Source organism: Peribacillus sp. FSL M8-0224 (assembly GCF_038003055.1).
Classification (GTDB): Bacteria; Bacillota; Bacilli; order Bacillales; family DSM-1321; genus Peribacillus; species Peribacillus frigoritolerans.
This window is the reverse complement of record NZ_JBBOOJ010000001.1, coordinates 5332501-5447843: the sequence shown is the minus strand read 5'-3', so window position 1 is coordinate 5447843 and position 115343 is coordinate 5332501. Positions and strand designations below refer to the sequence as shown.

114 protein-coding genes, 11 tRNA genes, 8 rRNA genes, 1 pseudogene and 2 other annotated features (2 of these 136 only partly in view) are annotated in these 115343 nt (G+C 42.6%); of the genes and pseudogenes, 3 read left to right on the top strand and 131 right to left on the bottom strand.

Features of this window, described 5'->3' with window-relative positions:
• The 88 genes and pseudogenes from rpmJ to spoIIE form a co-directional block, all read right to left on the bottom strand.
• A protein-coding gene (rpmJ, locus tag MKX49_RS26605; RefSeq protein ID WP_003156543.1) for a 50S ribosomal protein L36 crosses the window boundary here: on the bottom strand, nt 1-21 show its 5' end (the start). The gene continues 93 nt to the left of window position 1, outside the view; only the first 21 of its 114 coding nucleotides appear in the window; it begins with the start codon at nt 19-21; its stop codon lies beyond the left edge, outside the window.
• A 40-nt stretch (nt 22-61) separates the two neighbouring features.
• Nucleotides 62-280, bottom strand: coding sequence for a translation initiation factor IF-1 (infA, locus tag MKX49_RS26600; protein ID WP_028390440.1), 219 nt, complete (start codon nt 278-280; stop codon nt 62-64).
• 42 nt (nt 281-322) lie between these two features.
• A pseudogene (locus MKX49_RS26595) lies at nt 323-774 on the bottom strand (M24 family metallopeptidase); the annotation flags it as partial.
• Nucleotides 775-845: 71 nt separating this feature from the next.
• On the bottom strand, nt 846-1499 hold the full coding sequence (locus MKX49_RS26590) for an adenylate kinase (RefSeq protein WP_048677894.1): 654 nt from the start codon (nt 1497-1499) through the stop codon (nt 846-848).
• A 58-nt stretch (nt 1500-1557) separates the two neighbouring features.
• Nucleotides 1558-2853: a preprotein translocase subunit SecY gene (gene secY, locus MKX49_RS26585; RefSeq protein ID WP_034304981.1), complete on the bottom strand. Its 1296-nt coding sequence runs from the start codon at nt 2851-2853 to the stop codon at nt 1558-1560.
• Nucleotides 2853-3293: a 50S ribosomal protein L15 gene (gene rplO, locus MKX49_RS26580; protein WP_034304982.1), complete on the bottom strand. Its 441-nt coding sequence runs from the start codon at nt 3291-3293 to the stop codon at nt 2853-2855. Before rplO ends, secY begins: the two co-directional genes overlap by 1 nt.
• A gap of 32 nt (nt 3294-3325) precedes the next feature.
• Nucleotides 3326-3508, bottom strand: coding sequence for a 50S ribosomal protein L30 (rpmD, locus tag MKX49_RS26575; protein WP_034304984.1), 183 nt, complete (start codon nt 3506-3508; stop codon nt 3326-3328).
• Nucleotides 3509-3524: 16 nt separating this feature from the next.
• Nucleotides 3525-4025, bottom strand: coding sequence for a 30S ribosomal protein S5 (rpsE, locus tag MKX49_RS26570; RefSeq protein WP_034304987.1), 501 nt, complete (start codon nt 4023-4025; stop codon nt 3525-3527).
• Nucleotides 4026-4047: 22 nt separating this feature from the next.
• A complete protein-coding gene (rplR, locus tag MKX49_RS26565; protein ID WP_034304989.1) occupies nt 4048-4410 on the bottom strand; it encodes a 50S ribosomal protein L18 in 363 nt (120 codons plus the stop codon).
• A gap of 32 nt (nt 4411-4442) precedes the next feature.
• Nucleotides 4443-4979 (bottom strand): 50S ribosomal protein L6, encoded by a 537-nt coding sequence (gene rplF, locus MKX49_RS26560; protein ID WP_048677892.1) that lies wholly within the window; start codon nt 4977-4979, stop codon nt 4443-4445.
• Between the two features lie 30 nt (nt 4980-5009).
• On the bottom strand, nt 5010-5408 hold the full coding sequence (rpsH, locus tag MKX49_RS26555) for a 30S ribosomal protein S8 (protein ID WP_034304995.1): 399 nt from the start codon (nt 5406-5408) through the stop codon (nt 5010-5012).
• Between the two features lie 30 nt (nt 5409-5438).
• Nucleotides 5439-5624, bottom strand: coding sequence for a type Z 30S ribosomal protein S14 (locus MKX49_RS26550; RefSeq protein WP_034304998.1), 186 nt, complete (start codon nt 5622-5624; stop codon nt 5439-5441).
• A gap of 25 nt (nt 5625-5649) precedes the next feature.
• Nucleotides 5650-6189 (bottom strand): 50S ribosomal protein L5, encoded by a 540-nt coding sequence (rplE, locus tag MKX49_RS26545; protein ID WP_063235797.1) that lies wholly within the window; start codon nt 6187-6189, stop codon nt 5650-5652.
• Between the two features lie 29 nt (nt 6190-6218).
• Nucleotides 6219-6530, bottom strand: coding sequence for a 50S ribosomal protein L24 (gene rplX, locus MKX49_RS26540; protein ID WP_063235796.1), 312 nt, complete (start codon nt 6528-6530; stop codon nt 6219-6221).
• A gap of 43 nt (nt 6531-6573) precedes the next feature.
• A complete protein-coding gene (gene rplN, locus MKX49_RS26535) occupies nt 6574-6942 on the bottom strand; it encodes a 50S ribosomal protein L14 (protein WP_034305005.1) in 369 nt (122 codons plus the stop codon).
• A gap of 41 nt (nt 6943-6983) precedes the next feature.
• Nucleotides 6984-7247 (bottom strand): 30S ribosomal protein S17, encoded by a 264-nt coding sequence (gene rpsQ / locus MKX49_RS26530; RefSeq protein ID WP_034305007.1) that lies wholly within the window; start codon nt 7245-7247, stop codon nt 6984-6986.
• Nucleotides 7248-7265: 18 nt separating this feature from the next.
• Nucleotides 7266-7469, bottom strand: a complete 204-nt coding sequence (gene rpmC / locus MKX49_RS26525) for a 50S ribosomal protein L29 (RefSeq protein WP_034305010.1) — start codon at nt 7467-7469, stop codon at nt 7266-7268.
• Nucleotides 7459-7893 carry a 50S ribosomal protein L16 gene (rplP, locus tag MKX49_RS26520; protein ID WP_034305012.1) on the bottom strand — a complete coding sequence of 145 codons (435 nt, stop codon included), beginning with the start codon at nt 7891-7893 and terminating at the stop codon, nt 7459-7461. Before rplP ends, rpmC begins: the two co-directional genes overlap by 11 nt.
• A 1-nt stretch (nt 7894) precedes the next feature.
• Complete coding sequence (rpsC, locus tag MKX49_RS26515) at nt 7895-8551, bottom strand: 30S ribosomal protein S3 (RefSeq protein WP_034305014.1); 657 nt, start codon at nt 8549-8551, stop codon at nt 7895-7897.
• Nucleotides 8552-8554: 3 nt separating this feature from the next.
• Nucleotides 8555-8896: a 50S ribosomal protein L22 gene (gene rplV, locus MKX49_RS26510; RefSeq protein WP_034305017.1), complete on the bottom strand. Its 342-nt coding sequence runs from the start codon at nt 8894-8896 to the stop codon at nt 8555-8557.
• Between the two features lie 17 nt (nt 8897-8913).
• Nucleotides 8914-9192, bottom strand: coding sequence for a 30S ribosomal protein S19 (gene rpsS, locus MKX49_RS26505; RefSeq protein WP_034305018.1), 279 nt, complete (start codon nt 9190-9192; stop codon nt 8914-8916).
• A 60-nt stretch (nt 9193-9252) separates the two neighbouring features.
• On the bottom strand, nt 9253-10083 hold the full coding sequence (gene rplB / locus MKX49_RS26500) for a 50S ribosomal protein L2 (protein ID WP_063595511.1): 831 nt from the start codon (nt 10081-10083) through the stop codon (nt 9253-9255).
• 26 nt (nt 10084-10109) lie between these two features.
• Entirely contained in the window at nt 10110-10394 is a 285-nt protein-coding gene (gene rplW / locus MKX49_RS26495) for a 50S ribosomal protein L23 (protein WP_063595512.1), read from the bottom strand.
• A complete protein-coding gene (gene rplD, locus MKX49_RS26490; protein ID WP_053349064.1) occupies nt 10394-11017 on the bottom strand; it encodes a 50S ribosomal protein L4 in 624 nt (207 codons plus the stop codon). Before rplD ends, rplW begins: the two co-directional genes overlap by 1 nt.
• Nucleotides 11018-11042: 25 nt before the next feature.
• Nucleotides 11043-11672, bottom strand: a complete 630-nt coding sequence (rplC, locus tag MKX49_RS26485; protein ID WP_034305028.1) for a 50S ribosomal protein L3 — start codon at nt 11670-11672, stop codon at nt 11043-11045.
• A 40-nt stretch (nt 11673-11712) separates the two neighbouring features.
• A complete protein-coding gene (rpsJ, locus tag MKX49_RS26480; RefSeq protein WP_019244375.1) occupies nt 11713-12021 on the bottom strand; it encodes a 30S ribosomal protein S10 in 309 nt (102 codons plus the stop codon).
• Nucleotides 12022-12430: 409 nt separating this feature from the next.
• Entirely contained in the window at nt 12431-13618 is a 1188-nt protein-coding gene (gene tuf, locus MKX49_RS26475; protein WP_063595513.1) for an elongation factor Tu, read from the bottom strand.
• 120 nt (nt 13619-13738) lie between these two features.
• Nucleotides 13739-15817 carry an elongation factor G gene (gene fusA, locus MKX49_RS26470; protein ID WP_063595514.1) on the bottom strand — a complete coding sequence of 693 codons (2079 nt, stop codon included), beginning with the start codon at nt 15815-15817 and terminating at the stop codon, nt 13739-13741.
• Between the two features lie 44 nt (nt 15818-15861).
• Nucleotides 15862-16332 (bottom strand): 30S ribosomal protein S7, encoded by a 471-nt coding sequence (rpsG, locus tag MKX49_RS26465; RefSeq protein ID WP_048677878.1) that lies wholly within the window; start codon nt 16330-16332, stop codon nt 15862-15864.
• A 41-nt stretch (nt 16333-16373) separates the two neighbouring features.
• Nucleotides 16374-16796 carry a 30S ribosomal protein S12 gene (rpsL, locus tag MKX49_RS26460; RefSeq protein ID WP_034305038.1) on the bottom strand — a complete coding sequence of 141 codons (423 nt, stop codon included), beginning with the start codon at nt 16794-16796 and terminating at the stop codon, nt 16374-16376.
• Between the two features lie 104 nt (nt 16797-16900).
• Nucleotides 16901-17149 carry a 50S ribosomal protein L7ae-like protein gene (locus MKX49_RS26455; protein ID WP_034305040.1) on the bottom strand — a complete coding sequence of 83 codons (249 nt, stop codon included), beginning with the start codon at nt 17147-17149 and terminating at the stop codon, nt 16901-16903.
• 295 nt (nt 17150-17444) lie between these two features.
• Nucleotides 17445-21041, bottom strand: a complete 3597-nt coding sequence (rpoC, locus tag MKX49_RS26450) for a DNA-directed RNA polymerase subunit beta' (protein WP_053537043.1) — start codon at nt 21039-21041, stop codon at nt 17445-17447.
• Nucleotides 21042-21226: 185 nt separating this feature from the next.
• Nucleotides 21227-24796 (bottom strand): DNA-directed RNA polymerase subunit beta, encoded by a 3570-nt coding sequence (gene rpoB, locus MKX49_RS26445; RefSeq protein ID WP_048677874.1) that lies wholly within the window; start codon nt 24794-24796, stop codon nt 21227-21229.
• Nucleotides 24797-25034: 238 nt separating this feature from the next.
• The gene (locus MKX49_RS26440) at nt 25035-25640 is read right to left on the bottom strand and encodes a class I SAM-dependent methyltransferase (protein ID WP_048677932.1); all 606 of its coding nucleotides are present in this window, start codon (nt 25638-25640) and stop codon (nt 25035-25037) included.
• Between the two features lie 195 nt (nt 25641-25835).
• Nucleotides 25836-26195: a 50S ribosomal protein L7/L12 gene (gene rplL / locus MKX49_RS26435; protein ID WP_289348369.1), complete on the bottom strand. Its 360-nt coding sequence runs from the start codon at nt 26193-26195 to the stop codon at nt 25836-25838.
• A 63-nt stretch (nt 26196-26258) separates the two neighbouring features.
• Entirely contained in the window at nt 26259-26759 is a 501-nt protein-coding gene (gene rplJ, locus MKX49_RS26430; protein WP_034305052.1) for a 50S ribosomal protein L10, read from the bottom strand.
• 39 nt (nt 26760-26798) lie between these two features.
• Nucleotides 26799-26949: a sequence feature (ribosomal protein L10 leader region), on the bottom strand.
• A 46-nt stretch (nt 26950-26995) separates the two neighbouring features.
• Complete coding sequence (gene rplA, locus MKX49_RS26425; protein WP_057276474.1) at nt 26996-27691, bottom strand: 50S ribosomal protein L1; 696 nt, start codon at nt 27689-27691, stop codon at nt 26996-26998.
• A 104-nt stretch (nt 27692-27795) separates the two neighbouring features.
• Entirely contained in the window at nt 27796-28221 is a 426-nt protein-coding gene (rplK, locus tag MKX49_RS26420; protein WP_034305057.1) for a 50S ribosomal protein L11, read from the bottom strand.
• Between the two features lie 174 nt (nt 28222-28395).
• Complete coding sequence (nusG, locus tag MKX49_RS26415; protein ID WP_048677866.1) at nt 28396-28929, bottom strand: transcription termination/antitermination protein NusG; 534 nt, start codon at nt 28927-28929, stop codon at nt 28396-28398.
• 258 nt (nt 28930-29187) lie between these two features.
• Nucleotides 29188-29370: a preprotein translocase subunit SecE gene (secE, locus tag MKX49_RS26410; RefSeq protein WP_034305062.1), complete on the bottom strand. Its 183-nt coding sequence runs from the start codon at nt 29368-29370 to the stop codon at nt 29188-29190.
• Nucleotides 29371-29420: 50 nt separating this feature from the next.
• The gene (gene rpmG, locus MKX49_RS26405) at nt 29421-29570 is read right to left on the bottom strand and encodes a 50S ribosomal protein L33 (RefSeq protein WP_072273931.1); all 150 of its coding nucleotides are present in this window, start codon (nt 29568-29570) and stop codon (nt 29421-29423) included.
• Between the two features lie 194 nt (nt 29571-29764).
• Nucleotides 29765-30397, bottom strand: coding sequence for an RNA polymerase sporulation sigma factor SigH (sigH, locus tag MKX49_RS26400; RefSeq protein WP_094246690.1), 633 nt, complete (start codon nt 30395-30397; stop codon nt 29765-29767).
• Nucleotides 30398-30482: 85 nt separating this feature from the next.
• The gene (locus tag MKX49_RS26395) at nt 30483-30992 is read right to left on the bottom strand and encodes an NYN domain-containing protein (protein ID WP_289348366.1); all 510 of its coding nucleotides are present in this window, start codon (nt 30990-30992) and stop codon (nt 30483-30485) included.
• Nucleotides 30993-30996: 4 nt separating this feature from the next.
• Nucleotides 30997-31740, bottom strand: coding sequence for a 23S rRNA (guanosine(2251)-2'-O)-methyltransferase RlmB (rlmB, locus tag MKX49_RS26390; RefSeq protein ID WP_034305069.1), 744 nt, complete (start codon nt 31738-31740; stop codon nt 30997-30999).
• Entirely contained in the window at nt 31737-32159 is a 423-nt protein-coding gene (locus MKX49_RS26385; RefSeq protein WP_034305071.1) for a Mini-ribonuclease 3, read from the bottom strand. Before MKX49_RS26385 ends, rlmB begins: the two co-directional genes overlap by 4 nt.
• A 3-nt stretch (nt 32160-32162) precedes the next feature.
• On the bottom strand, nt 32163-33560 hold the full coding sequence (gene cysS / locus MKX49_RS26380; RefSeq protein WP_048677861.1) for a cysteine--tRNA ligase: 1398 nt from the start codon (nt 33558-33560) through the stop codon (nt 32163-32165).
• Nucleotide 33561: 1 nt separating this feature from the next.
• Nucleotides 33562-34212 carry a serine O-acetyltransferase gene (gene cysE / locus MKX49_RS26375; protein ID WP_034305073.1) on the bottom strand — a complete coding sequence of 217 codons (651 nt, stop codon included), beginning with the start codon at nt 34210-34212 and terminating at the stop codon, nt 33562-33564.
• 85 nt (nt 34213-34297) lie between these two features.
• Nucleotides 34298-34546, bottom strand: a binding site (T-box leader).
• Between the two features lie 42 nt (nt 34547-34588).
• On the bottom strand, nt 34589-36046 hold the full coding sequence (gene gltX, locus MKX49_RS26370) for a glutamate--tRNA ligase (RefSeq protein ID WP_340878279.1): 1458 nt from the start codon (nt 36044-36046) through the stop codon (nt 34589-34591).
• Nucleotides 36047-36135: 89 nt separating this feature from the next.
• Nucleotides 36136-36615: a 2-C-methyl-D-erythritol 2,4-cyclodiphosphate synthase gene (gene ispF, locus MKX49_RS26365; RefSeq protein ID WP_034305078.1), complete on the bottom strand. Its 480-nt coding sequence runs from the start codon at nt 36613-36615 to the stop codon at nt 36136-36138.
• 14 nt (nt 36616-36629) lie between these two features.
• Entirely contained in the window at nt 36630-37319 is a 690-nt protein-coding gene (gene ispD, locus MKX49_RS26360) for a 2-C-methyl-D-erythritol 4-phosphate cytidylyltransferase (protein WP_063595515.1), read from the bottom strand.
• Nucleotides 37320-37340: 21 nt separating this feature from the next.
• Entirely contained in the window at nt 37341-38438 is a 1098-nt protein-coding gene (locus MKX49_RS26355; RefSeq protein ID WP_063595516.1) for a PIN/TRAM domain-containing protein, read from the bottom strand.
• Between the two features lie 226 nt (nt 38439-38664).
• A complete protein-coding gene (disA, locus tag MKX49_RS26350) occupies nt 38665-39738 on the bottom strand; it encodes a DNA integrity scanning diadenylate cyclase DisA (RefSeq protein WP_063595517.1) in 1074 nt (357 codons plus the stop codon).
• Nucleotides 39739-39740: 2 nt separating this feature from the next.
• Nucleotides 39741-41129 carry a DNA repair protein RadA gene (radA, locus tag MKX49_RS26345; protein ID WP_048677848.1) on the bottom strand — a complete coding sequence of 463 codons (1389 nt, stop codon included), beginning with the start codon at nt 41127-41129 and terminating at the stop codon, nt 39741-39743.
• Nucleotides 41130-41327: 198 nt separating this feature from the next.
• Entirely contained in the window at nt 41328-43769 is a 2442-nt protein-coding gene (clpC, locus tag MKX49_RS26340; RefSeq protein WP_034305090.1) for an ATP-dependent protease ATP-binding subunit ClpC, read from the bottom strand.
• A 129-nt stretch (nt 43770-43898) separates the two neighbouring features.
• Nucleotides 43899-44975 (bottom strand): protein arginine kinase, encoded by a 1077-nt coding sequence (locus MKX49_RS26335; protein WP_053537034.1) that lies wholly within the window; start codon nt 44973-44975, stop codon nt 43899-43901.
• Nucleotides 44972-45523, bottom strand: a complete 552-nt coding sequence (locus MKX49_RS26330; protein ID WP_063595519.1) for a UvrB/UvrC motif-containing protein — start codon at nt 45521-45523, stop codon at nt 44972-44974. The genes MKX49_RS26335 and MKX49_RS26330 overlap by 4 nt, the downstream gene beginning before the upstream one ends.
• Nucleotides 45524-45544: 21 nt before the next feature.
• Nucleotides 45545-46006, bottom strand: coding sequence for a CtsR family transcriptional regulator (locus tag MKX49_RS26325; protein WP_048677843.1), 462 nt, complete (start codon nt 46004-46006; stop codon nt 45545-45547).
• Nucleotides 46007-46380: 374 nt separating this feature from the next.
• A 5S ribosomal RNA gene (gene rrf, locus MKX49_RS26320) occupies nt 46381-46496 on the bottom strand.
• A 64-nt stretch (nt 46497-46560) separates the two neighbouring features.
• A 23S ribosomal RNA gene (locus MKX49_RS26315) occupies nt 46561-49493 on the bottom strand.
• 176 nt (nt 49494-49669) lie between these two features.
• Nucleotides 49670-51220: ribosomal RNA gene (locus MKX49_RS26310) — 16S ribosomal RNA — on the bottom strand.
• 159 nt (nt 51221-51379) lie between these two features.
• Nucleotides 51380-51455, bottom strand: a tRNA-Ala gene (locus MKX49_RS26305).
• Between the two features lie 9 nt (nt 51456-51464).
• A tRNA-Pro gene (locus MKX49_RS26300) sits at nt 51465-51541 on the bottom strand.
• 9 nt (nt 51542-51550) lie between these two features.
• Nucleotides 51551-51627 (bottom strand) — tRNA-Arg (locus MKX49_RS26295).
• 9 nt (nt 51628-51636) lie between these two features.
• Nucleotides 51637-51725, bottom strand: a tRNA-Leu gene (locus MKX49_RS26290).
• Between the two features lie 12 nt (nt 51726-51737).
• Nucleotides 51738-51812, bottom strand: a tRNA-Gly gene (locus tag MKX49_RS26285).
• A 5-nt stretch (nt 51813-51817) separates the two neighbouring features.
• Nucleotides 51818-51899, bottom strand: a tRNA-Leu gene (locus MKX49_RS26280).
• 9 nt (nt 51900-51908) lie between these two features.
• Nucleotides 51909-51984, bottom strand: a tRNA-Lys gene (locus MKX49_RS26275).
• A 42-nt stretch (nt 51985-52026) separates the two neighbouring features.
• A tRNA-Thr gene (locus tag MKX49_RS26270) sits at nt 52027-52102 on the bottom strand.
• An 11-nt stretch (nt 52103-52113) separates the two neighbouring features.
• Nucleotides 52114-52189 (bottom strand) — tRNA-Val (locus MKX49_RS26265).
• A 10-nt stretch (nt 52190-52199) separates the two neighbouring features.
• Nucleotides 52200-52315: ribosomal RNA gene (gene rrf / locus MKX49_RS26260) — 5S ribosomal RNA — on the bottom strand.
• A gap of 64 nt (nt 52316-52379) precedes the next feature.
• Nucleotides 52380-55312: ribosomal RNA gene (locus tag MKX49_RS26255) — 23S ribosomal RNA — on the bottom strand.
• 176 nt (nt 55313-55488) lie between these two features.
• Nucleotides 55489-57039 (bottom strand): 16S ribosomal RNA (locus MKX49_RS26250).
• The 16S, 23S and 5S rRNA genes sit together here with 9 tRNA genes alongside, the layout of an rRNA operon.
• Nucleotides 57040-57464: 425 nt before the next feature.
• On the bottom strand, nt 57465-58958 hold the full coding sequence (gene lysS / locus MKX49_RS26245) for a lysine--tRNA ligase (RefSeq protein WP_340878621.1): 1494 nt from the start codon (nt 58956-58958) through the stop codon (nt 57465-57467).
• Nucleotides 58959-59150: 192 nt separating this feature from the next.
• A complete protein-coding gene (gene dusB, locus MKX49_RS26240; RefSeq protein ID WP_048690049.1) occupies nt 59151-60149 on the bottom strand; it encodes a tRNA dihydrouridine synthase DusB in 999 nt (332 codons plus the stop codon).
• Nucleotides 60150-60173: 24 nt separating this feature from the next.
• On the bottom strand, nt 60174-60386 hold the full coding sequence (locus tag MKX49_RS26235; RefSeq protein WP_034316283.1) for a helix-turn-helix domain-containing protein: 213 nt from the start codon (nt 60384-60386) through the stop codon (nt 60174-60176).
• Nucleotides 60338-60865, bottom strand: a complete 528-nt coding sequence (gene folK, locus MKX49_RS26230; RefSeq protein WP_251543752.1) for a 2-amino-4-hydroxy-6-hydroxymethyldihydropteridine diphosphokinase — start codon at nt 60863-60865, stop codon at nt 60338-60340. Before folK ends, MKX49_RS26235 begins: the two co-directional genes overlap by 49 nt.
• Nucleotides 60866-60867: 2 nt before the next feature.
• The gene (gene folB / locus MKX49_RS26225; protein ID WP_340878276.1) at nt 60868-61227 is read right to left on the bottom strand and encodes a dihydroneopterin aldolase; all 360 of its coding nucleotides are present in this window, start codon (nt 61225-61227) and stop codon (nt 60868-60870) included.
• Nucleotide 61228: 1 nt separating this feature from the next.
• Nucleotides 61229-62065, bottom strand: a complete 837-nt coding sequence (gene folP, locus MKX49_RS26220; RefSeq protein ID WP_034316288.1) for a dihydropteroate synthase — start codon at nt 62063-62065, stop codon at nt 61229-61231.
• Nucleotides 62066-62228: 163 nt separating this feature from the next.
• The gene (gene cysK / locus MKX49_RS26215; RefSeq protein WP_340878274.1) at nt 62229-63155 is read right to left on the bottom strand and encodes a cysteine synthase A; all 927 of its coding nucleotides are present in this window, start codon (nt 63153-63155) and stop codon (nt 62229-62231) included.
• 130 nt (nt 63156-63285) lie between these two features.
• Nucleotides 63286-64182 carry a peptidyl-prolyl cis-trans isomerase gene (locus MKX49_RS26210; RefSeq protein ID WP_048690035.1) on the bottom strand — a complete coding sequence of 299 codons (897 nt, stop codon included), beginning with the start codon at nt 64180-64182 and terminating at the stop codon, nt 63286-63288.
• Between the two features lie 18 nt (nt 64183-64200).
• On the bottom strand, nt 64201-65082 hold the full coding sequence (hslO, locus tag MKX49_RS26205; RefSeq protein ID WP_034316295.1) for an Hsp33 family molecular chaperone HslO: 882 nt from the start codon (nt 65080-65082) through the stop codon (nt 64201-64203).
• A 26-nt stretch (nt 65083-65108) separates the two neighbouring features.
• Nucleotides 65109-65888 carry a type III pantothenate kinase gene (locus MKX49_RS26200; protein WP_048690032.1) on the bottom strand — a complete coding sequence of 260 codons (780 nt, stop codon included), beginning with the start codon at nt 65886-65888 and terminating at the stop codon, nt 65109-65111.
• A 167-nt stretch (nt 65889-66055) separates the two neighbouring features.
• Complete coding sequence (gene ftsH, locus MKX49_RS26195) at nt 66056-68116, bottom strand: ATP-dependent zinc metalloprotease FtsH (RefSeq protein WP_081088801.1); 2061 nt, start codon at nt 68114-68116, stop codon at nt 66056-66058.
• A gap of 117 nt (nt 68117-68233) precedes the next feature.
• On the bottom strand, nt 68234-68773 hold the full coding sequence (hpt, locus tag MKX49_RS26190) for a hypoxanthine phosphoribosyltransferase (protein WP_048690059.1): 540 nt from the start codon (nt 68771-68773) through the stop codon (nt 68234-68236).
• Between the two features lie 31 nt (nt 68774-68804).
• Entirely contained in the window at nt 68805-70199 is a 1395-nt protein-coding gene (gene tilS / locus MKX49_RS26185; protein ID WP_340878272.1) for a tRNA lysidine(34) synthetase TilS, read from the bottom strand.
• Nucleotides 70200-70292: 93 nt separating this feature from the next.
• Nucleotides 70293-71291, bottom strand: a complete 999-nt coding sequence (locus MKX49_RS26180; protein WP_340878270.1) for a protein kinase domain-containing protein — start codon at nt 71289-71291, stop codon at nt 70293-70295.
• Nucleotides 71257-71994 carry a VWA domain-containing protein gene (locus MKX49_RS26175; RefSeq protein WP_034316300.1) on the bottom strand — a complete coding sequence of 246 codons (738 nt, stop codon included), beginning with the start codon at nt 71992-71994 and terminating at the stop codon, nt 71257-71259. Before MKX49_RS26175 ends, MKX49_RS26180 begins: the two co-directional genes overlap by 35 nt.
• Before the next feature lie 191 nt (nt 71995-72185).
• Nucleotides 72186-74660 (bottom strand): stage II sporulation protein E, encoded by a 2475-nt coding sequence (spoIIE, locus tag MKX49_RS26170; RefSeq protein WP_340878269.1) that lies wholly within the window; start codon nt 74658-74660, stop codon nt 72186-72188.
• 327 nt (nt 74661-74987) lie between these two features.
• On the opposite strand from spoIIE, the gene MKX49_RS26165 reads away from it, so the two are divergent.
• A tRNA-Met gene (locus MKX49_RS26165) sits at nt 74988-75061 on the top strand.
• A gap of 20 nt (nt 75062-75081) precedes the next feature.
• Nucleotides 75082-75153 (top strand) — tRNA-Glu (locus tag MKX49_RS26160).
• A 165-nt stretch (nt 75154-75318) separates the two neighbouring features.
• On the opposite strand, the gene MKX49_RS26155 is transcribed toward MKX49_RS26160, so the two are convergent.
• From MKX49_RS26155 to metG, 30 genes are all read right to left on the bottom strand, one after another.
• The gene (locus MKX49_RS26155; protein WP_034316303.1) at nt 75319-75774 is read right to left on the bottom strand and encodes a S1 domain-containing RNA-binding protein; all 456 of its coding nucleotides are present in this window, start codon (nt 75772-75774) and stop codon (nt 75319-75321) included.
• Between the two features lie 81 nt (nt 75775-75855).
• Nucleotides 75856-76242, bottom strand: a complete 387-nt coding sequence (locus tag MKX49_RS26150) for an FtsB family cell division protein (RefSeq protein WP_340878268.1) — start codon at nt 76240-76242, stop codon at nt 75856-75858.
• Nucleotides 76243-76255: 13 nt separating this feature from the next.
• Entirely contained in the window at nt 76256-76888 is a 633-nt protein-coding gene (gene yabQ, locus MKX49_RS26145) for a spore cortex biosynthesis protein YabQ (protein ID WP_323599552.1), read from the bottom strand.
• Nucleotides 76885-77193, bottom strand: a complete 309-nt coding sequence (gene yabP / locus MKX49_RS26140; protein ID WP_034316308.1) for a sporulation protein YabP — start codon at nt 77191-77193, stop codon at nt 76885-76887. Before yabP ends, yabQ begins: the two co-directional genes overlap by 4 nt.
• Before the next feature lie 76 nt (nt 77194-77269).
• Complete coding sequence (locus tag MKX49_RS26135; protein ID WP_034316386.1) at nt 77270-77533, bottom strand: RNA-binding S4 domain-containing protein; 264 nt, start codon at nt 77531-77533, stop codon at nt 77270-77272.
• A 23-nt stretch (nt 77534-77556) separates the two neighbouring features.
• A complete protein-coding gene (gene mazG / locus MKX49_RS26130) occupies nt 77557-79029 on the bottom strand; it encodes a nucleoside triphosphate pyrophosphohydrolase (RefSeq protein ID WP_340878266.1) in 1473 nt (490 codons plus the stop codon).
• Complete coding sequence (locus MKX49_RS26125) at nt 79022-80644, bottom strand: putative polysaccharide biosynthesis protein (protein ID WP_340878265.1); 1623 nt, start codon at nt 80642-80644, stop codon at nt 79022-79024. Before MKX49_RS26125 ends, mazG begins: the two co-directional genes overlap by 8 nt.
• A 222-nt stretch (nt 80645-80866) precedes the next feature.
• The gene (gene spoVT, locus MKX49_RS26120; protein ID WP_034316314.1) at nt 80867-81403 is read right to left on the bottom strand and encodes a stage V sporulation protein T; all 537 of its coding nucleotides are present in this window, start codon (nt 81401-81403) and stop codon (nt 80867-80869) included.
• 187 nt (nt 81404-81590) lie between these two features.
• On the bottom strand, nt 81591-85127 hold the full coding sequence (gene mfd, locus MKX49_RS26115; protein ID WP_340878264.1) for a transcription-repair coupling factor: 3537 nt from the start codon (nt 85125-85127) through the stop codon (nt 81591-81593).
• A gap of 155 nt (nt 85128-85282) precedes the next feature.
• Complete coding sequence (locus tag MKX49_RS26110) at nt 85283-85513, bottom strand: anti-sigma-F factor Fin family protein (protein ID WP_034316319.1); 231 nt, start codon at nt 85511-85513, stop codon at nt 85283-85285.
• Nucleotides 85514-85618: 105 nt separating this feature from the next.
• A complete protein-coding gene (gene pth, locus MKX49_RS26105; RefSeq protein WP_048690016.1) occupies nt 85619-86179 on the bottom strand; it encodes an aminoacyl-tRNA hydrolase in 561 nt (186 codons plus the stop codon).
• Between the two features lie 264 nt (nt 86180-86443).
• Nucleotides 86444-87082 carry a 50S ribosomal protein L25/general stress protein Ctc gene (locus tag MKX49_RS26100; RefSeq protein WP_034316323.1) on the bottom strand — a complete coding sequence of 213 codons (639 nt, stop codon included), beginning with the start codon at nt 87080-87082 and terminating at the stop codon, nt 86444-86446.
• Nucleotides 87083-87254: 172 nt separating this feature from the next.
• Nucleotides 87255-88007, bottom strand: coding sequence for an ATP-binding cassette domain-containing protein (locus tag MKX49_RS26095; RefSeq protein WP_340878262.1), 753 nt, complete (start codon nt 88005-88007; stop codon nt 87255-87257).
• Nucleotides 88008-88020: 13 nt separating this feature from the next.
• Nucleotides 88021-88794, bottom strand: coding sequence for an aliphatic sulfonate ABC transporter permease SsuC (ssuC, locus tag MKX49_RS26090; protein ID WP_202808332.1), 774 nt, complete (start codon nt 88792-88794; stop codon nt 88021-88023).
• Nucleotides 88769-89935 (bottom strand): FMNH2-dependent alkanesulfonate monooxygenase, encoded by a 1167-nt coding sequence (gene ssuD / locus MKX49_RS26085; RefSeq protein WP_323599548.1) that lies wholly within the window; start codon nt 89933-89935, stop codon nt 88769-88771. The genes ssuC and ssuD overlap by 26 nt, the downstream gene beginning before the upstream one ends.
• 13 nt (nt 89936-89948) lie before the next feature.
• Nucleotides 89949-90929 (bottom strand): sulfonate ABC transporter substrate-binding protein, encoded by a 981-nt coding sequence (locus MKX49_RS26080; RefSeq protein WP_340878261.1) that lies wholly within the window; start codon nt 90927-90929, stop codon nt 89949-89951.
• Between the two features lie 313 nt (nt 90930-91242).
• Nucleotides 91243-92196: a ribose-phosphate diphosphokinase gene (locus MKX49_RS26075; protein WP_034316329.1), complete on the bottom strand. Its 954-nt coding sequence runs from the start codon at nt 92194-92196 to the stop codon at nt 91243-91245.
• A 15-nt stretch (nt 92197-92211) separates the two neighbouring features.
• On the bottom strand, nt 92212-93585 hold the full coding sequence (gene glmU, locus MKX49_RS26070; protein WP_034316331.1) for a bifunctional UDP-N-acetylglucosamine diphosphorylase/glucosamine-1-phosphate N-acetyltransferase GlmU: 1374 nt from the start codon (nt 93583-93585) through the stop codon (nt 92212-92214).
• A gap of 579 nt (nt 93586-94164) precedes the next feature.
• Nucleotides 94165-94461: a septation regulator SpoVG gene (gene spoVG, locus MKX49_RS26065; protein ID WP_034316332.1), complete on the bottom strand. Its 297-nt coding sequence runs from the start codon at nt 94459-94461 to the stop codon at nt 94165-94167.
• Nucleotides 94462-94651: 190 nt separating this feature from the next.
• A complete protein-coding gene (locus tag MKX49_RS26060; protein ID WP_252279409.1) occupies nt 94652-95026 on the bottom strand; it encodes a RidA family protein in 375 nt (124 codons plus the stop codon).
• A gap of 13 nt (nt 95027-95039) precedes the next feature.
• Nucleotides 95040-95864, bottom strand: coding sequence for a pur operon repressor (purR, locus tag MKX49_RS26055; RefSeq protein WP_048690004.1), 825 nt, complete (start codon nt 95862-95864; stop codon nt 95040-95042).
• Between the two features lie 61 nt (nt 95865-95925).
• Nucleotides 95926-96795: a 4-(cytidine 5'-diphospho)-2-C-methyl-D-erythritol kinase gene (gene ispE, locus MKX49_RS26050; protein WP_048690002.1), complete on the bottom strand. Its 870-nt coding sequence runs from the start codon at nt 96793-96795 to the stop codon at nt 95926-95928.
• Between the two features lie 323 nt (nt 96796-97118).
• Nucleotides 97119-97295: a small, acid-soluble spore protein, alpha/beta type gene (locus MKX49_RS26045; RefSeq protein ID WP_340878260.1), complete on the bottom strand. Its 177-nt coding sequence runs from the start codon at nt 97293-97295 to the stop codon at nt 97119-97121.
• 151 nt (nt 97296-97446) lie between these two features.
• Nucleotides 97447-97698 carry a biofilm formation stimulator Veg gene (gene veg, locus MKX49_RS26040; protein WP_034316343.1) on the bottom strand — a complete coding sequence of 84 codons (252 nt, stop codon included), beginning with the start codon at nt 97696-97698 and terminating at the stop codon, nt 97447-97449.
• Nucleotides 97699-98012: 314 nt separating this feature from the next.
• Entirely contained in the window at nt 98013-98891 is an 879-nt protein-coding gene (gene yabG, locus MKX49_RS26035; protein ID WP_048689999.1) for a sporulation peptidase YabG, read from the bottom strand.
• Nucleotides 98892-99092: 201 nt separating this feature from the next.
• The gene (gene rsmA, locus MKX49_RS26030; RefSeq protein WP_340878259.1) at nt 99093-99971 is read right to left on the bottom strand and encodes a 16S rRNA (adenine(1518)-N(6)/adenine(1519)-N(6))-dimethyltransferase RsmA; all 879 of its coding nucleotides are present in this window, start codon (nt 99969-99971) and stop codon (nt 99093-99095) included.
• Entirely contained in the window at nt 99964-100527 is a 564-nt protein-coding gene (rnmV, locus tag MKX49_RS26025; protein ID WP_340878258.1) for a ribonuclease M5, read from the bottom strand. Before rnmV ends, rsmA begins: the two co-directional genes overlap by 8 nt.
• Nucleotides 100528-100781: 254 nt before the next feature.
• The gene (locus MKX49_RS26020; protein WP_340878257.1) at nt 100782-101936 is read right to left on the bottom strand and encodes a ubiquitin-like domain-containing protein; all 1155 of its coding nucleotides are present in this window, start codon (nt 101934-101936) and stop codon (nt 100782-100784) included.
• 279 nt (nt 101937-102215) lie between these two features.
• Nucleotides 102216-102983 (bottom strand): TatD family hydrolase, encoded by a 768-nt coding sequence (locus tag MKX49_RS26015; protein ID WP_034316352.1) that lies wholly within the window; start codon nt 102981-102983, stop codon nt 102216-102218.
• 209 nt (nt 102984-103192) lie between these two features.
• Entirely contained in the window at nt 103193-105154 is a 1962-nt protein-coding gene (gene metG, locus MKX49_RS26010; protein ID WP_034316354.1) for a methionine--tRNA ligase, read from the bottom strand.
• 623 nt (nt 105155-105777) lie between these two features.
• Here metG and MKX49_RS26005 point away from each other — a divergent pair.
• Nucleotides 105778-106062, top strand: a complete 285-nt coding sequence (locus tag MKX49_RS26005) for an AbrB/MazE/SpoVT family DNA-binding domain-containing protein (RefSeq protein ID WP_048689982.1) — start codon at nt 105778-105780, stop codon at nt 106060-106062.
• A gap of 43 nt (nt 106063-106105) precedes the next feature.
• Here the strand turns inward: MKX49_RS26005 and rsmI are convergent, their stop codons facing one another.
• The 13 genes from rsmI to MKX49_RS25940 all read right to left on the bottom strand — a co-directional run.
• Entirely contained in the window at nt 106106-106990 is an 885-nt protein-coding gene (gene rsmI / locus MKX49_RS26000; protein WP_048689979.1) for a 16S rRNA (cytidine(1402)-2'-O)-methyltransferase, read from the bottom strand.
• 1 nt (nt 106991) lies between these two features.
• Entirely contained in the window at nt 106992-107252 is a 261-nt protein-coding gene (locus MKX49_RS25995) for a GIY-YIG nuclease family protein (protein ID WP_034316360.1), read from the bottom strand.
• Nucleotides 107239-107982 (bottom strand): tRNA1(Val) (adenine(37)-N6)-methyltransferase, encoded by a 744-nt coding sequence (locus MKX49_RS25990; RefSeq protein WP_048689974.1) that lies wholly within the window; start codon nt 107980-107982, stop codon nt 107239-107241. The genes MKX49_RS25995 and MKX49_RS25990 overlap by 14 nt, the downstream gene beginning before the upstream one ends.
• Before the next feature lie 177 nt (nt 107983-108159).
• Nucleotides 108160-108498 (bottom strand): DNA replication initiation control protein YabA, encoded by a 339-nt coding sequence (gene yabA / locus MKX49_RS25985; RefSeq protein WP_207117975.1) that lies wholly within the window; start codon nt 108496-108498, stop codon nt 108160-108162.
• A 50-nt stretch (nt 108499-108548) separates the two neighbouring features.
• Nucleotides 108549-109379 (bottom strand): PSP1 domain-containing protein, encoded by an 831-nt coding sequence (locus tag MKX49_RS25980; protein ID WP_340878256.1) that lies wholly within the window; start codon nt 109377-109379, stop codon nt 108549-108551.
• A 1-nt stretch (nt 109380) separates the two neighbouring features.
• Nucleotides 109381-110385, bottom strand: a complete 1005-nt coding sequence (holB, locus tag MKX49_RS25975; protein WP_141236117.1) for a DNA polymerase III subunit delta' — start codon at nt 110383-110385, stop codon at nt 109381-109383.
• Between the two features lie 8 nt (nt 110386-110393).
• Nucleotides 110394-110834, bottom strand: a complete 441-nt coding sequence (locus MKX49_RS25970; RefSeq protein WP_048689968.1) for a YaaR family protein — start codon at nt 110832-110834, stop codon at nt 110394-110396.
• A gap of 24 nt (nt 110835-110858) precedes the next feature.
• Entirely contained in the window at nt 110859-111188 is a 330-nt protein-coding gene (locus tag MKX49_RS25965) for a cyclic-di-AMP receptor (protein WP_034316369.1), read from the bottom strand.
• An 85-nt stretch (nt 111189-111273) separates the two neighbouring features.
• Nucleotides 111274-111915: a dTMP kinase gene (gene tmk, locus MKX49_RS25960; RefSeq protein WP_340878255.1), complete on the bottom strand. Its 642-nt coding sequence runs from the start codon at nt 111913-111915 to the stop codon at nt 111274-111276.
• A 39-nt stretch (nt 111916-111954) separates the two neighbouring features.
• A complete protein-coding gene (locus MKX49_RS25955) occupies nt 111955-113409 on the bottom strand; it encodes an aminotransferase class I/II-fold pyridoxal phosphate-dependent enzyme (RefSeq protein ID WP_340878253.1) in 1455 nt (484 codons plus the stop codon).
• 239 nt (nt 113410-113648) lie between these two features.
• Entirely contained in the window at nt 113649-113867 is a 219-nt protein-coding gene (locus MKX49_RS25950; protein WP_340878251.1) for a sigma factor G inhibitor Gin, read from the bottom strand.
• 210 nt (nt 113868-114077) lie between these two features.
• Nucleotides 114078-114193, bottom strand: a 5S ribosomal RNA gene (gene rrf, locus MKX49_RS25945).
• Nucleotides 114194-114257: 64 nt separating this feature from the next.
• Nucleotides 114258-115343, bottom strand: a 23S ribosomal RNA gene (locus tag MKX49_RS25940) (it continues 1847 nt past the right edge of the window).

Sequence of the window (115343 nt, the reverse complement as noted above, 5' to 3'; positions counted from 1 at the left end):
GACTGATGGTCTGACTTTCATTGCTATCTAACCTCCTTATACAGATCGGAGCGTAACCGGATTATTTGAACCGGTATGTGATTCTGCCGCGAGTTAGATCATACGGGGAAAGCTCAACCGTAACTTTATCTCCAGGCAAAATGCGAATAAAGTGCATACGAATTTTACCGGATACATGAGCTAAAACAGTATGACCATTTTCTAATTCTACCTTAAACATTGCATTTGGCAAAGTCTCTTGTACTGTGCCTTCTACTTCAATTACATCATCTTTCGCCATTAAAGTGATTCTCCCTTCTCTATGCGTGAACCTATTAAAGGTGCACATCTTTCCGTCAACATTACTACAGTCCAATTATCCTCATAAGTCTTACAATTCTGCATCAAGTATTCACCATTTTGTAGAACCAGGCTTTAACTGAGGACCTTTATCAGTTGGACCGAAATGAGGATTTTATGGGTCCTCATGTAAGTCTTGACCGATTCCGTGACCGACATACTCTCGAAATAGAGAAGCAATTAGTCTCGACATAGGTTTGAATAGCATGGGAGATGTTTGAAAGGCGCACGCCTGACATAGCTTCTTTCAACCCTCTATATCACGACTCTTTAGGAATCCCAATAGAGTCACTGCATTTCTTCATCAATTTTGCCGACCGGATATGTCCATGAAGATCACTTAAAAAGTAATCGCCCAATTCAGGGAATACCAAGTACAAGAACCTGATTAATAAATGTGCGAATGCTCTCGCGAAATCCATTATACCCTTTGTATTATAGGAATGCACCAAGTTTAACTAGTAAGTTATAAAAATGGTATGAATTTCATAAATCAATACATATGATTAATTTTGTAAAGCACCAAGCAACACATCGATATCTTCAAATACCTTATTAATATCTTGCTGTCCGTTAATGTTGACCAAGTAACCTTTGTCTCCGTAGAAATCAAGAAGTGGCTTTGTTTGTTTCAAATTCACATCTAAGCGATTTTGAACCGTTTCAGCATTATCGTCGGCACGTTGATATAATTCTCCGCCGCAGCGGTCGCATACATCATCTTTAGCAGGAGGATTGAATACAAGATGGTATGTCGCACCACATGATTTGCAAATACGACGCCCTGTCAATCTTTCCATTAAGATGCTTTTATCAACATCGATATTAATGACAAAATTCATATTGCGATCTAAATCAGTTAGAATGCTTTCAAGTGCCTCTGCCTGTGCCACAGTACGTGGAAATCCATCAAGCAAAAATCCTCTTAGGCAGTCTTCCTTGCTTAAACGCTCACGTACGATGCCAATGGTAACTTCATCAGGTACCAATTCGCCTTTGTCCATGAATGATTTCGCCTTTAGACCTAAGTCTGTTCCATCTTTGATAGCTGTTCGGAACATATCTCCAGTAGAGATATGAGGGATATTATATTTTTCTACGATTTGTTCAGCTTGAGTGCCTTTACCAGCACCCGGCAGACCCATTAACACTAGATTCAATTTTCTTCCCCCTCAAACTCTATAATGGGTAAAGGGAACAAGCCGTTCCCAAAACTCATTACTTTATAAAGCCTTTATAGTGTCTCTTCACAAGTTGTGATTCCAGCTGCTTCATCGTATCAAGGGCAACCCCGACTACGATCAGCAAACTGGTACCACCAATCTGTGCAGATTGAGGTAGATCAGCAAGCTTAATGAAAAATACCGGTAAAACGGCAATGATGGCCAAGAATATCGAGCCTACAAACGTCAAACGGTATAAAACACGTGTTAAATATTCTTGTGTACTCTTACCTGGACGAATCCCCGGCACATAGCCACCTTGCTTTTTCAAATTCTCAGCCATTTGTTCAGGATTAACCTGAATGAAAGCATAAAAATACGCAAAAGCAATGATAAGAGCAACATATATGATCATACCAATTGGTTTGGTGTAATCAAGATTTGTTGATATCCAGCTAGTCACGCTGTTCTTTCCAAAGAAAGAAGCGATTGTAGTGGGAGTAATAATAAATGCCATTGCAAAGATTACCGGAATAACCCCCGCAGCATTTACTTTCAATGGTAAATGAGTAGACTGGCCACCCATTTGCGTACGACCTACCGCAGCACGTTTCGCATACTGAATAGGAATTTTACGTAATGCCTGCTGAATGAAGATAACAGCAACCACGATTGCTAATACTGCTAAAACTATGAGGATAATCGTTATGATTCGTAAGAATAATTGATCACCGGCATTCTCAAATTGCTGTGCGTAAATCTGATTTGCCGTAGTAGGCAAACTAGCTACGATACCAGCAAAGATAATGATGGAAATCCCATTACCCACACCCTTAGCAGTGATCAGCTCCCCTAACCACAAAAGAAAAGCTGTTCCTGCCGTTAAGACAGTCGCAATAAGCAAGTATGTTGCAATTCCAGGATTTTCAATCAACTGTCCACCTGACATATTATTGAACCCATAGGACATTCCAACTGCTTGGATAAACCCTAGGATAATAGTGAAGTAACGAGTGAATTGCGCTAATTTACGGCGCCCTGCTTCCCCTTGTTTAGACCATTCAGTGAACTTAGGAACAACATCCATCTGTAGCAGCTGAACGATGATGGATGCCGTGATGTACGGCATGATACCCATCGCTAAAATGGAAAAGTTTTGCAGTGCCCCGCCGCCAAAGGTATTTAAAAGCCCGATGACGCTCAGCTGGTCCTGTTCAGCGAGAAAATCGGCATTCACATGCGGTACAGGTATAAATGTACCGATGCGATAGACGATTAACATTAGAAGGGTAAAAATAATCTTATTCCTTATTTCACCCACGCGCATAAAATTGGAGATCGTGCGAAACATTAGATCACCTCTGTATTACCGCCAGCAGCTTCGATAGCTTCTTTAGCAGTAGACGAGAATTTGTGAGCTTTAACAGTAAGCTTTTTCTCAATGCTTCCTTTGGCAAGAATCTTGATTCCTGCTTTTTCTTTACTTACAACGCCAGTCTCAAGTAGAAGAGCTGGTGTTACTTCAGTACCGTCTTCGAAAAGATTTAACGTATCAAGGTTCACGATAGCATAGTCTTTACGGTTGATGTTGGTAAATCCACGTTTAGGTAAACGTCTGAATAGAGGAGTTTGACCCCCTTCAAATCCAAGACGCACACCGCCGCCGGAGCGAGCGTTTTGTCCTTTGTGTCCTTTACCTGCTGTTTTACCGTTACCAGATCCAATACCGCGACCTTTACGTTTACGTTCTTTACGAGAACCTTCTGCAGCTTTTAACTCATGAAGTTTCATGTTGGCACCTCCTTGTTAAGTTAAAAATTATTTTATTGTTCTTTTACAGTAACAAGATGAGCAACTTTGGTAATCATACCGCGAATCGCAGGGTTATCTTCTTGAACAACCGTTTGATGCATTTTGCGTAAACCCAAAGTGTTAACTGTAACACGTTGATCTTCAGGACGACCAATCAAGCTGCGAGTGAGGGTGATTTCTAATTTATTAGCCATAATTCGATTTCCCTCCTTATCCTAACAGTTCTTGTACTGATTTTCCACGTAACTTAGCTACGTCTTCAGCACGTTTCAATTGCTTCAATCCTTCAATTGTTGCGCGAACCATATTAATAGGTGTATTAGTACCTAGTGATTTAGACAAGATATCGCTAACTCCGCCTAATTCAAGTACCGCACGAACAGGACCACCAGCAATTACTCCTGTACCTTCAGAAGCTGGTTTCAATAGAATGTGACCTGCGCCATAGCGACCGTTCACAAGGTGAGGAATAGTAGTACCAACCATCGGTACAGTAATTAGATTTTTCTTAGCATCCTCAATAGCTTTACGGATAGCATCCGGAACTTCTTGAGCTTTACCAGTACCAAATCCAACATGACCATTTTTATCACCAACAACAACTAGTGCAGTGAAACGGAAACGACGTCCGCCTTTAACAACTTTAGCTACACGATTTACTGTAACTACGCGTTCTTCAAGTTCTAATTTATTAGGATCAATGCTACGCATCTGTTATGTCCCTCCTTATCCATTAAAATTCTAAGCCGTTTTCACGAGCAGCGTCAGCCAATGCTTTAACACGACCATGGAAGAGGTAACCACCGCGGTCAAAAACCACAGCTTTGAAACCTTTTTCAACAGCACGTTTCGCAATAAGTTCGCCAACTTTTTGAGCTGCTTCAGCATTGCTACCTGCTTCGATACCGATCTCTTTATCAAGAGTTGAAGCACTTGCCAATGTTACGCCTTTTGCATCGTCAATTAATTGTGCGTAAATGTGTTTGTTTGAACGAAACACATTTAAACGAGGACGAGCTTCTGTTCCAGAAAGCTTAGCACGTACACGCGCATGTCTTTTCTGACGAGTAGCATTTTTATCAAGCTTCGTAATCATTTACGTCACTCCTTTCGTTTACTTATGCGGCATTACTTACCTGTTTTACCTTCTTTACGACGAACGAATTCGCCTTCGTAACGGATACCTTTACCTTTATACGGTTCAGGCGGGCGAACATCACGGATATTAGCTGCTAGAGCTCCTACACGTTCTTTGCTTGCACCTTTTACGATTACTTTTGTATTAGAAGGAACTTCGACTTCAACGCCAGCTTCTGGCTCTATTTCTACAGGGTGGGAATATCCTACGTTAAGGATAAGCTTGTTACCTTGCTTTTGTGCACGGTACCCAACCCCAATAAGTTCAAGTGATTTTACGAAACCTGTTGATACACCTTCAATCATGTTAGAGATAAGCGCGCGAGTAGTACCGTGTAAAGAACGGTGAGTCTTCTCGTCAGACGGGCGTGTTACAGTTAACACGTTCTCTTCAACAACGATTGAAAGGTCAGGACTGAATGATCTAGATAATTCACCTTTAGGTCCTTTAACAGTTACTTCACTTCCAGTAACAGTAACTGTAACGCCTGCAGGGATTTCAATAGGTTTTTTACCTATACGAGACATAATGTGCACCTCCATTCTTGTGAAAATGTATTACCAAACGTATGCTAAAACTTCTCCGCCAACTTGTTTAGAGCGAGCTTCTTTGTCTGTTAAAACTCCGTGAGAAGTAGAAACAATTGCGATACCTAAACCGTTAAGAACGCGTGGTACCTCTCCAGTTTTTGCATATACACGCAAACCAGGTTTGCTGATACGTTTTAGACCAGTGATAACACGTTCGTTGTTTGCACCGTATTTTAAGAAGATACGGATGATACCTTGTTTGTTGTCTTCGATTAATTCAAAGTCACGTACGAAGCCTTCACTTTTTAAGATCTCAGCAATTTCCTTTTTGATCTTTGAAGCAGGAACTTCCAGTTTTTCGTGACGAACCATATTCGCATTACGGATGCGAGTAAGCATATCTGCAATAGGATCTGTCATGACCATTATATTTTACCTCCTTCCCAAACTCGGGTTTTACCAGCTAGCTTTTTTAACGCCAGGAATTTGTCCTTTATATGCAAGTTCGCGGAAACAAATACGACAAAGTTTAAATTTACGTAATACAGAATGTGGACGTCCGCAACGTTCGCAACGTGTATATTCTTGTACTTTAAACTTTTGTTCGCGTTTTTGCTTTACGATCATAGACTTTTTAGCCACGATTTCGCCTCCCTTTATTTAGAGATTACTTTTGGAACGGCATTCCAACTTGAGTAAGTAGTTCACGAGCTTCTTCGTCAGTGTTGGCAGTCGTTACGATAACGATGTCCATACCACGAACTTTGCTCACTTTATCGTAATCAATCTCAGGGAAGATAAGTTGTTCTTTAACGCCTAATGTATAGTTTCCACGTCCGTCAAAAGATTTCTTTGAAACGCCACGGAAATCACGTACACGCGGTAAAGATACAGATACTAGCTTATCAAGGAATTGATACATACGTTCTCCACGTAATGTAACTTTCGCTCCAATAGGCATACCTTCACGCAAACGGAAGCCTGCGATTGATTTTTTTGCTTTTGTTATAACAGGTTTTTGACCAGTGATCAATGTAAGTTCTTCAACAGCTGTATCTAAAGCTTTCGAGTTAGATACTGCGTCACCCACACCCATGTTAATAACGATTTTCTCAATGTTTGGTACTTGCATTACTGATTGATAGTTGAATTTGCCCATCAATGATGGTGTAATTTCACTTTTTAATTTTTCTTTAAGGCGGCTCATTGCTTAGTGTACCTCCCTTCATTTATGACTTATTTATCTAAAGTTTCACCTGATATTTTAGCTACGCGTACTTTTTTACCATTTTCAATCTTATATCCAACACGAGTCGGTTTACCTGATTTAGGATCAAGTGGCATTACATTGGATACGTGAATAGCAGCTTCTCTGCTGATAATTCCACCTTGTGGATTAAGTTGAGATGGCTTGGAATGCTTTTTCACGATGTTAATTCCTTCAACAAGCACACGATTTTGTTTCGGATATGCAGAAAGAATTGTTCCTTGTTTGCCTTTGTCCTTACCAGAGATGACTACGACTTTGTCACCTTTTTTAACATGCATTAGCTTGGCACCTCCTTGAAAGGCTTTATACAAATTTTACATATTATAGAACTTCTGGAGCAAGAGAAACGATCTTCATGAAACTATTGTCACGTAATTCACGAGCAACAGGTCCAAAGATACGTGTTCCACGTGGGCTCTTATCGTCACGGATAATTACACATGCGTTTTCATCAAAACGAATGTAAGAACCGTCAGGACGACGCATACCACGTTTTGTACGGACAACAACAGCCTTAACGACTTCACCTTTTTTAACAACGCCTCCTGGTGTTGCCTGTTTAACTGTACAAACGATGATATCACCGATGTTTGCAGTTTTACGGCCAGAACCACCTAGGACTTTAATTGTTAGCACTTCACGAGCACCTGAATTGTCAGCGACTTTTAAACGAGATTCTTGTTGAATCATGTACGGTACCTCCCTTCGGAATTAGCTTAATCCGAACTATATTAAATGATTACTGCTTTTTCTACTACTTCTACAAGACGGAAGCGTTTTGTAGCTGAAAGTGGACGAGTTTCCATGATACGTACTACGTCGCCTGCTTTAGCTTCGTTTAGCTCGTCATGAGCTTTTAACTTTTTAGAGTATTTCACGCGTTTACCGTATAAAGAATGCTTTTTATAGGTTTCTACAACTACTGTAACTGTTTTATCCATTTTGTCGGATACTACGCGTCCAGTGTAGATTTTGCGTTGGTTGCGTTCGCTCATTCTGCAAACCTCCATTCATTATCGATTAGTGACACCGATCTCTCTTTGACGAACAACTGTTTTCATACGAGCAATCGATTTGCGAACTTCACGGATGCGAGCTGTATTTTCAAGTTGTCCAGTAGCTAACTGGAAACGAAGATTAAATAGTTCTTCTTTAAGAGATTTTAGTTTTTGTTCAATTTCAGCAGTGGTTAGATCTTTGATTTCATTAGCTTTCATTTGTTTCACCACCAATTTCCTCTCTTTTTACAAACTTGCATTTGATTGGAAGTTTGTGTGCTGCAAGGCGCAATGCTTCTCTTGCCACCTCTTCAGATACACCAGAGATTTCAAACATAACTTTGCCCGGTTTAACTACTGCTACCCAACCTTCAGGAGCACCTTTACCGGAACCCATCCGTACTTCAAGCGGCTTAGCTGTGTAAGGTTTGCTTGGGAAGATTTTGATCCAAACTTTCCCTCCACGTTTCATATAACGAGTCATCGCAATACGAGCTGCTTCGATTTGACGGTTCGTGATCCAGGAAGCTTCTTGAGCTTGAAGTCCAAATTCTCCGAAATGAACTTCAGTGCCGCCTTTAGCCATCCCTCTCATCTTACCGCGGTGTTCACGACGGTATTTTACGCGTTTTGGCAATAACATATTATTTTCCTCCTTCCTCAGATTTCTTCTTAGTAGGAAGAACTTCTCCACGGTAGATCCAAACTTTCACGCCTAGCTTACCGTAAGTAGTATCTGCTTCAGCATGAGCATAATCTATGTCTGCACGAAGTGTGTGAAGTGGAACTGTTCCTTCGCTGTAATGTTCAGCACGAGCAATATCAGCACCGCCAAGACGACCAGAAACTTGAGTTTTGATTCCTTTTGCTCCAGAACGCATAGTACGTTGGATAGCTTGCTTTTGAGCGCGACGGAATGAAACACGGTTTTCTAGCTGACGAGCGATGTTTTCAGCAACCAATTTTGCGTCAAGATCTGCTCTTTTAATTTCGATGATATTGATATGAACTCTTTTGCCAGTCAGCTGGTTCAAAGCTTTACGAAGTGCTTCGACTTCAGTACCGCCTTTACCGATAACCATTCCTGGTTTAGCAGTGTGGACAGATACATTGATACGGTTAGCTGCACGTTCGATTTCAACCTTTGAAACTGAAGCATCATTTAGACGTTTCGCGATATATTCACGAACTTTGATGTCTTCATGCAAAAGAACTGCGTAGTCTTTATCAGCGTACCATTTGGATTCCCAGTCACGGATTATCCCGATACGCATACCGATTGGATTTACCTTTTGACCCACAGATTACCCCTCCTTCTTTTCTGATACAACGATTGTAATATGACTAGTACGTTTGTTTATAGCACTCGCACGACCTTGAGCGCGAGGACGGAAACGTTTTAATGTTGGTCCTTCGTTAACGTATGCCTCTGAAACGACTAGGTTATTAATATCCATTTCGTAGTTGTGTTCTGCATTTGCGATAGCAGATTTCAGAATTTTTTCTACGACTGGAGAAGCAGATTTTGGTGTTAAGCGAAGAATCGCTACTGCTTCACCTACTTGTTTTCCTCGAATTAAATCTGCGACTAAACGCACTTTACGAGGAGCAATACGAACTGTTTTAGCGACAGCTTTAGCTTGCATGAGATGCCCTCCTCTCATTAACGTCTTGTTTTCTTGTCATCACTTGCGTGACCTTTATAAGTGCGTGTAGGCGCGAATTCGCCTAGTTTGTGACCTACCATATCTTCTGTTACATAAACCGGCACGTGCTTACGACCGTCATAAACGGCGATTGTGTGTCCGATGAATTGCGGGAAGATTGTTGAGCGACGAGACCAAGTTTTTACTACCTGTTTCTTGTCAGCTTCATTTAATTTTTCAACTTTTACCAATAAATGATCATCAACAAAAGGCCCTTTTTTTAAGCTACGACCCATGCGAGTACCTCCCTTCGTGACTGTTCTACGGTTCTATATATGAACCGTAGCTCAATCCCGTTATTTTTTACGACGACGTACGATAAATTTATCGGATTTATTTTTCTTCTTACGAGTTTTGAATCCAAGAGTAGGTTTACCCCATGGAGACATTGGTGATTTACGTCCGATTGGAGATTTACCTTCACCACCACCGTGTGGGTGATCATTCGGGTTCATTACAGATCCACGAACTGTTGGGCGTTTACCTAACCAACGGTTACGGCCAGCTTTACCAATGTTGATAAGTTCATGTTGTTCATTACCAACTTGACCGATTGAAGCACGGCAAGTAGCAAGAATCATACGAACCTCACCTGAGTTTAAACGTACAAGTACATAACGACCTTCTTTACCAAGTACTTGAGCAGATGTTCCTGCTGAACGGACTAATTGTCCACCTTTTCCTGGTTTAAGTTCGATGTTATGAATTACTGTACCAACTGGGATGTTAATAAGAGGTAGAGCGTTACCCACTTTAATGTCAGCTTCTGGACCTGACATAACTTCCAAACCTACTTCTAGGTTTTTCGGAGCTAGGATATAACGTTTTTCTCCATCAACGTAATTAATTAATGCAATGTTTGCAGAACGATTTGGATCGTACTCAATAGTAGCAACGCGTCCAGGTATACCATCTTTATTCCGTTTGAAATCGATGATACGGTATTGACGCTTGTGGCCGCCACCTTGATGACGAACTGTTAACTTACCTTGGTTATTACGGCCGCCTTTGCTGTGTAAAGGAGCAAGTAATGATTTTTCCGGTTTGTCTGTAGTGATCTCAGCAAAATCCGAAGTTGTCATATTACGTCGACCGTTAGAGGTAGGTTTATACTTCTTAATCGCCATTTGTATTTCCCTCCTTCTCTAATGAATTAAGCTTCGAATAGCTCGATTTCTTTGCTGTCAGCAGTTAATTTAACAATAGCTTTACGGCGCTTGTTAGTATAGCCTGCATGTTTGCCCATGCGTTTGAATTTACCTTTGTAGTTCATGATGTTTACTTTCTCAACTTTAACGCCGAAAATTTCTTGAACAGCATCTTTAACTTGAGTTTTATTAGCTTTAACATCAACTTCAAAAGTATATTTCTTTTCAGCCATTACGTCTGAAGAGCGTTCAGTGATTACGGGGCGCTTAATGATATCGCGTGCATCCATTATGCAAGCACCTCCTCTACTTTTTCGACAGCTGATTTAGTCAAGATCAATTTGTTGTGTGAAACAACATCAAGAACGTTAAGACCAACAGCTTCAACTACAGTAACACCAGGGATGTTACGTGCAGAAAGAGCAACTTTCTCATCTAAACCGTCAGTAACGACTAACGTTTTAGTATCAACAGAAAGATTTTTAAGTACTGCTACAAATTCTTTTGTTTTTGGAGCTTCGAAAGACAAGCTTTCAAGTACCAAAATGTTCTCTTCCAATGCCTTTGCAGACAATGCAGATTTAATAGCTAAACGACGCACCTTTTTAGGTAGCTTGTAAGCGTAAGATCTTGGAGTAGGTCCAAAAACAACGCCACCGCCACGCCATTGTGGAGAACGGATAGAACCTTGACGCGCACGTCCAGTTCCTTTTTGTTTCCAAGGTTTACGTCCACCGCCTGCAACTTCAGAACGGTTTTTAACTTTATGAGTTCCTTGACGTAAGGAAGCTCGTTGCATGATGATTGCTTCAAATAATACATGATTATTAGGTTCGATACCAAAGATGGATTCATTTAGTTCGATGTCGCCAACTTGTGAACCTGTTTGGTTGAACAATGTAACTTTTGGCATTCTATTGCTCCTCCTTTCTCAGAAATTACTTTGCTTTAACAGCAGTTTTAACTTTGATCAATGCTTTTCTAGCACCAGGTACATTACCTTTGATCAATAGTAGGTTGCGTTCAACATCAACTTTAACGATAGCTAAGTTTTGAACAGTAATTTGTTCTCCACCCATACGTCCTGGTAATAGTTTACCTTTGAATACGCGGTTTGGAGCTACAGGACCCATTGAACCTGGGCGACGGTGGTAACGAGAACCATGAGACATAGGTCCGCGAGATTGTCCATGACGCTTGATAGAGCCTTGGAAACCTTTACCTTTTGAAATTCCTGATACATCTACTAAATCGCCTTCAGCGAAAATACTAACATTGACTTCTTGACCGATCTCATATTCAGTAAGATCCGTTCCGCGGAATTCGCGAATGAAGCGCTTAGGAGTAGTATTTGCTTTTTCAACATGGCCCTTTTCAGGTTTGTTAGAAAGCTTTTCGCGTTTGTTTTCAAAACCAACTTGAACTGCTTCATAGCCATCAGTTTCAACAGTTTTCTTTTGAAGAACCACGTTATTAGCAGCTTCGATAACTGTTACCGGAATAAGTTCACCGTTTTCAGCAAAAACTTGAGTCATACCGATTTTTCTTCCTAAGATTCCTTTGGTCATAAGTCACACCTCCTAGAGTAATTGTTCATATTTATATGAATTATAATTTGATTTCAATGTCAACGCCTGATGGTAAATCTAAACGCATCAATGAATCAACTGTTTGTGGAGTTGGATTAACGATGTCGATTAGACGTTTATGCGTACGCATTTCGAATTGTTCACGAGAATCTTTGTATTTATGAACCGCACGTAGGATCGTATATACCGATCTTTCCGTAGGTAATGGAATTGGACCAGATACAGCCGCACCAGAACGTTTTGCAGTTTCAACAATTTTCTCAGCAGATTGATCAAGGATTCTGTGATCATATGCTTTTAAACGGATACGAATTTTTTGTTTTGCCATAATTTTCCCTCCTTTTCGCCTATTTTAAAATAGACCTTCTCAATGGAAATTTCCCACACACTCGCCATGGCAAAGCGGCCGGGTGTGTCAGCAACCTTCCATATCATCGCAGTCAAAGACCAACATTGTCTATTATACATATAACACAAGTGAAATGCAAGTCAAACTTAGATTTTTCTTGTGCAACACACTTTTATTATTATACATACTATCACAAGTATTTACAAGTACATTCTACGTGGTCTTTCATATCCATTTTCTTCATTTGAAATTATCAAGAAACCCATTAAATAAACTCCAGTTATTATAGAAGAAAGAATGAATATTCTTTACAAATAGAAAAGAAGCAGATGGCGTCCCATCTGCTTCTCCCGGAAGGCGTCCCTTCCAATATTGTTTTATGAATCAATTACTCTGTGATTGTAGCAACTACGCCAGCGCCTACAGTACGTCCACCCTCACGGATAGAGAATTTAGTACCTTCTTCGATAGCGATTGGAGCGATAAGTTCTACAGTCATTTCGATGTTGTCTCCAGGCATAACCATTTCTACGCCTTCAGGAAGGTTACAAATACCAGTTACGTCAGTTGTACGGAAGTAGAACTGAGGACGGTAGTTTGTAAAGAATGGAGTGTGACGTCCACCTTCTTCTTTAGAAAGAACATAAACTTCAGCTTTGAACTTTGTGTGTGGAGTGATTGTACCTGGTTTAGCAAGTACTTGTCCACGTTGGATATCTTCACGGGATACACCACGAAGTAGTGCACCGATGTTGTCACCAGCTTCAGCATAGTCAAGAAGTTTACGGAACATTTCAACACCAGTTACTGTTGTTGGTTTAGACTCTTCGTTGAAACCGATGATGTCAACAACGTCACCGACTTTAACTTGTCCACGCTCAACACGGCCAGTTGCAACTGTTCCACGACCAGTGATTGAGAATACATCCTCAACTGGCATCATGAATGGTTTGTCAGTGTCACGAGTTGGTTCTGGGATATACTCGTCAACAGCTGCCATTAATTCATGAATTTTTTCTTCCCAAGCTTCGTCTCCTTGAAGAGCTTTTAGTGCAGATCCTTTGATAACTGGAATGTCATCGCCAGGGAATTCGTATTCAGATAGAAGATCACGGATTTCCATTTCTACTAATTCAAGAAGTTCTTCGTCATCAACCATGTCGCATTTGTTCATGAATACTACAAGGAATGGTACACCTACTTGACGAGAAAGAAGGATGTGCTCACGAGTTTGTGGCATTGGGCCATCAGCAGCAGATACTACTAGGATACCGCCGTCCATTTGTGCAGCACCTGTGATCATGTTTTTAACATAGTCAGCATGTCCTGGGCAGTCAACGTGTGCATAGTGACGAGTAGCTGTTTCATACTCAACGTGTGCAGTAGAGATTGTGATACCACGTTCTCTTTCTTCTGGTGCACCATCGATTTGGTCATAAGCGCGAGCTTCTGCGCCACCAGATTTAGCAAGTACAGTTGTGATTGCAGCTGTTAGAGTTGTTTTACCATGGTCAACGTGACCAATTGTTCCAACGTTAACGTGCGGTTTTGAACGATCAAATTTAGCTTTTCCCATTAGGAATTCCTCCTTAAAATTATAAATAAAAGATTAAGTATATAGGGCTGTGAAAGAAGACTAATTCTTCCATCACAGCTTACATAAGATAGTTATACTTTAATAAGAGATGAAAATCAATTATTCACCTTTATTTTTTTTGATGATTTCTTCAGAAATGCTCTTAGGTACTTCTTCATAATGATCGAAGTGCATAGAGAATGTTCCGCGTCCTTGAGTGTTAGAACGTAAAGATGTAGCATATCCGAACATTTCAGATAGTGGAACCATCGCTTTAACCATTTGCGTGTTACCGCGAGCTTCCATACCTTCTACGCGACCACGACGAGATGTGATATCTCCCATGATGTCGCCTAGGTAATCTTCTGGAATAACTACTTCCACTTTCATGATTGGTTCAAGGATTACAGGCTTACATTTTGATGCTGCATTTTTAAGTGCCATCGATGCAGCAATTTTAAATGCCATTTCGTTAGAGTCAACGTCATGGTAAGATCCGTCAAATAATTTTGCTTTGATGTCGACTAGCGGGTAACCAGCAAGTACACCACGGTCAAGTGAATCAACTAATCCAGCTTGTACAGCAGGGATATATTCGCGTGGTACTACACCACCGACGATAGCATTTTCAAATTCGAATCCTTTACCTTCTTCGTTTGGACCAAATTCGATCCATACGTGTCCGAATTGTCCACGACCACCTGATTGGCGAACGAATTTACCTTCAACTTTAGCTGAACCACGGAAAGTTTCACGGTATGCTACTTGAGGAGCACCAACGTTAGCTTCCACTTTAAATTCGCGACGCATACGGTCAACAAGGATGTCCAAGTGAAGTTCACCCATACCAGCGATAATCGTTTGACCAGTTTCTTGGTCAGTATGCGCACGGAATGTTGGATCTTCATCTTGTAGCTTTTGTAAAGCTTGACCCATTTTGTCTTGGTCTGCTTTGGATTTCGGTTCAACTGACAGTGAGATAACTGGTTCTGGGAATACCATGGATTCAAGAATTACTTGGTTCTTGTCGTCACATAGAGTATCACCAGTTGTAGTATCTTTCAAACCAACAGCAGCAGCGATATCCCCTGCATATACAGTTGAGATTTCTTCACGGCTGTTTGCATGCATTTGAAGGATACGTCCAATACGTTCACGCTTACCTTTTGTTGAGTTGATTACATAAGATCCTGATTCTAATGTACCTGAGTACACGCGGAAGAATGTAAGTTTACCAACGTAAGGGTCAGTCATAACTTTAAACGCTAAAGCGGAGAACGGTTCAGAATCATCTGAATGACGTTCAACTTCATCTTCTGAATCCGGTAATGTACCTTTGATAGCTGGTACATCCAATGGAGATGGAAGGAAGTCGATAACGTTATCAAGCATTAATTGAACACCTTTGTTTTTGAAAGCCGATCCGCAGATAACAGGGAAGAATTCAACATTAACGGTTGCTGTACGGATGGCTGCTTTCAATTCAGCAATGCTGATTTCTTCGCCTCCAAGGTATTTTTCCATTAAGTCTTCATTAACTTCTGCTACTGCTTCAATTAACTTTTCACGGTATTCTTCAGCTAATTCCCGGTGTTCTTCAGGAATTTCACCAACAGTGATATCAGTACCTAGGTCATTACCGTAGAAATGAGTTTTCATTTCAATAAGGTCAATGATTGCAGAGAATTGATCCTCTGCTCCGATTGGTAACTGAACTGGGTGAGCGTTAGCTTGTAAACGATCGTGGATTGTTCCAACTGAATACAAGAAGTCTGCACCGATTTTGTCCATTTTATTTACGAATACGACACGTGGTACACCGTAAGTTGTAGCTTGGCGCCAAACCGTTTCAGTTTGAGGCTCAACACCTGATTGGGCATCAAGTACAGCTACAGCTCCATCAAGTACGCGCAAAGAACGTTCAACTTCAACTGTGAAGTCTACGTGTCCCGGTGTATCGATGATGTTTACACGGTGACCTTTCCACTGCGCAGTTGTTGCAGCGGAAGTGATCGTGATTCCGCGTTCTTGTTCCTGTTCCATCCAGTCCATTTGTGAAGCACCTTCGTGCGTTTCACCGATTTTGTGGATTTTACCAGTATAATATAGAACACGTTCTGTTGTTGTCGTTTTACCAGCATCGATGTGAGCCATGATACCGATATTACGAGTGTTTGCTAAGGAGAACTCTCTTGCCATTTGTCTTTCTCCTTCCTTTTATAAGGATTTTATAGTGATTAATCTTACCAGCGATAATGTGCGAAAGCTTTGTTGGCTTCAGCCATTTTGTGTGTATCTTCACGTTTCTTAACTGCTGCTCCAGTATTGTTGGCAGCATCCATGATTTCATAAGCTAAACGCTCTTCCATCGTTTTTTCTCCACGAAGGCGAGAGTAGTTTACTAACCAACGAAGTCCTAGAGTCGATTTACGGTCTGGACGCACCTCAACTGGTACTTGGTAGTTAGCTCCACCCACACGGCGTGCTTTTACTTCTAGTACAGGCATGATGTTTTTAAGTGCTTGATCGAAAACTTCGATCGGCTCATTGCCAGTACGTTCTTTGATTAAATCAAATGCAGAGTAAAGAATTTTTTGTGATTTACCTCTTTGTCCATCAACCATTAATTTGTTGATTAAGCGAGTCACAAGTTTTGAATTATATATTGGATCTGGTAATACGTCTCTTTTCGTTACAGGTCCTTTACGAGGCATTATATTTCCTCCTTTCAAGAAAGTTCAATTTTGGTTTAAGTTTATTTTTTTGCTGCTTTCGGACGCTTAGTACCGTATTTAGAACGGCCTTGCATACGATTGTTAACTCCAGCTGTATCAAGAGCACCACGTACGATATGGTAACGTACCCCTGGTAAATCTTTTACACGTCCGCCACGGATAAGAACCACGCTGTGTTCTTGTAGGTTGTGACCGATACCTGGGATATAAGCTGTTACCTCGATACCGTTTGTTAGACGTACACGCGCATATTTACGTAACGCGGAGTTTGGTTTTTTCGGTGTCATAGTACCCACACGAGTGCAAACACCACGTTTTTGCGGAGATGATACGTTAGTTTGTGCTTTTTTAAAGCTGTTGTAGCCTTTGTTAAGTGCTGGAGATTTTGAATTAACCTCTTTAGACTCGCGTCCTTTACGCACTAATTGATTAATAGTAGGCATTACATTTTTCCTCCCTTCACGTTTTCATTTCTAGTACCACACATCCAGGTGGTTCATAAATGGGTAAAAACAAAGTCTTTGCAAATATTATTGCAAAAACATTTTTACTTTTTAATGGCAACAGTTGCTGCTCCGACATCAATACCACATGCTTTGCCAAGCATTCTCATCGAATCAACATATGTGATAGGAACATCCAATTCTTTGGCGGTCTCAACGACACGCCCAGTCAAGTATATATCTGCATCATCAGCGATGATAACTTCTTGAATTAAATTGTTTTTAAGAGCTCTAACTGCTTGCTTCGTCCCTATAATCACTGACTTTGCCTGTATTACTTTTTCATAAGACATGGTCCATATCCTCCAAAGTTACAGGGTAACATAGGAGCACCTTTGCTATAGTATCATTATAAGTCGGATACTGTCAACTTCTTTCAAAAAAATAATTCAAGCAAAAGGTTTTCCTTACATAATTCTATTAAGATTTTCAATTTGCCCAAACGGAAATTATCAAATTCTCATAGGCTTTTCAGCCGGCCATGAGTAATAAGAGAGACCAGCTCAATAAATTCTGATCCTTCATCTCCTCCAATAGGAAACGGGAGTGTGGTTTTCAGTTTAAATTATTGAGCTGGTCCTTTTTCCATTAATCCACTGTTACTGTATCGGCACTTTCGTCAACAACGACAGGGTTTGCTTTTCTGTATCTAAGCATTCCTGTTCCTGCAGGGACAAGTTTACCGATGATGACATTTTCTTTAAGCCCAAGCAATTCATCACGTTTTCCTTTTATTGCTGCATCAGTCAAGACTCTAGTTGTTTCTTGGAATGACGCGGCGGACAAGAAGGAATCCGTTTCAAGAGATGCTTTTGTGATACCTAGCAATACAGGACGGCCTGTAGCCGGTAATTTGTTGGTCAGCAATGCATCAGTGTTTGCAGTAGTGAACTGGTTGACATCCAATAATGTTCCTGGAAGCACTTCAGTTTCGCCTGCATCAAGCACACGGACTTTACGCATCATTTGTCTAACCATTACCTCGATGTGCTTATCACCGATTTCAACACCTTGCATCCGGTATACTTTTTGAACTTCATGAAGCAGGTATTCCTGAACAGTAAGCACGTCTGTAACCTTCAGCAATTCTTTCGGATCGATGGAACCCTCTGTCAACTCTTCACCACGACGGACAGGTGTATCAACAGTTACTCTTAAACGTGCTGTGTACGGCGCAGTATATGTGCGTGATTCAACAGCACCTTGAACAACGATTTCCTGTTGTTTATCCCTAATTTCATTGATGGAAACAATCGTTCCTTCAATTTCGGAAATGACAGCTTGACCTTTAGGGTTTCTTGCTTCAAATATTTCTTGGATACGAGGAAGACCTTGAGTGATATCGTCCCCAGCAACCCCACCTGTATGGAATGTACGCATCGTCAACTGTGTACCAGGTTCTCCGATTGATTGAGCGGCAATGATACCGACTGCTTCGCCCACTTCAACTTCTTGACCGGTAGCCAAGTTGCGTCCATAACATTTTTTACATACACCATGGCTGGTGTTACATGTAAAGGCAGAACGGATCCATGCTGTTTCGATTCCAAGTGATTCAATATAGTTAGCAAGATCTTCAGTAATAAGATCATTTTCAGCCACGATTACTTCATTTGTTTCTGGATGTCTGATCGCTTTTCTTGCATAACGGCCAACTAGGCGCTCTTCAAGATGCTCAATTATTTCAGTACCCTCTCTCAAGGCTGAAATTTTCAAGCCGCGGTCCGTTCCACAATCGTCATCACGGATGATGACATCTTGGGCAACGTCAACAAGTCGACGGGTAAGGTAACCGGAATCGGCCGTTTTAAGCGCTGTATCGGCAAGACCTTTACGCGCACCATGTGTAGAGATGAAGTACTCCAACACGGTTAAACCTTCACGGAAACTTGATTTGATCGGTAATTCAATGATACGTCCAGCCGGGTTGGCCATCAAACCACGCATACCAGCAAGCTGCGTAAAGTTGGAAGCATTACCACGGGCACCGGAATCACTCATCATGAAGATCGGGTTGCGTCGGTCCAGGGAGTCCATAAGTTTGGACTGAATGGTATCCTTGGCAGCACTCCAAATCGAAATGACGCGATCATAACGCTCATCCTCAGTAATAAGACCGCGTCTGAATTGTTTCAAGACGTTATCCACTTTGGTTTGAGCCTCAGTAATGATTTCTTGTTTTTCTTTTAAAACGACAATATCAGCCACACCAACGGTAATACCAGCTTTTGTCGAATATTTAAATCCAAGATCTTTCATCCGGTCAAGCATTTTGGATGTTTCGGTAATTTTAAAGCGTTTAAAGACTTCCGCGATGATATTTCCAAGAATTTTTTTCTTGAAAGGATCGATAGCAGGTTGGGACTTAATCAATTCAGGGATATTAGCGCCCTTTTCCACAAAATATTTCTCTGGAGTTTTGGTTTCCAGATTATAACGTGTCGGTTCGTTAATATACGGGAATGATTTAGGTAAAATTTCATTGAAGATCAATTTTCCAACAGTCGTAATCAGAAGTTGGCCGTTTTGTTCTTCAGTGAATGTTTCATTATTTAGTGACGATGCATGTACGGCACAACGGGAATGTAAGTGTACATATCCGTTTTGGTATGCAAGTAATGCTTCACTTGTATCTTTAAAGATCATACCCTCACCGATAGCGCCTTCTCTTTCCAATGTTAAGTAATAGTTACCTAATACCATATCTTGAGAAGGTGTAACGACAGGTTTACCATCTTTAGGGTTCAAAATGTTCTGTGCTGCAAGCATAAGCATGCGTGCTTCGGCTTGTGCTTCAGAAGATAGAGGAACGTGGACCGCCATTTGGTCACCGTCAAAGTCAGCGTTGTAAGCTGTACATACGAGCGGATGCAAACGAATTGCGCGACCTTCAACCAACGTTGGTTCAAATGCTTGGATCCCAAGTCTATGAAGAGTCGGTGCACGGTTCAATAGTACTGGGTGTTCTCTAATAACTTCTTCTAGGACATCCCATATTTCAGGAGATAAACGTTCAATTTTGCGCTTAGCGGATTTGATGTTATGCGCTAGACCTCTTTGAACAAGCTCCTTCATTACGAATGGTTTGAATAATTCAATCGCCATTTCTTTCGGAAGACCACATTGGTACATCTTTAAGTTTGGTCCGACTACGATAACGGAACGGCCAGAGTAATCAACACGTTTACCAAGAAGGTTTTGACGGAAACGGCCTTGTTTACCTTTTAACATGTGAGATAAAGATTTTAACGGACGGTTACCTGGTCCAGTTACCGGACGGCCACGACGGCCATTATCGATAAGAGCATCGACAGCTTCTTGCAGCATACGCTTCTCATTTTGAACGATAATGCTTGGTGCTCCAAGGTCCAGTAATCTTTTCAACCGATTATTACGGTTGATAACACGGCGATATAAATCATTTAAATCAGATGTGGCAAAACGTCCTCCATCAAGTTGAACCATAGGACGAAGCTCCGGTGGAATGACCGGAAGCACGTCAAGGATCATCCATGAAGGCTCATTTCCGGAGTTACGGAATGCTTCAAGCACTTCCAAGCGTTTGATTGCACGGGTTCTGCGTTGTCCTTGAGCTGTTTTAAGCTCCTCTTTCAACGACTCTACTTCCTTTTCCGTATCAATATCTTGTAAAAGTTTTTTAATAGCTTCCGCACCCATGGCAGCTTGGAATTTCTTACCGTATTTTTCACGGTATGTACGATATTCCTTTTCAGAAAGAAGCTGTTTCTTTTCTAAAGTTGTATCGCCCGTTTCAGTTACTACGTAAGATGCAAAGTAAATAACTTCTTCCAAAGCCCGTGGAGACATATCAAGAACAAGTCCCATACGGCTAGGAATTCCTTTAAAATACCATATGTGTGAAACTGGTGCTGCCAGCTCAATATGACCCATACGCTCACGACGCACCTTAGCACGGGTGACTTCAACGCCACAACGGTCACAGACTACGCCTTTATAACGAACACGTTTATATTTTCCGCAATGACATTCCCAGTCCTTTTGAGGTCCAAAAATTCTCTCACAGAATAAACCGTCTTTTTCTGGCTTTAACGTACGATAGTTGATTGTTTCTGGTTTTTTAACTTCTCCATGGGACCAAGAACGAATCTTGTCTGGTGAAGCAAGACCAATTTTCATATACTCAAAATTATTAACGTCTAACAAGGGGCCTACCTCCCTTTTAATCTCCAGGTTTAACCCTTGATTGCCGTCACGTTATGAGGCAATCTTACACCGGATGATGGTTGATTGAATCAATAAGGCTCTAACAAGGCAGCATGATTTTCTAATGAACATCTTGCTGCCAGTCAGAGCAGGTAATATATTACTGGATATGTTTATATTTAATTTTATTCTTTGACAGGTGCCCCTACTTCGGAAGCAACCATATCTTTGGTTTCTGAATCAAGGCTTAATTTGTCTGCTTGGTTGGCTTCATCTTCATCTTCCAAATCACGCATTTCGATTTCACGATCTTCGGCATTGAGGATTTTAACATCCAATCCTAAACTTTGAAGCTCCTTAATCAATACTTTGAATGACTCAGGAACACCTGGTTCAGGGACATTTTCACCTTTGACAATCGCTTCGTACGTTTTAACACGACCCACGACATCATCTGATTTAACGGTTAGGATTTCTTGTAATGTATAAGCGGCACCATAAGCTTCAAGTGCCCATACTTCCATCTCACCGAAACGCTGTCCACCAAATTGCGCTTTACCACCAAGTGGCTGCTGCGTAACAAGGGAGTAAGGTCCAGTTGAACGTGCATGAAGTTTATCATCGACCATATGCGCCAGTTTGATCATGTACATGACACCAACTGATACACGGTTATCGAATGCTTCACCTGAACGGCCATCATAAAGGACAGTTTTTGCATCACGGGACATCCCGGCTTCTTCAATTGTACCCCAAACGTCTTCCTCAGTGGCACCATCGAATACAGGAGAGGCTACATGAATGCCAAGTGCGCGTGCAGCCATACCTAAGTGTAGCTCCAACACCTGACCGATGTTCATACGTGAAGGTACACCCAATGGGTTTAACATGATGTCGACTGGAGTGCCGTCCGGTAAATAAGGCATATCTTCTTCAGGAAGAATCCTGGAGATTACCCCTTTGTTACCATGTCGTCCGGCCATTTTATCGCCTTCATGGATTTTACGTTTTTGAACGATATATACACGTGCGAGTTGGTTTACACCAGGAGGCAGTTCATCGCCGTCTTCTCTGTTAAATACTTTAACATCAAGAACGATTCCTCCGCCGCCGTGAGGTACACGAAGTGATGTATCCCTTACTTCACGTGCTTTTTCACCGAAGATTGCATGTAATAGACGTTCCTCAGCAGTCAGTTCCGTTACACCTTTAGGCGTGACTTTACCAACGAGAAGGTCTCCGTCTTTCACTTCAGCACCCACACGGATAATTCCGCGCTCATCAAGATTACGAAGCGCATCTTCCCCTACGTTAGGGATATCACGGGTGATTTCTTCAGGCCCTAATTTTGTATCGCGTGATTCAGATTCATATTCTTCAATATGAATGGAAGTGTACACATCATCTTTAACCAATCGTTCACTCATGATGATGGCATCTTCATAGTTATATCCATCCCATGTCATGAAGGCTACCAATACGTTACGTCCAAGTGCCAACTCACCTTTTTCCATTGAAGGACCATCAGCAAGAATTTCACCTTTTACGACGTTGTCGCCAACACTTACGATAGGGCGTTGATTATAGCACGTTCCTTGGTTGGAACGAATGAATTTTAATAGACGATATTTATCAAGATTTCCTTTTACTTGCTGCCCGTCTACTTCACTTACCCTACGTACCCATACTTCACGTGATTCAACGTGCTCTACGATACCTGGGTGTTTACAGATTACGGCAGCACCGGAGTCCTTCGCTGAAACATACTCCATACCCGTTCCTACCCGAGGGGCTTCCGGTTGAAGCAAAGGAACTGCTTGACGTTGCATGTTCGCTCCCATAAGGGCACGGTTGGAGTCATCGTTTTCCAAGAAAGGAATACATGCAGTCGCGGCAGATACAACTTGTTTAGGAGATACATCCATGTAATCTACGCGGTCACGCGGAACAACGGTATTTTCACCGCGGAAACGTGCAACAACATCGTTATCAAGGAATGAGCCGTCATCCGACAGTCGTACATTCGCTTGGGCAACTACATAGTTATCTTCCTCATCAGCTGTTAAGTAATCGATTTGGCTTGTAATTTTACCTGTTTCAGGGTCCACACGGCGGTATGGTGTTTCAATGAAGCCATATGGGTTAACCTTTGCAAAACTGGATAACGAGTTAATCAAACCAATATTCGGTCCCTCAGGCGTTTCAATCGGACACATGCGGCCATAGTGGGAATAATGAACGTCACGTACTTCAAAGCCAGCACGCTCACGTGTCAGACCACCAGGTCCCAATGCAGATAGACGACGTTTATGCGTCAACTCAGCCAACGGGTTCGTTTGATCCATGAACTGGGAAAGCTGTGAACTTCCAAAGAACTCTTTAATGGATGCAATGACCGGGCGAATGTTGATTAGTTGCTGTGGAGTGATTGTGTTCGTATCCTGAATGGACATTCTTTCACGGACAACACGCTCCATACGGGATAAGCCAATTCTGAATTGGTTTTGCAGCAATTCACCAACGGAACGCAAACGACGGTTACCTAAATGGTCAATGTCATCCGTGATTCCCACACCATGCAATAAATTAAAGAAATAACTGATGGAAGAAATGATATCAGCCGGTGTAATGTTTTTGACCTGGTCGGTCACATAAGCATTACCGATGATATTGATCACTTTTTCGCCTTCAGCATCGTTTGGTGCAAACACTTTAATAGGTTGAAGAAGAGTTTCTTCCTCTACTACACCACCTGATGGATGGAATGTTTTGAATCCTATTCCACCTTCGATATGAGGCAGAATCCTATCAAGAGTCCGACGATCAAGCATTGTACCTTTTTCAACAATGATTTCTCCCGTTTCAGGATCAATCAAAGTCTCTGCAATACGTTGTCCGAATAAACGGTTCTTAATATGCAGTTTTTTGTTTATTTTATAACGGCCTACATTAGCTAAATCATAACGTTTCGGATCAAAAAAGCGTGATACTAAAAGACTTTTCGCGTTTTCGACAGTAGGCGGTTCACCTGGGCGTAGACGCTCATAGATTTCTAGTAATGCTTTTTCCACACTCTCGGTGTTATCCTTTTCAAGAGTGTTGCGAAGGTATTCGTTGTCACCGATCAAATCGATGATTTCTTGATCTGTTCCAAATCCAAGGGCACGCATCAATACCGTGATCGGTAATTTCCTGGTGCGGTCGATTCGAACATACACAACATCCTTGGCGTCTGTTTCGTATTCGAGCCATGCGCCACGGTTAGGAATAACGGTCGCAGAGAACCCAAGCTTACCGTTTTTATCCATTTTCCCATTGTAGTAAACACTCGGTGAGCGCACTAATTGGGATACAATTACCCGTTCAGCACCATTGATGACAAATGTACCTGTTTCAGTCATCAGCGGGAAGTCGCCCATAAATACATCCTGGTCTTTTACTTCCCCTGTTTCTTTGTTAACAAGGCGCACTTTCACACGAAGTGGTGCAGAATACGTAACATCGCGTTCTTTTGTTTCTTCCACAGAATACTTCGGCTCAGCTAAGCTGTAATCGATGAATTCTAACGATAAATTACCTGTAAAATCCTCAATAGGAGAAATGTCCTGGAACATTTCCTTTAAACCTACATCTAGAAACCATTGATAAGAAGCTGTTTGAATTTCAATCAGATTCGGAAGGTCCAAAACCTCACTGATTCTTGCATAACTTCTACGTTGGCGGTGTCGTCCATACTGAACAAGTTGACCTGTCAACTGATTCACCCCTTAAATCAAGCGTTATAAGGATCCATTTGCCTCGGAAAAGGAATCATTTCCATAGACAAAAAGAAAATGGTTTTTATTTTAAAAACCACTATTTCTCATAAAACGAACTATTATTTATATATTTTTCCCATATTATCCATTGATTATACACCAATGGTATAAAAATTGCATAGTTACGGAATTATATATATGCATTTTATAATACTAACATAGCGAAAATTTAGAGTCAAACCTTTTTGGATAATAGTATATAGTAACCTTTTTTCTTAACGGGCACTTCAATATTTCCAAATAATTGCTCCATTTTATCCATTGCGGATGGAGCCCCTTGTTTTTTTTGAATGACAACCCATAATTCTCCACCAGCTACCAAACTGCGATAGCTTTCTTCTAAAATTTCGTGGACTACACTTTTACCTGCGCGAATGGGAGGGTTCGTAAGAATCGCTGCGAATTGATTGGAGGCAACTTTGTCAAAACGATCGCTTTCGTAAATATTCACATTTGCGATCCCATTAGAAGCAGCATTCTCTTTTGACAATTCAACTGCCCGGCTATTTATATCAATCATTTCTATCGTTCTATCGGGATAAGCTGCCGCAATCGATATTCCGATCGGTCCATACCCGCAACCAACATCGAGAATATTTCCTTCCACAGCTTCATTAAGGTTAAAACTCTCAACCAAAAGACGCGATCCGAAATCAACTTCCTTTTTCGAAAAAACACCATTATCACTTTTGAAGCGAAATGTACGTCCCTTTAATGTGAAATCCCAAAATTTCGGATTGCTTACGACATCCGGTTTATGTGAGTAGTAATGCTCTGTCAGAGTCATCTCCCCCTATCAGAAAGGAATATTGAAGATTTAATGAGAGAAGAGAATTGAAGAATGGATGCTTGCACGCCGGAATGTTCCAGTAACGATTTCCTCGTTACCAAACCATTAACGGCCAGTTCCCGTCATTTCTTTAAAAATGAAGAAAAAAAGCCCGCCAATGATAGCGAGCTTTTTGTTTATGCAAGATTACTTAACTTCAACGCCAGCTCCAACTTCTTCAAGTTTAGCTTTGATTTCTTCAGCTTCTTCTTTAGAAGCAGCTTCTTTAACTGCTTTTGGAGTGTTGTCAACAAGTTCTTTCGCTTCTTTAAGTCCAAGACCTGTAACTTCACGTACAGCTTTGATAACTTTGATTTTTTGATCTCCAGCAGATGTAAGGATTACATCAAACTCAGTTTTTTCTTCAGCAGCAGCGCCACCAGCAGCAGCTACAGCTACAGGTGCAGCAGCAGTTACGCCAAATTCTTCTTCGATTGCTTTTACAAGGTCGTTTAATTCTAAAACAGTCATATTTTTAACTGCTTCAATGATTTGATCTTTAGTCATTTTTATTTCCTCCTCGAAATGGTTGGTTTTTTTTTGAATCAGTAGGCTATATAAGCGGTTAGCTTACGCGCCTTGTTCCTCTTTTTGCTCTGCAACAGCTTTTGTAGCAAGAGCAAGTCCGCGCATAGGTGCTTGAAGCACGCTGAGTAGCATTGAAAGTAGGCCTTCGCGTGAAGGTAGTTCTGCAAGAGCTTTAATTTCTTCAGCAGTTGCAACATTTCCTTCGATAACTCCAGCTTTGATTTCTAACGCTTCATGTTTTTTCGCAAAATCGTTAAGGATTTTTGCTGGCGCAATAACATCTTCAGTTGAGAATGCAATTGCGTTTGGTCCTGTTAATGATTCGTTCAAAGCGCTAAGTTCAGCACTTTCCGCAGCACGGCGAGTCATAGAGTTTTTGTAAACTTTAAACTCAACGCCAGCTTCACGAAGTTGCTTACGAAGTTCTGTTAATTCAGCAACAGTCAATCCACGGTAGTCAACAACTACTGTTGATTGGCTTGCAGTTAATTTATCAGTAATCTCAGCAACGATTTTTTGCTTTTGTTCAATAATTGCGTTCATCCTTACACCTCCTGTAGATTTGCTTGAAAACATTTATACCGTTTCAAAGAAAAAGCCTTCATCTCTATTGCAGACATGAAGGCAGTAATTTCAAAAGTCATAGTCAAGGACTATTATTATCGAATTACCTCGGCAGGGAATTAAGCTCGTAACGAGCACCTACTGTCTACGGTACAAATGATATTCATTTATTCACAACAAATCTTATTATAACAATAATAGTTTTGGAATGTCAATTATTTATTGAAAGTAGAAGGATCAACTTTCACGCCAGGGCCCATTGTAGTTGTTACAGAAACGTTTTTCATGTAAGTTCCTTTAGCAGCCGCAGGTTTAACTTTCATTAATGTATCATAGATAGTCGTGAAGTTTTCCACTAGTTTAGCATCCTCGAAAGATACTTTACCGATTGGAGCATGGATGTTTCCAGCTTTATCTACGCGGTATTCAACTTTACCAGCTTTGATTTCATTAACAGCTTTTGTTACGTCGAATGTTACTGTACCAGTTTTAGGGTTAGGCATTAATCCTTTAGGTCCTAATACACGGCCAAGTTTACCAACTTCACCCATCATGTCTGGAGTCGCAACGATTACATCGAATTCGAACCATCCTTGTTGGATTTTGTTGATGTAGTCAGATTCGCCAACGTAGTCAGCACCAGCAGCTTCCGCTTCTTTTGCTTTTTCGCCTTTTGCGAATACTAATACGCGTTGAGTTTTACCAGTACCATTCGGAAGAACAACAGCTCCACGAATTTGTTGGTCAGCTTTCTTAGGGTCTACGCCTAAACGGAAAGCAACTTCAACAGTCGCATCGAATTTTGCGAAGTTTGCTTTTTTAGCAACTTCGATTGCTTCAGTTACAGCATAAGCCTTAGAAACTTCTACAAGCTTAGCTGCTTCAAGATACTTTTTACCTTTTTTCGCCATGATATAAATCCTCCTAAATTGTGGTTTTAACGGAATGACCTCCCACGAATAAAGGTTGCGAGTATCAATCGCAACCCCGTAGAAACAAATAGCAATTACATGGATTAGTCTTCGATGACAATACCCATGCTGCGAGCAGTACCTTCAACCATACGCATTGCAGCTTCAACGCTTGCAGCGTTTAGGTCAGGCATTTTAGTTTCAGCAATCTCGCGCACTTGATCACGCTTGACTGTAGCAACTTTATTACGGTTAGGTTCACCAGAACCAGACTCGATACCAGCTACTTTCTTAAGCAATACTGCAGCCGGTGGAGTTTTTGTAATGAATGTAAATGAACGGTCTTCAAATACCGTGATTTCAACAGGAATAATTAGACCAGCTTGATCTGCTGTACGAGCGTTGAACTCCTTACAGAATCCCATGATGTTTACACCAGCTTGACCTAATGCAGGACCGACTGGCGGTGCCGGATTCGCTTTACCAGCAGGAATTTGCAATTTAACCATTTTAATTACTTTTTTAGCCACGAGACACACCTCCTTATAAGTCCGTGATGTGGTAATAGGGTAATACCCTCCCACTCATCTTGAATTCTTTATATATTAATAAAGAATGCTTGTATCGTTGAGGCCTAAAAATTGAAACATACTGACCTTTGAAATTTTACCACTTTCAAAAGGCAATTTCAAGTTTTTTTCCGTTTATAATTTTTCCACTTGATTAAAATCAAGTTCTACCGGTGTATCACGGCCGAACATATTGACTAGGACCCTTACTTTCCCTTTGTCTTTATCAAGTTCTTCAATCGGTCCTGCAAAAGTTGCAAATGGGCCTTCTTTAACTTGAACCGTATCACCGATTTCAAAATCAACTTCGATTTTGCTTTCATCTACGCCCATTCGTTTAAGAACGACTTCAATTTCTTCCGGAAGCAATGCAGTCGGTTTTGACCCAGCTCCAGACGAACCCACGAAACCTGTTACCCCAGGCGTATTCCGGACAACATACCATGAATCATCCGTCATGATGATCTCAACCAACACATAACCTGGAAACACTTTCTTTTTGGTCACTTTCTTTTTGCCATCTTTCACTTCTGTTTCTTCTTCTTCTGGAACTACAACGCGAAAGATCTTGTCTTCCATCCCCATAGTTTCAACACGTTTTTCCAAGTTAGCTTTAACCTTGTTCTCATAACCTGAATAGGTGTGAACTACATACCAATTCTTTTCCATGTGTTAGGACTTTAACGTCCTTCCCTCCCTGCAATCGATCATTTTCTTTATTAATCTTTATCTTTGAACGTTTTAGCCAAAAAACCATACAGGCGTCATCCCGAACTTAACTAGAATATATTGTGATGATTCATATTACAGCAGCACTCGTTTTTGAACTTCTTCACTTATTAAAAAAGACAAATTAAAAAACCCGTTTCCGGGCTTTTCTGCTGACACATATTATTCTATCACTATTATACCTTATTTTCGAATCTCTTATTCAATAACTAAGCGAATTAATTCGGAAATACCCAAATCGACCACTGTAAAGAATAAAGCCATAAATACTACAGTCGTTACCACCACGATTGTATATTTGGTAAGCTCCTTGCGTTTCGGCCAGCTTACTTTTTGCATTTCGCGAGCGACTCCGCTGAAAAATTCGGTAAAACGTTTCATGAATGTACCTCCAAGCATTAGAAGCTTCTGTCAATCTATTTATAAAACGGTTATTTCGTTTCTTTATGAATCGAGTGTGAGTTGCAAGTACTGCAAAATTTCTTGATTTCCAGCCGTTCGCCGCTTGTCGATTGTTTGCTCTCATAACTATAATTTCTTGAACCGCAATCGTTGCAGGCAAGAACTATTTTTTTTCGCATTAGATACACCTATCCTATCTACTATATCCATAAAACCTTATCACGACTGTTTTTTATTGTCAATATCAAAGCGGGTTTCACCCATTATGGACAACGTAAATCAAAACATCGGCTTGCATCTAAAAATCTTAGTGAATAAAAAAACTTCCATGTGGAGAAGGGACAGATGAAATTAAGCGGAAAAAGCGGAGGGATTATAAACTGATTTCCCTTACTTCCAGATAGCGCTCGAGCTTTCTTTTCACCCGCTGAAGGGCGTTGTCGATTGACTTAACATGCCGGTTCAACTCTTCCGAAATTTCTTGGTAGGTTTGTCCATCCAGGTAAAGAGCTAACACTTTTCTCTCAAGATCACTCAGGAGCTCGGCCATCTTTAATTCGATATCGTCAAACTCTTCTTGGTTGATGATCAGTTCTTCCGGGTCCAAAACCTTCGTACCCGATATGATATCCATTAGAGTTCGGTCCGATTCCTCATCATAAATTGGCTTGTCCAGGGAAACATAGGAATTGAGCGGAATATGTTTTTGACGTGTTGCTGTTTTGATAGCTGTAATGATCTGCCTCGTAATGCATAGTTCTGCAAATGCTTTAAAAGAAGATAACTTATCCCCTTTAAAATCACGGACGGCTTTATATAAACCAATCATACCTTCTTGCACGATGTCTTCCTTATCGGCACCAATCAAGAAATAAGTCCTTGCCTTCGCTCTTACAAAATTACGATACTTTTGGATCAAATAATCAAGCGCTTCACTGTCTCCAGTGTGCACCAACCCTATCAATTCATCATCCTCAAACTGAAGATACTTTTCGTTCAGCTTCATTCCGAATTTGAGACCCACATTATATCCCCCTGACCTGACTCAGATAGAAATATTATACAGCAGGTAAATTTTACCCGTCAATGGTTCAAATTTTACCCCGGCGCCATTTTTCGAAAATTTCTGCCACTTCTTCACTTAAAGGAATTTTAGCAACAGGTCTTATCGTTGTTGTTTTTCTTACATCTTTCTTGATTTCGCCTTGAATTTCTTCCATTTCAATTAGCAGTTCACGAGCGGATTTCCTTAGGGCCCCTTGGCCAAAGATCACCCACTGTTCCGTGAAGTCAGAGGTTGCCACTTGAATTTGCGTTTTGACATTATTCAGTTCGATGGCCATCTTTTCTATTCTTTCATCCGCAGTTTCATTTTCTTTTGTAAAAATTACGTCAACTTTGTGATTTTTGAATTTGCGGGCAATTCCCTGAACATATTGAGCATCAAATACGACAATTACACGGTATCCGGTAAATGCTTGATATTCCGCCATCATTTCTATCAATCGATCCCTTGCAGCAGCAAGATCCCGTTCTTTTAATTCTCTCAGTTCCGGCCAAGCTCCAATAATGTTATAACCGTCCACCAACAGAATATTCATTTCGTCATTGCCCTAGGGGATTTCTTTTTCTATAAACCTCATACATCAATAAACCGGCTGCTACCGATGCATTTAACGAAGTTACTTTTCCTGCCATTGGAAGACGGATGAGAAAATCACATTTCTCCTTCATTAACCGGGCCATGCCTTTTCCTTCGCTGCCAATAACAAGTCCGATAGGCATCTTTCCGTCCATGTTACGGTAATCATCGCTGCCTTTCGCATCGGTACCGACTATCCATACCCCTCGCTCTTTCAATTCTTCCACAGCTCTTGCCAAATTTGTAACGCGAGCTACAGGAATATATTCGATTGCACCAGTCGAAGCTTTAGCCACTGTTGCCGTCAAGCCCACTGCTCTTCTTTTCGGAATGATGATTCCATGGGCCCCGACTGCATCGGCCGTCCTCATGATCGAACCTAAATTATGCGGATCTTCAACCTCATCAAGAATCATGAAAAAAGGTGCTTCGTCCCGTTCAGCCGCTTTTGCGAATAAGTCATCCAGCTCCACATATTCATATGCAGCCACTTGTGCGATAACGCCTTGATGGATGCCTTCTACCATTTGGTCAATTTTTTTCTTCGGTACGATTTGCACGAGCACCTTCTTTTCCTTCGCGAGACCGATAAGTGGTTGCATCGAGCCTTTTTGCGAGCCCTCGGCTATCCAAATTTTATTAACTTCCCGTTCGGAGCGAAGTGCTTCCAATACGGGGTTTCTGCCAATGATATATTCTTCGCTCATGGGTTACTCCCCTTTTCTTCTTCAATGTATTCAATGGATTTTTTGATGAGTTCTTCCATTCTTTCTATTCGACCGGATAAATACAAAAATCCCATAAGAGCCTCGAAGGCTGTACTGTAGCGATACGTTTGCACATCTGTATTCTTCGGTACCGTACCGGATTTCGCATTTCGGCCGCGCCGAACGACAGCGGATTCCTCTTCCGATAGCCAATCTGACTCCAGAAAGAAGTGGATGATTTTATTTTGCGCTTTAGCAGCTACAAAAGATGTAGCTTTTTTGTGAAGTAGATTGGGCTTGACCGCCCCTTTTTGAATGAGGTGATGCCGTATATACGTTTCGTATACAGCATCACCTATATATGCTAAAGCAAGACTGTTCAGCATTTTTGCATCTACCTTACTATCGTAATGAAGCATTAATTACCCTCTTTTCCATCTTGTACCTTGAGGGGTATCCTCTAATATGATATTCATGTTTTTCAAGCGATCGCGAATTTCATCAGATAATCCAAAATTGCGGTCTTTCCGCGCTTGAATCCTTTGCTGTATCAACCCTTCAATTTCTTCATCCAGAAGCCCCTCTTCTTCAAGGGACAAACCGAGGACAGAAAATAAGGTGTTGAATTTATCAAGGAAAGCATTAATCACTTCCGTGTCTGTGTTTTTCTCCATCAAGTAATAATTTGCCTGTTTGGAAAGTTCAAAAAGCATGGATATTGCATTAGCTGTGTTGAAATCATCGTCCATTTCCTTAATGAATTGTTCATGTAAATCATTCAGCTTCTCCAACCAAACATCATTATTCTCAGTCAATCCGTCACTTACTTGAAGGCGATGCTTTAAATTTTGATATGATGTCCTTAAGCGTTCAAGGGACGCCTTTACATTTTCAAGCACTTCTTCACTATAATTGATCGGATGACGGTAATGTACTGATAACATAAAGAAGCGTAACACTTGTGGATCATGCTTCTGAATGATGTCATGCACAAGGACGAAATTACCTAAGGACTTAGACATTTTTTCATTCTCAATATTTATATACCCATTATGCATCCAATAATTCGCAAAGGTCTTACCCGTCAATGCTTCGGATTGTGCAATTTCATTTTCATGATGCGGGAATGCCAGATCTTGACCTCCTGCATGAATATCGATGGTATCCCCCAAATACTTTTTGACCATTGCGGAGCATTCGATATGCCAGCCAGGACGCCCCTTACCCCATGGGCTCTCCCATGATATTTCATCATCCTTGGCCGCTTTCCAAAGGGCAAAATCAAGGGCATCTTGTTTTTTCTCCCCTATTTCAATACGTGCCCCCACTCGAAGCTCATCGATGGACTGATGTGAAAGCTTGCCATATCCCTCAAACTTACGAGTGCGGTAATACACATCCCCTTCCGATTCATAAGCGAATCCTTTCTCGATTAACGCCGAGATGAATTCAATGATTGCATCCATGTTCTCCATTACGGTCGGGTGAGCATCCGCTTTTTTGCAGCCCAATGCCGACACGTCTTCAAAATACGCCTTGATGAAACGCTCCGATATGGTCGGGACATCTTCCCCCAATTCTTTTGCCGCACGAATCAGCTTATCATCCACATCCGTGAAGTTCGAAACGAATTGCACATCATATCCACGGTAATCCAAATACCTACGAACGGTATCGAATACGATTGCCGGTCTGGCATTGCCAATATGAATGTAATTATAGACAGTGGGTCCGCATACATACATCTTCACCTTTCCCTCTTCAATCGGGACGAAGGTTTCCTTTTTTCTTGTTGCTGTGTTATATATTTTAATCGCCATATTATAGACTCCTTTCTTCCTGCTTCTGTTCGGCCAACCTCGCCCTTAAGGCCCTGATTTCACTATCCAATTCCTTAAAGCGATCAGCGATTGGATCAGGAAGATCACAATGATTTAGGTCTTTATTGATTTTGATGCCATCTTGAATGACCACTTTACCTGGAATGCCCACCACTGTAGAATTAGGTGGCACTTCCTTTAAAACGACCGATCCCGCACCGATTTTCGAGTTTTCCCCAACAGTGATGGAACCCAGCACTTTTGCTCCTGTAGCTATCAAAACATTATCCTTTATCGTAGGATGACGTTTTCCCTTTTCCTTTCCAGTCCCCCCAAGGGTTACACCTTGAAAGACGGATACATTGTCGCCAATTTCACAAGTTTCGCCAATGACGATCCCCATTCCATGGTCAATGAAGAAACGACGGCCAATCGTAGCCCCTGGATGAATTTCGATTCCGGTAAAAAACCGGCTGATTTGAGATATGCTTCTCGCCAGGAAAAAGAATTTCCTCTTAAATAGTGCGTGAGCCATCCTATGACTCCAAATCGCATGTAAACCCGCGTACGTCAATATGACTTCCAAATAGCTGCGCGCAGCAGGATCTTGATCAAAAACCACTTCGATATCTTCTTTAAACATCTTTAACAAAATGATTCCCCCCTATGTTCCGTCCTTTTCCAACATCCCCTTTTGAAGCTTTTAAAGCATATAAAAAAGCGTCTCTGTCCAAATAGACAGAGACGCTTGAAGCGCGGTTCCACTCTGTTTGGAATGTACGAACCAGGTAAAGCTTTTTCCTGTTTTTTCATCCCCAACTTTAATCCCTGTAACGGAGGACATTCCGCCTGTGCCTACTATAGGTTAGTTCAGCAAAGGACTCAAGGGTGCATTTCAGAAAACGAGAGGCCTGAACCACTTTCAGCAGGTTATGGTTCTCTCTAAAAAGCTTCGTTTACTTACTTCTCCCCATCTACGCGTTCTTTTGTAAGATTATTAAATACTATATTACATTTTCGACAAATTGTTAATATAAAATACTCTGAATACGCTGTTTAATTTTTTCTTTGCCCAGTAATGAAATTGCCTTAGGCAAGTCAGGACCATGTGTTTGACCCGTGACGGCAGCCCTTATCGGCATGAATAATTTTTTCCCTTTATGCCCTGTGCTTTTTTGTACGGCTTTAATCGACTTCTTGATTTCATCCGCATTAAATTCTTCAAGCCCTTCGATCTCCTGAAGGAAAGCTTTCATGACTTCCGGTACCTGTTCTTCAGCCAGCACTTCCTTAGCTTCTTGCTCGAACTCGACCTCATCCTTGAAAAACAGTTCAGAAAGCTCGACTATTTCCGCTCCATAGCTCATCTGCTCTTGAAAAAGTGAAACAAGCCCATGTACCCACTCTTCTTCTTCGGCGGTCAGTGTCTCTGAAACCTTCCCGGCTTTAATTAAGTGAGGCAATGACAATTCCACTGCACGATTGACGTCCAATTGCTTCACATATTGATTATTCATCCATGTAAGCTTTTGCTTATCGAAAAGTGCAGGTGATTTAGACAGACGGTCAGCATCGAAAAGATTAATGAATTCTTCTTTTGTGAAAATCTCTTCCTCCCCGACCGGAGACCATCCTAGTAATGTAATGAAATTGAATAATGCTTCAGGTACATAGCCAAGCTCTTCATATTGCTCAATGAATTGAATGATCGACTCATCACGTTTACTCAGTTTCTTCCTGCTTTCGTTTACAATCAGCGTCATATGTCCGAATACCGGCGGTTCCCAGCCGAAAGCTTCATAAATCATCAATTGTTTTGGAGTATTGGAGATATGATCATCACCGCGAAGGACATGGGAAATCTTCATCAAGTGATCATCGACGGCCACTGCAAAGTTATAAGTTGGAATGCCATCTTTTTTAACGATAACAAAATCACCAAAGCCATCCGTTTCAAATGAAACCTCATCCTTGACCATATCTTTGAAAGTAAGGACCTTCCCAGCTGGAACGGCAAAGCGAATGCTCGGTTTTCTTCCTTGTGCCACTAGTTCCGCTTGCTCTTCCTCAGTTAAATGCTTGCACTTCCCGGAATATTTTGGCGTTTCATTGCGTTCGACCTGCCCTTCACGCTCTGCTTCCAGCTCTTCTTCCGTACAATAGCATTTATATGCTAACCCCTTATCCAAAATATCTTGATACAATTCCTGATAAAGGTCGTTCCTTTCGGATTGACGATATGGACCGTATTCACCGCCTACATCAACACCTTCATCCCAATCCATGCCAAGCCATTTCAAATATTTAAGCTGACTTTCCTCTCCGCCTTCAATATTTCTCTTTTGGTCGGTATCTTCAATACGGATGATGAATTTCCCGCCTTTATTTCGTGCGTATAAATAATTAAATAAAGCAGTCCGTGCATTACCAATATGTAAATGTCCAGTCGGACTCGGTGCATAGCGAACTCGAATATCGCTGCTCATGATATATATAGACCTCCCAGTCGTTCTATTCTATTGTTTATATTATCATTTAAATACATTGGGATAAAGGCATCCACTCTAAAAACGATTTAGTTTGATTTGACCAATAAGACAACAGCCTGTGCCGCGATTCCTTCGCCCCTGCCTGTAAATCCAAGTTTCTCCGTAGTGGTCGCCTTTACATTAATCCTGTCTATCGAGGCATCTAAAAGTTCTGCAATCCTGCCTCGCATTTCCTCGATATACGGTGCCATTTTCGGGCTTTGTGCAATGATTGTACAATCCGCATTGCCTAGGGAATATCCTTCTTTTTTTACGATCGCCCAAATATACTGCAGCAGTTTTGCAGAATCGGCATCTTTAAATTCAGGGTCGGTATCCGGAAAATGCTTACCGATATCCCCTGCACCAATTGCCCCCAAGCAGGCATCGGCAACAGTATGCAGAAGGACATCCGCATCCGAATGACCCAGCAGTCCTTTCTCATACGGAATCGTAATCCCGCCAATTATCAAAGGCCTGCCTTCCACAAGCTGATGAACGTCATATCCTTGTCCTATTCTAAACATATCATTCTCCCCAATCATCGTTTTCCATGTTGTTGTTTATGTAAAATCGCTTCTGCAAAATAAAGGTCTTCCTGAGTCGTAATCTTAATATTATCATAATTGCCCTCAATAATAACTACCTGTTCATTGATCCGCTCTAGTAAACTTGCATCGTCCGTCCCTAAAAATTCTTCAGCTTCTGCCTGTTCATACGCACTTTTTAATATGGATACACGAAAAGCTTGTGGAGTTTGCACCGCCCACAAGCTTGATCGTTCCACTGTTTCCAATACCTTTTTGTTTGCCGCTTTTTTAATCGTATCCTTAACGGGCACTGCAATTACGGCACCTCCATTAAGGGAGGCGGCAGTAGTCAATTCACTGATTTGCCCTAGGGTAATAAAAGGGCGGGCACCGTCATGGACCAGGACGATGTCTTCTTCTGCATGTTGCAGTCCATTATAAACGCTTTGTTGGCGCTCCTTGCCACCCATGACCAGTTTCTTGACCTTTTTAAGCCCATTCGCTGCTATCAATTGATTGAAATAATCCTTTTCTGCCGGGTTTATCGAAAGGATAATCCCCCGACAGTCAGGATCTTCTTCGAAGACACGCAGTGTATAAACAATGATCGGGACACCCGATAGTTCAATAAAAAGTTTATTCTTGCCCGCTTTCATTCTTTTGCCTTGTCCAGCTGCAGGTATCACTACTTCATAAAACATAACGGTTTCTCCTACTCTTCTTTATAATGCTTTTTCTAATAGTTTCGGTTTAGCGAATATCATCCGGCCTGCAGAGGTTTGCAATACACTTGTGACAAGTACATCGATCCGTTTCCCGATATGGTCACGGCCACCCTCGACAACGATCATGGTGCCATCGTCCAAATAAGCGATGCCCTGGTTCTGCTCTTTCCCGTCCTTTATGACCTGAACATTCATCTCTTCCCCAGGAAGTACAACAGGTTTTACGGCATTGGCCAGGTCATTGATATTAAGTACCGCCACATTTTGAAACTCGCATACTTTGTTTAAATTGAAATCATTGGTAACGACCATTCCGCCCGATATTTTGGCAAGCTTCACCAGTTTACTGTCGACTTCCTGAATGTCTTCAAAATCCCCCTCGTACATCTCCACTTTAATCGGCAGGTCTTTTTGAATCCGATTCAAGATATCCAAACCGCGCCTTCCACGATTCCTTTTCAATGCATCAGATGAATCCGCAATGTGCTGCAATTCGTTTAATACGAATTGAGGAATGACTATGGTACCTTCCAGAAAGCCTGTCTGACAAATATCCGCAATTCTGCCATCAATGATGACGCTTGTATCAAGAATCTTCAGGCGCTTGCTATACCCCTCTTCATCCTCTTCGCTTGCTTCACCATCCGTGTTCTTTTTCTTATTGCTTTTCGTGAATAAACTCAATAGCTCATCACGTTTTTTAAAGCCCACCTGAAAACCAAGATATCCAAATAAAAGCGTAAGGATGATAGGAACCACTGTATTCAAAATGGGAACCTTGATGGCACTGAATGCGGATCCAACCAAGAACGCTGCAAGCAGTCCAACTAAAAGACCTACGCTGCCAAAGATTATATCCGTAATCGGTATCTTTACAAGCTGTTCCTCCAGCCATTTCATAAAGTAGATCACATGATCTACTGCCCAAAAAGTTATAAGATAAAAGATAATGGCACCCAACAGTACACTTACATAAGGATTGTTTAATAAAGCAATATCGTCTGCATGTAAAACAATTAATAATTCCGGAATAAGCAACATACCAAGTGTTCCGCCGACTATTAAGAAGCATGCTTGTATAATGCGTTTTAACATCCCTTTCACCTCCTTCTACTCATTATTGACCAATAAAATAAAATGAAACCTTCGAAAATTCGTTTTCACTATATACGTTAAATTCACTTAAGGAATTAGTGGATTTACAAATATGAATTCTTCTCTTTTTCGTAATATTAGCCTAGCACCCTGAGTTTTGAGTGTCAAAAATAAACACCAATCAATTTCAAGCCCGTTCAGGAGTTTTTTTAAAGCCGGCTGCACCTTACATCCTTCTATTTGTGACCAGCTGATTTTTCAAAATTCGGAGTCCTTCTTTAATTTTATTGGCCCGGACTTCACCTATACCCTCCACATCGTCAAGGTTTTCAACCGTAGCTTTATTGACTTCACTAAAGCTTCCGAACTGTTTCACTAAATTTTCGATGATTAAACCCGGCAAGCGTGGGATTTTATGAAGAATACGGTAACCACGGGGATGTACTGACTCATCAAGATGTATATATCCATGATAGCCCAGCACCTTAAGAAGAATGCTTTCATCCAGTTTTTCCTGCATGGCCAACTCTTGAAGCCTAAAAATGATTTCCTCGGGATTTTCATCATTACTGGAGGTATAATCCTTGATAAGCCATTTCCCTTCCGTTTCAATATCTGCCAGGATTTCATTCATTTGCAAACGGATCAGCCTTCCTTCCGTACCAAGTTCATTAAGGTACGTTAGCAGCTCCGCCTTGATCCTGAGCACCATCACATAACGGTGAAATACCTGCAAAAGATCGGCATAGGTCACGATTTCCTCAAACTCGAGCGCTCCTAAAACCGATATGCTCTGCTGCAGGACCACCTTGTATTTTTCCAAGGTCTGGATGGCTAAATTAGCCTTGGCAAGAATGACTCCTATATCTTTAAGGGCATACCGGAAATTGCCCTGATATAAAGTGATGACATTCCGGCGTTGTGAGATTGCGATGACCAACGACTTGGTCTCCCTTGCCACCCGTTCCGCTGTTCTATGCCTCATTCCCGTTTCAGTGGAAGGTGTACTGTTATCAGGCACTAATTGGGCATTTGCGAAAATGATCTTATCGGCGGTTTCATTTAAAATGATGGCCCCGTCCATCTTCGCCAACTCATATAATGTGCTGGGGGTACAGCTGCAGTTGATTTCGAAGCCGCCATCCACGATCGTTCGCACCTTTTCGTTATATCCGACCACTATCAAACCGCCCGTGTTCGCCCTCAGGACATTTTCTATACCCTCCCGAAGCGGGGTACCCGGTGCTACGATTTGCAGAATTTCCAATTTTGTTTTCTCATACCCTTTTTTATCTGTCATGCTTAACCCCCTAACGATTGTTTAAGAGCCTCCGAAACCGATGAAACACCAATGATCTTAATACCTTTCGGCGCGGTCCACCCTCCTATATTATTAGCCGGTATGATAACCCGCTCAAACCCTAATTTCGCTGCTTCCTGCACCCTTTGTTCAATTCGTGACACCCTTCTCACTTCCCCAGTCAGCCCCACTTCACCAATGATGCAATCGGCAGGGTTTGTTGGTTTATCACGGAAGCTTGATGCAATGCTTATTGCAACAGCGAGGTCAATTGCCGGTTCATCCAGCTTGACACCGCCAGCAACCTTTAAATACGCATCTTGGTTTTGGAGCAGCAAGCCCACTCTCTTTTCCAGGACAGCCATTAAAAGCGAAACTCGATTGTGGTCAATTCCCGTGGCCATCCGCCTAGGATTCCCAAAACTCGTAGGAGAAATCAATGCTTGAATTTCAACAAGCACCGGCCTTGTGCCCTCCATGGATGCGACGACTGTGGACCCCGAAGCTCCTTGCGACCGTTCTTCAAGGAAAATTTCCGATGGATTCGCCACCTCTTCCAATCCATGTTCTTTCATTTCAAAAATACCCATCTCATTCGTCGAACCAAAGCGATTTTTAACCGCACGTATAATTCGATATGTATGGTGTCTTTCCCCTTCAAAATATAATACGGTGTCAACCATGTGCTCAAGCAGCCGTGGTCCCGCAATGGCCCCTTCTTTTGTAACGTGACCGACGATAAAAATCGCGATTCCGTTCGTTTTAGCAATGCGCATGAGTGAGGCTGTGCATTCCCTCACTTGTGAAACGCTTCCCGGGGCAGATGTAACCTCCGAATGGTAAACCGTTTGAATCGAGTCAATAATGACCAAATCCGGTTTAACATCTGTAATTGCCTGTTGGATATAGTCCATATCGGTCTCAGAATAAACGAATAGATTTTCCGACATGGTCCCAAGCCGGTCCGCTCTCAATTTGGTCTGCTTGACTGATTCTTCACCTGATATATAAAGCACTTTTTTCTGTTTATGCGCCAATTGGGATGATACCTGTAAAAGCAGGGTGGACTTACCGATACCCGGGTCCCCTCCGATCAATACAAGTGATCCCTGTACAATCCCGCCCCCAAGAGCACGATTCAATTCCATTAAATCCGTCTTAATGCGTGGTTCTTTTTCTGATTGAATGGTCGTTATGGGTGCTGCCTTCTCCCGTTCCCCGGAACCTCTCACCTCTGAATGGGTAAAAGCGCCCTTTCTAGCAGGTTTAACGATTTCGGTTTCCTCGACCATTTTATTCCATTCACCGCAGCCTGGGCATTTCCCCATCCATTTCGCGGACTCATACCCACAAGACTGACAGATAAATTTAGTTTTCTTTTTTACAGCCATAAATTACTCCTCTTCCTTTGGAAAAAATATCTATATTAAGGATATTATATCTCTGTTTTATTTAAACCTTCTTAAGGCTAAGTTTTTTTAAAAAAATATTCACTTTGCTTGTCCCGTTTATACTCACATCTACCTATAGATAAAAAACAGAGGTACACTGCAAAAGAATCTGCGTGTACCTCGAAGTTTAGGATCAGGTTATTCACTTACATTAACAGGCTCGCCTTGTCGGATTGCAAACTCATTATTCACGACATCCATTACGACCGTTTGCCCTTTTTTCACGTTGCCTTTAAGCAACTCTTCGGATAGATAATCCTCTACATGCTTCTGAAGCGCCCTGCGGATTGGCCTTGCCCCATATTCCGGATCAAAACCTTCCGTGGCAATTTTTTCTCTAGCCGCATCTGTCAGCTCCAAGTATATCTCCTGTTCTTTCAAACGGGTAGTAAGCTGATTTGACATTAATGTAACGATTTGTTTCAAATGATCCTTCTCTAATGAGTGGAACACGATAGTTTCATCAATACGATTCAGGAATTCCGGACGGAATGCACGTTTGAGTTCTTCCATCACTTTCCCTTTCATATTTTTATAGTCCTGACCAGTATCCTGGATGTTAAAGCCGACATACTTATCAGTTTTCAAGGCAGACGCCCCTACATTCGATGTCATGATCAAAATGGTATTCCTGAAATCGACAGTACGCCCCTTTGAATCTGTCAGTCTTCCGTCTTCCAAAACTTGAAGAAGAATATTGAAGACATCCGGATGCGCCTTTTCTATTTCATCAAGCAGAACGACGGAGTATGGTTTCCTCCGCACTTTTTCCGTTAACTGACCGCCTTCTTCGTACCCAACATATCCTGGAGGCGATCCTACAAGACGTGAAGTCGAATGTTTCTCCATATATTCGGACATATCGATGCGGATCATGGCATCTTCATCACCAAAAATGGATTCAGCCAAAGCTCGGGCTAGCTCGGTTTTACCGACCCCTGTAGGCCCCAAGAAGATGAATGAACCAATTGGACGCTTAGGATCTTTCAAACCTGCCCTTGCACGTCGTACTGCTTTAGAAACCGCAATGACGGCCTCTTCCTGCCCAATTACACGATCATGGAGGATTGACTCCATATTAAGCAGTTTGTCTGACTCCGTTTGCGCCAATTTAGTGACCGGCACTCCCGTCCAGCTGGATACGACGTGTGCAATGTCATCCACAGTCACTTCACTGTTTTCCTGCCCTTGTTTTTCTTTCCAAGTTTTTTTCGTTTCTTCCAATTGTTCTCTTAAGCGTTGTTCTGTATCGCGAAGCGAAGCAGCTTTTTCAAATTCCTGACTCTGAACGGAAGCATCCTTTTCCTTGCGAACATCATCTAGTTTCACTTCAAGTTCCTTTAGGTTGGGTGGCGTTGTGTACGAGCGCAGCCTAACTTTGGAACCAGCTTCATCAATCAAGTCAATCGCTTTATCAGGTAAAAAGCGATCGGAAATATAACGGTCTGATAATTTGACTGCAGCATCAATCGCTTCGTCAGTGATCGATACGCGGTGATGTGCCTCATAACGGTCACGAAGACCTTTGAGAATTTGGATGGATTCCTCAATTGTCGGCTCATCGACTTGGATTGGCTGGAAGCGACGTTCAAGGGCAGCATCCTTTTCAATATACTTGCGGTACTCATCCAAAGTTGTAGCACCGATACATTGTAATTCACCACGAGCCAATGATGGTTTAAGGATATTGGAGGCATCGATGGCACCTTCTGCACCACCTGCACCAATCAATGTATGCAATTCATCGATGAATAGGATGATATTACCCGCCTGGCGTATTTCATCCATGACTTTCTTCAACCGGTCCTCAAATTCACCCCGGTATTTAGTGCCAGCCACAACAGTACCCATATCAAGTGTCATGACGCGTTTATCACGTAAAATCTCAGGTACCTCATTATTGATAATCTGTTGGGCAAGCCCTTCAGCAATGGCTGTTTTACCAACGCCAGGTTCACCGATCAATACTGGGTTATTTTTTGTACGACGGCTTAATACCTCAATGACACGCTGTATTTCCTTACTTCTTCCGATAACCGGATCCAAGCTTCCTTCCCTGGCAATCGCCGTTAAATCACGGGCAAGGCCATCCAGTGTCGGCGTGCTTGCATTTGCAGCGGCTGAACCTTGATGACCACCTGATTCATTGCTGCCCAAAAGTTGTAATACTTGTTGTCGAGCTTTATTTAAACTTACTCCCAGATTATTCAATACGCGGGCAGCGACACCTTCCCCTTCTCGTATAAGACCTAGAAGGACATGCTCTGTCCCAACATATGAGTGACCTAATTTTCTTGCTTCATCCATGGAAAGCTCAATGACCTTCTTGGCTCTTGGGGTATAATGTATCGTTTGAGCCGTATCCTGTCCACGGCCAATTAAATTTTCAACTTCTTTCTGAATCTTCTCCGGACCCAATCCAAGAGCATATAACGCTTTGGCTGCAATACCATCACCCTCTCGGACCAGGCCCAGTAAAATATGTTCCGTGCCAATATTATTATGACCTAAACGGATTGCCTCTTCTTGGGCTAATGCTAATACTTTCTGGGCTCTTTCAGTAAAACGACCAAACATCATAGGGAATTCCTCCTTAAGAATTTTCGTTTTGAATAAAATTGCTGGCAATTCTCTAAGTAATGGCAGAAGCTTATTCTTGCTCCATATCTATTAATGAAATTTAATTCTCCCTAAAGAGGTCAATAACCTCTATGAGGAGGAAGATTCCGTGAAATTCAAGCGTTCCCGGATGAGTGCTGCTCTACGGATATCCCTTTCATGGGGTCTTAAAGGGCCGCCTGCGTACTTTTGTAAAAATCCCGACTGCGTCAAAATCATCAATTCATTTAGAATGCTTTTGGAAATATTCTTTATATACCCAAGATCTATCCCTAACCTAACATCGGAGATACATGTAGCTGCTTCCTTGGTCTCGATGATTCGAGCATTGGACAAAACCCCATATGAACGGAAAATTCTATCTTCTAATTGTATGTGGGAAGTCCTCGCTAATGCATCCCTCGCTGACCGTTCCTGGGCTATGATTTGTTGCACTACACTCGTTAGATCTTCAACGATATCCCTTTCCGATTTTCCAAGGGTGATTTGATTGGAGATTTGAAAAATATTCCCCAACGCTTGACTGCCCTCTCCATAAATCCCTCGAACCACCAACCCCAATTGGTTGATAGCCGGTATGATATTATTCATCTGCTGTGTAAGGACCAGGCCCGGCAGATGCATCATGACTGAAGCCCTTAACCCTGTTCCCACATTAGTCGGACAACTAGTCAGGTATCCTCTTTCTTCATCATATGCATAGTCTATGGATTCTTCAATCCAATCGTCAAGAACATTTGCAATCTTTAAGGTTTCCTTTAGCTGCAACCCCGACATTAAACATTGAATACGGAGATGGTCCTCTTCGTTTATCATGATACTTATTTCTTCATTTTCCGAAAGGAGACATGCGCTTTTCGCTGAATCTTCAACTAAATGAGGACTGATTAAATGTTTTTCAACCAGAACGCGCTTTTCCAGTGGCTGCAATTGGTCAATCTCTAATAGCTCCAATTTTCCAATCTCCGGGGTTACTTCCTCTTCGATTCTTTTTTTGACCAATTCAATGATTTTATTAGCTTCTTCGTTCGAAAAGGAGGTTGGGAAGGTAAAGTCTTTGAAATTCCTGGCCAGCCGAATCCGCGAACTCAATACAATATCGATTTCCGGCCCTTCGGCACTCATCCAGGAACTCAAGGCGTTTTCTACAAACTTTTCCAAGCTCATAATTCCTCGCCTCCCTCTTGTGCTTCAAACCTTTTTTCAAGGGAACGAACCTTATCTCTTACTTCTGCCGCTTTCTCAAACTCCTCTTGATCAATGTGGACCTTTAAAACTTCTTTCAAATCCAAAATTTGTTTTCGAAGATATATGGCGCCACCAATCCTTTTTGGAATTTTCCCTATGTGTGCTGTATTGCCGCTATGAACCCTCTTTAAAATGGGATTTAACTGTTCATTGAACGTTTTATAACATTCGGCACAGCCAAACTTGCCAATATGGACAAATTCTTTATAAGATCGATGACAATGCGGGCAGCGCCTCTCTTCCGTTTTCGGAAATGCATTTGCCTTTGTCTGTTGAATATTCGACTCCATATTCAACAATCCTGCTAATAAATTATTTATTGAAAAACCAGGTCCGCCTGCCTCCATGAACATTTCACCTTTTTCCTGAGCACATTTCTCACAAATCATGACTTCAGTCTTTTTTCCATTGATGATTTTGGTGAAGTGCAGGGTAGCAGGCCTTTGATGACATTCTTGGCAAATCAACGTTCATCACCTCTGCCAGTTTCATTTATATTTTAAAGTCGTAAGCATCGCAGTTAAAATTCTTGCCCTAAGCTCATCGCGGTCAGGCAGGTCGATATAAATCACCGATCTATCTATGACGCTCATCATAATCTTTGCTTCTCTTTCATTAATGACGTCTTCATTCATCAGCCGTGAAATTACTCCTTCAGCCATCGATTGAGTTACCCTGGAACCAATAAGCGATAATAATTGGTTGATAAGTTGCACGGAATCCTGTGATTCCACTTTCATGATGCGTATATAACCGCCGCCTCCACGCTTACTCTCTACAACATAACCTCTCTCGATGGTAAACCTCGTATTGATTACGTAATTGATTTGAGAAGGAACACACTGAAATTTATCTGCTATTTCACTTCTTTTAATCTCCAAGATATCTTTTTGACTTATTTCAAGTACTTGCTTCAAATAAGTTTCGATAACATCAGATATGTTTCTCACTCAGCCTCCTCCATTCTGACTTTGACTATATTTGACTATTATTATACAAGGAATAATGCATTTTGCAACTTAAACGCACTTTCTTTCTGTAATATCCATTTTCTCCAAATTATATGTAGTTACATACCCCATTGAACATAAAAGTTGAAATATCTTACATAAATACCCTATATAAATGGATGTAAAACCTGAACTTTTTCTTCTGCTTAAGGTTTCATCACTTAAATTCTCCCCCATTTCCCCAGCTCATCCATTTCCTCCTCATGATATGGCAACCAATTCAAATAAGGCCAGCCCGTGCTGTCCCTGAAAACGGAAAAGTTTTTTATTACAAACACAAAAAAGACCAGCCGGATGGCTGATCTTTTTAAATGGCTTGGCGGCGTCCTACTCTCACAGGGGGAAACCCCCAACTACCATCGGCGCTGAAGAGCTTAACTGCCGTGTTCGGAATGGGAACGGGTGTGACCTCTTCGCTATCGCCACCAAACATAAAAGGAACGTTGTTCCTTCAAAACTAGATAATAAGAAGGTATTTCATTTTTTTAAAAGCGTTGGTTAAGTCCTCGATCTATTAGTATCAGTCAGCTCCACATGTCACCATGCTTCCACCTCTGACCTATCAACCTGATCATCTTTCAGGGATCTTACTAGCTTGCGCCATGGGAAATCTCATCTTGAGGGGGGCTTCATGCTTAGATGCTTTCAGCACTTATCCCGTCCGCACGTAGCTACCCAGCTATGCCTTTGGCAAGACAACTGGTACACCAGCGGTGCGTCCATCCCGGTCCTCTCGTACTAAGGACAGCTCCTCTCAAATTTCCTGCGCCCGCGACGGATAGGGACCGAACTGTCTCACGACGTTCTGAACCCAGCTCGCGTACCGCTTTAATGGGCGAACAGCCCAACCCTTGGGACCGACTACAGCCCCAGGATGCGATGAGCCGACATCGAGGTGCCAAACCTCCCCGTCGATGTGGACTCTTGGGGGAGATAAGCCTGTTATCCCCGGGGTAGCTTTTATCCGTTGAGCGATGGCCCTTCCATGCGGAACCACCGGATCACTAAGCCCGACTTTCGTCCCTGCTCGACTTGTAGGTCTCGCAGTCAAGCTCCCTTGTGCCTTTACACTCTACGAATGATTTCCAACCATTCTGAGGGAACCTTTGGGCGCCTCCGTTACTCTTTAGGAGGCGACCGCCCCAGTCAAACTGCCCACCTGACACTGTCTCCCACCCCGATAAGGGGCGCGGGTTAGAATTTCAATACAGCCAGGGTAGTATCCCACCAACGCCTCCACCGAAGCTGGCGCTCCGGCTTCTCAGGCTCCTACCTATCCTGTACAAGCTGTACCAAAATTCAATATCAGGCTGCAGTAAAGCTCCACGGGGTCTTTCCGTCCTGTCGCGGGTAACCTGCATCTTCACAGGTACTATAATTTCACCGAGTCTCTCGTTGAGACAGTGCCCAGATCGTTACACCTTTCGTGCGGGTCGGAACTTACCCGACAAGGAATTTCGCTACCTTAGGACCGTTATAGTTACGGCCGCCGTTTACTGGGGCTTCGGTTCAAAGCTTCGCTTGCGCTAACCTCTCCCCTTAACCTTCCAGCACCGGGCAGGTGTCAGCCCCTATACTTCGCCTTGCGGCTTCGCAGAGACCTGTGTTTTTGCTAAACAGTCGCCTGGGCCTATTCACTGCGGCTTTTCTGGGCTATTCACCCTAAAAAGCACCCCTTCTCCCGAAGTTACGGGGTCATTTTGCCGAGTTCCTTAACGAGAGTTCTCTCGCACACCTTAGGATTCTCTCCTCGCCTACCTGTGTCGGTTTGCGGTACGGGCACCTTACATCTCACTAGAGGCTTTTCTTGGCAGCGTGGAATCAGGAACTTCGGTACTATATTTCCCTCGCCATCACAGCTCCGCCTTAATGGAAACGGGATTTGCCTCGTTTCCGGCCTAACTGCTTGGACGCGCATATCCAACAGCGCGCTTACCCTATCCTTCTGCGTCCCCCCATCGTTCAAACGATGTATAGGTGGTACAGGAATATCAACCTGTTGTCCATCGCCTACGCCTTTCGGCCTCGGCTTAGGTCCCGACTAACCCTGAGCGGACGAGCCTTCCTCAGGAAACCTTAGGCATTCGGTGGAAGGGATTCTCACCCTTCTTTCGCTACTCATACCGGCATTCTCACTTCTAAGCGCTCCACCAGTCCTTCCGGTCTGACTTCAACGCCCTTAGAACGCTCTCCTACCATCGACACCATACGGTGTCAATCCACAGCTTCGGTGATACGTTTAGCCCCGGTACATTTTCGGCGCGGAGTCACTCGACCAGTGAGCTATTACGCACTCTTTAAATGGTGGCTGCTTCTAAGCCAACATCCTGGTTGTCTAAGCAACTCCACATCCTTTTCCACTTAACGTATACTTTGGGACCTTAGCTGGTGGTCTGGGCTGTTTCCCTTTCGACTACGGATCTTATCACTCGCAGTCTGACTCCCAAGAATAAGTATTTGGCATTCGGAGTTTGACTGAATTCGGTAACCCGTTGGGGGCCCCTAGTCCAATCAGTGCTCTACCTCCAATACTCTCATCTTGAGGCTAGCCCTAAAGCTATTTCGGAGAGAACCAGCTATCTCCAGGTTCGATTGGAATTTCTCCGCTACCCACACCTCATCCCCGCACTTTTCAACGTGCGTGGGTTCGGGCCTCCATTCAGTGTTACCTGAACTTCACCCTGGACATGGGTAGATCACCTGGTTTCGGGTCTACGACCTCATACTCATTCGCCCTATTCAGACTCGCTTTCGCTGCGGCTCCGTCTCATCAACTTAACCTCGCATGAAATCGTAACTCGCCGGTTCATTCTACAAAAGGCACGCCATTACCCATTAACGGGCTTTGACTACTTGTAGGCACACGGTTTCAGGATCTATTTCACTCCCCTTCCGGGGTGCTTTTCACCTTTCCCTCACGGTACTGGTTCACTATCGGTCACTAGGGAGTATTTAGCCTTGGGAGATGGTCCTCCCTGCTTCCGACGGGATTTCTCGTGTCCCGCCGTACTCAGGATCCACTCAGGAGGGAACGAAGTTTCAACTACAGGGTTTTTACCTTCTTCGACGGACCTTTCCAGGTCACTTCATTTACCCCGTTCCTTTGTAACTCCATGTTGAGTGTCCTACAACCCCAAGAGGCAAGCCTCTTGGTTTGGGCTAATTCCGTTTCGCTCGCCGCTACTCAGGAAATCGCGTTTGCTTTCTCTTCCTCCGGGTACTTAGATGTTTCAGTTCCCCGGGTCTGCCTTCAGTACCCTATGTATTCAGGTAAAGATACTGTTCCATTACGAACAGTGGGTTTCCCCATTCGGAAATCTCCGGATCAAAGCTTACTTACAGCTCCCCGAAGCATATCGGTGTTAGTCCCGTCCTTCATCGGCTCCTAGTGCCAAGGCATCCACCGTGCGCCCTTTCTAACTTAACCGTTAAAAAAGATCTTACAGATGCTTTGAAAAAAATTAATTGCCTTCTATCTATTATCTAGTTTTCAAGGAACAAAGCAGAAAGAATCCATCACAGCGTGATGACTGTCTTTCCTATTTGAATGAATTACTCATTCAAAACTGAACAAAACAAAAGCGCTCTCGTAATTATCCTTAGAAAGGAGGTGATCCAGCCGCACCTTCCGATACGGCTACCTTGTTACGACTTCACCCCAATCATCTGTCCCACCTTAGGCGGCTGGCTCCATGAAGGTTACCTCACCGACTTCGGGTGTTACAAACTCTCGTGGTGTGACGGGCGGTGTGTACAAGGCCCGGGAACGTATTCACCGCGGCATGCTGATCCGCGATTACTAGCGATTCCGGCTTCATGCAGGCGAGTTGCAGCCTGCAATCCGAACTGAGAATGGCTTTATGGGATTCGCTTACCTTCGCAGGTTTGCAGCCCTTTGTACCATCCATTGTAGCACGTGTGTAGCCCAGGTCATAAGGGGCATGATGATTTGACGTCATCCCCACCTTCCTCCGGTTTGTCACCGGCAGTCACCTTAGAGTGCCCAACTGAATGCTGGCAACTAAGATCAAGGGTTGCGCTCGTTGCGGGACTTAACCCAACATCTCACGACACGAGCTGACGACAACCATGCACCACCTGTCACTCTGTCCCCCGAAGGGGAAAGCCCTATCTCTAGGGTTGTCAGAGGATGTCAAGACCTGGTAAGGTTCTTCGCGTTGCTTCGAATTAAACCACATGCTCCACCGCTTGTGCGGGCCCCCGTCAATTCCTTTGAGTTTCAGCCTTGCGGCCGTACTCCCCAGGCGGAGTGCTTAATGCGTTAGCTGCAGCACTAAAGGGCGGAAACCCTCTAACACTTAGCACTCATCGTTTACGGCGTGGACTACCAGGGTATCTAATCCTGTTTGCTCCCCACGCTTTCGCGCCTCAGTGTCAGTTACAGACCAGAAAGTCGCCTTCGCCACTGGTGTTCCTCCAAATCTCTACGCATTTCACCGCTACACTTGGAATTCCACTTTCCTCTTCTGCACTCAAGTTCCCCAGTTTCCAATGACCCTCCACGGTTGAGCCGTGGGCTTTCACATCAGACTTAAGGAACCACCTGCGCGCGCTTTACGCCCAATAATTCCGGACAACGCTTGCCACCTACGTATTACCGCGGCTGCTGGCACGTAGTTAGCCGTGGCTTTCTGGTTAGGTACCGTCAAGGTACCAGCAGTTACTCTGGTACTTGTTCTTCCCTAACAACAGAACTTTACGACCCGAAGGCCTTCTTCGTTCACGCGGCGTTGCTCCGTCAGACTTTCGTCCATTGCGGAAGATTCCCTACTGCTGCCTCCCGTAGGAGTCTGGGCCGTGTCTCAGTCCCAGTGTGGCCGATCACCCTCTCAGGTCGGCTACGCATCGTCGCCTTGGTGAGCCATTACCTCACCAACTAGCTAATGCGCCGCGGGCCCATCTATAAGTGACAGCGTAAACCGTCTTTCCATCTTCTCTCATGCGAGAAAAGAACGTATCCGGTATTAGCTCCGGTTTCCCGAAGTTATCCCAGTCTTATAGGCAGGTTGCCCACGTGTTACTCACCCGTCCGCCGCTAATCTCAGGGAGCAAGCTCCCATCGATTCGCTCGACTTGCATGTATTAGGCACGCCGCCAGCGTTCGTCCTGAGCCAGGATCAAACTCTCCGAAGAAATGTTTGACTTGCTCATTTGCTTTTTTTGATAGTATGTGCTCACTTAAAATTTAACGTTGGCGCTTTGTTTTGTTCAGTTTTCAAAGAGCAATTTGACTCTTCTTAAAGAATCAACTTACATATCATAACAAACCCAAATCGGCTTGTCAAGTTTTTTTGGTGGAGCCTAGCGGGATCGAACCGCTGACCTCCTGCGTGCAAGGCAGGCGCTCTCCCAGCTGAGCTAAGGCCCCAAAAAATAATGGTCGGGAAGACAGGATTCGAACCTGCGACCCCTTGGTCCCAAACCAAGTGCTCTACCAAGCTGAGCTACTTCCCGAAAAAAACATGGTGCGCCCGGCGGGAGTCGAACCTACAACCTTCTGATTCGTAGTCAGATGCTCTATCCAATTGAGCTACGGGCGCATATTAAGATGGTGCCGAGGACCGGAATCGAACCGGTACGGTAGTCACCTACCGCAGGATTTTAAGTCCTGTGCGTCTGCCAGTTCCGCCACCCCGGCATAAATAAATAGTGGAGCGGAAGACGGGATTCGAACCCGCGACCCCAACCTTGGCAAGGTTGTATTCTACCACTGAACTACTTCCGCGAACATGCGGGTGAAGGGACTTGAACCCCCACGCCTTGCGGCGCCAGATCCTAAGTCTGGTGCGTCTGCCAATTCCGCCACACCCGCATAATAAAATGGTGAGCCATGAAGGATTCGAACCTTCGACCCTCTGATTAAAAGTCAGATGCTCTACCAACTGAGCTAATGGCTCATATAAACTATTTATATATGCTATATCAAGCTTGTATGAAAATGGTGCCGGCAAGAGGACTTGAACCCCCAACCTACTGATTACAAGTCAGTTGCTCTACCAGTTGAGCTACACCGGCAAGTGTAAAAATGGTGGAGGATGACGGGATCGAACCGCCGACCCTCTGCTTGTAAGGCAGATGCTCTCCCAGCTGAGCTAATCCTCCATATATAACTGCTTGGCGGCGTCCTACTCTCACAGGGGGAAACCCCTAACTACCATCGGCGCTGAAGAGCTTAACTGCCGTGTTCGGAATGGGAACGGGTGTGACCTCTTCGCTATCGCCACCAAACATAAAAGGAACGTTGTTCCTTCAAAACTAGATAATAAGAAGGTATTTCATTTTTTAAAAAGCGTTGGTTAAGTCCTCGATCTATTAGTATCAGTCAGCTCCACATGTCACCATGCTTCCACCTCTGACCTATCAACCTGATCATCTTTCAGGGATCTTACTAGCTTGCGCCATGGGAAATCTCATCTTGAGGGGGGCTTCATGCTTAGATGCTTTCAGCACTTATCCCGTCCGCACGTAGCTACCCAGCTATGCCTTTGGCAAGACAACTGGTACACCAGCGGTGCGTCCATCCCGGTCCTCTCGTACTAAGGACAGCTCCTCTCAAATTTCCTGCGCCCGCGACGGATAGGGACCGAACTGTCTCACGACGTTCTGAACCCAGCTCGCGTACCGCTTTAATGGGCGAACAGCCCAACCCTTGGGACCGACTACAGCCCCAGGATGCGATGAGCCGACATCGAGGTGCCAAACCTCCCCGTCGATGTGGACTCTTGGGGGAGATAAGCCTGTTATCCCCGGGGTAGCTTTTATCCGTTGAGCGATGGCCCTTCCATGCGGAACCACCGGATCACTAAGCCCGACTTTCGTCCCTGCTCGACTTGTAGGTCTCGCAGTCAAGCTCCCTTGTGCCTTTACACTCTACGAATGATTTCCAACCATTCTGAGGGAACCTTTGGGCGCCTCCGTTACTCTTTAGGAGGCGACCGCCCCAGTCAAACTGCCCACCTGACACTGTCTCCCACCCCGATAAGGGGCGCGGGTTAGAATTTCAATACAGCCAGGGTAGTATCCCACCAACGCCTCCACCGAAGCTGGCGCTCCGGCTTCTCAGGCTCCTACCTATCCTGTACAAGCTGTACCAAAATTCAATATCAGGCTGCAGTAAAGCTCCACGGGGTCTTTCCGTCCTGTCGCGGGTAACCTGCATCTTCACAGGTACTATAATTTCACCGAGTCTCTCGTTGAGACAGTGCCCAGATCGTTACACCTTTCGTGCGGGTCGGAACTTACCCGACAAGGAATTTCGCTACCTTAGGACCGTTATAGTTACGGCCGCCGTTTACTGGGGCTTCGGTTCAAAGCTTCGCTTGCGCTAACCTCTCCCCTTAACCTTCCAGCACCGGGCAGGTGTCAGCCCCTATACTTCGCCTTGCGGCTTCGCAGAGACCTGTGTTTTTGCTAAACAGTCGCCTGGGCCTATTCACTGCGGCTTTTCTGGGCTATTCACCCTAAAAAGCACCCCTTCTCCCGAAGTTACGGGGTCATTTTGCCGAGTTCCTTAACGAGAGTTCTCTCGCACACCTTAGGATTCTCTCCTCGCCTACCTGTGTCGGTTTGCGGTACGGGCACCTTACATCTCACTAGAGGCTTTTCTTGGCAGCGTGGAATCAGGAACTTCGGTACTATATTTCCCTCGCCATCACAGCTCCGCCTTAATGGAAACGGGATTTGCCTCGTTTCCGGCCTAACTGCTTGGACGCGCATATCCAACAGCGCGCTTACCCTATCCTTCTGCGTCCCCCCATCGTTCAAACGATGTATAGGTGGTACAGGAATATCAACCTGTTGTCCATCGCCTACGCCTTTCGGCCTCGGCTTAGGTCCCGACTAACCCTGAGCGGACGAGCCTTCCTCAGGAAACCTTAGGCATTCGGTGGAAGGGATTCTCACCCTTCTTTCGCTACTCATACCGGCATTCTCACTTCTAAGCGCTCCACCAGTCCTTCCGGTCTGACTTCAACGCCCTTAGAACGCTCTCCTACCATCGACACCATACGGTGTCAATCCACAGCTTCGGTGATACGTTTAGCCCCGGTACATTTTCGGCGCGGAGTCACTCGACCAGTGAGCTATTACGCACTCTTTAAATGGTGGCTGCTTCTAAGCCAACATCCTGGTTGTCTAAGCAACTCCACATCCTTTTCCACTTAACGTATACTTTGGGACCTTAGCTGGTGGTCTGGGCTGTTTCCCTTTCGACTACGGATCTTATCACTCGCAGTCTGACTCCCAAGAATAAGTATTTGGCATTCGGAGTTTGACTGAATTCGGTAACCCGTTGGGGGCCCCTAGTCCAATCAGTGCTCTACCTCCAATACTCTCATCTTGAGGCTAGCCCTAAAGCTATTTCGGAGAGAACCAGCTATCTCCAGGTTCGATTGGAATTTCTCCGCTACCCACACCTCATCCCCGCACTTTTCAACGTGCGTGGGTTCGGGCCTCCATTCAGTGTTACCTGAACTTCACCCTGGACATGGGTAGATCACCTGGTTTCGGGTCTACGACCTCATACTCATTCGCCCTATTCAGACTCGCTTTCGCTGCGGCTCCGTCTCATCAACTTAACCTCGCATGAAATCGTAACTCGCCGGTTCATTCTACAAAAGGCACGCCATTACCCATTAACGGGCTTTGACTACTTGTAGGCACACGGTTTCAGGATCTATTTCACTCCCCTTCCGGGGTGCTTTTCACCTTTCCCTCACGGTACTGGTTCACTATCGGTCACTAGGGAGTATTTAGCCTTGGGAGATGGTCCTCCCTGCTTCCGACGGGATTTCTCGTGTCCCGCCGTACTCAGGATCCACTCAGGAGGGAACGAAGTTTCAACTACAGGGTTTTTACCTTCTTCGACGGACCTTTCCAGGTCACTTCATTTACCCCGTTCCTTTGTAACTCCATGTTGAGTGTCCTACAACCCCAAGAGGCAAGCCTCTTGGTTTGGGCTAATTCCGTTTCGCTCGCCGCTACTCAGGAAATCGCGTTTGCTTTCTCTTCCTCCGGGTACTTAGATGTTTCAGTTCCCCGGGTCTGCCTTCAGTACCCTATGTATTCAGGTAAAGATACTGTTCCATTACGAACAGTGGGTTTCCCCATTCGGAAATCTCCGGATCAAAGCTTACTTACAGCTCCCCGAAGCATATCGGTGTTAGTCCCGTCCTTCATCGGCTCCTAGTGCCAAGGCATCCACCGTGCGCCCTTTCTAACTTAACCGTTAAAAAAGATCTTACAGATGCTTTGAAAAAAATTAATTGCCTTCTATCTATTATCTAGTTTTCAAGGAACAAAGCAGAAAGAATCCATCACAGCGTGATGACTGTCTTTCCTATTTGAATGAATTACTCATTCAAAACTGAACAAAACAAAAGCGCTCTCGTAATTATCCTTAGAAAGGAGGTGATCCAGCCGCACCTTCCGATACGGCTACCTTGTTACGACTTCACCCCAATCATCTGTCCCACCTTAGGCGGCTGGCTCCATGAAGGTTACCTCACCGACTTCGGGTGTTACAAACTCTCGTGGTGTGACGGGCGGTGTGTACAAGGCCCGGGAACGTATTCACCGCGGCATGCTGATCCGCGATTACTAGCGATTCCGGCTTCATGCAGGCGAGTTGCAGCCTGCAATCCGAACTGAGAATGGCTTTATGGGATTCGCTTACCTTCGCAGGTTTGCAGCCCTTTGTACCATCCATTGTAGCACGTGTGTAGCCCAGGTCATAAGGGGCATGATGATTTGACGTCATCCCCACCTTCCTCCGGTTTGTCACCGGCAGTCACCTTAGAGTGCCCAACTGAATGCTGGCAACTAAGATCAAGGGTTGCGCTCGTTGCGGGACTTAACCCAACATCTCACGACACGAGCTGACGACAACCATGCACCACCTGTCACTCTGTCCCCCGAAGGGGAAAGCCCTATCTCTAGGGTTGTCAGAGGATGTCAAGACCTGGTAAGGTTCTTCGCGTTGCTTCGAATTAAACCACATGCTCCACCGCTTGTGCGGGCCCCCGTCAATTCCTTTGAGTTTCAGCCTTGCGGCCGTACTCCCCAGGCGGAGTGCTTAATGCGTTAGCTGCAGCACTAAAGGGCGGAAACCCTCTAACACTTAGCACTCATCGTTTACGGCGTGGACTACCAGGGTATCTAATCCTGTTTGCTCCCCACGCTTTCGCGCCTCAGTGTCAGTTACAGACCAGAAAGTCGCCTTCGCCACTGGTGTTCCTCCAAATCTCTACGCATTTCACCGCTACACTTGGAATTCCACTTTCCTCTTCTGCACTCAAGTTCCCCAGTTTCCAATGACCCTCCACGGTTGAGCCGTGGGCTTTCACATCAGACTTAAGGAACCACCTGCGCGCGCTTTACGCCCAATAATTCCGGACAACGCTTGCCACCTACGTATTACCGCGGCTGCTGGCACGTAGTTAGCCGTGGCTTTCTGGTTAGGTACCGTCAAGGTACCAGCAGTTACTCTGGTACTTGTTCTTCCCTAACAACAGAACTTTACGACCCGAAGGCCTTCTTCGTTCACGCGGCGTTGCTCCGTCAGACTTTCGTCCATTGCGGAAGATTCCCTACTGCTGCCTCCCGTAGGAGTCTGGGCCGTGTCTCAGTCCCAGTGTGGCCGATCACCCTCTCAGGTCGGCTACGCATCGTCGCCTTGGTGAGCCATTACCTCACCAACTAGCTAATGCGCCGCGGGCCCATCTATAAGTGACAGCGTAAACCGTCTTTCCATCTTCTCTCATGCGAGAAAAGAACGTATCCGGTATTAGCTCCGGTTTCCCGAAGTTATCCCAGTCTTATAGGCAGGTTGCCCACGTGTTACTCACCCGTCCGCCGCTAATCTCAGGGAGCAAGCTCCCATCGATTCGCTCGACTTGCATGTATTAGGCACGCCGCCAGCGTTCGTCCTGAGCCAGGATCAAACTCTCCGAAGAAATGTTTGACTTGCTCATTTGCTTTTTTTGATAGTGTGTGCTCACTTAAAATTTAACGTTGGCGCTTTGTTTTGTTCAGTTTTCAAAGAGCAATGTCTTTCGGAACAGCTTATTTATAATAACATTTCCTTTACTCTGAGTCAACAACTTTTTTAAAAACTTTTTAAAGTTTGTAATCTGTTTGCAACTCGTTCGTAACGACAGATATAAATATAACACCATTACGTTAACTGTGCAATACCTTTTATAAAGTTTTTTTGAGATAATGTTGTTTTTCTTTCAAACCCTAGAATTCGTACTATATAAAAGATATGAAATTATAATTAAAAAACAAAAACCGAATTGGACTTACCAGGATCAGAGGTTGCCCCCAATGATCCCAGCCATCCGAATTCGGCATGCAATCAAAACTCATTTTACTTATATTAGCGATGTCTCATTAAAGGGAATAGCAGGACGTCACGTATGGAAGGAGAATTGGTCAATAGCATAACCAAACGGTCAACACCAATTCCGAGTCCGCCAGTAGGCGGCATTCCGTACTCTAACGCCTCTAGGAAATCTTCATCCATTTCATGAGCTTCATCATTACCTTGCTCTCGTTCTTTTAATTGAGCTTCAAAGCGTTGACGTTGATCAATCGGGTCATTAAGTTCAGTGAACGCATTTGCATGCTCCCTACCTACAATGAATAACTCAAAACGATCTGTGAAACGGGAATCTTCCGGATTTTTCTTTGCTAAAGGAGAGATTTCCACTGGATGTCCATAGATGAATGTAGGTTGAATTAACTTATCTTCCACCTTTTGTTCAAAGAATTCATTTACGATATGGCCAAATTCCATGGATTCCTTAATTTCAATCCCATTTTCTTTAGCAAGCTGCTGGGCTTCTTCTTTACTCATTTCATTCCAGAAGTCCACACCGGTATATTCTTTTACAGCGTCAACCATGTGAAGTCGTTTCCATTCCGGTTTTAACTCTATCTCATACTCCCCATACTGGATGGTAGCCGTGCCCAGAACTTCCTGAGCAATATGGGCAATCAGGTTTTCCGTTAAACTCATGATATCTTGGTAATCCGCATAAGCCTCGTATAATTCAATCAATGTGAATTCAGGGTTGTGTCTTGTGGATACCCCTTCATTTCTGAAAACCCGGCCAATTTCATAAACTTTCTCCAATCCGCCAACGATCAAGCGTTTTAGATGAAGTTCAATGGCAATCCTTAAATTCAAAGGCATATCCAAAGCATTATGGTGAGTAAGGAATGGGCGTGCAGCTGCTCCACCAGCAACAGAGTGCAATAGCGGCGTCTCCACTTCAAGGTACCCATGATCATCCAAATACCTTCTCATGGCTTGTACAATGCGACTGCGCATGATCAACGTATTTTTGCTTTCCTCATTTGTAATTAAATCGACATAACGTTTCCGGTAACGCTCTTCAACATCCTTTAGGCCATGAAATTTATCAGGCAACGGGCGAAGCGCTTTAGCAAGGAAAACATATTCTTTAGCTTTAATAGAAAGTTCCCCGACTTTAGTTTTGAAAATAACGCCAGTTACTCCTACGATGTCGCCAAGATCCGTTTGATTGAAAATTTGGTAAGAATCTTCACCTATGTTATCTAAACGGACGTAGATTTGGATTTGACCGCTAATATCCTGGATATGGGCAAATCCCGCTTTCCCTTTTCCTCGCTTCGTCATGACACGGCCAGCGATCGTAACTTCAATTTCTTTTTCTTCAAGATCTTCCTTTTCTAATTCACCATAAGCACTGATTATCTCTTGAGTGTTATGTGTGCGCTCGAATCTGCTCCCGAAAGGGTCTTGTCCATTATCCATCATAGCCTGCATTTTATCGCGCCTTACCTGCAGTTGGTCATTCAATTCTTCATGACTCACGAAAATCATCTCCATCTTTATTAATAAATGCTTTATATAATTAATCAGAAATTCTTTTGCATACATATTTATTCTTACATAAAGTTAAGGAATTCAACAGCTTTTTATCATAAAACATTGTTTATGTACATATAAAAACTGCCAGGATTACTGGCAGTTAAGATAAGCGTATTATAGGAAAATAGGAAGGTGATGTCAAATTCAGACCATTTGGATATTTTGTTGCTTCGCTTCCACTTCATCAACAAGTCCATAGAGAAGCTTCACAACATCTTCCCTTGTTTCACAATCATTAATTCCTTTGCGAGCCGTAGCATTCCCTTTAACACCCTTTAAATACCAAGAAGCATGCTTACGCATTTCGCGAACGGCGACATTTTCATTTTTCAACGCAATCAGACGATCCATATGAAGCACGCAAACATCCATCTTTTCACGAACTGAAGGCTCATCCATCAGTTGACCGGTTTCAAGATATTTTACAGTCCGGTAAATCATCCACGGGTTACCTAGAGCTGCACGGCCGATCATGACTCCATCAACACCCGTTTCCTTCAGCATTCTTTCCGCATCCTGTGGAGTTTCCACATCACCGTTACCGATAAGGGGAATATTAATCGATTTCTTCACTTCACGTATGATGTCCCAGTTAGCTTTTCCTTCATACATTTGAACACGTGTTCTGCCATGCATGGAAACAGCTTTACCACCTGCGCGTTCAACAGCCTGAGCATTTTGAATCGCAAAAACGTGTTCATCATCCCAGCCTATGCGCATTTTTACCGTTACCGGCTTTTCAACAGCATCAACCACCGCTGAAACCATCTCATAAATTTTGTTTGGATCGAGAAGCCACTTCGCACCCGCATCACATTTAGTGATTTTAGGGACAGGACAGCCCATGTTGATATCGATGATGTCAGCAGTTGTATTTTTATCTACAAATTGCGCAGCTTCAACCAAAGATTTCTTCTCACCGCCAAAGATTTGCAAACTTAACGGCTTTTCTCTTTCATCTATATAAAGCATATTCATCGTTCTAGCATTTTTAAGAACGATTCCCTTGTCACTGACCATCTCCGCACAAACAAGACCAGCTCCAAATTCCTTGACAGTCAAGCGGAATGCCGAGTTACAGACTCCCGCCATCGGTGCCAGCACTACCTGGTTCTTCATTTCTATATCGCCTATTCTTAACACCTTGTGACCCCCTATAACATTCTTTCATTTATCCTCAGGTGGCTGAAGCTCCTCAATGGAAATATGAAGAATTTCCGCCACTTCCAGTAAAAATGCTTCTGAAGGGTTACGGTTCCCTCGTTCAACTTCTCCCAGCAAGGAAACGGAAACACCTATCTCCCTCGCAAACCCTTCCTGGGTATAACCCTTTAACTTTCGAAAAGCGCGAATACGCCTTCCCCATTTTTCACCTTCCATAATCGAACTCCTTCTTTATCCGAAATCTGTTCAAGCAGGTCGCTCAAAGGTGCATGCATTTGCGGAAGTGATATATCTGGGTCCACTTCCATTAAAGGCACGATAACAAAAGCCCTCTCGTGCATACGAGGGTGCGGGACTGAAAGAATCTCTGTCTCAATATTTTCATGATTATATAACAAAATGTCAAGGTCTAAAGTACGAGGACCCCACCTAATTTCCCTTTTTCTCCCTAAATCCTGTTCAATTTTCATACAAGCGTGAAGTAATTGTTCGGCTTCTAAATCGGTTTTCACTTTAAGGACAGCATTTAAAAAACAGTCCTGGTCTTCGTATCCTATCGGGTCCGTTTCATAAAATGAGGAGCATGACACCAATTTGATATGCGGGCTTTCAGACAATAATTGGAAAGCCTTTCTGAATGTTTCAAGGCGATCACCTAAGTTCGACCCTATTGAAAGGTAAGCAATATTTCTCACAATCAGCGTCCCCTTACAATCTCTATAGCAACCGAATCATAGTGACCTGCTATTGGAGGATCTGGTTTATAAACCTTGACGGTGCATGTCTCGATGGAAGAATATTTATTAAGCAGTTCAGAGGCGATTTTTTCAGCGACAGCTTCCACTAACTTAAAAGGTTCTCCCTCAACAACATTTTTACACACTTCATATAACTCGCCATAGTTGATTGAGTCTTGAAGGTTGTCACTCTTCCCTGCCTTGGCTAAATCAGTCTGGACGATTAAATCCACTTTAAATCGCTGACCAAGCTTCGTTTCTTCCGGAAAAACTCCATGATAACCGTAAAACTCCATTTTATTCACATATATCTTATCCATATCATTCACCTTTTCCTAAAAGAGCATCCATCATCTTTGCAGTCCGTGCCATTTCCTTCACATCATGTACGCGAACCATTTGACAGCCTTGTTGAATGCCATGACAGATTGTGGCGGCCGTTCCTTCCATTCGCTCACTAGGCGGCAGGTCCAGAACATGTCCAATCATGGACTTTCTTGATGTGGCTAACAGAACTGGATAACCTAACGATACCAGCTTATCAAGATTCCTCATCATTTCTAAATTTAACTTTAAATCTTTCGCAAAGCCAATTCCTGGATCGAGTATGATGTTTTCATCCTTGACACCTGCATCCTTCACCAACATGATGCTTTCGAATAAATCTTGAAGTACATCCCGAACAAAATGTCCATATTCCATATTACCCCTGTTATGCATCAAGATGATCGGCACCTTATATTCCGCAGCAACCTTCGACATCAAGGAATCGGCTTTACCTCCCCAAATGTCATTTAATATATGGGCTCCTGCTTTTACCGCCGCTTCCGCCACTCTTGATTTATACGTATCGACCGATATTGGAACCTCAATATTACGGGATATGGCCTCTATAATCGGGGCGACTCTCTCTATCTCCTCTTCCTCCGATATCCTCTCATAATTAGGTCGGGTGGACTCTCCGCCTACATCCAATATATCCGCTCCATCGTTGACCATCCGTTCGGCATGCTTCAAAGCAGCATCTATCCGATTATATTTCCCGCCATCCGAAAAGGAGTCCGGGGTAACATTCAAAATCCCCATAATTAAGGTTTTATTGCTGTAATCCAAATCAAATGAACCGCATTTTATTTTTGACGCTCCAGCTAATGACATCCAACGTTCTCCTTCACTTAAAGAAATCTATATATACGAGTTTACCCATTTACACAGGCATAGTGCAAGCTCCATGAAGATTCGGAACATCTCTGCAGACATTACTGCAAAAAGAAAAGCAAAGCCCCTAAGGAACTTCGCTTCTCATTTTTAGCGTCTTGTCTTACTCAAAGTTATATAATGGCGTACTTAAGTAGCGTTCACCATTACTTGGTATGATGGCAAGTACCTTTTTGCCTTTTCCCAGTTTGTCAGCCACTTTAATGGCAGCTGCGATTGCACCTCCAGAAGAAATTCCGCCAAGGATTCCTTCTTCTTTTGCTGCGCGGCGTGCATAATCAAAAGATTCCTCTGTATTGACTTGAATGATTTCGTCATAGAGATCTGTATTCAATATACTTGGAATGAAGCCTGCTCCGATTCCTTGGATTTTATGAGGTCCTGGAGTCCCGCCCGATAATACTGGGGAATCCGAAGGTTCAACAGCGTAAATTTTAATGTCAGGGAATTTCTGACGCAGGACTTCACCGGCACCTGTAATGGTTCCGCCAGTACCGATTCCGGCAACGAATGCATCCAGTCCTTCATCTCCAAAAGCTTCAACGATTTCAGGGCCTGTAGTGTTCCGATGTACTTCAGGGTTGGCTTCGTTTTCGAATTGCTGTGGAATGAAGTAACCTTTTTCTTTAGAAAGCTCAGTCGCCTTTGCGATTGCACCCTTCATTCCTTCAGGCCCAGGAGTAAGAACTAATTCTGCGCCATAAGCGCGAAGCAAGTTACGGCGTTCCAAGCTCATCGTCTCCGGCATAACCAGAATTGATTTATAGCCCTTTGCCGCAGCTACCATCGCCAGGCCTATTCCAGTATTTCCGCTTGTAGGTTCAATGATCGTATCACCTGGCTTAAGGGTACCATTTTTTTCTGCCGCTTCGATCATCGCAAGGGCGATACGGTCTTTTACACTGCTGCCTGGGTTAAAATACTCAAGTTTCAAATAAATATCTGCACTGTTTTCATTTTGAAGCTTGTTTAACTTAACAATAGGTGTTTGTCCAATTAAATCGATTACAGAATTAGCTATACGTGCCATTTTCTCCACTCCCTTATCATTTCAATACCGAGTATGTTTATTGGTTTTATAATTTTAAAGTTACCAGTTTTAATAGTTCATTGTCAATGATTATATACTATATTCTAAATTTTCTCACACAACCATTGACCTACTTTTCTTCCTTCAATCCATAAAACCATTCTACATCAAATTCGTCCCAGAAAATTTTCCCTGAGACCGGTGCCTGAATCTGTTCAAGAGCTATTTGGCGGTGAATCTTGTCTTTAACTTCTTCATACTCATATTGCTTGCCCTCTATTCTTTCATGCAGGTAGAGAACAGCCCAGCCATCCTCCGTTTGGATTGCATCACTCCACTTTTTCACCTTCAATTTCTCGGCAGCGGTAATGTATTCCTTGGATACTTGCTCGTTATCCTGTGATATATAACCCATGTCGCCCCCTTGATTGGCAGTAAATTCATCAAGGGACTTTTCCATCGCCAAGACATCAAAGGAGACACCTTTCTCCAGTTCACGTATGACTTGGTCTGCCTGCTTTTTTGTAGACGTGGTAATATGGGAAATATGGAAAGCAGTAGGGATTCTATAGATATCCTTATTATTATCATAATAATTCCGCATTGCCGTTTTGGAAACCGAAACGTCCTTGGTGAGGAGCTTCTCGAGGAGGAGACTCGACTGAATTTCCTGCCTCAATTGATCGTTACTTTTATTAAGGTTCTGACCGGCAGTCCCATACATCGTTTTCATCATTTTAAGTTCCCGATCTAGCTCTTCATCCGAAATTTTCACTTTGTATTTTTCAGCTGCCTGTTTCACTACCTCTTTATCGACCATTTCCTCAAGTACATCTTCCCCATATCTTTTTTCGAGCTCATTCATCCATGCGTCCCGGGAAATATCCTTCGACCCGACCTTCGCGGCCGTTTCTTCCCCAATGACGGTTTTTGAAATGATTAGTGGTTTTATGACAAAGATAATGATAGTCAATAGGTTCAACAAGGCAAGGCCAGCAATAATTGCCCGAAGCTTGTGTTTTGGCAAACCCTTATCCCCCGTACATTATTTTTTGGTTTCCGCTTCCAGTTCCTCAAGTTGTTCCTTAGAGAATTGGTAGGTCTGATTACAAAAATGACAATGCGCCTCCGCTTGTCCGTCTGTCTCAATAATATCCCGAATCTCAGCCTGCCCCAGGCTGATCAATGCATTCGCAATTCTTTCCCTTGAACATTGACAGGAGAACTGGACATCCACTTTTTCTAATATATTCACATTGCCCTCACCTAAAATTTCGGTTAGGATTTCTTCAGGAGTCATGCCGTTTTGAATCATCTTGGAAACTGGAGTAATCGTGCTTAGTCTTTTTTCGATTTTGGAAATCGTATCATCGGATGTACCCGGCATCAACTGAATGATAAATCCACCCGCTGCAAGGATTGAATTATCCGGATTCACCAGGACCCCAACCCCCACTGAAGAAGGCACCTGTTCGGAAGTAACAAAGTAATAAGTGAAATCTTCACCCAGTTCTCCCGATACAAGCGGTACTTGCCCTGAAAAGTAATCACGAAGACCAATATCTTTCACAACAGTCAACAATCCATCGGTACCCACCGCTTTCCTGACATCCAGCTTACCTTGCTCATTCAAATCAAAGTGGGTTTGCGGATGAGTGACATATCCGCGGACTTCTCCCTTTGCATTGCTGTCGACCAGGATGGATCCAATTGGACCACCGCCCTCGATTTTAATCGTCAGCTTTTCTTCACCTTTTAACATTCCACCCATCATAACGCCTGCCGTCATAGCCCGTCCAAGGGCAGCCGAAGCAGTAGGCCATGTATAATGGCGTCGCTGAGCTTCTCCTACGGTGTCTGTTGTTGAAACAGCATATGCACGAACCTGTCCTTCATAACCTAACGCCTTTATTAGATAATCCTTCATTTATATTGCTCCTTTCATGCTTTATGTTACTTCTTCACTTGCTCACGATTACGTTTATAAATCAGCTGCAACCCCTTCAAGGTCAAAAATGGCTCCACAACGTCAATAACAGTAGACTCGTTAGCAATTAAGGTAGCCAGTCCGCCTGTCGCTATTACCGTTGGTTCTAGATTACTTTGCGCTTTAATTCGATTAACGATTCCTTCTACTTGCCCAACATACCCATACAAAATACCAGCCTGCATGGCGGACACCGTGTTTTTCCCAATAATTCCTTCCGGCCGGCTGATTTCTATTCTCGGAAGTTTGGCTGCCTTTGAATAAAGCGCCTCAGTAGAAATATTTATACCCGGGGCAATGGCTCCGCCCATGTATTGTTTATCCTCATTTATGTAGCAATATGTCGTTGCCGTACCAAAATCCACGATAATGAGAGGGCTTCCATATTCCTGAATGCCAGCAACAGCATTAACGATTCGGTCCGCTCCCACCTCACGGGGATTTTCGTATTTAATATTCAATCCAGTTTTTATTCCAGGTCCAACTATAAGCGGTTTAATTCCAAAGTATTTTTTGCACATGCGTTCAAGTGCAAACATAATTGGCGGAACTACCGAAGAAATAATGATTCCATCAAATTGATCAAACGTAAGACTTTCATGCTGCAGCAAAGACTTTATGATCATTCCATACTCATCTTCTGTCTTATGACGGTTAGTCTCAATTCGCCAATGATATTTTAAAATATCTTCATCGTATACGCCTAATACGGTATTCGTATTCCCAACATCCAATACAAAAATCATCGTTTCATCACTCCGGTAAATTATTCTCCAACATCATACCACACTGTTATTTCCCACGCTATTAGTCGCACTTTTCGAAAAGGTATCCCAGGAACTTTATCATAATTAATTTAAGAGTTAAGAAAAGGGTATTTCCGAGGCGGAAATACCCTTTTGAATTTAGTCGATTAAGACTTTTTATTGTCGTCTTCGTTCGGGAAGGAAAGCGGCTGATCTTGAGGTGCACCTTCTTTGATTGGAGGAGTATTCAATCCTTCCTCCGTTATTTCAAGGTCCTCAGGTCCTCTCTTATCCAATGGATCCAATAGGGCCTCTTTTTCTTCCTTCTTCTTATTGATGTTCACCTTGACATTCTCATCAGTGGTTAAATTCCCATTCAGGGCCGTATAATCCCGATCTGGCAATTTACCATTATGGAATAAACCTTTGATTTGTTCCGCATCAAGTGTTTCCACTTCAAGCAGGGTTTTTGCAACCAAATCAAGTTTTTCACGATTTTCAGTAAGGATTTTCTTACATCTTTCGTATGCTTCCTTGATGATACGTTGAATTTCAAGATCGATTTCATATGCTATTGCATCTGAATAGTTTTGATCATTGTTGAAATCGCGGCCTAGGAAGACCTGACCTTGAGAATTACCGAATTGAAGCGGTCCGAGCTTACTCATTCCATATTCCATAACCATGCTACGAGCTATGCCCGTTGCACGCTGGAAGTCGTTATGCGCACCGGTACTCACTTCTCCGAATGTAACTTCTTCGGCTACACGGCCACCCAATAGTCCTACGATTTTATCTTTTAGCTCAGGTTCCGTCATGAAGAAACGATCTTCTTTCGGCAGCATAACTGCATAACCGCCAGCTTGACCACGAGGAACAATCGTAACTTTATGAACGACTTCGGCATCATCCAGAACCAGCCCAATAATGGTATGGCCCGCTTCATGCCACGCTACGATATTTCTTTCCTTTTTGGAAATGACACGGTTTTTCTTGGCAGGTCCGGCGATAACGCGATCCGAAGCTTCATCCAAATCGGACATATCGATCTTCTTCTTATCTTGACGGGCAGCAACAAGAGCCGCTTCATTCAGTAAGTTTTCAAGATCTGCACCAGAAAATCCTGGAGTACGCTGAGCGATCGCTTTCAAATCGACTGTTTCTGCTAATGGTTTATTGCGTGCATGCACTTTCAGCACTTCTTCACGGCCCTTAACATCAGGGCGGCCTACCGTTATTTGACGGTCAAAACGTCCCGGACGCAATAATGCCGGATCCAATACATCAGCACGGTTAGTCGCAGCGATGATTATGATTCCTTCATTACCACCGAAACCATCCATTTCCACCAGTAATTGGTTCAATGTCTGTTCACGTTCATCGTGACCGCCACCTAGACCTGCGCCACGTTGACGACCGACTGCGTCAATTTCATCGATGAAGATGATACATGGTGCATTCTTCTTAGCATTTTCAAACAAATCACGAACACGGGATGCACCGACACCCACAAACATTTCAACAAAATCAGAACCACTGATTGAGAAGAAAGGAGTTCCGGCTTCACCAGCTACTGCTCGTGCAAGTAAAGTTTTACCTGTACCAGGAGGCCCAACTAAAAGTACCCCTTTAGGAATACGGGCTCCAAGCTCGGCATATTTGCGAGGATCTTTCAAGAATTCAACGACCTCGACAAGTTCCTGCTTTTCTTCGTCCGCCCCGGCAACATCATTGAAGCGAACTTTTTTCTTATCATCATTATACAATTTCGCCTTACTTTTCCCGAAGTTCATGACGCGGCCACCACCGCCGCCCTGAGCTTGGTTAAGTAAAAAGAAGAAGAGGATAAAAATGATTACAAATGGAATGATGGAAGTGAAAAATGTCACCCAGCCACTTGTTTTTTCTGGAGGTTCCACAGTGATGATATCCTTATCCAACTTGGTTACGGCATCATTTATCCGACTTTGCGAATATTCACTGAAAGGCACGTACGTCACAAAGAATTTGTTTTCCTCATAACCTTTGAGCTTTCCTGTGATTTCAAATACACTGCTTTCGGGCTGCATCGTCAGTGCAGTAACGTCCCCATTCTCCAAATGCTTATAGAATTCATCTTGGGTCATTTTCTCCGTTGGTTCATTGTTATTATTAAAAATGCTTACAATCCCAATGATGACCAAAAAGATCAGTAAATAAAATATGGTATTACGGAAGATCCGATTCATCCCTTACCTCCTCCCACGGGTAAACAAACTATAGTAAATACTATCATACAAAATTAATGAATTACAATAATTTAACACCGCTGTTTTTATCTGGTCTTCCCTTTCAAACAGGTACGATTAATTCGAGTAAATTTCAGGCTTCAATATGCCAATATACGGGAGATTACGATACTTTTCCGCAAAATCAAGACCATATCCGACAACAAATGCATCCGGAACGATGAACCCGGCATAGTCCGGAGTGATATCCGCTTTCCTGCCTGTTGGTTTATCCAATAAAGTAACGATTTTAATTGATTTTGCTTTTCGATAACGGAAAAGTTCCGCAAGATAGCTAAGAGTCAAACCGCTGTCGATAATATCTTCGATGATTAAAATATCCCGGCCTTCAACCGATGTATCAAGATCCTTGATGATTTTCACTTCACCGGAAGATACAGTGGAGTTACCATAGCTCGAAACATCCATAAAGTCCATTTCAAGATGTGTATCCACACGTTTCAGTAAATCTGACATAAATGGCATGGCGCCTTTCAGCACTCCGATGGCCAACGGGAACTTACCTTGGTAATCAGCTTCAAGCTGCGCACCCAATTCCCTTATTTTCAATTGAAGTTCTTCCTCTGTTATTAAAACTTTTTCAATGTCGTTTTGCATGGTCATTGTAATTATTGCCCCCCATGAAGAATTAAGCTTTTTTATATTCTAAGTAAATTAAAGATTTTTCATCAGAAATTATATCCGGCTCAACATTCGACTTCTTTAAACCAGGCAGCCAAATCGCCGTACCCGTTTGATCGATGATGACCGGCCACACATTTCTTTCTAGCATCGGGATCTTTTCATTAATAAAAATATCCTTTAACTTTTTAGTTCCACCTAATCCCTTGACGGCCATCCGTTCGCCTTCATTCCTGGTTCGGACTGTAAGCGGAAACTGAACAGCTGATTCGGGAAGAATAAAAGAATGATTTCCCCTAAGTACCGGAATTTCTTCTTTTATATAGTGCGCTTTAATCTTATATCCATTCGGAAGAATAGTCTCACCGGGAATTTGTAATTTCAGGGAATATTCACGGCTTTTTTGCCGGAAAAATCTAAACGTGCAAGTTTGATATGATTTTTCCGCAATAAGGCCCTCCGGAAGATGCAATTCTGCAGATGGTTGAGGATTCAAAAACAAAACTAAAAGTTGGTCAATATGTAATGCCGAAAGCGATGAAGGTCTCTCCAAATAAAGATAGTTTAATATTAGTTGAATCGCCCTTCTTTGTAAAGGTTTAGGCATCGCGAGAACCTTATCAATCTGAATAACCGCTTGATCTTTATCCTGCTGGATCCAAACCTCGGACATTTTGCTTGAAACCAGGTTCAAAAAAAACTCTTCATCTTCATATAGCTCTTCACTGAATCGTTGAAAATGCTCATGAACCTTTCTATTTTCTTTCTTTAAAAACGGAAGAACTTCATGTCTAAAACGATTTCTTGCATAGACACCCGTTTCATTGCTCGGATCAAACCTTGGTTCAATATCATGGAGGCCTGCATATTCGATTATTTGGCTTTTCGTGATTTCAAGAAAAGGCCTGATCAGATTCCCTGTATGAAAACGTCTCTTTATGGGAATACCCGCTCTTGCCTTGCCTGTCGCCCCTCTTGTTAAACGCATGAGCATCGTTTCTATTTGATCATCTCCATGATGCCCCAGGACAAGCGTGGAGGCTTGATGCTTATCCATGACTTCCTCATAGAAAGCAAAACGCAGCTTTCTTGACGTTATTTGTGAACTTTCCCCCGTCTGCTCCATCCGGGCAGGAACATCGATCCTTTTTCCCTCAAAGGTAATGCCCCACCGTTCACAAATATGCTCGACATATTTATAATCCCCATAGGATTCTTCACCACGAAACATATGGTCAACACTTGCTACGATCATCTCGTAATGAAAAAGAGGCTGAATTTCCTTAAGGATATGGAGAAGCACCAGCGAGTCCGGTCCTCCGGAAACGCCTATTAGCAACTTCGAGTTTTCCTTAATCAATTCGTTTCTATAAATGGTGTTCAGAACTTTTTCCTTTAACATACAATCTTCCTTCTTTATGGACAGGCATTAGTTTTATACGATTCAATCATGAAATGGTTTCAACCATTTCATGGCATTCACCTAATAACTATATCATAACAACTGTTCATATATGTAAAGAACATAGAGCATCGATATGATGGCAACCAGCAAAAACGTTTCAAAAAAACCGCCGCTTTTCTTTTTTGATTGGTTTTGGGACCTTCTTGCTTGTCTTGTTGAAGGTTGCGCGGTTTGCTGATGACCCGTCGCTGTCTGGTTCGGGCCCTTTTTCTTCGAATGATTTTGCTTACTTAGCACAGTGACCAGATCCTCCCGCATTTGGACGGCTGAATCATACTGCCCGCGGAGCGCCTTATCCAACATCTTCCTGTATGGATGCAATTCCTTTTTCTGCTTAATCAAGTCGTTAAGCTGTTTATACCCCTCCCCTTTCTTCTGGAAACGTCCGGGATAGGCAGAATTGATTATAATCATCGCCACAGCGAACAAGTCATATTGCGGATCGGCCTTTCTTGATCCAAGTCCCCAGTACCCCCTGTCAAAGAACTCGGTGAATTCTTTAACAGACCGCCCGATCAAGGTGGTTCCGCCAACATCCACGCACCGAACCTTATAGGCTGGTGATGTCACGATCAAGTTCTCGGGTTTCAAATCACCGAACACCCAGCCATTGGAGTGCAAGGCAGACAAGCTTGTTAAAAGCTGAAGCATCAAGACTCCAATCCATGACGACCCTTTCTTATCGATGAAACGCAAAAAATCGTGTCCATGGATATATTCCATGACATAAAAAGGGAGCTGCTTTCCTGTTTTCATGAAATCATCCGCTTCCAAAAAGGAAGGTCCAAGGGTAGACCCCTGGACCTTTGAAAAGGATTTTAGGATATTCATCTCCGAAATAATGGACGTCCCATTATCACTGAGCTTTAAAGCATAATGACGATTTCCGCTTTCAACCAAATAAACGATCCCGTTCGCTCCACACCCCAATTCCTTAATTATTTTGTACTGGTTTTTATTCCATTTTCCAGTGACCAAACTGCCAGGAAGAAGGTTACATTGATTCCTCAAAGTATTGTTCATCATCATGTGATAACAATCCCCTCAATGAACGTTTTTTGTTGAAATGAGTTAAAGCTTCACGAATGGCTGGACCTGTCGGAGTGAGTCCCCCTGTACTAAGCTTAGGAAAAGTTGCCGTCAAGGCTTCGAGGTTCGGGGTCCAATCCAGCAACTTTTCAACGTCATTTCTTTTCCCAGGAAATACGAATACGGAAAAACGGCTGTCACCCATCCTTGCATTCATACTAAGGGAAAGATCTAATAAGGAATCTTTTACTGTAGGCAGTTTATGTTTCATGCTTGCACTGGTGTCAACAAGAATCAGTACTTCGAGCTTGCTTGTTTCCCCAAGCTCATCGACCACCTCCATCACTTCTCCCCGTTTATCCGGCGGAAGATCCTCCATCGTTTTTGAATCTCCGAGTATTTGTTGAAGTTCACGATTGATGACTCCCTGTATCGTTTGAGTCATCGCCTTTTGTGTCACCATCTGGACGGTTTGGGACAACTGCTGTGAATAGACTACTTGACTTACGCCACCTCCTGAACCAGCAATCTTCTCGATTTCCTTAAGTCCCTTTTCATCTATCACATCATTTTCCATTACACCTATGACATTGATGGTTATGCCTTGCTCCCTTGCTAATTCAGCCATGGCAGACGGCTCCTCACCATGATTTGAACATCCGTCGGTTATAAGCAAAATCTGTCTTAATGTTCCTGCTTTCATGTTTTGCTCTCCCTTCCTATCAATTTGTTACCATAATTGACTAAAAAAGGGGAATTTATACGCAATAGACATTACATCAAGTCATATCATGGAGCGGAATGATTGAAAAGAGTTCATCCCTTTACCTTTTATCCTTCTTCCATTTACACCACCTCATTTTGGGTTTTATTTATTTTATATATAAACGGCCTTTACTGGGCCTTTTTGCGTTTTGGGGAAACGGGAATGGATGCCCATTTCGGTGTGTTATGCTTAATTTTCGATGTCACCACTGTCATGTCATCATCTATGATGCCTTTTGTTCGGATGACCTCTTCCAATATTAAATCAGAGATTTCCTGCGGATCGTCAGTTTCCATTTCCTTGATTTTTCGTTTTAGCCAGAACTCGATATTTTCAACATGTGAGGGGCCATCGAACACTCCATCGCTCATCATGATTAATATATCCCCTGCCTTAAGCTCTTCTGATACTACATCAACATCGAAATCCTGGATGATCCCCATAGGGAGGTTACTTGATTCAATTTTTATTATCCTATCCCCCCTTTTAATGAAACTCGGTATCGAACAGATTTTTAAAAACTTAGCCCTTGCGTCCTGAAGATCAATCATTGCCAAATCAAGAGTCGAAAATATTTCATCGGTAGTGCGTAGAGATAATACGGAGTTTACGGATTTAATGGCTATTTTTTCTTCTATTCCCGATTGTAAAAATTTTTGTAGCAGCTTCAATGTTTCTGTACTTTCAAAATGGGCCCTTTCCCCATTTCCCATTCCATCACTAATGGCTATTGCGAATTTGCCGCAGCCAATTTCCATGGTCGTAAAACTATCTCCTGATACAAGCCCTCCCCCCTTGGCAGCATGAGCCACACCCGTTTCGACCGTGAATTTTTTTGCTGACCTAAATATCACCTCACATTGCCCGCTTGGATACGTTGCACACTCTTCTGAATGAACGACTATCGTTTCACCTAAAATGTCAGAAAGCATAGGTGCAATCAACTTTTCACATTCCCCTCTGCCCTGGCAGTATGGGACACTCATCTCTATATCAACATTTCCTTGTTCTAGACTGTATATTTCCACATGGCCTATGTGCAGGCCAAAATCCTGGATGGCTTCCAAAATGGATTCTTCATGTACATGATGATTCTTCCTTTCCCTTTGAATTTCTTTTGCAAAATCATCCATTACTGCCGAAACGCCCCGCAGTTGATCCGCCACTAGCTTCCGACTCTCCTTCACCTGCCTTTTTAATTTTTGGTTAGCTTCAAAATAAGTAAGCTCCTGTGATATCGCCCCGATCACCTGAGGCCCGCGACTGCAATATTTCCCCCATTCTTTCGAAGTTTTTTGGGGGAGCTGACCATTATTTTCACTTAATTGAAGCATAATTTCCTGCATGCCGTCATAGGTTGTATTAAAGTTCTTGGACCAGCATTGTTCCTTTTTAAAACAAAGCTGGCACGTCTTTTCCGTTACATTACTTAAGAAGTAGTCGAATTCTTTCTCATCTTCCTCCAATCTTCCCCTTTCATCCACTTGGGAAAAGCTATTAGAGAGCGCCTCAAATACATGTGAGAATTGCTCCACCCTTTGAGCGGTGACATCCCTCACTTTTCGGGCATACTGCTGCTGTTCATCAGAATTCTCGACTGTTCCCGGTATATGTTTCGCTATTTTGTTGATGATGGATGACGGTGTCAATATAAATAGGGCCACAGCTATAAGTGATTCATAAAGGGTCACCATAATATTATTGGTGCCCTCACCATATAAACCTATCAGTAATGTGGCAATCAAGAGGCCGCTCGCAACCCCTATCTTCCTTCCCTCCTTCAATAGTCCGCCCAGAAGCCCTGAAAATGCGAGAAGGCTCATCTGATATAGACTGGCAATACTTGCCAAGCTGAATATCAATCCAGTAACTACACCTACAGTGGAGCCTATGGCGGCCCCTCCCGCCAGCCCGAAGAGGAGGACCAGGTATCGCGAGAATATATGGTCGAGTGATAAATCGTATATCATCCAGCCGATGGTTCCGGTCATCACCGAAGCCAGCAAGATGATGATGCTGACAATTTCCTCCGTCTTTAATGTTTGGGACTTTGTCCTGACGGTCAGCATCGGGATGGACTGTATGAAGATTAAAGTTAAAATCATCGCGAGTCCCGCCTCTACTCCTACCATCATCAAGTCGTACAGCTGAATCGTTCGAAATACCAGATATTGCTCGGCCAGGTTGACCAGGAATAGTGAAGCGAAGACGTACATCGACATCGTCTTGAATTGTCCTTCCACGGCGGGCTTCTTGATCTTATGAAATAACAGGAGCAGGAACGCCGATGCAAAGATGACTAAACTATTCGAATAGTGAACGGTCAGCCCACCTGCAATCAATCCGAATAATGCCAGTGGAGCCCTATCACGCCTCATGAGAAAAACGGCTGCGAAAAACGGAAGTCCAAATGGTGCCAGCTGCGAAAGAATTAAAGCCCTTCCTAATAAGAAACCGATGATTGCTAAAGAGATACCTTTTTTTATGAATATGTCTTCACTCTTCATTTGCAGTTGTTGGATCCAATTGATGGCCCCTGCCTTCGCTTCTTTTAACTGAACATCTCCTAGAGGTTCCATCATAGGTCTTTCCACTTTTTCCATTTCAACACCCCATTCGTATTAGTGATTTTTATTATAAAGAGGGCTTGTCTATTTTTTTGTCAGAATTTTATAAGCGGATAAGAAAAACGTTCGACGAAATTCTTGTTGAATAATCATTTGTATACAGGTTTTTGTGCCTTTTTTTCCAATACAGAAACGGGTGTTCTTTTTTTTTTGAAGAAAAGCAAAGTTTTTAGGTTATTTTTGCGGAAAATAACCCGAATAAATAATCAGGAAATGGAAACCGACAAACTTTAATATTTTTGTTGACATTTTTTCTTCACGAATGTAAGATATAACTTGTGCTTCAGTAGCACTTACCATCATGGCGGCGTAGCTCAGCTGGCTAGAGCGTACGGTTCATACCCGTGAGGTCGGGGGTTCGATCCCCTCTGCCGCTATCTTTTATCATGAAACTTACGGCCCGTTGGTCAAGCGGTTAAGACACCGCCCTTTCACGGCGGTAACACGGGTTCGAATCCCGTACGGGTCATCAAATACCAAAAGCGCCTCTGCACACTTATATCAGTAAGTGTACAGAGGCGCTTTTTTTATGTCGTTGATAATAAAAGAAGACAAGCCGGCAAGCTTGCCTTTATCTACACTATGAATAATTTCACAGGAAAAGTTGCTAAACTATTATTTTTCAGCAGCAGTTTTATCCGCGTCTTCCTCCTCGACCTCCCCGTTTCGTTTCGGTGCTACGTTTTAGGGTCGTTAAACGGTCTTCGCTATCTTTTAAGAATTTAGCCATTTTTTGCTCAAAGTTTTCTTTCGGTTGGAAACCATTACCTTTCGAGCGGAAGTCTTTGGAACGGCTGTCATTCCCTCTACCTTGGCGCGGACGTGGTGTGTATGCAGGTTTTTGCTCAACTTCAGGACGGTCTATCGCTTTTTTTATGGACAAGCCAATCTTGCCATCTTTAACGTTGATGACTTTCACCTCAACTGTATCGCCCACTTTTAAATGATCATTGATATCCTTGACATAGTTATCAGCCACTTCACTGATATGGACAAGACCGGTTGAACCTTGAGGTAGCTCTACAAATGCACCAAAATTAGTTATGCCTGTTACTTTACCTTGTAACTTGCTGCCTACTTCGATTGACATAAAAAAAATGTTCCTCCTTAGAAATGTTAAAAAAATCTCTTCACCCTATATTATAACGAAAGTAAAAAAACAGTGTCAATATTAGTCACTATCTTCCTTCCCTTTTGGAAGGGTAAAAATGATTTCACCCTTTTCAGACAAGAAATAATCCCGTCTTGCTATTTTTGCTATATAATCGTCGTCATTAAGCTTTACGATTTCTTCTTTAAGAAGGGTCTCGTCTTTTTTCAATTCAGCTAACTTTCCCTCCAATTCTTGCTTTTGCTGAACTTTCTCATCCAGTGCAACATTTTGCGTTATGAGGGTGGAAACGGCAAAAATCAAAAAGACAGCGGCGAAAACTGAGTAAAGAGTTAATCTACGCATTAGACCACGCTTCTTTTTTTCTACGGTTTGTACTTTTTTCTCTTGTTGAGCGACGTAGGGATTTTCTATTTTTGCCACTTTCCTTTTACGCAGGCTACTCATTTTTTATCGCTCCTCATTTCTTTTTATTTTTCCATCCATTTAGCGTTCTAAATATAGAATTCTTTATTTTCAATAAAATCCCTTTTCCTTTATTATAAAACTTCCCGACGTTTTTCGTAACAAAAACCGGCAATAAATTCCATATATGAGTCAGAATCCATTTTAATGGTCTCCAGAATATATTCAAAATAAAGAGAAGTATTTTCCCCGCCCATTTTAATAAGGTCAAAACGAACTTACCTATCCCGATGATGATGGCTAATATGGATACTATTACCCACTTTATCGGTAGAAATATCAGCATGTGTACCGAATTTGCTATAAATCTCGCCAACTTTATCACAAGTATTATCAAAAACTCCAAAAAACGTTGATAGAATCCTTTGAAAAGTGCTTGATAAGCTGAAAAACCGCATAATAAGGCCAAAAATAAATAGAGGCGAAACTCTCCCTCATTCACTAAAAACAAAACATAAAAAATAAGGAGACCCTGAATGATCCAGAAAAGGAAGTCATGGATGAATACAATCCACCTTTTCCTTTCTGAACGATTCAGGAACCGGCTATACGTATCCAGGGCAGCTCCAAAGCCACTGCCCATGCCTATCATCGCAAGCAACGTATAAAATTGGATCGTTAAGGTCATTTGAACAACTTGCCAAAGAATCCTTTAGCTTTCTCCCCTGATTGCTCATCTAAATAAACAAGGTCGAAAATCTTTCCCTTAATGGAAACGATGCCTTTATCAACATCCAAATTCTTCATTTGCAAGTTTTGGCCCCGGATAGATAAGAATCCCATTGACGTTTCGAGCAGAAACTCTTCATTATCAAAGCTTTCGACTTGTTTGACACCGGTAATATCAAGTAAACGGCGGCCTTTCATCGTTACATCATGCTCTTGGGTCGTTCCCTTTGTGTAACCAGCATTCGGATCAATATATTGGCTCATTTTATCATCCCTCACAGTACCACTGATTTTGTACAAGTGTATGTCCGTAAGAGTGGAATTAGAACCAAGCCTGTCCTTACTCCTCCGCTAGCTTTTCTTCCTTTACGATGGTATACATATCTGCAGCCGCTTCTTTTTTCGTCGTTTCTTGAATTTTATCGACACGTACCGTAACAAGCTTTTGACCGAATCTGACTGTCAGCTCATCGCCATCTTTCACATTAGAACTTGCTTTGGCCTGTTGTCCGTTAATCGTGATTCTCCCTTTATCCGCAACCTCTTTCGCAAGTGTGCGGCGCTTGATCAACCTTGAAACCTTTAGGAATTTATCCAATCTCATCGACATTCAAATCTCTCCCTTAATTAAAGTCCTTTAGCTTTTGCTTCATCCCAATATGAATCCAATTCTTCCAATGTATAATCCTCAAATTTTTTGTCTGCCCTTTGAATGCACTCTTCTATATATGTAAAACGCTGGTGGAATTTCTGGTTTGCTTTGTAGACGGCTTCTTCCGCTTGTATGTCATAATAACGTGAAATGTTGACAAGCGCAAAAAAGAGGTCGCCCAGCTCTGATTTTATTCTTTCGGCATCCCTGTTCGGACTTAATATTTCCTCTTCCAATTCCTGCACTTCTTCCCTGACCTTCTTCCAGGCTTCGGAAACCTCGTCCCAATCAAATCCAACCTTCGCAGCCCTTTTTTGATACTCTTCGGCCCGAAGTAAGTTTGGCAGCGATTTCTCAATACCATCCAGTATGGATTTCAGAGCTTTTGATTCGCCCCCCTTTTCACCTTCTTTGATTTTTTGCCAGTTCACCAATACATCTTCCTCACCGTTCACTTCAACATCTCCGAATACATGAGGGTGGCGCCGAATCATTTTTGCCGTAATGCCTTCAATCACATCATCTATCGTGAACATGCCCTCATCTTCACCGATTTGTGAATGAAGCATCACCTGAAGCAGGACATCCCCAAGTTCACCAACCATACCCTCATCGTCACCTTCATCGATGGAATCAATCAGCTCATATGCTTCTTCTATTAGATATTTCTTCAAGCTTTCATGAGTTTGTTTCTTATCCCACGGACATCCGTCAGGACCTCTAAGTTCTGCGATGACCCACCGCAGCTTAGAAAACTCCCTATATCGTAAAGCTTCATCTTTAACGGGCGGAACATAAACACTCGTCAAGTTACTTAACTCCATCTGACGGTCGAGTTCGAAAAGGGCACATTTTGTCACTTTTTCCTGACTGCTGCCTGCCGCAGTTACGATATATACCTCGTAGTCATCCGGTAGCTTTTCCATCAAAGTCAGCTTCACATCGGATGCACTGAATGCGTCATACACCTGTCCGATTATCATATGCTGGGTAATGTGTAAATCATCCGGTGAAAGATCTGTTCCATCCATTAGCTGAAACCCTTCAATTGGATCGATCCTAACAGCCTGAAACAACGGGTCAAGGAAACTTTGCCCGCCTTCGAGCTTAATGGCTATTCCAAGAGCCGGACCCTTTTCAAGCAAAAGCTGTACCGTTTTTTCCGCAACCATCGGATGCCCCGGAACTGCGTATAAAACGGAACGGTTCGAGGCCTCGTCTAATAATGTTTGGGCAATTTCTTCATATACGTCTTCAAATTGGTCGTGCTTTTCATATGTCCCGTCAAACGCCGTGAAATTTATTCCTTCCCTTTTCAAATCCCCGATTACCGGATGATCAGCCGTTCTGACGTAGCATTGTTCCGTTTGAACCAATTTTTTATAAATCCCTAGTGGAAGCTGCTCTAAATCCCCAGCACCAAGGCCTATTATCGTAATCTCATTCATGATTTCGTATACTCCTATTCGTTATTATAAATCGTTTAAGCTTTGAACCTGCAGGTATAAGTGAAAGTTCTTCTTCACCGAATAAGCCTGCACGAATGGCGGTCATCACAAACACGGCTGCACCGATCCCTACACCGATCAAAGCTTGGAGCGTAGCCAACAACCGGCTTTCGCCTGAGGACATCCATTCGAATAAACAATTGAATAAAACAACCGCCGCACCCATGTAAACCGTACTCTTCAGGATTATTAGCACATGCCGCTTTTCAATTAATGTCTTTTTGATATGTACTCTCAATACCACATAAAATAATACCGTCATGATCATATACGCAAGTACTGTTGCCGAGGCTGCTCCCGCGATTTTGTAATGGGGCACCAGAACAAGGTTCAAAGCCCACTTGCTGCCCACCCCCACAATCGTGATGATCACCGGCACGAACGAATGACCTAAACTTTGAATCACTGCCGCTTCTGCCATTATGAGGGATGTGAATAAAATCGATAAAGAGAATATTGCTAAAGTAATCGTCCCTTTAACATCAGTGAACAGCATATGATTGACAGGCTTCATCGTCACCACCAGCCCGATCGCAGCAGCGACCCCGATCGTCGCACTTACACGAAGCGCCAATTTGATCTTATTCAATAATTCAAGTTGACTTTTACTCTGAACGAATCCGGATATGACAGGTACTAGCGCCAATGCAAAAGAATTAGCCACGACTGTACCTAGCTGAAGCAAAGGCTGTCCTCGATCATATACCCCTTTCCATTCTTTGGCTTCCCTTTCCCCCATCCCCGTTTCCCTTAGCAGGGAATACAGGTGCAGTGAATCGACAAACTGAAACAAGATAAGGATCAAACCAGTAATGCAAAAGGCCAACCCTTGGAAAACCAGGGCTTTGGAAATTTTGATGAAATTCACCGGTTTGATTCTCATTCGTAAAAAAAGCTTCCATTCTTCTCTTAAAATAACGAAAGCAATAAGCAGTACCAAGCCAGTAATGCCGCCTGTTATCGAACCGAGGACCGCCCCCTTGCCGACAACATATTCAGAGTAGCCCTGATGCACGAATATTGTGGAAAGGACCAGTATCGTCAATACCCGGATGCATTGTTCAGCGACCTGCGAACTTGCCGTCGGTAACATGTCGTTTATTCCTTGAAAATAGCCTCTTAATACAGAAGAAATCGGCATTAATAAATAGGAATAGGCAACGATCCTCAGCAGACCGGCTAAATGCGGATCCTTCATCCATCCTGCAATCCAATCGGCGCCAAGGAATAGTGCAGCAAACATCATGACACTTATCGAACTTAAGACGACGAATGATGTCACCAATATGTCCTTGACTGCAAAGTTATTTTTGGAAGACTCCCGTTCTGCAATAAGTTTGGATATGACTACCGGAAAGCCAATTGTCGATAATGTAAAAGCAACACCGTAGAAGGGATAAACCTGTTGATAGATATAAAACCCGATGTCACCCGCAATGTTCTGATAAGGTATGCGATAGGCCGCGCTCAAAACTTTTACGATAATCGCTGCAGCGCTCAAAATCAGCGCACCTCGAAAAAGTTCATTTGATGTTTTATTAGGCTTTTCAGCCATTCTTTTTCCCCTTTTCACTCATATGTGGTAGTTATTATAGCATAATTCTAATGGTTATTTTTCAATCCCAGCAATACTGTAAATCATTTTCCATATTCACCTCGAAAAATATTCTCCCCCTCTTTATTTCCGCCCCGATCCGGTTAACCTTTTAGAAAGAGCAAAAAGGACAGCGCGAATGCTGCCCTTTCCATCTTTTAAGATATGAATGCATGTCCAAGGTTACTGTTCCATTTGTCTAGCTAGGAAGCTTGCTGCTGTTTCAACCGATTTCTGTTCCACTTCACCAATGGTGCTGTCTTTAGAGAAAATCAAGACGGCACCAATCGGGTCGCCACTCGCAATGATCGGAGCTGCAGTATAAGATTGGACCTCTTCATCATTGGAATCAACGAATGAGACTTGTCCGTTCGGAGACTCCAAAACAGGATTTCTTTCTTCCATGATCTTTTCCACTAGGTCACTAACACTTTTGTTTAAGTATTCTTTTTTGGAGCCGCCTGCCACCGCAATGTAAGTATCCCTGTCACAAATCATAACTGGGTTTCCAAGGCTATCATATAGTGCTTCTGCATATTCCCTTGCAAAATCGCCTAATTCACTAATTGGAGAGTATTTCTTTAGGATGACTTCACCATCTCTGTCCACAAATATTTCCAATGGATCTCCTTCACGAATACGGAGTGTCCTGCGAATTTCCTTCGGGATGACGACTCTTCCTAAATCATCAATTCGGCGAACGATACCAGTTGCTTTCATCTAATGTTGCCTCACTTTCATCTAATTGATTTGATAAATCCTCATTTTGTAGCAAAATCATCACCAGCTATTGTACTTAGTATTTTTCTAATGGTAAGTTCTATGCACTTTGAAAAAATTTTTCTTTTTGTTGCATTTTTTTACCATGGTACCTAAAAAAATTTCTTCAAGAGGACAATCATCAATTCTAATTTTTAGTGGCTTGCGTCTCTTTTTTTACATACTGTAAACCCTTGGCCATCTCAAATAAGATATTGAGCCATTTGCTTTGTTCCACGCCTTTTATGTGCAGGACCAGCTTCATTCGATTGCCATCCATGCCGAAGCCCACCATACGGCCATACTTCGATCCCAGCTCGAACACCTTTTGTCCATCCACATCGCTGCTGACCTTTTCCCTAAGGAGAATGCTGATTTCCTGTTTTAATTGTTTAATGCTTTCAATTCCGGCCTTTTCAGCATATACCTTCATTTCGGCAATCATGAATAAATAGGAAACTTCTTCTGGATACTCTCCGAAACGATCGATCATTTCATCCTGTAATTCTTCCACTTCTTCAAGTGAAGCGATACCTCTGAACCTTTTATACATTTCTATTTTCTGATGTCCATCCATTATGTAGGCATCAGGGATATAAGCATCCACTTCAACGTCAATTTCCAGTGTGTTCTTCTCTTCAGCTGGTTGGTCATTACGTTTCGCATCCACCGCTTCTTTCAGCATTTGTGAATACAGATCAAAACCAACCGAATCGATGAAGCCATGTTGTTGAGCCCCTAGAATGTTTCCAGCTCCCCTGATGGATAAATCACGCATCGCGATTTTGAACCCTGAACCCAATTCTGTAAATTCCTTAATGGATTGAAGACGCTTTTCTGCCACTTCCGTCAACACTTTATCTTTCCTATAAGTGAAGAATGCATATGCCACCCGATTGGATCGACCTACACGGCCACGCAGCTGATAGAGCTGTGAAAGTCCCATTCTATCCGCTTCATTCACGATAAGCGTATTGACATTCGGGATATCAACACCCGTCTCTATAATGGTTGTACTTACCAAAACATCATATTCGCCTTCCAAAAAGCCGAACATGACGGCTTCCAGTTCTTGCTCTGTCATTTGCCCATGAGCATAGGTAACACGGGCATCGGGCACAAGCATGGAAATTTCTTCTGCTTTTCTTGCTATATCCTCTACCCGATTGTAAAGGAAATAAACCTGACCGCCCCTGGCCAATTCCCGTTCTATCGCTTCCGTTACCAATGAGCCATTATACTCCATGACATAAGTTTGGATCGGAAACCGGTTCTCAGGCGGAGTTTCGATGACGGACAGATCCCTCACGCCCAGCATCGACATATGAAGGGTCCTCGGAATCGGTGTCGCAGTCAAAGTCAGTACATCCACATTAGTTTTTAACCGTTTGATCTTTTCCTTATGTGTAACACCAAAGCGCTGTTCTTCATCAATGATAAGCAATCCCAAATCGCGGTACACGATATCTTTGGATAAAATCCTATGCGTGCCAACCACAATATCCACCGTGCCGGCCTTCAATCCTTTTATCGTCTCCGTTTGCTGCTTTTTAGTCCGGAAGCGGCTCATATGGCCAATCGAAATCGGATAATCCTGAAAACGCTCCCTTAATGTTTCATAATGCTGCTGGGCAAGGATTGTGGTCGGAACTAGAAACGCAACCTGCTTCCCATCCATTATGGCTTTAAAAGCGGCCCGGATCGCCACCTCTGTCTTCCCATAACCAACATCGCCGCATAATAAACGATCCATCGGCCGTTCCCGTTCCATATCCTTTTTGATTTCGACTATGGAACGTAATTGATCTTCCGTTTCGTTATAAGCGAATGATGTTTCGAATTCCCTCTGCATATCACCATCAGGTGAAAAGGCATAGCCCTTTGCCGCTTCTCTTTCTGCGTATAACTTGATTAAATCATCGGCAATGTTCTCAACGGATGATTGAACCTTGCTTTTGACACGTTTCCATTCCGTACCGCCTAGCTTATAAAGCTTCGGCTCTTTTCCTTCAGAACCGACATATTTTTGAACAAGATCAATTTGGTCGACAGGAACATACAATTTGTCATCCGCTTGATAACGAATATTCAGGTAATCTTTATGGACCCCATTTATTGTAAGGGTTTCAATACCTAAGTATTTACCGATACCGTGGTTAACATGAACGACATAGTCACCGATCTTCAGTTCGGAATAACTCTTGATTCGCTCTGCATTCGATAGTTTCTGTCTCCGTACCGATTTCTTTGACTTCTTATTAAACAATTCCGTTTCCGTAATGATACTGAATTTTTGCATAGGCAATTCAAAGCCACTATTCAGACTGCCGCGTAAAATCTGTACTTTACCTGGAAGGATGCTGTCAGCATTAAACAGTTCTGCTGCCTCTATATCATAGTCGGCTAAAACCGAATGCAGCTTTTTTACCCGTTCTTCATCCTGTCCAAGTATGACGACTGTATATTTCCCTTTTTTCCAACGTTCCAGTTCAGCTTTGAACACATTCATCTGTCCATGGAAATTTTGCATTTGTTTACTGGCAAAATTCAGGATATTCTGAGGATTCGTATGCGGTACATGCCGTAAAAACAATGAAAGGTATACAAACGGCCTGCTGGATTTCATTATTAATTCCTGCATGGGATGGGCTAATTTAATGTCATGGATAATTTGTCCCTGACTTAAAAGGTCCGTGTACCAACCAGCCTCTTCCTTTTCCAAAGAATCATTGATTTCCTGGATTCTACTGATTTCATCTAATAAAACCAAACCATTTACCGGTAAATAATCTATTAAACTAGCTGGATCTTCATACGCTAAACTTAAGTATTTAAAGATTTTGTCGGGTATATTCCCCATTTTCAGCTGTTCAAGTTCATAACTGATCGTTTGGACCAGCTGTTCCTTGGTTTTCTCGTCCTTAAGTTTCTTCAAGCTTTTACTTAATCCGCTCTCGAGCCTAGTTATGATTCTTTCGATATGCTCCGTCTCTAGCAAAGCCTCACTGACGGGACCGATCGTCACTTTCTTGAGTTTTTCGATGGATCGCTGGTCTTCACTTGAAAAAGTCCTTATTGAATCTATTTCGGTATCGAATAATTCAATTCGTATTGGATTAGGTTCGGTGATCGGGTAAATATCGATGATACCGCCCCTGATACTGAATTCACCTGGAGAAGCAACCATTTCAGACCGGTTATAACCCATGGCAATGAATTTATTAAGCGTTGATTCAAGCTCGATGTCTTCCCCTAGATTAAACGCTAGCTGATACCTCTTCCAAATATCCTTTGGAGGAAGCACACGACGCACCCCAGGAATCGGGGCAATGACAATCCCTTTCTTTCCCTCTGCCCAAAAATTCAATGCCTCAACACGTTGGGCCCTTAATTCCGGGCTTGCAACACTCAAATCAGCCGCAATCAATTCATTGGCTGGATATATATACAATTCTTCCTCGGGAATGAAACTTGATAAGTCCTCATGGAATTTTTGTGCTTGCAATAAATTATGGGTAACCAATAAAATAGGCCTATTCGTCTTTTCATATACGGAAGCCAGCAATAGCGATCTCGAGGAACCTGTGAGACCAGAGACGATTTGCTCCTTAAGCCCTTCATCGATGCCGGCTATTAACGAATGAACATCATCTTGTTTGGAGAACAAGTTCTGCAATCCATTCATTTTCTTTCCCCCCTCTCTTTAACGTGCGAAAAACCATTTGCTGTATTTGAACTTGGCCATCACCAAGATCCTCTTTATTAACGGCAACTTTTATGTGCCCTGGTATTCCAGACAAACGGAAAAATGCTTTGGATTTTGTCCAAAGCCCTCTCCCGCTAATGAATAATATAATCGTTTTCATATAAATCAGGGTTTCTTTGCAGCGATTCATGGCAATCTTCACATATCGCCCTTACATGCATATCCCCTTCAGAATCATAAACGATCATCTCTTGTCGCTCTTCATCGGTAAGTTGATTAAAACCTAACTGCTCCGTACTCAGTGAGTGTGCCTCGATTGAGCCCAGCTTAGTTCCGCAATGTCGGCATCGATAATGGAGAGCCATTTGGTAACCCCCTATTTTTGTAATAGTGTTAGTATGTACAAAAGTAGAGGGTTTTTATTCAGCGAAACAGGAAGATATTATTCTTTACTTATATCTACTCTCTGCTTATTGGTTATATTCGTTCATGACCTGTATAAATGGTTTTTCCAACCAGGATTCACATGAAGCTGCGCTTTTTTCGATCGTTGCCCCGACATGATCCCATTCTTCAGGCGAAAAACGCCCTAATACATAGTCAGATACCGGAATGCGGCCAATCGGGCGGCCAATGCCTATTCTGATTCGATTGAATTCCTGTGTACCCAAATGGGCAATTGAAGATTTTATCCCGTTATGACCGCCTGCACTTCCTTTTTGACGAAGGCGAAGCTTTCCTGGAGGCAAATCAAGGTCATCATATATTATGACCACATCCGCGATATCCACCTTAAAGAAATGCATGACAGCCGAAATAGATTCTCCTGACAAATTCATATAGGTTAAAGGTTTAAGCAATAAAACTTTTTCTCCCTTTACCATTCCTGAACCATATATCCCCTTATGTTTTGCTTGATCAAGAGGGATCGACCATCTCCTGGATAACTCATCTATTACTTCAAATCCGACGTTATGTCGGGTTTTTTCATATTGTTTACCGGGGTTCCCTAACCCTACAATAATTTTCATGATTCACACTCCGTCATTACGGTTATTTAGGGAGTTACACTGGGACGAAGTTTTTCCAAGATCCATCGACCTTAGAAAAATAGTACCCTAATTTCAAGCTGGACTGCAAGCGACCGGAGAACTAATTAGGTAAAATCCAAATTAAAGGATTCCATTACGAAAAAAAATCTGTCCGATTTAAATGGATGCATCCAGAGATTGAAAAGACGTAACTCGTTAAGAGCTACGCCTATTATATCATGATTCACTTGTTTAATCCCGGCATCATGACTCTGGTGATGCCTTGGTTTCCCTGCCTTCTTCATTTTCAGGGATACCGCCATCCTGCTGTTCGCCCGTACTTATTTCCTCTTCCTGGCGAGGAGCCAAAACAGATGCAACAACTTCTTCACCATCGTGGCCGATTGTAACTTGCTTATTCGTTTGGATATCGGATATGTAGATTGTATCCCCTACCTGAAGTTCGGTAACGTCAACATCGATGGAGTCAGGAATGTCATTAGGTTTAGCCGTGACCGTCACTTCATGAAGAGACTGCTGGAGGACCCCACCGTCTTTCACGCCTTTACAAACACCGACAAGGTTAATGCGAACTTGTGCCTGTAATTGAGCGGACATATCCACAATTAAAAAGTCTGCATGATAAATGGAGTTTTTTAGTGGATCCTTTTGATAGTCAGAGAGCATGACTTTATAACTCTTACCTTCCAAGTCCAAAGAAATGATTCCATTACGGCCTATTTCCTTGATTGTCTTTTGAAGCTCGATATTATTGACGGAAATGGCCGTACTGTCATTTTTATTGCCATATACTATCGCAGGGATTTCGCCGCTTTCCCTCAAATTCCTTAAATTAGAGTGTTTTGAATCCGTACGTTCTTTTGCAGCTAATATATTACTCATACATCCTCCGCCTTCCTAAATATGAATTACAAGTTTCTCTATATTTAACATTTCCCTAAATGGTGAATCATTAAACATGAAAGGTAAAATCCGCTGGGAGCAAGAAGGCGATAAACATATGGTAAACATAGGAATTCTCTGCAAAATCTTTTTTCATTCTTTTTTCTCTAATTCAAGCGTGAATCGCTTTTTTTTCCATTTTTCCTTCAACTTGCATCACTCGGTCAAGGATTTGGGCTGCTAGTGATGAGTATTGAATACTATCCTTTTTCCGTGGTCTCGGCAGATTGATTTCCTTATTCATGACGACTTTTCCTTCTTCGATTAATATGACACGGTCGGCAAGCATTACGGCTTCTTCAACGTCATGTGTAACAAGTAAGGCAGTAAAGTCCCTTTTCCTCCATAGTTCTTCAATCAGCCTTTGCATGCCAATTCTCGTCAAAGCATCCAATGCCCCTAGCGGCTCATCCAGGAGGAGAATATCAGGTTGGTTAACCAATGCCCTCGCTAATGCAACCCTTTGTTTTTGCCCCCCAGATAAAACGGACGGCCAATCATTTGCTCGATCTGCAAGGCCCACTTGCTCCAGTAATTCCATAGCGTTTGACTTCCAATCCCCTTTCAAGCCTACGCCAATATTTTGAAGGATTTTTTTCCAAGGAAAAAGCCTGCCATCCTGAAACATCGTCCGTGATGATTTATTTAATCCATTCAATGGTTTTCCATTCACCAGTATCTGCCCGCCCGTCGGCTTTTCCAGTCCTGCCACAAGACGAAGCAAGGTGCTCTTTCCACATCCGCTCTTACCGACAATGGCTATGAATTCTCCCTTTTTAAATGCCAGGTCCATCCCCTTTAATACTTCAAACTCCCCAAAATCCTTTCTTACACCCTGCAACTCCAACGAATTACCATTTTTCATGTTAATGACCTCCTCATTGGTATGACGGATGCCACTTTAAGCATCTTTTTTCAATTATTTTGGCCGCAACGTCCGATATTTTCCCTAATAAGGCATATAAGAGAATACTAAGAACAACAATATCCATCCTCATGAATTCACGGGCATTCATAGCCATATATCCAATTCCGGAATTAGCGGATATTGTTTCTGCGACAATTAATGTGACCCACATGATTCCAAGGGAGAAGCGGATTCCCACCAAAATGGATGGAAAGGCTGCAGGGAGAATCACATTCCAGAATAAAGAAAAACCACTCAACCCATAAACCCTCGCCGCTTCGATTAATCCCTTATCCACCGATTTAACACCATGAAATGTATTTAAATAGATAGGAAATAGAACCCCTAAAGCGACAAGGAAGATTTTCGCTTCTTCATCTATACCAAACCATAGAATCACCAGCGGTATTAAAGCTAAATGCGGAATATTACGCAACATCTGAAGCGAGGTATCGAATAAGGTTTCAGCAATGGATGATAATCCATTTAATAAACCAAGTACAAAACCAATAATCCCGCCTATTAAAAAGCCGATGAAGGCACGCTGAGCACTGATGCCGATATAATCAATAAGTTCACCCGTCCCCAGTAATGCAACACCTGCTTGAAACACTTCAGTCGGGGCAGGCAATATCCGTTCCGACAGAATCCCCCACAAGGACAGCAGCTGCCAAGTTACCAAAAGGAGAATGGGCACAAGCCATGATATGAGGTGGAACTTATTGAACTTTTTGTTTAACTTCATCTTCAATTTCACTTCCTTTTGTAGGGTAGTGGTCATTAGCCAATATTTCCCCGAATGGGCTCGTAGCTTTTGAAACGGGTCCTTGCAGCCTCTCAACAGGGAGTAAAGGGAATAATAATTCCGCAACTCTGTACGCTTCTTCAAGATGAGGGTATCCAGATAAAACAAAGGATTCTATTCCGATTTCTTCATATTCCTTCATTCTGGCAGCAACATTTTCTGCACTCCCGACTAGTGCCGTACCCGCGCCCCCGCGCACAAGACCTACACCTGCCCAAAGGTTAGGGCTGATTTCAAGCGAATCCCTGTTTCCGTTATGGAGTTGCGACATCCGCTTTTGGCCCACTGAATCAAACCTTTCAAAAATCTTTTGTGAATTTTCAATCATTTCATCATCCACATATTTAATGAGTTCGTCCGCTGCCTGCCAAGCTTCTTCTTCCGTTTCTCTCACAATGACATGCATGCGAATGCCGAATCTGACTTCACGTCCGTACTCTGCTGCTTTTTTACGTACCTTTTCAATTTTTTCAGCCACTTGCACCGGTGGCTCACCCCAAGTCAAGTACACATCAATATGCTTTCCCGATATATCGATGGCTGGATCGGATGAACCTCCGAAATAGAGCGGTGGATACGGTTTTTGTACAGGTGACAACAGAATATTTCCACCTTCAACCTTTAGGTGCTCCCCTTCATAGTCCACACTCTCACCAGACATTTCCTTTCTCCAGATATCGAGAAATTCATTTGTTTGCTCATAGCGTTCCTTATGATTTAGAAACACGCCATCACCTGCCAATTCGACTGGGTCCCCCCCAGTTACAACATTGATCAAAAGACGGCCATTCGACAGCCGGTCGAAGCTTGAAGCCATACGCGCAGCTAAGGTTGGCGACATTAAACCTGGACGAATCGCAACTAGAAATTTCATTCTTTCCGTTGCGGAAATCAGTGAAGAGCCCACTACCCATGCATCCTCACAAGACCGTCCCGTCGGAAGCAAAGCCCCTTCAAAACCTAAATGATCAACCGCCTGTGCTATTTGTTTTAAATAAGGAAGCGTGATTGCCCTCCCTCCCTTTGTCGATCCTAAATAGCGACTTTCCCCATGCGATGGTAAAAACCAAAATACTTTCATTTTCATTTCCCCCTTATTGTTTTTTAAGATCTGCTGAAGCATCCAGAATATTAATCTTGCTTGGGATTAATTTAAGATGGTAAAACGTATCGGCAATCTTTTGTTGATCATCCAAAACCCCATTGGAAATCTCCTCAAGTCCATATTCTTTTCTATTTAATGTTTTTTCCAATGCCTCCACACTCATTCCAATTTCCGGAGATAGAAACTCAGCGACGTCCCTTGGGTTTTCTTCAATCCATTTATCAACTTTTATCAGTTCTTCTTTGATAATCTTCAAAGCCTCTTCATTCCCGGCAAATGAATCAGTTGCCAAAAAGAATTCCCGATTCGCCACCAGTCCTTCTCCATCCTGAATCGTTTTCGTTTCAAGTTCCAATTCCGCCGCTGATAAAAATGGATCCCATATTACCCAGGCATCGATTTGGTTTCCTTCAAAAGCAGCCCTCGCATCAGCCGGTGGCAAGTAGACGGGCTGAATGTCATCAAGAGTAAGACCTGCTTCCTCTAACGCTTTGACCAATAAATAATGAACATTGGAACCTTTATTCAAGCCAACCTTCTTTCCCTTTAAATCTTTCACATTTTTAATGGGTGAATCCTTTTGTACAACTATAGCCTCTCCTGATGGGTTTGCCGGCTGATTGGCAATATAGACAAGCGGAGCATTGGCTGCTTGTGCAAATATCGGCGGTGCCTCCCCTGTGTGCCCAAAATCAATACTGCCGACATTCAAGGCTTCAAGCAGTTGAGGCCCTGCAGGGAATTCAGTCCAATCGACTGTATATCCCACTTCCTTTAAATGTGTTTCCAGCTCCCCTTTTGATTTTAAAATATTTAATGTCCCGAATTTTTGATAACCGATTCGGATGGTCTTATCCGATTCTTTTGCGTCAGCACTTGTGGAACTGTTCTTTTCCTGCCCGCATGCACTTACTATCAGCATGATGATGCTGAAGATGGACAGCAGCCATATCTTTCGTTTTTTCTTCATATTCTGCACACCCTTCTTAAACTATTTATATAAAAATAAAAGGCTCCTTTTCTTCACCAATAGGACAATAGGGCAAAAAGATGCCTAATGTTCAATGGTAAGTGAAAAGGAGCCTTCGGTAGTCCGATCGGCGTTAGCCAGTATGAACTTGCATAGTACAGTTTTTCGTTCCATGAATATGAATTGTATTTTGTATGGTTATTTTATTATTACTATTCTCATCTGTCAACTAAGAATTAAAATTTTTCTGAACTTTTAAACAAAAACACGGCGAGCCCGAAAAGGCCCGCCGTGTTTTCGTTTTATTTTGTTATCAATCGAATAATGTACTGACTGATTGTTCCTCATGCACACGAATGATTGCCTCTGCAATCAAAGGTGCTACAGAAAGACCAACAATTTTATCGATTTTCTTATCTTCAGATAGGGCAATCGAGTTAGTCACGACCAATTCCTTGATCGTTGAATTTTGAATCCTTTCGATGGCAGGACCTGAAAGGACTGGGTGTGTACAACAAGCGTACACTGCTTTAGCACCATTCTCCACAAGGGCATTGGCCGCTAATGTAATAGTTCCTGCAGTATCGATGATGTCATCAATCAGTATTGCTGTCTTCCCTTCAATATTACCAATGATGTTCATGACTTCAGCCACGTTCGGTCTTGGGCGGCGCTTATCGATAATGGCGATCGGTGCTTTTAGGCGATCGGCCATTTTACGGGCACGTGTTACACCACCATGATCTGGGGAAACGATGACGATATCACTTAAATCTTTTTCCTTGAAGAAATCAGCTAAAATCGGAACGGCAACAAGGTGATCGATCAGAATATCGAAGAAACCTTGAATTTGAGGTGCGTGAAGATCTAATGTGATTACACGGTGGGCACCAGCCGTTTCTAAAAGATTTGCTACAAGTTTAGCTGTAATTGGTTCACGCGCACGCGCTTTGCGATCTTGGCGGGCATAACCGTAATATGGCATTACAATATTGATCGTTTTAGCTGAAGCACGTTTAAGAGCATCGATCATAATTAAAAGTTCCATTAAATTTTCATTGACTGGTTGGCTTGTTGATTGGATTACGAATACATCACAGCCACGGATACTTTCTTCAATATTAATTTGAACTTCACCGTCACTGAAACTTGTTACGCTACATTTTCCAAGTTCAACACCGATTGCTGCAGCAATTTCCTGAGCTAAATCGAAGTTTGAATTTAAAGAGAATACTTTTAAATTAGGATCTAAATACTGATTTGACATGATGACCTCCGTCGGTTATTTATTAAATTTCAAATTCTTGACATAATCTTCTTTGTTAACTTGACGAGCCCGGGCAACGGATAGGGCTTGCTGCGGTACATCTTGCGTGATGGTTGAACCAGCAGCTACATATGCCCCTTCTCCTACTGTCACAGGTGCAACCAGATTAGAATTGCAGCCTATGAAGACATTGTCTTCAATCTTCGTCAAATATTTATTTTTCCCGTCGTAATTCACGGTAATAGATCCACAGCCTATATTAACATTCTCCCCAACCTCTGCATCACCAATATAACTCAAATGTGAGGCCTTGCTTCCTTTGCCAAAAACGGTCTTTTTAATTTCGACAAAATTACCGATCTTAACGGAATCCTTAATATCTGATTGAGGTCTAACATGTGCGAATGGACCGATTTTAACAAAACTTCCAATACTGCTTTCGTGCACAACCGATTGGAGGACTTCCGTTCCATCACCAATTTCACAATTACTGATTTCCGTATTCGGGCCAATCAAGCAGTCCTGCCCGATGATACTTTTTCCTTTAATGAATGACCCAGGGTTAATGACTGTATCCTGTCCGATTTGCACATCCGCTTCAATGAAAGTTGTAAGCGGGTCGATGATCGTTACACCGTTCCTCATATGCTTTTCATTGATTCGTTTCCGTAAAATTTGCTCAGCCTGCGATAAAGCCACACGGTCATTCACACCCAATGTCTCCTCGAATTCACTGGATTGGAAAGCCGTCACCACTTCGCCTTCTTCTTTTAAGATTTCAATAACATCCGGTAAGTAATATTCTCCCTGGACATTTTCATTCGAAACCTTTTTCAGCGCGCTGAATAATGCTTGGTTGTCGAAGCAATATGTACCGGTATTTATTTCCTTAACATATCTTTCTTCTTCCGAAGCATCCTTATGCTCGACGATTTTTTCTACAAGTCCGCCTTCACCGCGAAGGACCCTTCCATAGCCAGCAGGGTTATCTGCATATGCTGTTAAGATTGTTGCTTTCGCCTGACTTTGCTCATGCAAGGCTATAAGCTCTTTCATTGTTTCCGCTTTAATCAGAGGCGTATCTCCGCAAATAACAAGGGTCGTGCCACTTTTTGCGGATAAAACGCTTTCCGCTTGCATTACAGCATGTGCCGTACCTAATTGCTGTTCTTGTAAGGCATACTTGCATGAATCACCAAGTTGCTCTTGAACCTTTTCAGCACCATGGCCGATGACTGTTACAATATCTTCTATTTGAAGTTGATTGACTTGATCGATAACATGTTGTACCATTGGTTTCCCGCAAACAGGGTGCAAAACCTTATAAAGCTTAGATTTCATCCTAGTACCTTGCCCAGCGGCCAATATTATTGCATAGCGATTACTCATAACAGGCCTCCATTTTCACCTTTTTATCCACTAAAAATATTATCTCAAATAGTGATTCTTTTCAAGGTAACAATTAAAAGTACATATAATTGTCAACCAATCGGGTGAAAAATTTCCGTTATCCGACAGCTTACAAATGTCAGCATTGGGACTTGGAGCATTATTTGACATCATGAAATGAATGATATATGCCCGGTCAATGTACAGAAACATGTTTCCTCCCCTTTATCCCAAAACTCCGCCACGACCGCGCCATGCCCTATGTACAAGCCATCTGGAAGCACTGCACCCGTTGTTAACTCCCATTCCGAGATCAGGTTACCGATTCATGTCATTAGAGAGATCCCCTTACAGGAATTTCAATTTCCGGTTGATCAAAAAGGTTTTAAAAATAAAAAGGATGGGTACTTAAACTTTAGATAACACCGTAAGTTTTACAATTCATTTAAGCAAATATCTGTATGATGAGCGGATAAGTTCTAAACTTTTCTGTTTTTGAATAAATAAAAAAGAGCACTACTTATGAAGTAGGCTCTAGATGCACGAATTATAAATTTAAAGTTTAAAAGTAAAGTTATTTTAGGAAGCACCTGCTCCAGCTTCCTCTAATTCAGTTTCAAGTTCTCCCAATCGATGATATTCTGTCAAGACAGCTTCTTGAATTTTCCCGCGTGTCGAGGAATTGATTGGATGAGCGATATCCCGGAATTCTCCATCTGGAGTTCGTTTACTTGGCATTGCTACAAATAAACCATTGTTTCCGTCGATCACACGAATATCATGAACCACAAATTCATTATCCAATGTAATTGATGCGATAGCTCTCATACGACCATCCGTATTTACACGGCGTAATCTTACGTCAGTTACTTCCATTTAAGCTCACCATCCCTTTTTGTTGTTGTTAAAACTTAAAGTACATATTCAACAAAAAAACGTGAACTCCTTCTATTATCTGTAATTTTTTTAGAAAATTCAGCCTAGTTTTTAAAAACATTAGAAATCACCCATATATTACAGGAAAATTACCCATTACGAATGCCCCTTAAAATAAAAAAACGCCCGTTTATTTAACGAGCGCTACCACTTCTATTTCCACTAGTGCATCTTTAGGAAGGCGAGCAACCTCTACACAAGAGCGGGCAGGTTTGTGAGCAGAAAAATATTCTCCGTATACTTCATTAATCGAACCGAAATCGTCCATACTTTTAATGAATACTGTAGCTTTAATGACAGTTTCCAATGAAGCCCCAGCTTCTTTCAATACGGCTTGGAGATTCTTAAAGACCTGGTGTGTTTGTTCCTTGACATCCCCTGTCACCATCTCACCAGAAGCAGTAAGCGGGATCTGTCCAGAACTGAAAAATAACGTATCCACGATCACGCCTTGTGAATATGGTCCGATCGCTGCCGGTGCTTCATCAGTATGTATCGTTTTCATGAAATCATTCCCCCTATTCCTTTTTCGTAAAATAATTCCCACGGCTGACCTTGATTTTCTTGTCTCTTTCGACCACCTGTGTCAACTTGATTAAAGAAACATAGTCCTCGACAAGGCACTCCTCCGTATGCTCGGATTCAACCAGCACCGCAATTCCGGCAACTGTTGCCTTAAATTCATCCAATAGACTGACCATACCGTTAATGGTACCTCCAGCCTTCATGAAATCGTCTACAATCAATACATTCGAACCCTCAACCAAGCTTCTCTTAGAGAGTACCATAGTCTGGATCCTCTTTGAAGAGCCAGAAACATAATTGATGCTCACTGTAGAACCTTCCGTTACTTTATTATTCCTACTTACAATGACAACTGGAACATTCAAATAATTTGCCACGGCGTATGCTAATGATATCCCTTTGGTTGCCATCGTCATGATGACTGAGACATTTTTCTTGGCATACATTGAAGCGATTATCCTTCCAACCTTATTCACGGTTTGCGGATGTCCTAAGATGTCTGTCATATATAGATAACCGCCAGGAAGTAGCCTTTCGGGACTAGCGATCGTATCGCATAATCCGTCAATGAAGGCATTGACCTCTTCTTCCTTGATGGAAACAATATATTTCACTCCACCGGCCGCACCTGGAACGGTTGTTAAAGAACCTATCCCCCGTTGTTCAAAGGTATCTTTGATGATGGTCAAATCTTCACTGATCGAGGACTTTGCCGAACTATATCTTTCAGCAAAATAAGTCAGCGAAACTAATTCCCCTGGATGTTCTAATAAATAATTGGTCATATCGACTAGCCTCTCGCTGCGACGAAATTTCATTGAGACACCCCCTTTGTGAATTCCGAATATTATATTGCAACTATACCACTAATGTACGTTTCTATTCAAGATTGTTTCGATCACCCAACAAACGGACCGCATAGACCTGATCACAGAATCCGCGAAGACCATTGTAAATCCTCTGCATGCGCGAATCATGTTCCACCAAACCAAAAACGGTCGGACCGCTTCCGCTCATCAAGACCGAATCTGCTCCAAATGTCTTCATTTGATCTTTAATGTTCGCAACCTCCGGGTATAACTGCAATGTCACTTGTTCAAGAACATTCCCTAACCCTTCACATACATCGTGATAATTGTTTTCCATAATAGCCGAAATCATTCCAGGTACATCCGGATGCTCCATTTTTGAAGTTTGGAGCCTTTTGTATATATCGGCAGTCGAAACGCCGATCGTCGGTTTGGCCAAGATGACCCAGCACTTTGGCGGTGCAGGAAGATGCGTGATTTTTTCCCCGCGCCCTCTGGCCAATGCCGTACCTCCATATACACAAAATGAAACATCAGAGCCAATTTCAGCTCCGATTTCCGCAAGTTCATCCATGGAAAGACCAAGCTTCCACAGTCTATTTAAGCCTCTTAAAGTTGCTGCGGCATCACTGCTGCCACCAGCAAGTCCTGCGGCTACAGGTATATTTTTCTCTATAGTTATGGAAACACCTTTATTGATTCCAAAACGTTCCTTTAGAATAAATGCAGCTTGATAAGCCAAATTCCGATGATCATCCGGAACAAATCGATTATGGGATAGAATTTGAATATGATTTCCCTTTATTTCCTTTAGTTCAATTCTATCGGCAAGGTCGACTGTCGTCATGATCATTTCCACCTCATGATACCCATCAGGCCGTTTGAAAAGCACATCCAAAGCCAAATTAATTTTAGCCGGGGCTTTTTCCATAAGCTTCAATATGTCCACCTACTTTAACGTTCTTAAAAGTTCTTGTCCTATTCTATCATATTTGTTTATATTCTAAAGGTTTTTTCATCGTAATTTCAATGTAATGAAGCTAAGATTGGCCCTTAGAGGAGAATAGACACATGTAGGCACATTGGGGAGCAGCCACTTCCTGCATCCCAAAAGACTTGCTACATATCCATATAGCATTCACCGATACATAAAAAAACCAGACTCCTTAACTACAATGTAAGCAAAAATGAATAGAGCTATACATTGTATAGAGAGTCCGGCTTCCATCAACATGACGGCATGATACAATTAAGTGTTTTATCTTACTCTTTGTTCACCAATTGACGTTGTGCTTTTTCGATAGCAAGTTTTACCATGTTTCCTGCGTCCCTGGCCCGGATTCCTCCCCAGCCTTCTTTCTGGACAACATCGTAAAATCCAAGTTCCTTAGCCAATTCCTCTTTAAGATTATTTGACATAATCCCTTTTTTCCTGCTCAAGCGAAGCAACCCCTTTCACATGCCGTCACATGCCTAGTGTTTGCAACATACGCTATTTCATTACATCCTTTTTAAGCCTTTATTGGGACTCACAGGATATTTTATGCAAAACAAAAAGCAGCAAACAAAATTGTTAGCTGCCTCGTCTAAGTTACATCTCTTGTTGTTTGTTTAAAAATGTTAGTTCTACGGTTTCCGTTAAAACATCCGCATAGCTGTAAGATACTCTTTCAAACGCATTTTCATCTTGGTCGAGCTCAATTACAAAAACAGCCGGATAAGTTTCCGCCAAAGTTCCAAATCGTTCTACAGTCTTTCTTCTTCCACCGTTTGCTTTTAAGAGCAATCTTTTACCCAGGTTTGAATCAAGTGCAGTTTTAATATCAGCTAGAGTTTTTGGCATTTTCGGTCCACCTCACTAAGTTAAGTATATCACAATTTACAAATATACGCAAACAAAATAATAAATTATATCAGCACTTAAAAATGTAGTCAATATATTTTTATCTGAAATTCGGCAAAATCGCGAACAATTTTATTATATCCTGGGAAATGAAAAATTATGTAAACGAACTATTCCATTATTTATTAAGCCGAATTTTCGTAATTAAATCATTGCCTACGAACATTGCTCCACAAATAACCCATTTTTTTGTGAGGATATCCGAATTCTCCCCCTACCAAAAGCAAGCTGCATTCTTTCAAAATGCAGCTCGTTCATTCTTCCTGAAATGGCTTGAAAGGCAACCCGGTCCGTAACACCCCTTTTGTCTCAATTCCCCCCAGCCCCTTCTCTCCCGTTAATGTATTCCGAAGGACATCCCATACATGAATATGATCGGAAAATGGCGTAAAGCTTATCTTTCCGACGATATAAACCGGATCAAGAGCATGTATATTAACACGGGAAGGAGAACTTGCGAAATTTGCCCCCGCTTGGATCAGCGATTCAAAATGCGACTGACAAGCCCCGGCAAATATAATCAGTTGGTCTAAATGAGAAACCCTCCTTCGCGCTTCTCTAACTGTCTGTACAAAATCCTTTGAGTGACGGTAGGCATTAATATCGGACATCGGTCCTTTTGATTTTGAATAGGCATCATGACCGGTGACAACAAGAATGTCCGGCCGATAATGATCCAGCAACCCCCCGATCCTTTGGGGCATTTCCTTTTCATTGCAATAGATGCCATTGACCGGAATACCGAATTTCTGATATAGATCCATGCATTTCCTCAAGTAAGATGCATCCCCATCAACATGGAGCACCCTCCCTGGTATTTGAAAATATTCACCGCTATACCGATAGCCATTACTGGATTGATAGCCGTTTTTTTGTTGTTGCAGCTCTAGATCTTGCGTTAATAAGCGGTCAGATTGTTCTTGTAGTACCTCATTCGACCTTTGTCGATCATTTCTTTCATTATCATTAATAATCATTAAATCTTGAAAAGGTGCATCTGCAATCAGTCGGATATCTTCCCCATAAAGAATAGCTTCACGCCTTCCGTCAATATCACGGATATCAATTACCCGGAACAACACGTCGCATTTATAAGAAACCCGACCAACAATATCGTTTATTTGAATATTCATGGCCCCACCCCATGAGAAGACTTATTTTCAGCCCGCCCTAGTTTATTTTCATTCTTAAGTTATGCGAACCAATCTTGAATGGTGAAAGGTGGATATTGATTACATTTTCGGGTATGTTCCATCATGATGGGCCAATTTCAAAATAAAAAAAGCCGGAAGCTGGGAGTGACCCCATTCCGACTTGAATCTTTCACGTTTTCTTTATTTGAAATTCGGCAATAACGCATCACTTAAGCGGCCAAATTCTTTGATGCTCAGTGTTTCGCCCCGTCTGGAAGGATCCACTTCCGCGGCTTCGAGAGCGGCAAGTATGTGTTCCTTTTTCGATTTACCATCTGGCATCTGACTGGTTAAGTTATTTAAAATCGTTTTCCGACGCTGTGCAAAGCACGCCCGGGTCACAGTGAATAGGAAATCCTCATCCAGGACCTCGACGATTGGCTTCAAGCGCCTAGTAAGGCGGATTACAGCTGAATCAACATTAGGCTGAGGCATGAATACCGTTTTTGGTACGATCATCACTGTTTCGGCTTCTGTATAATATTGAATGGCAATGGATAAAGAACCATATTCCTTTGTCCCAGGTTTTGCGGCAATTCGGTCAGCCACTTCTTTTTGCAGCATGCACACGATGCCTCTAATGGGCAAGTCCTCGGACAATAGCTTTAAAATGATCGGCGTCGTGACATAGTATGGCAGGTTTGCAACAACCATCAAGTCCGAGAATCCAGCAAATTCCTCCTCGATGACCTTCTTGACATCAGCCTTAAGAACATCCCCGTGAATGATGTTTACATTGTTATAGGGAGACAGTGTATCCGATAAGATGGGCAGTAGACGCTGATCAATCTCAAAGGCCGCAACCTTTTTGCTGCTTTTCGCCAGTTGTTCCGTCAATGCCCCGATTCCCGGCCCAATTTCGATGGCGCCGCTTTCCTCTGTCAAATTGGCATGTTCGACAATACGTTTCAAGATATTCGTATCGATTAAAAAGTTTTGGCCTAAGCTCTTTTTAAAGGAGAATCCGTACTTCTTTAATATTTCTTTCGTTCTGACAGGGGTTGCAATATCCTTATTCATTTTTTTCCTCCTGAATTATCTGTACCATCGCTTTCTCAAAAGCCTCAGTTGATATTTGGAACATTTTTAGTCTCTTATATAACTGTTTACCATTGGTAAACCCGATTTTTAACATAGATCCAAGTTTTCCCCTTCGTTCCTTGGCACCGGATCCCCCGATTAAACCTGCATCTATTAAATCCTGCTGTGAAATCTCTTCCGAAGCCTCTTCGTCCATTATTTGGGCATCCTTTAAAGCATTACGAATTGCCTCAGGAGAAGCATGTTCCACACCAATTCCTCTACCTGACTTAGGAAGGGCTTCCTTCTTCGTTAAAAAGGCGTGTTTACACCCTTTTACTTGTTCTGAAATGATATTCCTGATTTTTTGACCAGGAAAATCAGGGTCAGTGAAAATGATGGCTCCACGTGTCTTTTGTGCAAGCCTCACCTGTTCAATACAGGACTCATTCACCGCTGATCCGTTGGTTTCTATTGTATCAGCATTAACAGCCCTTTTTATCGCCACCGTATCGTCTTTTCCTTCTACAACAATAATTTCTTTAATCTTTTTCATGGTTTCCTCCATACAGAAAAGCGCAAGCGCTTTGATTAGCTCTTGGATAAACGTAACCGGTCCCCCGTAAAAAACTTTTTTGGGTAGAGAATCCAGTCTAGATCATTTATGAAAGTTTACACGCATATATTGAAACCTTATGGAATGGCAAGACGTCTATCTTATTAAAACAGTTTTACATGGGGTTTTTCAACAAATGGAAAATAAAACGCAAAAAACAGGAGACGAATTCATCTCCTGCGAGAGAAACCTTATTAGTCCAATACGCGAATCTTTACTCTCTTTACACCCCAGCGATAGGCATCATTTTTTGAAGAAAAGAAGACGTCAATCTTATTTCCCTTTATTGCTCCGCCTTTATCAGCTGCTACAGCATAGCCATATCCCTCTACATATACTTTCGACCCCATGGGAATCACGCTTGGATCGACAGCAATGATTTTCGCACCCGGATTACTCTTTAGATCTACTCCTGTGGACGTGACTCCGGAACAGCCCTTACAACTGGCTGTATAAGCTGTTGAAGATACGTATATTTCTTTTCCACTTGAAGAACTAACGTTAGTTACTCCCCGTGATGCCTGCGCAACCGTCGTTCGAGTTCCGACCGTTACAACTTTATCCTGCTTTTTATTAATTACTTTTTCTGAAAGTAATTCTCTTTTGACCTCTTTGCCATTTTCTTTAACAACTTCATATTCCTTGGAAACGAGTCCATCTTTTCCTTCTTTGACAATTTTCTCTTTCCCTTTTGATAAAGAGTCGTCTTTTTTAGTTATGACAGCAAAGTCAACTGGTTCTTCCACTACATCGGTGACTTTTTCAATTCGAACTACGTTTACCGTATTCTCAGCTTTAACTTTTTCGGTTAATTCTGGCTCAACTCGATCCAAATCATTGAGTTTTACTCCTTGTTGCTTTAAAAAGTCAGCGACAGTAGTCGAAGTTGACCATACCTGCTTTTCGTCTCCACCTACCACTAATTTCAGTGAAAAGGCTTTGTCTATGGCAACTTCCATATTCGCTTTCAGCTTCGTACTTTTTGAAGGGGTGATCTTATCCTGTTCCTTCACACTTAGATTTTGGTCTTTTAAAAGTTCATCTACCGTATCTGCGGTGGACCAGACTTCCTTCTTCTTACCATCCTGTACCATGACGATTTTTTGTGCAGGCTTCCAAACCACCTCCAAATCATCATCAACCTTTGTGGTTCTTGATGGGTGGACATAATCTGCGGCTTGAACGTTAATCTCTAAATCTTTCAACATATCATTTACAGTAGCCGCGTGTGTACGCACTACCTCTTTTTTTCCATCTAGCATGATTGTTACTGTATCCTTTGTTCCTTGATATATAAGTATTCCCAATGCTGTAGAAACAAGAATAGCACTGCAAATGGCCATTGCCATTCTCTTCTTCCCAAAAGGTTTGGGAATAAGGTTTTTCATAGTTTTTAATAGAATGAAAAACTCCTCCTTCCTCCCGGTGATTATATAGACTTAGTTATCAAGCTGTCAACCCATTCACTTCTCATTCAGGAAATTACTACCTATTATGCATATTCCATAATGAAAAGGAAAGGGCGACTTCTCGACATAATAAGCCTATAGTTGGAGTGAAATTTGTAGAAACCTTAAAAAATTGCGATTTTAGCTAGCAAACCCCGGGAGATATTGTAAAAAAAAATGTCAGTTAATGCCGAATAATTTCTTGGCATTTTCCGTTGTTGCCTGGGAAACTTCCTCTATTGTAAGTTGTTTGATTTCTGCAATTTGTTCAGCGACAAGTTTCACATATGAAGGTTCATTACGCTTCCCTCTATAAGGATGGGGAGCCAAGTATGGACAATCGGTCTCAATCAGTAAACGGTCTAAAGGTACGGCTGCTGCCACTTCCTTTGGTTTTTTGGCATTCTTGAAGGTCACAGGGCCTCCCAATGAAATATAAAAATTCATATTGATGCACTCCAAAGCCGTTTCTGCACTTCCGCTAAAGCAATGCATGATGCCCCCAACCCTTGATGCCTCTTCTTCCTTCAGTATGTTCACGATATCCGCGGTCGCTTCCCGATTATGGATGATAATGGGCAGCCCCACCTTTTTGGCCAATCGAATCTGCTTCCTGAACACCTCCATTTGAACATCTTTCGGAGATTTATCCCAATGATAATCCAGGCCCATCTCCCCAATGGCCACAACCTTTGGATGATTGGATAATTCCTCGATCCATTGTAAGTCATCTTCCGTCATATCTATAGCATCCACAGGATGCCATCCGACTGCGGCATACATGAAATCATAAGTTTCTATTAATTCCATTGCCCTTATAATGGTAGGCCGGTCAAAACCAACGACTACCATATTATCGACCCCTGCTTCCTTAGCTCTTTCTATTACGTCTTCGAGATCCTCGTTGAATTGTTCCGCATTAACATGTACATGTGTGTCAAATAACATTATTTTTCTTCCTTTCTAGCACTATTTTATAAAAAAATGAAAGTTTTATGTTTCACATTTAGGTAACAAACAGATTACAAAAGAGGCTGTATGCCCAATTAATAAATGTAGAACCAAAAACTAAACCTATATTACGTTACTTTTTCCAAAAGCATAAAGAAAAAAACATAAAAATGTTTCATATGAAACACCTTTATGTTTTCATCCGTTTATTTCACCTTTGAACCATTTGGAATCGATGAATCTATTGTAGCGACTGAGAGCACATCATCCTGGCTTCCCGCCAAAATCATTCCTTGAGAGAGCTCGCCACGAAGTTTAACAGGTTTCAAATTCGTGACGCATATCACTTTTTTGCCTACTAAATCTTCTGGTTTATAGTGCTGTGCAATGCCTGATACGACTTGCCGTTTCTCATAACCCAAATCAAGCTGAAGTTTAAGAAGCTTATCCGCCTTCTTTACAGGCTCAACTGCCATTACCTCAGCAACACGCAGCTCCACTTTTGTAAAGTCATCAATAGTGATTTCATCAACCTCGGGAATCGTCTCTTCCACTTTTTCCTCGGCCTTAGGGGCATCCCCCTGCATTTGTTCTTTAATATATAAAACTTCCTCTTCCATATCCAAACGAGGGAAGATCGGGTCTCCCTTCAAGACTTTTGTTTCAGCAGGAATTTGACCGAACTCCGCTAAACTGTCCCAGGATTTTAACACATCATCTTTGATGCTAAGCTGAGCAAAGATCTTTTCCGGTGTTTGCGTCAAGAACGGTTTCAAAAGGATTGCCGTCCTGCGTAATGATTCCGCCAAATGAACCATGACACTGGCAAGGTCTTCTTTCTTTGATTCATCTTTAGCAAGAGTCCATGGCTGGGTCTCATCAATGAATTTATTAGTTCTGCTCACGAGTTGCCAAATGGATGTCAGTGCAACTGAAAATTCCATATTTTCCATTGCTTCCTCATACTTGCCAACCGTTTCTTGGTTCATTTCAAGCAAAGCTTTTTCGAATTCACCATTGGATCCTTCATAATTTGGAATCACACCATCAAAATATTTATTGACCATTGCAACTGTTCGATTTAATAAATTCCCTAAATCATTGGCCAGGTCAAAATTGATCCGTTCCACAAACCCTTCCGGTGTAAATACCCCATCGGAACCAAATGGTACTTCACGCAATAAATAGTAGCGTAAAGAATCCAACCCGTAACGATCGATCAATGTAACGGGATCCACTACATTTCCTTTTGATTTGGACATTTTACCATCTTTCATGAGAAGCCATCCGTGGGCGAAGACTTTCTTTGGAAGCGGCACGTCAAGAGCCATTAACATGATCGGCCAATAAATTGTATGGAAACGAACGATTTCCTTTCCGACCAGATGTACGTCGGCCGGCCAATAATTCAAGTATTTAGAATCATTGTCCGTTCCATACCCTAATGCCGTTATATAATTGGTCAAAGCATCAATCCATACATAAATGACATGCTTTGGATCTCCCGGCACCTTGATGCCCCAATCGAAAGTAGTACGTGAAACGGCCAGATCTTCCAATCCAGGCTTGATGAAGTTATTGATCATTTCGTTTTTGCGGGATTCCGGCTGAATGAAATCCGGGTTTTCCTCATAAAACTTAAGTAACCGATCCGCATATTTACTCATCTTAAAGAAATAAGATTCCTCTTTCACCTTTTCAACAGGCCTGCCGCAATCAGGACAGTTCCCATTGCTCTCTTCGACTTGACGTTCCGTGAAGAAAGATTCGCAAGGTGTACAATATAATCCTTCATATTGGTCTAAATATATATCACCCTGGTCCAATAACCTTTTGAAAATCTTGGCTACGACCTCTTTATGGCGATCTTCCGTCGTCCTGATGAAATCATCATATGAAATATCAAGCTTTTCCCAGAGTTCTTTGATCCCTGATACGATATTATCTACATATTGCTGTGGAGTGATTCCCTCCTCAGCCGCTTTACGCTGGATTTTTTGGCCATGTTCATCAGTTCCTGTTAAATACATGACATCGAAGCCACGCATCCTTTTATAACGAGCCATGGCATCCCCTGCCACTGTCGTATACGCATGCCCTATATGTAAATTGCCACTCGGATAATATATGGGTGTCGTGATATAGAATGTTTTTAATTTATCTTGCACTTCGTTCCCTCCTCATCATTTGAAAAACCGGCTATGGGACTGGCCCAAGCCAAAAGAATATATTTAAGCTAGTATCTCTATTTTAACGCTATATACAATTCTGTGCGACAATAATCACTAATCTAATCATCATGTTAATAGAATAAAAAAATAATAAGTAGACTCAACTTAAAAATAAGGGTACTTCCCTTCTGTCAGCATTACCTCTTACCTGAACAAAATATACCTAAATTTCTTTTTTTGTGCAACAACTCACATATTCGCAAACTTTTTCAGAAAATTATCCTTAATTCAGAACTTTTGTTTTGAAACTAAAATATATTTAATCATATAATAGGGAAGTATGTTTTCATATGCATACTTTGTCGAAATGTGGTGAAGTGAAGTGAGTAGTTCTTTGTATCCTGCATTTCTTTACTTTTAAAGGCATAACCGATTTTTTCTCTTTAAAAGCCATTTTGTTACACGAAGTGGACCCTGCTATTTCTTACAAAAAAATGAAAATAAATCATTGACGAATTTGGGAATGGCTGGTATTATAAATTTATAAAAAAATTTGTCGAATAATGGCGAAAAAAATAGAAATAGGGTACTAGATTGTAACTGAGAGGAGAATTTTTTAAATGAAATCTACAGGTATTGTTCGTAAAGTTGATGAGTTAGGCCGGGTGGTTATTCCAATCGAACTTCGTCGTACATTGGGTATCGCTGAGAAAGACGCTCTTGAAATCTATGTGGATGATGAGCGCATCATCTTGAAAAAATACAAACCAAACATGACTTGCCAAGTTACAGGTGAAGTTTCCGATAACAACCTTACACTTGCCAATGGCAAATTGATTCTTAGTCGTGAAGGTGCAGAATTACTTATTCAAGAAATTCAACAAAACTTCACTGCTTCTAAATAAATGATAAAAAAACTTCCGTTCTTCGGAAGTTTTTTTATGCTCATTATTCTTGTATATCAATGTGAAACGCTTGATAAACATCGCGTTTTTGCATATTGCGATCTTTTGCGACCTGCTTGATTGCGTCCTTTGAAGTGAACTGCTTGGTTTCTATATAATGATTAACATGGCCGACGATATCAAGGTCCATCCACCAAGCCTCTTCCGATTCATCCTCCGACCATTGCCCGCCTTCTATTATTAAACAGAACTCACCGCGAATTTCGGATTCCACCGCCCATGTCAAGGCCTCACTCACAGTCCCTCGAATGAACTCTTCAAATTTCTTGGTTAACTCCCGGCATAATACTATACGACGGTCACCTAAAATTTCATGCATATGTTTCAATGTTTCTTTCAATCGATGTGGCGATTCATAAACGATCCAAGTTGATTCCATTTTTTTTAATTTTTCCAGTTCCTGCTTTTTTTCTTTTGCTCCCCGTTGCAGAAAACCATAGAAGTAAAAAGGCTGGGGAACCAGTCCAGATGCGATCAATGCAGTTAATGCAGCATTTGCCCCCGGCAACGGAATGACTTTAAACTGTTCGGCAATGGCATCTTTGACCAGTTCATATCCCGGGTCGGATATCGTCGGCAAGCCAGCATCACTTACCAATGCGATGACCTCTCCAGATCGAAGCCTCTCAAGCATTTGTTTCCCGCTATATTCCTTATTATGTTCATGGTAGCTGACGATAGGTGTCGAAATTTCAAAGTAGTTGCATAATTTCTTCGTATTTCGCGTGTCCTCAGCAGCAATGACATCCGCTTCCTTTAAGATTCTTAAAGCCCGGAAACTCATATCCTCAAGGTTTCCTATCGGTGTAGGAACCAGATATAGAGCCGGCTCCAATCCTTCTTTTTCAAAACTCTTTTGCTGCCACATATCATGTATCCTCCTTTGCCATCCACTTTTCCTTTTGTTTTCTTGTTAATTGCTTAAATTTATATTCAGCCTGCATGGCCAATGTCCGTGTTTCGAATATTTCATGATAAATCAGTTCAACCGGTGTCCGGCCACGTGTATACTTAGCGCCCCTGCCTTGATTATGAACATCAATCCTACGGTGCAAATCATTGGTATACCCAGCATAATAACTGCCGTCCCTGCACTTTAAAACATAAAAATAATGCTTATTCCTCTCCATATAGAATCCTTCTGATTTCGGGATTATACTCATTTTGATCATTATATACAACAAGCGGGGGAAGAATCTTCAAATCAGGGTTGCCGTCCTTTATCCCTTCTATAAGAATCGTATTCGCTTCTTTTGAACTCTTAGGATAAACGAATTGCAGTCGCTTCGGTTCAATTCTGTACATCCTCATGAAATGCAGGATATCCATCAGACGGCCCGGTCTATGAACGAATGCGGCTTTCCCACCTTGACGCAGCAATTGGCTTGAAACACGCATGACATCCTCAAGATTACACATGATTTCATGTCGGGCAATTGCAAAGTGCTCATTTTTGTTAATTTCCTCCATGGATGGCGTCGGGAAATAGGGTGGATTGCAAGTAACGACGTCATATTTGCTATACCCTATCTGCTTTGGAATTTCTTTTATATCTCCATGAATCATCTCGATTTGGGAGGTTACGCCATTATAGTCCATGCTCCTCTGGGCCATGTCATATAACCGCTCTTGAATTTCAACACCGGTAATTGTCCCTTTCGTTCTTGTACTCAGCAGCAAAGGTATGACCCCATTGCCTGAGCAAAGATCGACGATTTTCCCTTTTTGGATCGGTACATTCACGAACCTTGATAATAAAACGGCATCTAATGAAAAAGAGAACACCGATGGGCTCTGAATGATCCTTAAATTCTCAGCCAAAAGATAATCCAGGCGCTCATCTCCATTAAGTTCTACCATTGCTGTTACCCTCCTAATCATGTATGGAAAAAGCATGTTTAGGGACCATGCTTCTATGTTACTGTCGTACAAAAAGGGGCCTGACTCATAGTATGCGTCAGACCCCGAATCACTATATATTGTAAACGGTCTATCTATCACGTAAAAGAGATGGAACATCTTTTATATTATCCATTATCACTTCTTGTTTAAAAAAGATAAACAGAACAGGCAATCCCCTTCTTTTCGTAAACTGCCAAAATGCAGATTGCAAATATGAAAGCCTTCTTGATAGATACGGGCTAAGTTATCATAGCCTTCCCCGATATCCATAACCTTTTCCGCACTTGGAGTACGGTTTTTCACTTTTTGTTTGACCTTAACTGCAGCAGGCGCACTTTCGACTTCCACAAGGCCCAACCGATGGCGCAAATGCTCGTTTTCCAGCTTGATCGACTGATTTTCCTCAAGTATTTCAGCTAAGTTCTGCTTCAATTCTCCAAGCTGCTTATATAATTGGCCTATCTGGGTTTCCATATTGGTCACCGACTCAAAAATATCTTTCTTATCCACGCTCTCCCACCACCTTAATAATCTGTGGCTTGAATAGAAACGGCTCCCTCTTTTAGAATCTCATCTAGAGTATACTCTAATACTCTTTCTTGCCCGATTAGTTCAATCTGAAGTACGCGTTCTAGAATATTAAGCCCCACTACCTTGCCTTTGCCACCAGGCGTATTAATCATTTCACCTAAATCAGGAAGCATTTCCTTCGCACTTTCATACTCATCATTTTCATATTTCAGACAGCACATCAATCGACCGCATAAACCTGAGATTTTTGTAGGGTTTAATGATAAATTCTGATCCTTCGCCATTTTGATGGAAACCGGTTCAAAATCTCCAAGAAATGTGGAGCAACAAAGCATTCTGCCACAAGGTCCGATGCCACCAAGCATCTTTGCCTCATCCCTTACCCCGATTTGGCGCAGTTCTATGCGAGTTCTGAATATGGCAGCTAAATCTTTGACTAAATCACGGAAATCCACGCGACCATCCGCTGTAAAATAAAACACGACTTTATTTCTGTCGAAAGTATATGACACATCAACCAGCTTCATATCCAGCTTATGTTCCACAACCTTTTGACAACATATAGTGTAAGCCTCTTCTGCAGCCGCCTTATTCTCGTCTACAATCAGCTTATCTTTTGCATCAGCGACCCGAAGTACTTTTTTCAATGGCAGGACAACATCGTTTTCATCTACTTGTTTACGGGCTGTAACGACTTTACCGAATTCAACACCGCGGACAGTCTCCACTATTACAAAATCGTCCTTAGGAATTTCGAATTCACCCGGATCGAAGTAGTATATTTTGCCCGCCTTTTTAAAACGGACACCTACAACATCATACAAATCATGATCCCTCCTGCAAATTCAGCACAAGCTGTTCCATCAACAGCTGTGGATTCGTGTTGGACATCAGCTTCCTTTTTGCTTCCAAAATGCAACCCATATGTTCAGCAAGGCGTCTTGGGGAAAGATGAAGAGCGTGAGTTTCAAATTCCTTCAGTTTATTTTGGAACACAACGAAGTCCTTTTTGTCCAACTGAATGTATAATAAATCCTTATATATAAGAAGTAACAAATCAAGACCTCTGTCAACCTGTTCTCTTTCTTTAAAGTGTGTGAACCAATCCGTCTGAAGGTACAGCATTGCCTTCAAGGAATTAAGTTTTAACACTTCATATAATTTTACCACTATTTTTTGAGCTTGTACAAACCATTCATCATGGCTAAGCTCGATTCCAGCTTCCACATTCTGTGTGATGTGGGCAATAACCGAGGCCAGCTGTGGTTCTAACTCCTGTTCTATCAGCTTCCGTTTCACATTCTCCGGAGATAATGGCTTGAACGAAATCACTTGGCACCTTGATAATATAGTCGGCAGAATCCTCTGAAGCTGTTCGGTCATCAATATTGCTACCGTATCAGCCGAAGGTTCTTCTAAAAATTTCAATAGACTGTTGGCTGCCCCCACAGACATTTTGTCAGCATCGGCAATCATATAAACCTTCCGATCTGCCTCTACGCTCTTTTTCGAAAATTCTTCCTGAAGCCCCTTGATTTGCTCTTTCTTTATTGAGAGACCGTCCTTTTCTATCAAATGGACATCAGGATGATTCCCACTTGAAATCCGTTTGCAATTCCGACAAAGTTCGCATGGCTCATAACCTGCTGTCGGGGCTTCACATAGTAAGCTTTTGGCAAAGGCATAGCTTATCTCTTGCTTGCCTGTCCCTTTTTCCCCTTCAAATAAATACGCATGAGCCACCCTGTTTTTCGTTATGCTATTTTGCAGCATCGTCATTACCTGCGGCTGAATTTCACTCATGTCCTGCCATGTTTTATCCAAAACCATCAACTCACTTAAGTATATAAATTAATCAGAAGACCTTTAATCTCGCCTATCATTTCCAATATTTCAAGCGAACTCTTCTCTTTATTAAGAATTTCCTCGCTTAACTCAACTAATTTTGCATCTATCGTTTCCACGGTTTTCAATGGCCGGCTCTGTCCATATTCATTCCAGCTCGTTGATTGCTTCAGTTCCAGTCCATATTCAACCGCTTCTTTAACAAACCGTTTCACCAATGCTTTATATTTTGCCAATTCCCTAAAAGTACGTGACCTTACTAAACGCTGACCCGCCCCTTCGATATCGCCTATCAAACGGTTTAATGTTTGGATTTGCATCTTTTGATCCTGTGTCTGGACCATTTGTTGGAATCTTCCATTTCCGGTTTGGAATTGTTTGGCATCCTGTCGCGATTTATCCAGCTTAATAGGGATATCATGGTTGATTTTCATAATGAACCTCCCTGAAACTAACCGTTAAAATTGTAAAAAGTTTTCAACCGGCAGAACAAAAATGGTCGCACCGCCCACTTGAATCTCCACTGGGTAAGGTACATATGACTCGGCATTCCCGCCCATCGGTGAAACCGGTGATACTAATTGGGATCGTGACTGACAATTCTGTTTGATGATCTGGATGGCTTGGTCAACACGTTCATCCTCTGTTCCAATCATAAAAGTCGTATTACCTGATTTTAAAAACCCGCCAGTGCTGGCTAACTTGGTCGTTCCGAAATTATTTTCCACTAATTGATTCAGCAGGCGATGACTATCCTTGTCTTGAACGACAGCAATGATCATTTTCATTCTCATCATCCTCCGGTTACTCTGAATTTTTACTAACTACATTATATCAAATAGTATTGGTTGAATAATATGGAAACCTATATAATCAGTTTCCCGCTTTCGCTAAAAAATCCAATAGGCTGGCTTTCGATTCCTCAAAGACTTCATCTATTGTCCGGCCTGCATCCACGATAATGAAACGTTCTTTCCATCTATTTATAATGAACTGATACCCTTCACAAACTTTTTTATGAAAGTCGAGTGCTTCAAGATCCAGCCGGTTCACTTCCCGTTCCCCATTGGACTGGATGCGTCTCAATCCCTCTTCTGGGTCGATATCAAAAAAGAGCGTGGCATCTGGCATCATATCTCCAATTGCAAATTTATTGATATTGTAAACTTCTTCTATATCCAAACCCCTTGCATGACCCTGATAGGCTAATGAGCTATCTATAAACCGGTCACAGAGGACAATTCCCCCTCGTTCCAGCTCAGGCATGACCACTTCCACTAAATGCTGACGCCTTGCTGCTGCGTATAATAAAGCCTCTGTCCTCGAGTCCATGGCTGTATTATCTTTATTAAGGATCACTTCCCTAATTTGCTCCGAAATGGGAACTCCCCCTGGCTCACGGGTTAATAGAACTTGATAGCCTTCTTTTTGCAGAGCCTTGCCAAGCATTTGGGTAATGGTTGTTTTCCCGGCACCCTCAGGCCCTTCCATTGTTATAAAAATACCACGTTTCATCGATGTACCTCCAAGGTTCTTTGTATGTAGTATATCATTTTAACCAGTCTGCCCGCTGTCATAAACGATTAATTCTCCGTTTGAAAGGGAGGAACCACCATGAAACCTTGATCCCATTTCCAGCAGTCTCCGCAAATTGGATATATGTTCAGGAGTAATCATTTCCCCGGACATAATTAAAGGGATGCCCGGCGGATAAGGAATGACCATCTCGGCGGATACCTCTCCGACTGCTTTCCGTAATTCGACAGGTCTTGCTTTGCTATGCTTCATGACGGAGTAGGGCATTTCAAGCCCTGTCATTGACCTTCCATCAGGCCAGAGGACCCGAAGATCTGCTTCCTTGTTTCCAGTTCTGTCTTGAGTGGCACTTTTTATAGTTTGTATGATTTCATGAAAAGGAAAATCGGTACCCATTTTTAATAAGGGTAAAATCATTAATAAATTATCAGGATCAGCCAACTCCGTAAAAATGCCTTCGGCTTCACATAGCTGCTGTAACTCAAATCCGCTTAAACCATTTGTTGATTGAATGACTACTTTTAACGGGTCTGCCAAGGTGCCTGGCGGCGCCTCCAGAACCCTTACTGTCTGCAGGGCACCTAATTCTCCTCTGAAGTCCGATATCTTTTCAATAAGGAATTTTTTATCTTCTGATGTAAAAGCGGCTAAGTAGGCCCTGGCCAAGTCGAGCGAACCCATAATTGGGTAAGATGGACTGCTGGACTGAAGCATTTGTAAATAGAATGATGCTTGATCGACATCAATTAAGGATGAATTCACATGAAGAAATGACCCCATCGTCATGGCTGGCAGTGTTTTATGCGCTGAATGGACAACGGCATCTGCCCCTGCCGAAATGGCCGACTTGGGAAACGGACTTCCTAACTGAAAATGAGCGCCATGTGCCTCGTCCACCAGCACAGGAATCCCCTTTTGATGTGCGAGTCTTACCATTTCCGTCAAGTCTTCACCAATTCCATAATAATTAGGATAGGTAACAATGATGGCTTTTGCATCTGGATGTACACTCAAGGCTTCTTCAATTAAATTTGATCCCAAACCGCCGGCAATGCCCCATTTCTCATAATAGTCCGGTTGCAAAAAAATCGGTTGTACATTCGCTAACATCAATCCATGTAAAATTGATTTATGGCAGTTTCTTTGGACAAGGACCTTATCACCTTCCCTGCAGGCAGCAAGAATCATGGCAATGTTGCCTACGGTTGACCCATTAACGAGAAAATAACTCCGCTTTACCCCATATAGATCAGCGAGTAGTTGCTCGGACTTTAGAATGGCGCCCTCTGGAGCATGCAGGTCATCTAAACCGCTTATTTCCGTGGCATCAATACCAAGCAGGGGGTTGTATAAGGCTTGGCCCTTTTTATTAAACACCCATCCATTTTTATGCCCTGGGACATGCAGGGATATGGAGCTTTTTTTATGAAAAGCACTCATTGCATCGAACAATGGTGTCTGTAATTGATTCATTTTTCTCTTCCCTCATATCATAGTATTTTTTCATTTTATCAAATAAGTACAATTTTATCTCATATTGCGCCGACAGAAAGGCAATTATGCATCTCTGAACAGTCTGTTTGGAGGGAACATACGGCAACATGGGAGCATGTTGCCAAGCATTCTTCTAAAGTACCAAAAAAAGAATCAGAGACTAAAGAAACACACATTTCTTTTATCTCTGATTCTTTAACTTTCCACAAACTATTTTTTCATGATAATATTTCAGGATTAGTGATTTTTCTTAATTTCTTTAAGTAATATTGGTACTTGGGATCGTTCGTATCCGTCCCGATCATATCCCTTTCGCATTCCTCACAAATAAAAGTCGTATATAGATGTATACCCATCCCTTTTACTTGTTCACAAACCGCGCACGTTTCCCCTGCCGTTGTTTTGGTTTTTGTTGTCCCCAACATCTCCACCTCCATACCTGCATTCTCCCCAAAAACCATTGTTCGCATACATTGATTTAAATAGTTTAAGAGAACCCGGGGATGCTTTTAACAATGTATGATGAAGAATTTCAATACGTGTATGTCTTCATAAAAGTTTCCATAATTGATAATCCCTTTATATCCAATGATTTTTCTTTGGGTTAAGCAAAAAAAGACCAGCCGGATGGCTGATCTTTTTAAATGGCTTGGCGGCGTCCTACTCTCACAGGGGGAAACCCCCAACTACCATCGGCGCTGAAGAGCTTAACTGCCGTGTTCGGAATGGGAACGGGTGTGACCTCTTCGCTATCGCCACCAAACATAAAAGGAACGTTGTTCCTTCAAAACTAGATAATAAGAAGGTATTTCATTTTTTTAAAAGCGTTGGTTAAGTCCTCGATCTATTAGTATCAGTCAGCTCCACATGTCACCATGCTTCCACCTCTGACCTATCAACCTGATCATCTTTCAGGGATCTTACTAGCTTGCGCCATGGGAAATCTCATCTTGAGGGGGGCTTCATGCTTAGATGCTTTCAGCACTTATCCCGTCCGCACGTAGCTACCCAGCTATGCCTTTGGCAAGACAACTGGTACACCAGCGGTGCGTCCATCCCGGTCCTCTCGTACTAAGGACAGCTCCTCTCAAATTTCCTGCGCCCGCGACGGATAGGGACCGAACTGTCTCACGACGTTCTGAACCCAGCTCGCGTACCGCTTTAATGGGCGAACAGCCCAACCCTTGGGACCGACTACAGCCCCAGGATGCGATGAGCCGACATCGAGGTGCCAAACCTCCCCGTCGATGTGGACTCTTGGGGGAGATAAGCCTGTTATCCCCGGGGTAGCTTTTATCCGTTGAGCGATGGCCCTTCCATGCGGAACCACCGGATCACTAAGCCCGACTTTCGTCCCTGCTCGACTTGTAGGTCTCGCAGTCAAGCTCCCTTGTGCCTTTACACTCTACGAATGATTTCCAACCATTCTGAGGGAACCTTTGGGCGCCTCCGTTACTCTTTAGGAGGCGACCGCCCCAGTCAAACTGCCCACCTGACACTGTCTCCCACCCCGATAAGGGGCGCGGGTTAGAATTTCAATACAGCCAGGGTAGTATCCCACCAACGCCTCCACCGAAGCTGGCGCTCCGGCTTCTCAGGCTCCTACCTATCCTGTACAAGCTGTACCAAAATTCAATATCAGGCTGCAGTAAAGCTCCACGGGGTCTTTCCGTCCTGTCGCGGGTAACCTGCATCTTCACAGGTACTATAATTTCACCGAGTCTCTCGTTGAGACAGTGCCCAGATCGTTACACCTTTCGTGCGGGTCGGAACTTACCCGACAAGGAATTTCGCTACCTTAGGACCGTTATAGTTACGGCCGCCGTTTACTGGGGCTTCGGTTCAAAGCTTCGCTTGCGCTAACCTCTCCCCTTAACCTTCCAGCACCGGGCAGGTGTCAGCCCCTATACTTC

Coding starts and splice junctions, on each gene's coding strand:
- MKX49_RS26075 (WP_034316329.1), bottom strand. CDS start 92,196: ATGTCAAATCAGTATTTAGATCCTAATTTAAAAGTATTCTCTTTAAAT.
- yabG (WP_048689999.1), bottom strand. CDS start 98,891: ATGAATATTCAAATAAACGATATTGTTGGTCGGGTTTCTTATAAATGC.
- rplN (WP_034305005.1), bottom strand. CDS start 6,942: ATGATTCAACAAGAATCTCGTTTAAAAGTCGCTGACAATTCAGGTGCT.
- sigH (WP_094246690.1), bottom strand. CDS start 30,397: ATGAAGCTGAACGAAAAGTATCTTCAGTTTGAGGATGATGAATTGATA.
- glmU (WP_034316331.1), bottom strand. CDS start 93,585: ATGAGTAATCGCTATGCAATAATATTGGCCGCTGGGCAAGGTACTAGG.
- MKX49_RS25995 (WP_034316360.1), bottom strand. CDS start 107,252: ATGGAGAGGAATAAGCATTATTTTTATGTTTTAAAGTGCAGGGACGGC.
- MKX49_RS26395 (WP_289348366.1), bottom strand. CDS start 30,992: ATGAATATTCTGTTGGTGGACGGTTATAACATTATTGGAGCTTGGCCG.
- MKX49_RS26385 (WP_034305071.1), bottom strand. CDS start 32,159: ATGCTTCATTACGATAGTAAGGTAGATGCAAAAATGCTGAACAGTCTT.
- tilS (WP_340878272.1), bottom strand. CDS start 70,199: ATGTTAAAGGAAAAAGTTCTGAACACCATTTATAGAAACGAATTGATT.
- veg (WP_034316343.1), bottom strand. CDS start 97,698: ATGCCAAAAACTCTAGCTGATATTAAAACTGCACTTGATTCAAACCTG.
- MKX49_RS26155 (WP_034316303.1), bottom strand. CDS start 75,774: ATGTCAATCGAAGTAGGCAGCAAGTTACAAGGTAAAGTAACAGGCATA.
- rplB (WP_063595511.1), bottom strand. CDS start 10,083: ATGGCGATTAAGAAGTATAAACCTACCTCTAACGGTCGACGTAATATG.
- disA (WP_063595517.1), bottom strand. CDS start 39,738: ATGACAGATAAAAAAGGGTATGAGAAAACAAAATTGGAAATTCTGCAA.
- MKX49_RS26125 (WP_340878265.1), bottom strand. CDS start 80,644: ATGGCTGAAAAGCCTAATAAAACATCAAATGAACTTTTTCGAGGTGCG.
- ispF (WP_034305078.1), bottom strand. CDS start 36,615: ATGTTTAGAATAGGACAAGGATATGACGTTCATCAGCTTGTGGAAGGC.
- MKX49_RS26335 (WP_053537034.1), bottom strand. CDS start 44,975: ATGAGCTTGGAAAAGTTTGTAGAAAACGCCTTGAGTTCCTGGATGAGT.
- cysS (WP_048677861.1), bottom strand. CDS start 33,560: ATGGCGATTAAAATATATAACACAGCAACAAGAAAAAAGGAAACCTTC.
- rpsL (WP_034305038.1), bottom strand. CDS start 16,796: ATGCCTACTATTAATCAATTAGTGCGTAAAGGACGCGAGTCTAAAGAG.
- MKX49_RS26015 (WP_034316352.1), bottom strand. CDS start 102,983: ATGTTATTTGACACACATGTACATGTTAATGCGGAACAATTCAACGAG.
- nusG (WP_048677866.1), bottom strand. CDS start 28,929: ATGGAAAAGAATTGGTATGTAGTTCACACCTATTCAGGTTATGAGAAC.
- pth (WP_048690016.1), bottom strand. CDS start 86,179: ATGAAAATTATTGTAGGGTTAGGGAACCCCGGTAAACAATATGAAAAA.
- rplC (WP_034305028.1), bottom strand. CDS start 11,672: ATGACCAAAGGAATCTTAGGAAGAAAAATCGGTATGACTCAAGTTTTT.
- rsmA (WP_340878259.1), bottom strand. CDS start 99,971: ATGAATAAGGATATTGCAACCCCTGTCAGAACGAAAGAAATATTAAAG.
- rpmD (WP_034304984.1), bottom strand. CDS start 3,508: ATGGCTAATAAATTAGAAATCACCCTCACTCGCAGCTTGATTGGTCGT.
- tmk (WP_340878255.1), bottom strand. CDS start 111,915: ATGAAACGTGGTATTTTTATAACAATGGAAGGGCCTGAGGGTGCCGGG.
- folP (WP_034316288.1), bottom strand. CDS start 62,065: ATGTCATTAGCTGGAGCGTCAAAAATAAAATGCGGTTCATTTGATTTG.
- spoIIE (WP_340878269.1), bottom strand. CDS start 74,660: ATGGAAAAAGTGGAAAGACCTATGATGGAACCTCTAGGAGATGTTCAG.
- rpsE (WP_034304987.1), bottom strand. CDS start 4,025: ATGCGTAGCATTGATCCTAATAAATTAGAACTTGAAGAACGCGTAGTT.
- rpsH (WP_034304995.1), bottom strand. CDS start 5,408: ATGGTCATGACAGATCCTATTGCAGATATGCTTACTCGCATCCGTAAT.
- hpt (WP_048690059.1), bottom strand. CDS start 68,773: ATGCAAAACGACATTGAAAAAGTTTTAATAACAGAGGAAGAACTTCAA.
- MKX49_RS25970 (WP_048689968.1), bottom strand. CDS start 110,834: ATGAAAATCAACCATGATATCCCTATTAAGCTGGATAAATCGCGACAG.
- ssuC (WP_202808332.1), bottom strand. CDS start 88,794: ATGAAGTTAAACAAAAAGTTCAATAAGTTCCACCTCATATCATGGCTT.
- yabA (WP_207117975.1), bottom strand. CDS start 108,498: ATGGAAACCCAGATAGGCCAATTATATAAGCAGCTTGGAGAATTGAAG.
- rplD (WP_053349064.1), bottom strand. CDS start 11,017: ATGCCAAAAGTTACATTGTTCAACCAAACAGGTTCACAAGTTGGCGAC.
- hslO (WP_034316295.1), bottom strand. CDS start 65,082: ATGAAGGATTATCTAATAAAGGCGTTAGGTTATGAAGGACAGGTTCGT.
- ispD (WP_063595515.1), bottom strand. CDS start 37,319: ATGTTTTATGAAGTAGTGATACCTGCAGCTGGACAAGGCAAAAGAATG.
- rplW (WP_063595512.1), bottom strand. CDS start 10,394: ATGGATGCACGCGATATCATTAAGCGCCCCGTAATCACTGAACGCTCT.
- rpsG (WP_048677878.1), bottom strand. CDS start 16,332: ATGCCTCGTAAAGGACCTGTAACGAAAAGAGACGTATTACCAGATCCA.
- fusA (WP_063595514.1), bottom strand. CDS start 15,817: ATGGCAAGAGAGTTCTCCTTAGCAAACACTCGTAATATCGGTATCATG.
- MKX49_RS26175 (WP_034316300.1), bottom strand. CDS start 71,994: ATGAAAGCAGGAACATTAAGACAGATTTTGCTTATAACCGACGGATGT.
- MKX49_RS26150 (WP_340878268.1), bottom strand. CDS start 76,242: ATGAGTAGCCTGCGTAAAAGGAAAGTGGCAAAAATAGAAAATCCCTAC.
- MKX49_RS26100 (WP_034316323.1), bottom strand. CDS start 87,082: ATGAGTAATATATTAGCTGCAAAAGAACGTACGGATTCAAAACACTCT.
- mfd (WP_340878264.1), bottom strand. CDS start 85,127: ATGAATGGATTGCAGAACTTGTTCTCCAAACAAGATGATGTTCATTCG.
- clpC (WP_034305090.1), bottom strand. CDS start 43,769: ATGATGTTTGGTCGTTTTACTGAAAGAGCCCAGAAAGTATTAGCATTA.
- gltX (WP_340878279.1), bottom strand. CDS start 36,046: ATGAGCAGCGATATTCGAGTTCGCTATGCACCGAGTCCGACTGGACAT.
- mazG (WP_340878266.1), bottom strand. CDS start 79,029: ATGAATGAGATTACGATAATAGGCCTTGGTGCTGGGGATTTAGAGCAG.
- MKX49_RS26095 (WP_340878262.1), bottom strand. CDS start 88,007: ATGAAAAATGGTAATTCGTTGGAGTTGCAGGGTGTAAGAAAGGATTTT.
- folB (WP_340878276.1), bottom strand. CDS start 61,227: ATGGATAAGATATATGTGAATAAAATGGAGTTTTACGGTTATCATGGA.
- ssuD (WP_323599548.1), bottom strand. CDS start 89,935: ATGAAAGTATTTTGGTTTTTACCATCGCATGGGGAAAGTCGCTATTTA.
- rplP (WP_034305012.1), bottom strand. CDS start 7,893: ATGTTATTGCCAAAACGCGTAAAATACCGTCGTGAACACCGCGGTAAG.
- rpsS (WP_034305018.1), bottom strand. CDS start 9,192: ATGGGTCGTAGCTTAAAAAAAGGGCCTTTTGTTGATGATCATTTATTG.
- MKX49_RS26455 (WP_034305040.1), bottom strand. CDS start 17,149: ATGTCTTATGAAAAAGTAATACAGGCAAAGTCAGTGATTATAGGGACG.
- MKX49_RS26005 (WP_048689982.1), top strand. CDS start 105,778: ATGAAATCTACAGGTATTGTTCGTAAAGTTGATGAGTTAGGCCGGGTG.
- rpmG (WP_072273931.1), bottom strand. CDS start 29,570: ATGCGAAAAAAAATAGTTCTTGCCTGCAACGATTGCGGTTCAAGAAAT.
- rpsQ (WP_034305007.1), bottom strand. CDS start 7,247: ATGAGCGAACGCAACCAACGCAAAATCTACACTGGACGCGTAGTATCC.
- rplA (WP_057276474.1), bottom strand. CDS start 27,691: ATGGCGAAAAAAGGTAAAAAGTATCTTGAAGCAGCTAAGCTTGTAGAA.
- radA (WP_048677848.1), bottom strand. CDS start 41,129: ATGGCTGTAAAAAAGAAAACTAAATTTATCTGTCAGTCTTGTGGGTAT.
- rplR (WP_034304989.1), bottom strand. CDS start 4,410: ATGATTACGAAGCTTGATAAAAATGCTACTCGTCAGAAAAGACATGCG.
- rlmB (WP_034305069.1), bottom strand. CDS start 31,740: ATGAGCGAAGAATATATCATTGGCAGAAACCCCGTATTGGAAGCACTT.
- rnmV (WP_340878258.1), bottom strand. CDS start 100,527: ATGAAAAAGATTAAAGAAATTATTGTTGTAGAAGGAAAAGACGATACG.
- MKX49_RS26110 (WP_034316319.1), bottom strand. CDS start 85,513: ATGGCTCTCCATTATCGATGCCGACATTGCGGAACTAAGCTGGGCTCA.
- ftsH (WP_081088801.1), bottom strand. CDS start 68,116: ATGAATCGGATCTTCCGTAATACCATATTTTATTTACTGATCTTTTTG.
- secE (WP_034305062.1), bottom strand. CDS start 29,370: ATGAAACGTTTTACCGAATTTTTCAGCGGAGTCGCTCGCGAAATGCAA.
- MKX49_RS25965 (WP_034316369.1), bottom strand. CDS start 111,188: ATGAAAATGATCATTGCTGTCGTTCAAGACAAGGATAGTCATCGCCTG.
- MKX49_RS26235 (WP_034316283.1), bottom strand. CDS start 60,386: ATGGAAGGTGAAAAATGGGGAAGGCGTATTCGCGCTTTTCGAAAGTTA.
- MKX49_RS26080 (WP_340878261.1), bottom strand. CDS start 90,929: ATGAAGAAAAAACGAAAGATATGGCTGCTGTCCATCTTCAGCATCATC.
- MKX49_RS26020 (WP_340878257.1), bottom strand. CDS start 101,936: ATGGCAATGGCCATTTGCAGTGCTATTCTTGTTTCTACAGCATTGGGA.
- spoVT (WP_034316314.1), bottom strand. CDS start 81,403: ATGAAAGCAACTGGTATCGTTCGCCGAATTGATGATTTAGGAAGAGTC.
- rplX (WP_063235796.1), bottom strand. CDS start 6,530: ATGCATGTTAAAAAAGGTGACAAAGTCGTAGTCATCTCTGGTAAGGAC.
- holB (WP_141236117.1), bottom strand. CDS start 110,385: ATGGTTTTGGATAAAACATGGCAGGACATGAGTGAAATTCAGCCGCAG.
- rplV (WP_034305017.1), bottom strand. CDS start 8,896: ATGCAAGCTAAAGCTGTCGCTAAAACAGTTCGTATTGCTCCTCGTAAA.
- yabP (WP_034316308.1), bottom strand. CDS start 77,193: ATGAGCCAATATATTGATCCGAATGCTGGTTACACAAAGGGAACGACC.
- secY (WP_034304981.1), bottom strand. CDS start 2,853: ATGTTTCGCACGATCTCCAATTTTATGCGCGTGGGTGAAATAAGGAAT.
- MKX49_RS25955 (WP_340878253.1), bottom strand. CDS start 113,409: ATGAATCAATTACAGACACCATTGTTCGATGCAATGAGTGCTTTTCAT.
- MKX49_RS26355 (WP_063595516.1), bottom strand. CDS start 38,438: ATGTTAAAACGCATTATACAAGCATGCTTCTTAATAGTCGGCGGAACA.
- rplF (WP_048677892.1), bottom strand. CDS start 4,979: ATGTCTCGTATAGGTAAAAAACCTATTGAAATCCCTGCAGGCGTTACA.
- rplJ (WP_034305052.1), bottom strand. CDS start 26,759: ATGAACGCAATTATTGAACAAAAGCAAAAAATCGTTGCTGAGATTACT.
- MKX49_RS26200 (WP_048690032.1), bottom strand. CDS start 65,888: ATGATTTTTGTATTGGATGTTGGGAATACGAATACCGTATTAGGCGTA.
- rplO (WP_034304982.1), bottom strand. CDS start 3,293: ATGAAACTTCATGAGTTAAAAGCTGCAGAAGGTTCTCGTAAAGAACGT.
- rplL (WP_289348369.1), bottom strand. CDS start 26,195: ATGACTAAAGATCAAATCATTGAAGCAGTTAAAAATATGACTGTTTTA.
- rpmC (WP_034305010.1), bottom strand. CDS start 7,469: ATGAAAGCTAATGAAATCAAAGATCTAACCACTGCTGAAATTGAACAA.
- lysS (WP_340878621.1), bottom strand. CDS start 58,958: ATGATTTTCGTGAGTCATGAAGAATTGAATGACCAACTGCAGGTAAGG.
- yabQ (WP_323599552.1), bottom strand. CDS start 76,888: ATGACCTTAACGATCCAATTTTATACGTTGCTTGCGATGATAGGCATG.
- rsmI (WP_048689979.1), bottom strand. CDS start 106,990: ATGTGGCAGCAAAAGAGTTTTGAAAAAGAAGGATTGGAGCCGGCTCTA.
- MKX49_RS26060 (WP_252279409.1), bottom strand. CDS start 95,026: ATGAAAACGATACATACTGATGAAGCACCGGCAGCGATCGGACCATAT.
- MKX49_RS25990 (WP_048689974.1), bottom strand. CDS start 107,982: ATGGTAGAACTTAATGGAGATGAGCGCCTGGATTATCTTTTGGCTGAG.
- MKX49_RS26180 (WP_340878270.1), bottom strand. CDS start 71,291: ATGATGATGAACAATACTTTGAGGAATCAATGTAACCTTCTTCCTGGC.
- purR (WP_048690004.1), bottom strand. CDS start 95,864: ATGAAATTTCGTCGCAGCGAGAGGCTAGTCGATATGACCAATTATTTA.
- tuf (WP_063595513.1), bottom strand. CDS start 13,618: ATGGGAAAAGCTAAATTTGATCGTTCAAAACCGCACGTTAACGTTGGA.
- MKX49_RS26135 (WP_034316386.1), bottom strand. CDS start 77,533: ATGAGATTGGATAAATTCCTAAAGGTTTCAAGGTTGATCAAGCGCCGC.
- rpsJ (WP_019244375.1), bottom strand. CDS start 12,021: ATGGCAAAACAAAAAATTCGTATCCGTTTAAAAGCATATGATCACAGA.
- cysK (WP_340878274.1), bottom strand. CDS start 63,155: ATGGCACGTATAGCTAATTCTGTAATCGATTTAATTGGACAAACACCT.
- MKX49_RS25950 (WP_340878251.1), bottom strand. CDS start 113,867: ATGGAGGTGGAGATGTTGGGGACAACAAAAACCAAAACAACGGCAGGG.
- spoVG (WP_034316332.1), bottom strand. CDS start 94,461: ATGGAAGTAACTGACGTAAGATTACGCCGTGTAAATACGGATGGTCGT.
- rplE (WP_063235797.1), bottom strand. CDS start 6,189: ATGAGCCGCCTTAAAGAAAAATTAAAAAGTGAAATTACACCATCATTG.
- infA (WP_028390440.1), bottom strand. CDS start 280: ATGGCGAAAGATGATGTAATTGAAGTAGAAGGCACAGTACAAGAGACT.